The 115,343-nt window shown below is 48.0% G+C and carries 100 protein-coding genes and 4 tRNA genes (2 of these 104 running past the window's edge); 36 read left to right on the top strand and 68 right to left on the bottom strand.

Annotated elements, in window-relative coordinates; translation table 11 throughout:
* Positions 1-420 carry the 3' portion of an ABC transporter ATP-binding protein gene (locus LQ777_RS23270; RefSeq protein WP_232560315.1) on the top strand. It extends 1,374 nt beyond the left edge of the window, so the window shows 420 of its 1,794 coding nt (coding positions 1,375-1,794); its start codon lies off the left edge, out of view; the stop codon is at positions 418-420.
* A 59-nt stretch (positions 421-479) separates the two neighbouring features.
* Here LQ777_RS23270 and LQ777_RS23275 read toward each other — a convergent pair whose 3' ends face one another.
* On the bottom strand, positions 480-1,193 hold the full coding sequence (locus LQ777_RS23275; protein WP_232560316.1) for a LexA family transcriptional regulator: 714 nt from the start codon (positions 1,191-1,193) through the stop codon (positions 480-482).
* Between the two features lie 268 nt (positions 1,194-1,461).
* Between LQ777_RS23275 and LQ777_RS23280 the strand changes: the two genes are divergently transcribed.
* Positions 1,462-2,577 (top strand): DNA polymerase Y family protein, encoded by a 1,116-nt coding sequence (locus LQ777_RS23280; RefSeq protein ID WP_232560317.1) that lies wholly within the window; start codon positions 1,462-1,464, stop codon positions 2,575-2,577.
* Here the strand turns inward: LQ777_RS23280 and LQ777_RS23285 are convergent, their stop codons facing one another.
* Positions 2,578-3,402: an Fpg/Nei family DNA glycosylase gene (locus LQ777_RS23285; RefSeq protein ID WP_232560318.1), complete on the bottom strand. Its 825-nt coding sequence runs from the start codon at positions 3,400-3,402 to the stop codon at positions 2,578-2,580. It abuts the gene before it with no gap.
* Positions 3,403-3,778: 376 nt separating this feature from the next.
* Here LQ777_RS23285 and LQ777_RS23290 point away from each other — a divergent pair, with 376 nt between their 5' ends.
* On the top strand, positions 3,779-4,714 hold the full coding sequence (locus LQ777_RS23290; RefSeq protein WP_232560319.1) for a hypothetical protein: 936 nt from the start codon (positions 3,779-3,781) through the stop codon (positions 4,712-4,714).
* A 54-nt stretch (positions 4,715-4,768) separates the two neighbouring features.
* Here LQ777_RS23290 and LQ777_RS23295 read toward each other — a convergent pair whose 3' ends face one another.
* The 19 genes from LQ777_RS23295 to mnmC2 all read right to left on the bottom strand — a co-directional run bounded on the left by LQ777_RS23295 (position 4,769) and on the right by mnmC2 (position 24,406).
* On the bottom strand, positions 4,769-5,215 hold the full coding sequence (locus LQ777_RS23295; RefSeq protein ID WP_232560320.1) for a hypothetical protein: 447 nt from the start codon (positions 5,213-5,215) through the stop codon (positions 4,769-4,771).
* Positions 5,212-6,078: a transglutaminase domain-containing protein gene (locus tag LQ777_RS23300; RefSeq protein ID WP_232560321.1), complete on the bottom strand. Its 867-nt coding sequence runs from the start codon at positions 6,076-6,078 to the stop codon at positions 5,212-5,214. Before LQ777_RS23300 ends, LQ777_RS23295 begins: the two co-directional genes overlap by 4 nt.
* Before the next feature lie 127 nt (positions 6,079-6,205).
* Positions 6,206-10,555 (bottom strand): DNA-directed RNA polymerase subunit beta', encoded by a 4,350-nt coding sequence (gene rpoC, locus LQ777_RS23305; protein ID WP_232560322.1) that lies wholly within the window; start codon positions 10,553-10,555, stop codon positions 6,206-6,208.
* Between the two features lie 114 nt (positions 10,556-10,669).
* Positions 10,670-14,539, bottom strand: coding sequence for a DNA-directed RNA polymerase subunit beta (rpoB, locus tag LQ777_RS23310; protein WP_232560323.1), 3,870 nt, complete (start codon positions 14,537-14,539; stop codon positions 10,670-10,672).
* A gap of 250 nt (positions 14,540-14,789) precedes the next feature.
* On the bottom strand, positions 14,790-15,176 hold the full coding sequence (gene rplL / locus LQ777_RS23315) for a 50S ribosomal protein L7/L12 (protein ID WP_232560324.1): 387 nt from the start codon (positions 15,174-15,176) through the stop codon (positions 14,790-14,792).
* A 103-nt stretch (positions 15,177-15,279) separates the two neighbouring features.
* On the bottom strand, positions 15,280-15,813 hold the full coding sequence (gene rplJ, locus LQ777_RS23320) for a 50S ribosomal protein L10 (RefSeq protein WP_232560325.1): 534 nt from the start codon (positions 15,811-15,813) through the stop codon (positions 15,280-15,282).
* A 3-nt stretch (positions 15,814-15,816) separates the two neighbouring features.
* The gene (rplA, locus tag LQ777_RS23325) at positions 15,817-16,515 is read right to left on the bottom strand and encodes a 50S ribosomal protein L1 (RefSeq protein ID WP_232560326.1); all 699 of its coding nucleotides are present in this window, start codon (positions 16,513-16,515) and stop codon (positions 15,817-15,819) included.
* A gap of 25 nt (positions 16,516-16,540) precedes the next feature.
* On the bottom strand, positions 16,541-16,984 hold the full coding sequence (gene rplK / locus LQ777_RS23330; protein ID WP_232560327.1) for a 50S ribosomal protein L11: 444 nt from the start codon (positions 16,982-16,984) through the stop codon (positions 16,541-16,543).
* Between the two features lie 152 nt (positions 16,985-17,136).
* Positions 17,137-17,697, bottom strand: coding sequence for a transcription termination/antitermination protein NusG (gene nusG / locus LQ777_RS23335; protein WP_232560328.1), 561 nt, complete (start codon positions 17,695-17,697; stop codon positions 17,137-17,139).
* A 78-nt stretch (positions 17,698-17,775) separates the two neighbouring features.
* Positions 17,776-17,967, bottom strand: coding sequence for a preprotein translocase subunit SecE (gene secE / locus LQ777_RS23340; protein WP_232560329.1), 192 nt, complete (start codon positions 17,965-17,967; stop codon positions 17,776-17,778).
* Positions 17,968-17,981: 14 nt separating this feature from the next.
* Positions 17,982-18,055, bottom strand: a tRNA-Trp gene (locus LQ777_RS23345).
* Positions 18,056-18,161: 106 nt separating this feature from the next.
* On the bottom strand, positions 18,162-19,349 hold the full coding sequence (gene tuf / locus LQ777_RS23350) for an elongation factor Tu (RefSeq protein ID WP_232560330.1): 1,188 nt from the start codon (positions 19,347-19,349) through the stop codon (positions 18,162-18,164).
* Positions 19,350-19,504: 155 nt separating this feature from the next.
* Positions 19,505-19,576, bottom strand: a tRNA-Thr gene (locus LQ777_RS23355).
* A gap of 59 nt (positions 19,577-19,635) precedes the next feature.
* Positions 19,636-19,711 (bottom strand) — tRNA-Gly (locus LQ777_RS23360).
* Between the two features lie 101 nt (positions 19,712-19,812).
* Positions 19,813-19,898 (bottom strand) — tRNA-Tyr (locus tag LQ777_RS23365).
* 197 nt (positions 19,899-20,095) lie between these two features.
* Entirely contained in the window at positions 20,096-20,641 is a 546-nt protein-coding gene (locus LQ777_RS23370; RefSeq protein WP_232560331.1) for a hypothetical protein, read from the bottom strand.
* 130 nt (positions 20,642-20,771) lie between these two features.
* Positions 20,772-22,847, bottom strand: coding sequence for a M13 family metallopeptidase (locus LQ777_RS23375; RefSeq protein ID WP_232560332.1), 2,076 nt, complete (start codon positions 22,845-22,847; stop codon positions 20,772-20,774).
* A gap of 208 nt (positions 22,848-23,055) precedes the next feature.
* A complete protein-coding gene (locus LQ777_RS23380) occupies positions 23,056-23,643 on the bottom strand; it encodes a thioredoxin family protein (RefSeq protein WP_232560333.1) in 588 nt (195 codons plus the stop codon).
* Between the two features lie 91 nt (positions 23,644-23,734).
* Entirely contained in the window at positions 23,735-24,406 is a 672-nt protein-coding gene (mnmC2, locus tag LQ777_RS23385) for a tRNA (5-methylaminomethyl-2-thiouridine)(34)-methyltransferase MnmC2 (protein ID WP_232560334.1), read from the bottom strand.
* Between the two features lie 52 nt (positions 24,407-24,458).
* On the opposite strand from mnmC2, the gene LQ777_RS23390 reads away from it, so the two are divergent.
* Positions 24,459-24,932, top strand: coding sequence for a DUF4293 domain-containing protein (locus LQ777_RS23390; RefSeq protein ID WP_232560335.1), 474 nt, complete (start codon positions 24,459-24,461; stop codon positions 24,930-24,932).
* 83 nt (positions 24,933-25,015) lie between these two features.
* Here LQ777_RS23390 and LQ777_RS23395 read toward each other — a convergent pair whose 3' ends face one another.
* Together LQ777_RS23395 and LQ777_RS23400 are read right to left on the bottom strand one after the other, a co-directional pair.
* A complete protein-coding gene (locus tag LQ777_RS23395; RefSeq protein ID WP_232560336.1) occupies positions 25,016-25,669 on the bottom strand; it encodes a phosphatase PAP2 family protein in 654 nt (217 codons plus the stop codon).
* A gap of 16 nt (positions 25,670-25,685) precedes the next feature.
* Positions 25,686-26,162 carry a gliding motility lipoprotein GldH gene (locus LQ777_RS23400; protein ID WP_232560337.1) on the bottom strand — a complete coding sequence of 159 codons (477 nt, stop codon included), beginning with the start codon at positions 26,160-26,162 and terminating at the stop codon, positions 25,686-25,688.
* A 108-nt stretch (positions 26,163-26,270) separates the two neighbouring features.
* On the opposite strand from LQ777_RS23400, the gene LQ777_RS23405 reads away from it, so the two are divergent.
* Together LQ777_RS23405 and LQ777_RS23410 are read left to right on the top strand one after the other, a co-directional pair.
* On the top strand, positions 26,271-26,633 hold the full coding sequence (locus LQ777_RS23405) for a BlaI/MecI/CopY family transcriptional regulator (RefSeq protein WP_232560338.1): 363 nt from the start codon (positions 26,271-26,273) through the stop codon (positions 26,631-26,633).
* Between the two features lie 4 nt (positions 26,634-26,637).
* Positions 26,638-28,416, top strand: a complete 1,779-nt coding sequence (locus LQ777_RS23410; RefSeq protein WP_232560339.1) for a M56 family metallopeptidase — start codon at positions 26,638-26,640, stop codon at positions 28,414-28,416.
* Positions 28,417-28,481: 65 nt separating this feature from the next.
* Here LQ777_RS23410 and LQ777_RS23415 read toward each other — a convergent pair whose 3' ends face one another.
* The 3 genes from LQ777_RS23415 to recQ all read right to left on the bottom strand — a co-directional run bounded on the left by LQ777_RS23415 (position 28,482) and on the right by recQ (position 33,355).
* Complete coding sequence (locus LQ777_RS23415) at positions 28,482-29,690, bottom strand: PSP1 domain-containing protein (RefSeq protein WP_232560340.1); 1,209 nt, start codon at positions 29,688-29,690, stop codon at positions 28,482-28,484.
* Positions 29,691-29,771: 81 nt separating this feature from the next.
* Positions 29,772-31,058, bottom strand: coding sequence for a phosphoribosylamine--glycine ligase (purD, locus tag LQ777_RS23420; RefSeq protein WP_232560341.1), 1,287 nt, complete (start codon positions 31,056-31,058; stop codon positions 29,772-29,774).
* A gap of 89 nt (positions 31,059-31,147) precedes the next feature.
* The gene (gene recQ, locus LQ777_RS23425; protein WP_232560342.1) at positions 31,148-33,355 is read right to left on the bottom strand and encodes a DNA helicase RecQ; all 2,208 of its coding nucleotides are present in this window, start codon (positions 33,353-33,355) and stop codon (positions 31,148-31,150) included.
* A gap of 107 nt (positions 33,356-33,462) precedes the next feature.
* Here recQ and LQ777_RS23430 point away from each other — a divergent pair, with 107 nt between their 5' ends.
* From LQ777_RS23430 to proC, 7 genes are all read left to right on the top strand, one after another.
* Complete coding sequence (locus LQ777_RS23430) at positions 33,463-34,431, top strand: KpsF/GutQ family sugar-phosphate isomerase (RefSeq protein WP_232562905.1); 969 nt, start codon at positions 33,463-33,465, stop codon at positions 34,429-34,431.
* Positions 34,432-34,780: 349 nt separating this feature from the next.
* Positions 34,781-35,296, top strand: coding sequence for an RNA polymerase sigma factor (locus LQ777_RS23435; RefSeq protein WP_232560343.1), 516 nt, complete (start codon positions 34,781-34,783; stop codon positions 35,294-35,296).
* A 282-nt stretch (positions 35,297-35,578) separates the two neighbouring features.
* Positions 35,579-37,054, top strand: a complete 1,476-nt coding sequence (locus LQ777_RS23440) for a phytoene desaturase family protein (RefSeq protein WP_232560344.1) — start codon at positions 35,579-35,581, stop codon at positions 37,052-37,054.
* Positions 37,055-37,080: 26 nt separating this feature from the next.
* A complete protein-coding gene (locus LQ777_RS23445; protein WP_232560345.1) occupies positions 37,081-37,917 on the top strand; it encodes a phytoene/squalene synthase family protein in 837 nt (278 codons plus the stop codon).
* A gap of 95 nt (positions 37,918-38,012) precedes the next feature.
* The gene (gatB, locus tag LQ777_RS23450) at positions 38,013-39,518 is read left to right on the top strand and encodes an Asp-tRNA(Asn)/Glu-tRNA(Gln) amidotransferase subunit GatB (protein ID WP_232560346.1); all 1,506 of its coding nucleotides are present in this window, start codon (positions 38,013-38,015) and stop codon (positions 39,516-39,518) included.
* Positions 39,515-40,651 carry a TlpA disulfide reductase family protein gene (locus tag LQ777_RS23455; protein ID WP_232560347.1) on the top strand — a complete coding sequence of 379 codons (1,137 nt, stop codon included), beginning with the start codon at positions 39,515-39,517 and terminating at the stop codon, positions 40,649-40,651. Before gatB ends, LQ777_RS23455 begins: the two co-directional genes overlap by 4 nt.
* Before the next feature lie 138 nt (positions 40,652-40,789).
* The gene (proC, locus tag LQ777_RS23460; protein WP_232560348.1) at positions 40,790-41,593 is read left to right on the top strand and encodes a pyrroline-5-carboxylate reductase; all 804 of its coding nucleotides are present in this window, start codon (positions 40,790-40,792) and stop codon (positions 41,591-41,593) included.
* 49 nt (positions 41,594-41,642) lie between these two features.
* On the opposite strand, the gene purB is transcribed toward proC, so the two are convergent.
* From purB to LQ777_RS23550, 18 genes are all read right to left on the bottom strand, one after another.
* Positions 41,643-42,983 (bottom strand): adenylosuccinate lyase, encoded by a 1,341-nt coding sequence (purB, locus tag LQ777_RS23465; protein WP_232560349.1) that lies wholly within the window; start codon positions 42,981-42,983, stop codon positions 41,643-41,645.
* 99 nt (positions 42,984-43,082) lie between these two features.
* Positions 43,083-44,474 carry a DUF1207 domain-containing protein gene (locus LQ777_RS23470; protein ID WP_232560350.1) on the bottom strand — a complete coding sequence of 464 codons (1,392 nt, stop codon included), beginning with the start codon at positions 44,472-44,474 and terminating at the stop codon, positions 43,083-43,085.
* Between the two features lie 63 nt (positions 44,475-44,537).
* Positions 44,538-45,899 carry a dipeptidase gene (locus tag LQ777_RS23475; protein WP_232560351.1) on the bottom strand — a complete coding sequence of 454 codons (1,362 nt, stop codon included), beginning with the start codon at positions 45,897-45,899 and terminating at the stop codon, positions 44,538-44,540.
* A 130-nt stretch (positions 45,900-46,029) separates the two neighbouring features.
* Entirely contained in the window at positions 46,030-46,686 is a 657-nt protein-coding gene (plsY, locus tag LQ777_RS23480) for a glycerol-3-phosphate 1-O-acyltransferase PlsY (RefSeq protein ID WP_232560352.1), read from the bottom strand.
* 162 nt (positions 46,687-46,848) lie between these two features.
* Entirely contained in the window at positions 46,849-48,129 is a 1,281-nt protein-coding gene (locus tag LQ777_RS23485) for a M16 family metallopeptidase (protein WP_232560353.1), read from the bottom strand.
* 116 nt (positions 48,130-48,245) lie between these two features.
* Complete coding sequence (gene porV, locus LQ777_RS23490; RefSeq protein WP_232560354.1) at positions 48,246-49,499, bottom strand: type IX secretion system outer membrane channel protein PorV; 1,254 nt, start codon at positions 49,497-49,499, stop codon at positions 48,246-48,248.
* A 113-nt stretch (positions 49,500-49,612) separates the two neighbouring features.
* The gene (gene porU / locus LQ777_RS23495; protein ID WP_232560355.1) at positions 49,613-52,960 is read right to left on the bottom strand and encodes a type IX secretion system sortase PorU; all 3,348 of its coding nucleotides are present in this window, start codon (positions 52,958-52,960) and stop codon (positions 49,613-49,615) included.
* Positions 52,961-53,063: 103 nt separating this feature from the next.
* Positions 53,064-53,672 carry a SprT family zinc-dependent metalloprotease gene (locus LQ777_RS23500; protein ID WP_232560356.1) on the bottom strand — a complete coding sequence of 203 codons (609 nt, stop codon included), beginning with the start codon at positions 53,670-53,672 and terminating at the stop codon, positions 53,064-53,066.
* 411 nt (positions 53,673-54,083) lie between these two features.
* Positions 54,084-54,575 (bottom strand): GtrA family protein, encoded by a 492-nt coding sequence (locus LQ777_RS23505; RefSeq protein ID WP_425276916.1) that lies wholly within the window; start codon positions 54,573-54,575, stop codon positions 54,084-54,086.
* Positions 54,576-54,702: 127 nt separating this feature from the next.
* Complete coding sequence (locus LQ777_RS23510) at positions 54,703-56,109, bottom strand: NADH-quinone oxidoreductase subunit N (protein ID WP_232560358.1); 1,407 nt, start codon at positions 56,107-56,109, stop codon at positions 54,703-54,705.
* Positions 56,110-56,187: 78 nt separating this feature from the next.
* The gene (locus LQ777_RS23515; RefSeq protein ID WP_232560359.1) at positions 56,188-57,666 is read right to left on the bottom strand and encodes a complex I subunit 4 family protein; all 1,479 of its coding nucleotides are present in this window, start codon (positions 57,664-57,666) and stop codon (positions 56,188-56,190) included.
* 51 nt (positions 57,667-57,717) lie between these two features.
* Positions 57,718-59,646 (bottom strand): NADH-quinone oxidoreductase subunit L, encoded by a 1,929-nt coding sequence (nuoL, locus tag LQ777_RS23520; protein ID WP_232560360.1) that lies wholly within the window; start codon positions 59,644-59,646, stop codon positions 57,718-57,720.
* Positions 59,647-59,732: 86 nt separating this feature from the next.
* Complete coding sequence (gene nuoK, locus LQ777_RS23525) at positions 59,733-60,077, bottom strand: NADH-quinone oxidoreductase subunit NuoK (protein WP_046577146.1); 345 nt, start codon at positions 60,075-60,077, stop codon at positions 59,733-59,735.
* Positions 60,078-60,234: 157 nt separating this feature from the next.
* On the bottom strand, positions 60,235-61,056 hold the full coding sequence (locus LQ777_RS23530; RefSeq protein WP_232560361.1) for a 3'-5' exonuclease: 822 nt from the start codon (positions 61,054-61,056) through the stop codon (positions 60,235-60,237).
* Between the two features lie 105 nt (positions 61,057-61,161).
* Positions 61,162-62,742, bottom strand: coding sequence for an FAD-dependent oxidoreductase (locus LQ777_RS23535; protein ID WP_232560362.1), 1,581 nt, complete (start codon positions 62,740-62,742; stop codon positions 61,162-61,164).
* 119 nt (positions 62,743-62,861) lie between these two features.
* Positions 62,862-63,254 carry an ExbD/TolR family protein gene (locus LQ777_RS23540; RefSeq protein WP_232560363.1) on the bottom strand — a complete coding sequence of 131 codons (393 nt, stop codon included), beginning with the start codon at positions 63,252-63,254 and terminating at the stop codon, positions 62,862-62,864.
* 82 nt (positions 63,255-63,336) lie between these two features.
* Positions 63,337-64,047: a MotA/TolQ/ExbB proton channel family protein gene (locus LQ777_RS23545; protein ID WP_232560364.1), complete on the bottom strand. Its 711-nt coding sequence runs from the start codon at positions 64,045-64,047 to the stop codon at positions 63,337-63,339.
* Between the two features lie 171 nt (positions 64,048-64,218).
* Positions 64,219-65,190 (bottom strand): zinc-dependent alcohol dehydrogenase family protein, encoded by a 972-nt coding sequence (locus LQ777_RS23550; RefSeq protein ID WP_232560365.1) that lies wholly within the window; start codon positions 65,188-65,190, stop codon positions 64,219-64,221.
* 163 nt (positions 65,191-65,353) lie between these two features.
* On the opposite strand from LQ777_RS23550, the gene LQ777_RS23555 reads away from it, so the two are divergent.
* Together LQ777_RS23555 and LQ777_RS23560 are read left to right on the top strand one after the other, a co-directional pair.
* Positions 65,354-66,079, top strand: a complete 726-nt coding sequence (locus LQ777_RS23555) for an MIP/aquaporin family protein (RefSeq protein WP_232560366.1) — start codon at positions 65,354-65,356, stop codon at positions 66,077-66,079.
* Between the two features lie 50 nt (positions 66,080-66,129).
* A complete protein-coding gene (locus tag LQ777_RS23560; RefSeq protein ID WP_232560367.1) occupies positions 66,130-66,753 on the top strand; it encodes a uridine kinase family protein in 624 nt (207 codons plus the stop codon).
* A gap of 55 nt (positions 66,754-66,808) precedes the next feature.
* On the opposite strand, the gene LQ777_RS23565 is transcribed toward LQ777_RS23560, so the two are convergent.
* Complete coding sequence (locus LQ777_RS23565; RefSeq protein WP_232560368.1) at positions 66,809-67,864, bottom strand: ferredoxin--NADP reductase; 1,056 nt, start codon at positions 67,862-67,864, stop codon at positions 66,809-66,811.
* A gap of 217 nt (positions 67,865-68,081) precedes the next feature.
* Here LQ777_RS23565 and nadA point away from each other — a divergent pair, with 217 nt between their 5' ends.
* From nadA to LQ777_RS23580, 3 genes are all read left to right on the top strand, one after another.
* On the top strand, positions 68,082-69,071 hold the full coding sequence (nadA, locus tag LQ777_RS23570; protein WP_232560369.1) for a quinolinate synthase NadA: 990 nt from the start codon (positions 68,082-68,084) through the stop codon (positions 69,069-69,071).
* A gap of 77 nt (positions 69,072-69,148) precedes the next feature.
* On the top strand, positions 69,149-70,768 hold the full coding sequence (nadB, locus tag LQ777_RS23575) for an L-aspartate oxidase (protein ID WP_232560370.1): 1,620 nt from the start codon (positions 69,149-69,151) through the stop codon (positions 70,766-70,768).
* A gap of 19 nt (positions 70,769-70,787) precedes the next feature.
* A complete protein-coding gene (locus LQ777_RS23580; protein WP_232560371.1) occupies positions 70,788-70,988 on the top strand; it encodes a hypothetical protein in 201 nt (66 codons plus the stop codon).
* Between the two features lies 1 nt (position 70,989).
* Here the strand turns inward: LQ777_RS23580 and LQ777_RS23585 are convergent, their stop codons facing one another.
* The 7 genes from LQ777_RS23585 to LQ777_RS23610 all read right to left on the bottom strand — a co-directional run bounded on the left by LQ777_RS23585 (position 70,990) and on the right by LQ777_RS23610 (position 76,284).
* The gene (locus tag LQ777_RS23585) at positions 70,990-71,673 is read right to left on the bottom strand and encodes a LytR/AlgR family response regulator transcription factor (RefSeq protein WP_232560372.1); all 684 of its coding nucleotides are present in this window, start codon (positions 71,671-71,673) and stop codon (positions 70,990-70,992) included.
* Between the two features lie 93 nt (positions 71,674-71,766).
* Positions 71,767-71,898, bottom strand: a complete 132-nt coding sequence (locus tag LQ777_RS30540) for a hypothetical protein (RefSeq protein WP_255720817.1) — start codon at positions 71,896-71,898, stop codon at positions 71,767-71,769.
* A gap of 12 nt (positions 71,899-71,910) precedes the next feature.
* Positions 71,911-72,867, bottom strand: coding sequence for a sensor histidine kinase (locus LQ777_RS23590; RefSeq protein WP_232560373.1), 957 nt, complete (start codon positions 72,865-72,867; stop codon positions 71,911-71,913).
* Between the two features lie 197 nt (positions 72,868-73,064).
* The gene (locus LQ777_RS23595; RefSeq protein WP_232560374.1) at positions 73,065-73,907 is read right to left on the bottom strand and encodes a CPBP family intramembrane glutamic endopeptidase; all 843 of its coding nucleotides are present in this window, start codon (positions 73,905-73,907) and stop codon (positions 73,065-73,067) included.
* A 39-nt stretch (positions 73,908-73,946) separates the two neighbouring features.
* Positions 73,947-75,131 (bottom strand): sensor histidine kinase, encoded by a 1,185-nt coding sequence (locus tag LQ777_RS23600; RefSeq protein WP_232560375.1) that lies wholly within the window; start codon positions 75,129-75,131, stop codon positions 73,947-73,949.
* A gap of 14 nt (positions 75,132-75,145) precedes the next feature.
* Positions 75,146-75,895: a hypothetical protein gene (locus LQ777_RS23605; RefSeq protein WP_232560376.1), complete on the bottom strand. Its 750-nt coding sequence runs from the start codon at positions 75,893-75,895 to the stop codon at positions 75,146-75,148.
* A gap of 44 nt (positions 75,896-75,939) precedes the next feature.
* Entirely contained in the window at positions 75,940-76,284 is a 345-nt protein-coding gene (locus LQ777_RS23610; protein ID WP_232560377.1) for a hypothetical protein, read from the bottom strand.
* A 432-nt stretch (positions 76,285-76,716) separates the two neighbouring features.
* Here LQ777_RS23610 and LQ777_RS23615 point away from each other — a divergent pair, with 432 nt between their 5' ends.
* From LQ777_RS23615 to LQ777_RS23635, 5 genes are all read left to right on the top strand, one after another.
* Positions 76,717-76,956 carry an acyl carrier protein gene (locus tag LQ777_RS23615; protein ID WP_009284998.1) on the top strand — a complete coding sequence of 80 codons (240 nt, stop codon included), beginning with the start codon at positions 76,717-76,719 and terminating at the stop codon, positions 76,954-76,956.
* Positions 76,957-77,015: 59 nt separating this feature from the next.
* Positions 77,016-78,266 carry a beta-ketoacyl-ACP synthase II gene (gene fabF, locus LQ777_RS23620; RefSeq protein WP_232560378.1) on the top strand — a complete coding sequence of 417 codons (1,251 nt, stop codon included), beginning with the start codon at positions 77,016-77,018 and terminating at the stop codon, positions 78,264-78,266.
* Between the two features lie 3 nt (positions 78,267-78,269).
* Entirely contained in the window at positions 78,270-79,031 is a 762-nt protein-coding gene (gene rnc, locus LQ777_RS23625; protein ID WP_232560379.1) for a ribonuclease III, read from the top strand.
* A 255-nt stretch (positions 79,032-79,286) separates the two neighbouring features.
* Entirely contained in the window at positions 79,287-79,742 is a 456-nt protein-coding gene (locus LQ777_RS23630) for an Hsp20/alpha crystallin family protein (RefSeq protein WP_232560380.1), read from the top strand.
* Between the two features lie 217 nt (positions 79,743-79,959).
* A complete protein-coding gene (locus tag LQ777_RS23635) occupies positions 79,960-81,492 on the top strand; it encodes a Do family serine endopeptidase (protein ID WP_232560381.1) in 1,533 nt (510 codons plus the stop codon).
* A gap of 90 nt (positions 81,493-81,582) precedes the next feature.
* On the opposite strand, the gene gmd is transcribed toward LQ777_RS23635, so the two are convergent.
* Together gmd and LQ777_RS23645 are read right to left on the bottom strand one after the other, a co-directional pair.
* The gene (gmd, locus tag LQ777_RS23640) at positions 81,583-82,695 is read right to left on the bottom strand and encodes a GDP-mannose 4,6-dehydratase (RefSeq protein ID WP_232560382.1); all 1,113 of its coding nucleotides are present in this window, start codon (positions 82,693-82,695) and stop codon (positions 81,583-81,585) included.
* A 79-nt stretch (positions 82,696-82,774) separates the two neighbouring features.
* Entirely contained in the window at positions 82,775-83,371 is a 597-nt protein-coding gene (locus LQ777_RS23645; RefSeq protein ID WP_232560383.1) for an SPOR domain-containing protein, read from the bottom strand.
* Positions 83,372-83,494: 123 nt separating this feature from the next.
* Here LQ777_RS23645 and murB point away from each other — a divergent pair, with 123 nt between their 5' ends.
* Positions 83,495-84,520 carry a UDP-N-acetylmuramate dehydrogenase gene (gene murB, locus LQ777_RS23650; RefSeq protein ID WP_232560384.1) on the top strand — a complete coding sequence of 342 codons (1,026 nt, stop codon included), beginning with the start codon at positions 83,495-83,497 and terminating at the stop codon, positions 84,518-84,520.
* A gap of 59 nt (positions 84,521-84,579) precedes the next feature.
* On the opposite strand, the gene LQ777_RS23655 is transcribed toward murB, so the two are convergent.
* Positions 84,580-85,494 carry an ROK family protein gene (locus LQ777_RS23655; protein ID WP_232560385.1) on the bottom strand — a complete coding sequence of 305 codons (915 nt, stop codon included), beginning with the start codon at positions 85,492-85,494 and terminating at the stop codon, positions 84,580-84,582.
* 140 nt (positions 85,495-85,634) lie between these two features.
* Positions 85,635-86,309 (bottom strand): SDR family oxidoreductase, encoded by a 675-nt coding sequence (locus LQ777_RS23660; RefSeq protein WP_232560386.1) that lies wholly within the window; start codon positions 86,307-86,309, stop codon positions 85,635-85,637.
* 142 nt (positions 86,310-86,451) lie between these two features.
* Between LQ777_RS23660 and LQ777_RS23665 the strand changes: the two genes are divergently transcribed.
* Together LQ777_RS23665 and LQ777_RS23670 are read left to right on the top strand one after the other, a co-directional pair.
* Positions 86,452-87,183 carry an MlaE family ABC transporter permease gene (locus LQ777_RS23665; RefSeq protein ID WP_232560387.1) on the top strand — a complete coding sequence of 244 codons (732 nt, stop codon included), beginning with the start codon at positions 86,452-86,454 and terminating at the stop codon, positions 87,181-87,183.
* A 12-nt stretch (positions 87,184-87,195) separates the two neighbouring features.
* On the top strand, positions 87,196-87,942 hold the full coding sequence (locus tag LQ777_RS23670) for an ABC transporter ATP-binding protein (protein ID WP_232560388.1): 747 nt from the start codon (positions 87,196-87,198) through the stop codon (positions 87,940-87,942).
* 65 nt (positions 87,943-88,007) lie between these two features.
* Here the strand turns inward: LQ777_RS23670 and nadC are convergent, their stop codons facing one another.
* Positions 88,008-88,841 carry a carboxylating nicotinate-nucleotide diphosphorylase gene (nadC, locus tag LQ777_RS23675; RefSeq protein ID WP_232560389.1) on the bottom strand — a complete coding sequence of 278 codons (834 nt, stop codon included), beginning with the start codon at positions 88,839-88,841 and terminating at the stop codon, positions 88,008-88,010.
* 315 nt (positions 88,842-89,156) lie between these two features.
* Between nadC and LQ777_RS23680 the strand changes: the two genes are divergently transcribed.
* The 5 genes from LQ777_RS23680 (at position 89,157) to LQ777_RS23700 (ending at position 96,741) form a co-directional block, all read left to right on the top strand.
* Positions 89,157-89,543 carry a hypothetical protein gene (locus tag LQ777_RS23680; RefSeq protein WP_232560390.1) on the top strand — a complete coding sequence of 129 codons (387 nt, stop codon included), beginning with the start codon at positions 89,157-89,159 and terminating at the stop codon, positions 89,541-89,543.
* A gap of 142 nt (positions 89,544-89,685) precedes the next feature.
* Positions 89,686-92,757, top strand: a complete 3,072-nt coding sequence (secDF, locus tag LQ777_RS23685; RefSeq protein ID WP_232560391.1) for a protein translocase subunit SecDF — start codon at positions 89,686-89,688, stop codon at positions 92,755-92,757.
* Positions 92,758-92,900: 143 nt separating this feature from the next.
* Entirely contained in the window at positions 92,901-94,397 is a 1,497-nt protein-coding gene (locus LQ777_RS23690; protein WP_232560392.1) for an APC family permease, read from the top strand.
* Positions 94,398-94,502: 105 nt separating this feature from the next.
* A complete protein-coding gene (locus LQ777_RS23695) occupies positions 94,503-95,306 on the top strand; it encodes a sulfite exporter TauE/SafE family protein (RefSeq protein ID WP_232560393.1) in 804 nt (267 codons plus the stop codon).
* 31 nt (positions 95,307-95,337) lie between these two features.
* Positions 95,338-96,741, top strand: a complete 1,404-nt coding sequence (locus LQ777_RS23700) for an MBL fold metallo-hydrolase (RefSeq protein WP_232560394.1) — start codon at positions 95,338-95,340, stop codon at positions 96,739-96,741.
* 36 nt (positions 96,742-96,777) lie between these two features.
* On the opposite strand, the gene LQ777_RS23705 is transcribed toward LQ777_RS23700, so the two are convergent.
* Together LQ777_RS23705 and LQ777_RS23710 are read right to left on the bottom strand one after the other, a co-directional pair.
* A complete protein-coding gene (locus LQ777_RS23705; RefSeq protein WP_232560395.1) occupies positions 96,778-97,137 on the bottom strand; it encodes a hypothetical protein in 360 nt (119 codons plus the stop codon).
* 202 nt (positions 97,138-97,339) lie between these two features.
* Complete coding sequence (locus LQ777_RS23710) at positions 97,340-98,320, bottom strand: pyruvate dehydrogenase complex E1 component subunit beta (protein ID WP_232560396.1); 981 nt, start codon at positions 98,318-98,320, stop codon at positions 97,340-97,342.
* A gap of 428 nt (positions 98,321-98,748) precedes the next feature.
* On the opposite strand from LQ777_RS23710, the gene LQ777_RS23715 reads away from it, so the two are divergent.
* The gene (locus LQ777_RS23715) at positions 98,749-101,178 is read left to right on the top strand and encodes a TonB-dependent receptor (protein ID WP_232560397.1); all 2,430 of its coding nucleotides are present in this window, start codon (positions 98,749-98,751) and stop codon (positions 101,176-101,178) included.
* A 56-nt stretch (positions 101,179-101,234) separates the two neighbouring features.
* Here the strand turns inward: LQ777_RS23715 and LQ777_RS23720 are convergent, their stop codons facing one another.
* From LQ777_RS23720 to LQ777_RS23730, 3 genes are all read right to left on the bottom strand, one after another.
* The gene (locus tag LQ777_RS23720) at positions 101,235-102,263 is read right to left on the bottom strand and encodes a phosphotransferase (RefSeq protein ID WP_232560398.1); all 1,029 of its coding nucleotides are present in this window, start codon (positions 102,261-102,263) and stop codon (positions 101,235-101,237) included.
* 74 nt (positions 102,264-102,337) lie between these two features.
* Positions 102,338-104,608 carry a type IX secretion system anionic LPS delivery protein PorZ gene (gene porZ / locus LQ777_RS23725; RefSeq protein ID WP_232560399.1) on the bottom strand — a complete coding sequence of 757 codons (2,271 nt, stop codon included), beginning with the start codon at positions 104,606-104,608 and terminating at the stop codon, positions 102,338-102,340.
* Between the two features lie 7 nt (positions 104,609-104,615).
* A complete protein-coding gene (locus LQ777_RS23730; RefSeq protein ID WP_232560400.1) occupies positions 104,616-105,245 on the bottom strand; it encodes a thymidine kinase in 630 nt (209 codons plus the stop codon).
* 162 nt (positions 105,246-105,407) lie between these two features.
* Here LQ777_RS23730 and LQ777_RS23735 point away from each other — a divergent pair, with 162 nt between their 5' ends.
* Together LQ777_RS23735 and LQ777_RS23740 are read left to right on the top strand one after the other, a co-directional pair.
* Entirely contained in the window at positions 105,408-106,700 is a 1,293-nt protein-coding gene (locus LQ777_RS23735) for a hypothetical protein (protein WP_232560401.1), read from the top strand.
* A gap of 266 nt (positions 106,701-106,966) precedes the next feature.
* Positions 106,967-108,922 (top strand): ComEA family DNA-binding protein, encoded by a 1,956-nt coding sequence (locus LQ777_RS23740; RefSeq protein WP_425276959.1) that lies wholly within the window; start codon positions 106,967-106,969, stop codon positions 108,920-108,922.
* Positions 108,923-108,933: 11 nt separating this feature from the next.
* On the opposite strand, the gene LQ777_RS23745 is transcribed toward LQ777_RS23740, so the two are convergent.
* From LQ777_RS23745 to LQ777_RS23755, 3 genes are read right to left on the bottom strand one after another with little or no spacing between them, the layout of a single operon-like run.
* Positions 108,934-110,232: a serine hydrolase gene (locus LQ777_RS23745; protein WP_232560403.1), complete on the bottom strand. Its 1,299-nt coding sequence runs from the start codon at positions 110,230-110,232 to the stop codon at positions 108,934-108,936.
* Between the two features lie 55 nt (positions 110,233-110,287).
* Positions 110,288-110,662, bottom strand: a complete 375-nt coding sequence (locus LQ777_RS23750) for a DUF3037 domain-containing protein (protein ID WP_232560404.1) — start codon at positions 110,660-110,662, stop codon at positions 110,288-110,290.
* Entirely contained in the window at positions 110,649-111,446 is a 798-nt protein-coding gene (locus LQ777_RS23755; RefSeq protein ID WP_232560405.1) for a HipA family kinase, read from the bottom strand. The genes LQ777_RS23750 and LQ777_RS23755 overlap by 14 nt, the downstream gene beginning before the upstream one ends.
* A 222-nt stretch (positions 111,447-111,668) precedes the next feature.
* On the opposite strand from LQ777_RS23755, the gene LQ777_RS23760 reads away from it, so the two are divergent.
* Together LQ777_RS23760 and LQ777_RS23765 are read left to right on the top strand one after the other, a co-directional pair.
* Positions 111,669-112,493, top strand: coding sequence for a siderophore-interacting protein (locus tag LQ777_RS23760; RefSeq protein ID WP_232560406.1), 825 nt, complete (start codon positions 111,669-111,671; stop codon positions 112,491-112,493).
* A gap of 102 nt (positions 112,494-112,595) precedes the next feature.
* Entirely contained in the window at positions 112,596-113,711 is a 1,116-nt protein-coding gene (locus LQ777_RS23765) for a serine hydrolase domain-containing protein (protein ID WP_232560407.1), read from the top strand.
* 132 nt (positions 113,712-113,843) lie between these two features.
* Here LQ777_RS23765 and tenA read toward each other — a convergent pair whose 3' ends face one another.
* The 3 genes in view from tenA to thiE are tightly spaced (at most 4 nt apart) and all read right to left on the bottom strand, a layout consistent with a single transcriptional unit that may run on beyond the window.
* Positions 113,844-114,494, bottom strand: a complete 651-nt coding sequence (gene tenA, locus LQ777_RS23770; protein WP_232560408.1) for a thiaminase II — start codon at positions 114,492-114,494, stop codon at positions 113,844-113,846.
* A 4-nt stretch (positions 114,495-114,498) separates the two neighbouring features.
* A complete protein-coding gene (gene thiD, locus LQ777_RS23775; protein ID WP_232560409.1) occupies positions 114,499-115,305 on the bottom strand; it encodes a bifunctional hydroxymethylpyrimidine kinase/phosphomethylpyrimidine kinase in 807 nt (268 codons plus the stop codon).
* Positions 115,302-115,343 carry the 3' end of a thiamine phosphate synthase gene (thiE, locus tag LQ777_RS23780; RefSeq protein WP_232560410.1) on the bottom strand. It continues 585 nt past the right edge of the window, so the window shows 42 of its 627 coding nt (coding positions 586-627); the start codon falls outside the window, past its right edge; the stop codon is at positions 115,302-115,304. The genes thiD and thiE overlap by 4 nt, the downstream gene beginning before the upstream one ends.

Here is a 115,343-nt window from a genome sequence, read left to right on the forward strand (position 1 = left end):
CAGACAGCTCACTTTGCTGATATCGTTAAGCATTTACCGCAGGGGCTTGACACAAGTATTCAGGAAAAAGGGTTGAACCTGTCAGGCGGTCAGCGCCAACGACTGGCTTTGGCAAGAGGTGTTTTAGCTGCCCGAACAAGCGATATTGTATTGCTTGATGAACCAACGAGTAGTGTCGATCCTAAAACAGAGTTCGAGATATACCACAAGATGCTCAGAGAATTTTCTGACAAAGCGGTTGTATCGACGCTGCACCGACTTCATCTTTTACCCATGTTCGATTACATCTATATCCTCCGTAACGGCCGCGTTGTCGATGAAGGTAGCTTTGTAGAACTGCGTGAGCGTAGCCTTATCTTTCAGGAAATGTGGTCGCATCAAAAAGAAGTGATGCATACAGAAGAACGAATAACAGCTTAACGGATATCATACCAACGAAAAGACCCGCGACGAGCGGGTCTTTTCGTTGATGCGTTGTTTTATTCTACTGGTGCTTCTACAATCGTCACAATCTTCCACATGCCCCGAATATCCTGCAAGGGCACCGTTACATTACCACCATTGGGATTGTCGGAGTGAAGCGTCAGGTATTTTCTCGTCAATAATTCGTTGTCACGGACCCGCTTAACAACGAAATAATCCCGATACATTACCGCATACACACCTCCTGATTGGTACACCCAGTCGTTTTCGTTCACTGGAATAGCCAACACCTTGGCTCCATGAGCTAACTGTGGGCTCATACTATTCCCTGATATTTCCAGTACTACCGCCTGTTTATGACCTTTCATGACCGGCTTACGCACCCGGAATGATTCGATATCTGAAGCCCCTATCCCATCCGTATAACTTTCCACAAACGTTGCGTAAAAACGGACGGGTACGAAGGGTATTTCCATCGTATCCTCATCAGTCGCCATGACCATAGCATTTTCTTCCGGCGAGTTCAGCACGGGTAGAACACCTCGGATAAGGTAGTCAGCACTGATTTGCGGATAGCAAGCCAGCAAACTCATGATTGTGTCATAGGAAGGTTTGGCTCGTCCGTTAAGAATGTTATAAAACTTAGACGGATTTTCGCCCAACTCTTTGGCAATCTGATATATAGTGATGCCTAAGGCCTCAAAAACCTGTTTTAGTCGATCTTGTATAGTCACCTCGCTATCAATTTTTTCTGAACATTTTTCTGCCATTGTAGTAAAGATAATTGACAGTATAATACAACTAAAATATATTGCGTTTGTATTACAACAAACATACTACAAATACATCGAAATGAACACAGGAATCACCACTTTATTACAGTAAATTGATGAACCGGAATCGACTTACATCCCATACCAAGCCTACAGTCCTTTTTGTAGACATGAACAGCTTTTTTGCTTCTTGTGAACAACAGGAAAACTATGGTTGCGCGGTCGTCCGGTAGGCGTATGTGTTTACACCGGTCGAAATGGCTGCGTGATCTCTCCGTCTATAGAAGCAAAGCAAAAAGGCATTAAGACAGGGATGCGGCTGGATCAGGCAATTCTTCTCTGTCCAGAGTTGGTTCCCATTGAAACTCATCCTAACCGATACCGAGAATACCATAAGAAGATTATCGCCGTTCTGCGCACTTTCTCCGATGATGTTGTTCCTAAAAGTATCGATGAAGCGATTATCGATCTGACAAATTACCAACTGGCTTATAAAGACATGGCGCAGGTGGCCAAAGTCATCAAAAGAGCGATCCGGGAAAAAGTAGGTGATTATCTGCGCTGCTCAATTGGTATCGCCCCCAATGCCTTCCTCGCAAAGCTGGCATCCGATCTACAGAAGCCCGACGGCTTAACAATAATTACTCCTGATACGATTGATAACATTTTACAGAAACTAGCCTTAACGGATTTACCGGGTATTGGTCACCGCATGGCGATTCGATTAGAAGCCGGTGGCATTCACACTCCAATTGATCTACGCTATGCTTCTCCCGAGTATCTGCGGGCAGTCTGTAAAAGTATTATTGGCTGGCATTGGCATCTGCGCTTAAATTTTGGTGGTGAGGTTGATCTGGAAACCAACGAAAGCAATAAGAGTATGTCAGCGATGCGGACAATTTCGGCGGAACAGCGTAACGATGGCAAACGCCTGGACGAATTACTGCAAGCCCTTTGTCTGACGCTGGAACGACGTATGGTGCAAAAAGGCGTCTTTTGTCAGGATATGTCTTTTTCTTGTCGGTATCATACCGGCAGAACGTTTAACTACGAGGTTCACTTTTCAAATCCGCAACAGGATGGAATAGACTTGTACCGTGTCATAAAGGAACGACTAGACAAGTTTCAGAGTACTCACCGTTGTGAACCCGTTTTGAATGAACACTTACATTCTATGTCCCTTGTTGTCTATCGCTTCATACCGAGTGAGCTAGTTCCGCTTGACCTTTTTACGGATAGTGCTCGCAAAAACAAATTGCGTCAAACCTTGTATGATTTGAAAAGTAAATTCGGTTCTGATAAACTGCTTAGAGCCGCTGAACTCTCCGACGATCATGTTTACCGGGATGTGATCGGCTTTGGCAACATAAAGGATTTATAGTTAGTCAGCAGGTACTACCTGTTCTTTTGGGCAAAAGAACGTAGTGCGCCCTCCTACTTCGGTCCGCTCAATGCGCGTCTTACAACGCGGACAAAATTTATGCGCTTCTACATCATCGTAAGGCGAGTCGTCCCATTCACGGACATGAATAAGAAAGCTATTGGGGAAATCACGATAAGCAGCTTCGTAACGGATAGCCGTTTCCAGAACCAGACGGATAGCTCCGTGGATTTGATCTAATTGCTTTTCGGTAAGTGTATCAGCCCGTTGACTAGGATGCACGAATGCCTGAAACAATACCTCGTCAACAATCCAGTTACCTAACCCGGCCACTACGCTTTGGTCGAGTAACACAGGTTTGATCAATGCTTTTTTTCGCTGAATACTTGCCGACAAATCGTCAACCGAAATATCCAGGCCGTCTTTACCGATCTTTTTGCGCTTTATGAACGCTTCGATGCTATCGATTAAACCAACACGTTCAAACTTGCGCGGGCACAAAAAACCCAGATTAAATCCCGATGCGAACTCAAATACGATTCGCGCAAAACGCGGACGATCCAGGGAAGCATGGTAATACTCCAGATCGCCTGTCATCCCGAAATGCATATGAACGATGACCTCCGGATCGTCCGTAAGCACGAACAGGTTTTTACCGATCCGTTGGGTACCGGTAAACTGTCTACCTTCAAGCTTGGCAAGCAACGTATTATAATCGGTTGTGAGCAGCTTTTTATCTTCGACCTCAATATGGCTAATAGGCTGATTCAGAGAAGACGCTTCCAAGTACTGACGTCGTATCTCAACTTCGGGAAGTTCTGGCATTTATTTTTAGGGCGTAACCCTTCGTAGAGTCATGTTGTTACGGGACTACCGCGATAACTTTCGGTTTGATGCTCATCGCGAATCGAATGAAATCGTTTATTATCCGGCTTAATTTTTTGATTACCAAGAATCCTTGACTAGACGCTCATTGGGCAATACACAAACTTTTTTGAATAAGATTCCGTTTCTGTATGCAATATGCCCGTACCGAAGGGCGTTCCGAGTTTGTGCCATAATTAAAACTACGCCCAATACCGGTAGTTTATATTTTTTCTTAGCCCAACAATACATTTCTACAATGTAACAACCTCTACACAACCGCGAAAGCGGCTTTTTTGAGTCTGTGCATGTTAAACCGTTAAACCAAAAAATTGCCATGGAGAACAATCCCCCAAAGTCAAAAACAAATGGTGCCTTACTTGCGGCTCTAATAATAATGACTGGCTTGGCTGGCGTATCGAGTTATTTGTATTTTGATCAAAAGAAAGTATCTGAAAATCAAGAAGTAACTATTTCTGAACGTGTCGAAGAGCTTTCAACGACGCGTGTAAAACTAGATTCTATTTCCACTGCCTTAGACGCTAAAATTGCAGAAGTTCAAAAACTAGGTGGCGATGTTAGCGAGCTTCAAAAAGTTAAAGCGCAGTTGGAAGAAGATAAAGCATCTTTGCGTAGAGGCAACCGGGTTTCGCTGGCTAAATATGAAGCGAAGATAAAACAGTATGAAGCGTTCCTAGTCGAGAAAGATACGTTGATTGCCAATCTACAGCGTGAAAACGTTACGCTGGCCACTAACGTAAAAACGCTGGATGAAGAGAACACTGGTCTTAAAACAGACAGACAGCGTCTTACTGATTCTGTAACGACTGTGGTGGCTCAGAACCAGGATTTAAGCACGAAAGTTACTCGGGCTGCCGCTCTGAAAGCGCAAAACGTTAAAGTGTTTTCTGTTAATGCAAAAGGAAAAGTCAAAGAAGACGATGCTTACAAAGCCAAGCGTTTAGACAAGATCAAGTTAGTTTACACGCTTTTGGATAACCCTTTGACGAAAGAAGAACCTAAAGAGGTTTTCGTGCGCGTACTTGACCCAAGCGGAGCCGTTGTCTCTGACATGGCTAATGGCTCTGGCACGTTTACTGTAGATGGCAACGAAACGATTTACACGACAAAGCAAACGGTTAACTATACTAGCAACGGTCAAAACGTTGAACTGCTCTATACGCGGGGCATTCCCTACAAACCAGGTAAATATACCGTCGAACTATACTCTGAAGGTTTCCGTATTGGGGCTGGTGAGTTTGCTGTTCGCTAGGTAGTAAAGACTATTTTTTCAGGAGTAAAGCGCGACATCCAACGGTGCCGCGCTTTACTTTTTATAGCCTGCAAAGTAAACAGCACTTCCATTATCAGGCTGGACAGAGATCCGTAGTATCTTCCCCTGCTTCTCCATACCGTTGTCCGTAAATACACGATCTGTCTGGAGCGAACCGATACTTGAGTCCGCCAATCGCAGTTGAACCGCATCAGCTTCACGAGTCAAACGAACGTGTTCTATTTGTCTGACTTCTTTATCTGGATACGACTTTGTGTAAATCAGAGTTACAGCACTATCCGACTCAGCCCTTAACTCGGCTGAAGGCATTTTATTCGTAGGCACAGCAACGCAGGAAGGATCAAGAAAGTAATTAGTGTGATAATTACCCGCTACCTCGCCCGCCAACGACGAATCAGGCTGGATATCGTGCTCCTGCTGACAGGCCGTCATCGAAGTTGCGGCTCCTAACATAATGAAGTAAAGGAGTTGTTTTTTCATTGGCTAGCCTCGTTTTGATTGTTAGACCCGACCGAAGCCGAATCGGTTGTAACTTCATCAGGCTTTTTCTCATCCTCGTCTTTATCGGCTGCTTCGACCCACACTTTCATATCGTTAAGGTCCATAGGGCCGAACTGAGTAGTAAAAGCAACATCTGCGGCATCGCGGCCATACGCTACCGTGATTCGGTTACCACGCGGATTCTCCTGCGTTGCATCAAACGTAAACCATCGCCCATCAACGTACGCTTCAAACCACGCATGCAAATCCATAGGGTCCAACTGGTAGAGATAACCAACTACCATTCGAGCAGGAATATTAAGCGCCCGACACAGGGAAATGCCCAAGTGTGTGAAATCCCTACAGACACCAACGCGCTTATTAGCCGTATCAACGGCAGAGGTGCTGGCGTCGCTTGTACCGTATTGATACTTCACATTCGTATGTATCCAAAGACGAATTGCCTCGGCCTGGTCATAACCGGGCTCGCTCTCTTTTGTAATGTCTGCGGCTAGATCACCTAGTTGATCCGACTGGCAATAGCGGCTGGGAAGCGTATAGTGTAACACATCGTCCGGTAGCTCTTCAACAGGCGTGTAGGGTGCACCAGGGGCTACATCAATTTCGTTGGCTGTCTGAACGGTGGCTGAGAAATGGATGGAGAATGGGCCGGTCGGTGCTATCACGCGTTGGCAGAGGTTGCCATACATGTCCGTAAATTCGGTAACGTTCACAGCTGGTGTGATTTGATATTCTTCGCGAACAATCCATTGACCAGCTCCCGAGCGAGGGCGTAGCATAAGAATCAGAGGTGTCGGCGCTTTTGCTTCGAATGACAATTCACAACCTGCGTTGAGTTGCATAAAATCTAATTGTAAAAATGGTTTGGAAAGATAATCTGCTAGTTAATTCATTTGTTCCGATTTCTGTCATAAAAATACCCCAGCCATTGCCGGCCAGGGTATTTTTTACAACTATATTCAGCTAAGACTATACCGTTGCCCGCTTTTTGCTACGAGCAAACTGCTCCCGTGATTCGGTGATTGACTCAAGTTCTTCTTTCGAACCGACGATTGCGTTTTGGTAGCGACGGATACCCGTTCCAGCAGGGATCAGGTGACCGACGATAACGTTTTCTTTCAATCCTTCGAGCATGTCACGCTTACCACGGATAGACGCTTCACTCAACACTTTGGTTGTTTCCTGGAAGGAAGCCGCCGAAATGAAGCTGTCTGTACCAAGCGACGACTGTGTAATACCCATCAGCGTTGGTTGCGAAACGGCAGCCATTGCATCACGGACGGTTACCAGTGTCAGGTCACGGCGTTTCAAACTTGAGTTCTCATCGCGTAACTGACGGCTTGTTACAATCTGGCCAGGCTTGAAGTTCGTTGAATCACCAGCATCCATAACCACTTTAGCGTCGAGAACTTTGTCGTTCTCTTCACGGAATGCCCACTTATCAACAACTTGACCTTCGAGGAAGTTGGTGTCGCCCGAATCGATGATTTCAACTTTCTGCATCATCTGGCGCACGATAGCCTCGATGTGTTTATCGTTGATTTTCACCCCTTGCAGACGGTAAACTTCCTGAATTTCGTTTACCAGGTATTCCTGAACAGCCGTTGGCCCTTTAATCGCCAGAATGTCGCTTGGTGTAATAGCACCGTCCGACAGTGGAGCACCAGCCCGTACAAAGTCGTTATCCTGGACAAGGATGAACTTCGACAGTGGGACGAGATACTTTTTCTTCGTACCGTCTTTCGACTCGATGAAGATCTCGCGGTTACCACGCTTGATAGTACCGTACGTAACGACACCATCAATTTCACTCACGACAGCCGGGTTCGATGGGTTCCGGGCTTCAAATAATTCCGTTACACGTGGCAGACCACCCGTAATATCGCGTGTTTTACCAACGTTACGTGGAATCTTCGCCAGCGGTTGACCTGCTTTAATCGATTGTCCTTCTTTAACGACCAGACGTGAACCAACTGGCAGGTTGTAGCCTTTTTGAAGTTGACCGTTTCCGGTTTCATCAAGGTGTAGTAGCAGCGTACTGGTACCACTTACAACGATGGCAGGGTTCTTAGCCTTATCGCGGCTTTCGATGATCACTTTCTCCTGGAAGCCAGTCTGTTCGTCAAACTCCTCACGATAGGTAATACCATCTTCAATCGCATCAAAATTCAGCGTACCGGTTAATTCAGAGAGGATAACGGCGTTATAGGGATCCCATGCGCAAATATCATCACCTTTCTTAACCATATCGCCATCTTTCACGCGAAGGAAAGCACCGTATGGCACGTTGTTGCTGATCAGAACCTGGTTCCGGTCTTCTGGATTCACGATCCGTACTTCGCCCGAACGACCCATAACGACCGTTTGTGCGTTTCCTTCTGCATCTTCCGATTCAACCGTACGCATTTCTTCAAACTCGATCAGACCATCGAATTTCGCTTTGATCGACGCATCAACCGCAATGTTCGACGCCGTACCACCGACGTGGAACGTACGAAGTGTCAACTGCGTACCTGGCTCACCGATTGACTGAGAGGCAATTACACCTACAGCTTCACCAATGTCTACCATCCGGCCCGATGCCAGGTTACGACCGTAGCATTTCGCACAAACGCCCTGACGAGATTCGCAGGTCAGTACCGAACGGATTTCAACCGTTTCGATGCTGGTTTCGTCAATCCGAGCCGCTACATCTTCCGTAACCAGTTCGCCAGCGCCAACGATCAGTTCTTTCGAAAGCGGATCATATATATCGTGAACCGTAGTACGACCCAGAATACGTTCAGACAGTGGCTCAACGATATCTTCGTTGTCTTTCAGCGCCGATACTTGCAGACCACGGAGTGTACCGCAATCATCTTCACTGATAATAACGTCTTGTGCTACGTCGTGCAGACGACGAGTCAGGTAACCAGCATCGGCCGTTTTCAGAGCCGTATCAGCCAGACCTTTCCGTGCGCCGTGCGTTGAGATAAAGTACTCCAAGACGTCGAGACCTTCTTTAAAGTTCGACAGAATTGGGTTTTCAATGATCTCACCGACTGAGCCTTGCAGGTTTTTCTGTGGCTTAGCCATCAGACCCCGCATACCACCCAACTGACGAATTTGCTCGCGAGAACCACGGGCTCCCGAGTGCATCATCATGTAGATTGAGTTGAAACCACCCTGATCAGCTTCAAGCTGCTTCATCAGCGTCTCGGTCAGACGAGAGTTCACACGGGTCCAGATATCAATAACCTGGTTGTACCGTTCGTTCTCCGTGATCAGACCCATCAGGTAGTTATCCCAAACGCCCTGCACTTCCGCTTTTGCTTCTTCAACGAGTCCCTGTTTTGCTTCAGGAATCATGACATCGCTCAAACCAATTGACAGACCACCTCTAAACGCCATTTGGAAACCAAGTTCCTTGATTTCGTCGAGGAATTGAGCTGTCCGCGCACCGCCCGAGATCTTGAAGATAAACGCAATGATCTGTTGCAGCTTTTTCTTCGTCAGCAGTTCATTGATGTATCCTACTTCTTCCGGCACCGCTTGGTTAAACAACAACCGGCCAGCAACCGTATCAAGTACTTTGTAAACAAGCTCACCATTCTCATCCCGTACTTTCACACGGCATTTGATGTTGGCATGTTTCGAAACTTTACCTTCGTTGATAGCGATGATTACTTCCTCAGCGCCGTAGAACGTCATACCTTCACCCGCAATCGGGTATTCTGGCGTGTTCTTACGGCCCTTCGTTACGTAATACAAGCCAAGTACCATGTCTTGCGATGGTACAGTGATTGGTGCTCCGTTGGCGGGGTTCAGGATGTTATGCGACGCCAGCATCAATAAAGATGCTTCGAGAATAGCTTCCTGACCAAGTGGTACGTGCACAGCCATCTGGTCACCGTCAAAGTCAGCGTTGAACGCTGTACAAACGAGTGGGTGCAACTGGATAGCTTTACCTTCAATCAGCTTTGGCTGGAACGCCTGAATACCTAAACGGTGCAGCGTTGGAGCCCGGTTCAGCAGTACAGGGTGTCCTTTCAATACGTTTTCCAGAATGTCCCAGATAACAGGATCTTTCCGGTCAACGATTTTCTTCGCTGATTTAACCGTTTTAACGATACCCCGCTCAATTAGCTTCCGGATAACGAACGGCTTGAATAGCTCAGCCGCCATGTCTTTTGGCAGACCGCATTCGTGCAGTTTCAATTCAGGACCAACGACGATAACCGAACGACCAGAGTAGTCAACCCGTTTACCAAGCAGGTTCTGACGGAAACGGCCTTGCTTACCCTTTAGCATGTCAGACAGCGATTTCAGGGCGCGGTTACCTTCCGAGCGAACAGCGTTTACTTTCCGTGAGTTATCGAACAGCGAATCGACCGCTTCCTGCAACATCCGTTTTTCATTCCGTAGAATTACTTCCGGTGCTTTGATCTCGATCAGACGCTTCAGACGGTTGTTCCGAATGATTACCCGACGGTATAGATCATTCAGGTCAGACGTTGCGAATCGGCCACCGTCCAGAGGGACAAGCGGACGAAGTTCGGGTGGAATAACCGGCACCATTTTGATAACCATCCACTCAGGACGGTTTTCGATACGGCCATTTGCCTCCCGGAACGCTTCTACCACTTTCAACCGCTTCAACGCTTCTGCTTTACGCTGTTGCGATGTATCGGTTGCCGCCGAGTGACGCAGTGAATACGACAGTTCGTCAAGGTCTACGCGCGACAACAGCATTTCTAACGCTTCCGCCCCCATCTTAGCGATGAATTTGTTCGGGTCTTTGTCGTCGAGGTGCTGGTTTGTGCTCGGCAGTTTATCGATGATATCCAGATACTCGTCTTCGGTCAGGAAGTCGAGCTGGTTGATACCGTCTTCAGCTTTAACGCCAGGCTGAACGACTACATACCGTTCGTAGTAGATAACCTGATCAAGTTTTTTGGTCGAAAGACCTAACAGGTAACCAATTTTATTAGGCAAGCTGCGGAAATACCAGATATGCGCAACAGGAACAACCAGTTCGATGTGCCCCATACGCTCCCGGCGAACCTTTTTCTCAGTTACTTCCACACCACAGCGGTCACAGATAATGCCTTTATAGCGAATCCGTTTGTATTTACCGCAGTGACATTCCCAGTCCTTAACTGGCCCGAAAATACGCTCGCAGAACAAGCCGCCCATTTCGGGTTTGTAAGTACGGTAATTGATCGTCTCCGGCTGTGTCACCTCGCCGTAGGAACTCTCCAAAATAGACTCTGGCGATGCCAAGCTGATTGTTACGCTGGCAAAGTCGCTGTTGAGTTTTTTGTTCTTTTTGAACGACATTGGTTGGAGATTATAGGTTAAAATTTGTCACTGCTAATTACTTGATAGTCATTGACCGTCATTCCTTGTGTAAACACGGTGAACAACAATCAATGACTACAAATGATCGAATGACTATTCTAATGTTATTTCAAGTGCTAGACCACGCAACTCGTGAACAAGTACGTTGAACGACTCAGGAATATTTGGCTTCGGTAGGTTCTCACCTTTCACGATAGCCTCATATGCCTTCGCACGACCTACAACGTCATCGGATTTAACAGTCAGGATCTCTTGGAGAATGTTTGACGCACCGAATGCTTCAAGTGCCCAAACCTCCATCTCACCAAACCGCTGACCACCGAACTGCGCTTTACCACCCAGCGGCTGCTGTGTAATGAGCGAGTAAGGTCCAATCGAACGAGCGTGCATCTTATCGTCCACCAAGTGGCCGAGTTTGAGCATGTAGATAATACCGACGGTAACAGGCTGATCGAAACGCTCACCCGTCAGACCGTTGTACAAGTACGTCCGTCCGAATGATGGCAAACCGGCAGCGTCCAACTCATCGGCAACCTGCTGTTCGGTAGCTCCGTCAAAAATTGGCGTCGCATATTTCCGATCCAGTTTCTGACCAGCCCACGCCAATACAGTTTCGTAGATCTGACCAAGGTTCATCCGAGAAGGTACACCAAGTGGGTTCAGAACGATATCCACTTTCGTACCATCTTCAAGGAACGGCATGTCTTCGTCACGCACAATCCGGGCAACAACCCCTTTGTTACCGTGGCGACCAGCCATTTTATCACCCACTTTCAGCTTACGCTTCTTAGCGATGTACACTTTGGCCAGTTTCACAATACCAGCTGGTAGTTCGTCACCCACTTCAAGCGTAAACCGCTCACGCTTAAAACGTCCCGTGATCTCGCTCCGGCGGTTGTTGTAGTTTTTCACTATCTGAACAACCATCTGGTTTAGCTTATCGTCTTCCGTCCAACCGTCCAGGTTAAGATCAACCAAGATATTGGCTTCTTCCGGTACAGCGTAGCCACTCTCGTCACGATATGGGTTCTTGTCAGGGAATAAGTTATCCGTAATGTTCTTACGGTTGAACTTCACGCCTTTGCTGACAATCTCATCGCCAAACTTGTGTTTCACGCCGGCACTAGTTTTGCCATCCAGCAGTGTCACCAATTTTTCGATCATGCGAGCGCGGAAGTCGTTTAGCTCACGGCCATACTTCTTCATCAGCGCTTTTACTTCATCCTTATGCTTACCACGATCCTCTTTAGCCGGACGAGCAAACAGTTTGGTGTCAATAACAACGCCTTTCAATGATGGTGGTGCTTTCTTGGAAGCATCTTTCACATCACCGGCTTTATCACCGAAGATTGCACGGAGAAGTTTTTCTTCCGGTGTTGGATCGCTTTCTCCTTTTGGTGTAATCTTACCAATCAGGATATCGCCTTCCTTCACTTCGGTACCAACCCGCACAATACCGTTCTCATCGAGGTTACGAACTGTTTCTTCGCTTACGTTAGGAATTTCAGAAGTAAGTTCTTCTTCACCACGTTTCGTATCGCGCACTTCCAGTTCGAACTCTTCAATGTGGATCGAGGTGAAGATATCCTCCCGAACAACGCGCTCAGAAATTACGATAGCATCCTCAAAGTTGTAACCTTGCCAAGGCATGAAGGCAACCTTCATATTCCGGCCAAGCGCCAACTCACCAGCCTGCGTCGCGTAACCTTCGCACAGCACATCACCTTTTCTAACTTTTTGTCCTTTTAGAACAGTCGGTTTGATGTTGATGCACGTATCCTGGTTTGTACGACGGAACTTAATCAAGTTGTACGTTTTGCGATCTTCGTCGAACGTAACGGCAAGTTGGTCTTCGTCAAGTTCGTATCGAACAACGATTTTCGTCGAATCAACGAACTCAATGACACCATCCGCTTCGGCAATAACTAGTGTCCGAGAATCAACAGCTACACGACCTTCCAGACCTGTACCCACAATTGGAGCTTCAGGGCGGAGGAGAGGAACAGCCTGACGTTGCATGTTTGATCCCATCAGGGCACGGTTAGCATCGTCGTGTTCAAGGAACGGAATCATGGAAGCAGCAACCGACACAATTTGGTTCGGTGCAATGTCCATAAACGTTACGTTCGAAGGTTCAGCCATTGGGAAGTCCCCTTCGAAGCGTGCTTTCAGACGATCGACTTGGAAGTTACCCCGATCATCGATACCGGCGTTAGCCTGCGCGATGTAATGCGAGTCTTCTTCTTCTGCCGTCAGATACATTACGGGTTTATCAATCGACACTTTACCGTTTTCAATAACACGGTATGGTGTCTCGATGAAGCCCATGCTGTTAATCTTAGCGTAAACGCACAGAGACGAGATTAGACCGATGTTCGGACCTTCCGGCGTTTCGATGGTACACAGACGACCGTAGTGCGTATAGTGTACGTCACGAACTTCGAAACCTGCCCGTTCGCGAGACAGACCACCGGGTCCAAGAGCTGACATACGACGCTTGTGCGTTACTTCAGCCAGTGGGTTCGTTTGGTCCATGAACTGCGACAGCTGGTTGGTACCGAAGAACGAGTTAATCACCGACGACAAAGTACGAGCGTTAATCAGGTCAACCGGTTTAAAATCCTCGTTGTCCCGAACGTTCATCCGTTCTTTGATCGTCCGCGCCATCCGCGCCAGACCAACACCGAATTGAGCATATAGCTGCTCACCTACCGTACGAACACGGCGGTTACTCAGGTGGTCAATATCATCAACAACTGCTTTTGAGTTGATCAGACCAATCAGGTATTTCACGATAGAAACAATATCTTCCGTGGTTAAGACCTTCATGTCCGATGAAATATCCAGACCAAGCTTTTTGTTGATCCGGTAACGGCCTACATCGCCCAAATCATAACGCTTATCCGAGAAGAACAAACTTTGAATGATCTCACGAGCGGTTTGTTCGTCCGGTGCATCAGCGTTCCGAAGCTGCCGATAGATTTGCTCAACAGCCTCTTTCTCGGAGTTTGAGCTATCTTTCTGCAGCGTATTATAAATAATATTGTAGTCGGCCATGTTCATGTCTTCCTTATGCAGAATGACTGATTTCTGACCTGACTCAGTGATTACGTCGATATCATCCGCCGAAATAGCCGAGTCCCGCTCAAGCAAGACTTCGTTACGACTGATTGACACAACCTCACCCGTATCTTCATCCACAAAGTCTTCTGTCCAGGTACGTAATACCCGAGCAGCTAACCGGCGACCAATCGCCTTTTTTAAGTTTGCTGGCGTTGCTGGAACTTCTTCCGACAAGCCAAACAAATCGAGAATATCTTTATCCGAGCCGAAGCCAATAGCACGTAACAACGTCGTAACCGGGAATTTCTTTTTCCGGTCAATGTACGCATACATAACGTTGTTAACATCCGTTGAAAATTCGATCCAAGAACCCTTGAAAGGAATAATACGAGCCGAATAAAGTTTGGTACCGTTCGTATGCTTGCTCATCGAGAAGAACACGCCCGGCGAGCGGTGTAATTGCGAAACAATTACCCGTTCAGCTCCGTTGATGACGAAAGAACCTTTTTCGGTCATGTACGGAATATTTCCTAGGAATACCTCTTGCTCAATCGTCTCAAAATCCTCGTTATCAGGATCATTGTTCGATAGGCGCAGTTTGGCTTTTAAAGGAACTGAGTAAGTCAAGCCCCGGTCAATAGACTCATCAACAGAGTATTTGGGGGGATCAACAGAGTAATCTATGAACTCCAGCTTGAAATTCTCGCGAGAGTCCGAGATAGGGAAGTTTTCCTGAAAAACTTTAAACAAACCTTCTTCCGAACGCTGGTTGGAAGGCGTATCAAGTTGGAAAAAATCTTTAAAAGATTTTACTTGAATATCCAGAAAGTCTGGATACCCAATCACTGGCTGAATCGTCGCAAAATTTTTGCGTGTACTGATTTTCGCGTTTGTCGCCAAGATTGTGCTTCGTTTAGTTGCGTAACCGATTCTCTATGAGTGCGTTGCGAGGACTTGCTACAGCACTCGAACTAAGCGGCTATTCAGACCCCAGGCGTCACCCAACCCAAGGGGTGTGAATAGACAACGTAAGGCAATAAAAATAAGTTTGTCTTATGCAAGCATATAGACAAAAAAGTCTCCAAACAGGAAAAGACCAGACGTTGGTCTGGCCTCCCCTGCCTGGAGCGATATTCCAATAAGAGTGGGCTTACTTAACTTCTACTTCAGCACCAGCTTCTTCAAGTTGCTTACGCAGTGATTCTGCTTCGTCTTTAGCAACGCCTTCTTTCACTGGCTTAGGAGCACCATCAACAAGCTCTTTCGCTTCTTTCAGGCCCAGACCGGTCAGGTCTTTAACCAGTTTCACGACAGCTAATTTAGCAGCACCAGCCGACTTCAGAATCACGTCGAACGAAGTTTTCTCAGCAGCAGCCGGAGCAGCGTCACCGCCACCTGCAGCACCACCAGCTACCATTACGGGAGCGGCAGCAGCCGGCTCGATTCCGTACTCATCTTTTAAGATAGCAGCCAGTTCGTTAACTTCTTTAACCGTCAGGCTTACAAGCTGCTCAGCGAACGCTTTCAAATCTGCCATTGTAGTATTTCCTTAATTTGATTGTTATACGATTTGTTTTAATAACGCAGACTCTTGTCCACGGTTGACATCGGATTTTACGAACGATCTGTTCGCATTACAGCTAAGCTGCCTCCTCGCGCTCCGACAGCGTTTTGAGGATACCGGCCAGTTTGTTGCCACCACTTTGCAACGCCGAAACAACGTTTTTGGCTGGCGACTGCAACAGACCGATAATTTCACCGATCAGCTCTTGCTTGCTCTTCAGTGCGATGAGCGTGTCAAGTTGGTCAGCACCAATGAACAGGCTGTAATCAATAGAAGCAGCCTTCAATTGTAGCTTATCGTTTGTTCTACGGAACTCTTTGATAAGCTGTGCCGGTGCTTTGCCATTTTCAGGGTGAAACATCACCGCTGACTGACCATGTAGCACCGCTTCGTTGAACGGCGTGAAATCCGTATCTAAGGTTTCGAGCGCTTTTTTGATGAACGAATTTTTCACCACTTTATACTCGATACCCCGTTCAAAACACATCCGGCGTAGGTCGTTGGTTTCAGCAACCGTCATGCCATTGGCTTCCGTGATGTAGAAGAAGGGAATGTTCTGAAACTTGTCAGTCAATTCCTCAATAATTGCTCCTTTTTCCTCGCGTTTCATGGCTTAAACTCCGGCTACAGTCCCTTTATCAATCTTTACACCCGGACTCATCGTACTCGACAAGTTTATCGTTTTCACGTAGGTTCCTTTAGCCGATGAAGGCTTTAGTTTCAACAGGGTACTGATGATTTCCTGCGCATTTTCAGCCAGTTTTTCTGGCGTAAACGATACTTTACCAATGCTTGTGTGAATAGCTCCTTGCTTATCAACTTTAAAGTCGATTTTACCAGCTTTCACTTCACGAACAGCTTTGCCAACTTCAGGCGTTACCGTACCTGATTTTGGATTAGGCATCAACCCGCGAGGACCTAACACTTTACCCAGACGACCAACCTTAGCCATTACGTTCGGCATCGTGATGATCACGTCTACGTCCGTCCAGCCTTGCTCAATCTTCTGAATGTAATCGTCCAGTCCCACGAAGTCAGCGCCTGCTTCTTTCGCTTCGTTCTCTTTGTCCGGCGTGCAAAGCACCAGAACGCGAACCGTTTTACCCGTACCATGTGGCAACGTAGCAACGCCACGCACCATTTGGTCAGCTTTACGCGGATCAACGCCTAACCGAACGTCAATATCCACAGAAGCATCAAACTTCGTATATGATATTTCTTTCAGAATCTCCGCTGCTTGTTGCAGTGAGTATTCTTTAGCAATATCATACTTCGATTGCGCTTCCTTTTGTTTTTTCGTTAACTTAGCCATTTCTGTGTTTGCCTAGGCAAGTCTATTAGTTCTCGAATGGCGCTGCGCCAGTCACCGTGATTCCCATGCTGCGGGCTGTTCCAGCCACTTGCTTCATTGCTGACTCTACCGTGAAGGCATTCAAATCGGGCATTTTTGTTTCAGCAATTGTCCGAATTTGATCCCAAGATACAGAGCCAACTTTGTTGCGGTTTGGTTGAGCAGAGCCACCTTTCAGTTTAGCTGCTTCCATCAGCAGGATCGGTGCCGGTGGGGTTTTGATGACGAAGTCAAAGGATTTGTCCTTATAGTACGTAATCAAAACCGGCAATACCATACCCATTTTATCCTGCGTACGGCCGTTGAACTGCTTGCAGAATTCCATGATATTTAAACCCTTGGAACCAAGCGCTGGACCGATCGGAGGTGAGGGGTTGGCTTGCCCGCCTTTGACTTGCAGCTTTACATAGCCACCTACTTCTTTTGCCATCGTATGATAAATTTACAACTTGTCACTTACGGTTCTTAACCAGCTAGTCACATAGCTAATCCGCACCCCTTTCGCAACAAATCAACTGGTTTTGGATGGTCATCCCCTGAGGGAAGCATAGGATGCCGAACCACGGTCAGCTAATGGTTAGATTAGCTTTCCTTCTCTACTTGTGCGTAACTGAGTTCTACCGGAGTACTCCGGCCAAATATCTTTACAACGACGTTCAATTTCTTCCGGTCGTCAAATACTTCTTCTACTGTACCAATGAAACCACCGAATGGTCCATCGACTACCTTTACATTTTCGCCTTTGAGGTAAGCTACTGTAGGTGTTATGATTTCCTGAGCTTCTTCCTCAATGCGTCCTAACATACGGTTAACTTCCGACTGACGCAGCGGCACCGGTACTTTAGTGGTTGTGCCAACTTGGGAGTTACCCAGAAATCCTAAGACACCTGGCATGTTCAGGATTAGATCGAGCGCACGGTTGTTACTCAGATCAGCCGAAATCATAATGTATCCAGGATAGAACGACTTCTCGCGAACACGTTTCTTTCCGTTACGCATTTCGTATACCTTTTCAGAGGGTATAAGAACCTGCGGGATAATCTCATCTAGCTTCTGCCGAATGATTTCGTTATCGAGGTACGATTTTATTTTTTTCTCCTGCCCCGATACTGCCCGAATAACGTACCACTGTATGCCGCTCATATTGGTAAAGATTTATGATTGTTGATCTGTTGACGTATGATTTCTGTCAATCATAAATCAGCAATCCCAAATCATACGTTAGAATGACTGATAAAATAAGTTCAGCCCGTTCTCAAATACTAAATCAATTAACCCGACCAATAGCGCAAAAATCAGCGATGCTACTAGTACCAGTGTAGAACTGGATTGTAGATCGCTAAATTTAGGCCAAGTCACGTTATGCTGAACCTCTTCCCAAGAAGCTTTCAGAAACGAAACAAACTTGTCCATTGTATGTAAGGGATTGGCACGGGTGGAGAGATTCGAACTCCCATCAACGGTTTTGGAGACCGCTATTCTACCCTTGAACTACACCCGTAGAGAACCGAATCAATGTGCCTATGAATTCGGACTGCAAAAGTACTAAATAAAAGTAAAAAAACAAGTGCATCTCTGTAGAAATGCACTTGTTTTTAAGCACTTAGTTAATCGAGGATTTCTGTTACCTGACCAGCGCCCACGGTACGACCACCTTCGCGGATAGCGAAACGGAGACCTTTTTCCATAGCGATTTTGTTGATCAGCGATACTTCAATCGTGATGTTATCACCTGGCATCACCATCTCAACGTTTTCAGGAAGAATGATCTCACCCGTTACGTCAGTGGTGCGGAAATAGAACTGTGGACGGTACTTGTTGAAGAATGGGGTATGACGACCACCTTCTTCTTTCGACAGTACGTAAACCTCAGCTTTGAACTTCAAGTGTGGGGTTACCGAACCGGGTTTGCAAATAACCATACCACGACGGATATCAGTTTTTTCAATACCACGGAGCAGCAGACCTACGTTGTCACCAGCTTCGCCACGGTCCAGAATTTTCCGGAACATTTCAACACCTGTTACAACTGACTTCAGGTTCTCAGCACCCATACCTAGGATTTCGACTGGCTCACCTGAGTTGATAACACCCCGCTCGATACGACCTGTAGCAACTGTACCACGGCCTGTGATCGAGAACACGTCCTCTACTGGCATCAGGAACGGAAGATCCGTCTGACGAGGAGGAAGTGGGATAAAGCTATCAACGTTATCCATTAGGTCTTCAATGGTTTTTACCCATTTCGCATCGCCGTTCAGACCACCAAGAGCCGAACCTTGAATAACTGGGATATTGTCACCGTCGAAGTTATAGAAGCTCAACAGTTCGCGGATTTCCATTTCTACGAGTTCGAGCAACTCTGGATCATCCACCATGTCCACTTTGTTCATGAACACAACGAGCTGAGGAACACCTACCTGACGAGCAAGCAGGATGTGCTCACGAGTCTGAGGCATTGGGCCGTCCGTTGCCGCTACCACGAGGATAGCACCGTCCATTTGAGCAGCACCCGTTACCATGTTTTTCACATAGTCAGCGTGGCCCGGGCAGTCAACGTGCGCATAGTGGCGGTTAGCCGTAGCGTACTCAACGTGCGATGTATTGATGGTGATACCACGCTCTTTTTCTTCCGGAGCGTTGTCAATCGAGGAGAAGTCCCGAATTGCGGCCAGACCCTTTTCGGCCAGCACTTTCGTAATGGCAGCCGTCAGCGTCGTTTTACCGTGGTCAACGTGACCAATCGTACCGATGTTTACGTGCGGTTTCGAGCGGTCAAAATTCTCTTTTGCCATGTTTTTAAAACGCTATTATGAACTGTTGTTTGATATTGGGTGAACTCGCTGAACGTAAAGTAAGCCAGACGATATCGCCCAATGAGGTCTGACACCGTTTTGGCTTGAAACCGCACGGGCGGCCCCGGTAATAAAGACTCCGCAAAAGAGTCTTGAGCCGTTACGGGGACTTGAACCCCGGACCTCTTCCTTACCAAGGAAGTGCTCTACCGCTGAGCTATAACGGCCTGTCAGTCATCGAAAAACAGTGAACAGCTGTCGGCTGTTTTCTGATGATTAACGTGTATGGAGCGGAAGACGGGTCTCGAACCCGCAACCTATAGCTTGGAAGGCTATCGCTCTACCAATTGAGCTACTTCCGCAAAAAAAGTTTTCAGCTTTTGTATTTCATTCGCAATTCCACATGCACGCGTAGAACTACAACTGAAAATTGGGCGAACCCATCAAAAACTGAAAACTAAAATGGTGGGGAGTGGAGGATTCGAACCTCCGAAGGCGTACGCCAGCAGATTTACAGTCTGATCCATTTGGCCACTCTGGAAACTCCCCGAAAACAAACTTAAAGAACATTTCCTCGCCCCTTTCGGGTTTGGAGTTGCAAAATTACACAGTTTTCTTTCGTTGTCAACAATTGGTTGAAAAATTATTTCAAGAAAGTATCAAAAAAGCCTTTGATTGCCTTCTTAGGCGCTAATTTTCCTATTCTACTATCGTTTCACACCAATAGGAATTATCCTTTACACCTATTATTTCAACAGTTGGGTTAGTTGTTTACCACCGGGATAATATATTTCGGTGATGCGCCACCGGCCAGCTAACTGTTGCAGATCAATCTTAACTTCTTCGGGCTTTCCGCTATTTTGAAACGTAACAAACACCACCGCCTTTGTTCCCCCAACGGCTGCGGGTTCCACCCATGTTTTTTTGACCGCAGCATCGGGCGCATTGAACAACAAATTGATTTTTGTTCGATTAACCTTACCTGACGCTTTTTGACCATCACTCCAGATCAAGTCAGCGGTTGGTTTGGCAAAGTACTGATCAATTAGTGCCCGGTCTTTCTTTTCCCGGAATGGGTTTTCTTTTACGTTGTGTTCAAAATAAAGGGCCCTTACTAGCCGGTCTGCCGCTGACCGTGGTGCATCTGGTCCCGGACGCTTCGTTAAATCTACAGCACTATCTGGTTTTTCAGTGGCCAACGAAGTATTCGCTGTGGTGGTTGCTTCTTTTTGTTTAGGCTGGCAGGAAAAACAAACCACCACCGAAGCAACTATTAGCTTGTATGCGTTCATACGATGTATCTGAGCCAAGTTTAGCGTTGAAACTCGCTGGCAAGATAAAAAGTAAATCGGTGATAGGGCAACGAGTTGTTACACTCATTGACTCTACCACCGATTTGTTCAGCAAACTAAATGGTTGATTTTACCAGACTTTAATCCGCTCGTTTTTAGGCTTATACATTTTATCGCCGGGCTGAACATTGAACGCCTGATACCAAGCGTCAATATTGGATACAGGCCCATTGGCGCGGTACATGCCAGGCGCGTGTGGATCAGTCATAATTAACTGGGCCTGCGTTTCTGGTAGCACGTTGATGCGCCATACCTGCGCCCATGACAGGAAGAACCGTTGATCAGGCGTAAAGCCATCAATTTTCGTTTTTGACTTCCCCTGCGCCGTTTTCTTGAAAGCATCGTAGGCAATTGCCAATCCACCCAGGTCGGCCAGGTTTTCACCAAGCGTTAGTTGTCCGTTTACTTTAATGGAATCAAGCACTTTGAATCCAAAGAACTGCTCTTTTACCTGGTCAGCGCGCTTTTTGAAATTGTCTGCGTCATCTTTAGACCACCAGTCTCGGAGTGTACCATCAGCATCGTACTGACGACCTGAATCATCGAATCCATGCGTCATTTCATGGCCAATCACTGCTCCGATACCACCGTAGTTGATAGCATCATCTGCTTCGAAATCGAAGAATGGGAATTGCAGGATCGCTGCTGGAAAGGCAATCTCATTGTTAACCGGACTATAGTACGCGTTAACCGTCGGTGGTGTCATGCTCCACTCCGTTTTATCAACGGGTTTACCCAAACGATTAATCATGTAATTGTACGACCACTTGCTGGCTGACTTTACATTCGCGTAGAAATCATTCCGGTTGATAGTCACACCTTCGTAGGATTTCCATTTATCTGGGTAAGCGATTTTACGCTTGAACGAGGTTAATTTGTTCAAAGCACGTTTTTTTGTTTCATCGCTCATCCAATCCAGGCTCTTGATGTGCTCTTTGTACGATGCTTCCAGATTATCCACCAGGGTCAGCATCCGCTGCTTGGCTTCGGGCTTGAAGTACGTCTGTACATAAATTTGACCCAGCAAATCACCCAGGGTACCGTCAACTAAACTGCTGACGCGCTGCCAGCGCGGGGTTTGCTCTTTCTGTCCGCTCAGCACTTTTGTAAAAGCAAAATTCTGTTTTACAAATGCATCGCTCAGATAAGGTGCCGCATTTTTCAGAATGTTCCAGCGCATATAGGTCCGCAGATCTTCTATAGGTGTAGCCGCTATCAAGCTATCAAGAGAGCGGAAGAAAGCTGGACTTTGCACCAAAACCGTATCCTGTCCCTTAGTACCGTATCTGGTGAGTTGATCAGCCCAGTTGATACCAGGTGTCTGCTGGCTAAAGGCACTAACGGTAAGCTTATTGTATGTTTTGTATGGATCACGCATTTCAACACGCGGCATCTGGGCTTTTGCCAAGGCTGTTTCCATGCGGACAATTACATCGGCATCCTGTGAAGCCTGAGTTGGCTCTTCGCCAATCAGCGCAAACATTTTGATGAGGTTGTCGTGATAAGCGTCACGGATTTTCTGGCTTCGTGGATCGTTTTTCAGATAATAGTCACGATCAGGAAGCGACGTCCCACCTTGTCCAAACTGAGGTAAGTATTTATTGACGTTTTTCCGGTCAGGACTTACACCAAAGCCAAAAAGCATACCATTCCCCTGGGTTCGCTGGTAAGCCAGTTCGTCGAAGAAATCAGCTTTGTTATTAACCTTGTCAATGCGGGCCAAATCAGACTTGATTGGATCAAACCCTTGCTTTTCGAGGGTTACACTATCCATGCCGCTCATGTAATAGTCGCCTACCATTTGATAGAGACGACCTTTCGTCGTTGTTTTTGCGGCATCTTCGAGCAATGACTTCATTGCATCCAGACTTTTATCCCGCAATTCATTAAAACTTCCCCACGATGTTTTCGACGCTGGAATTTGGTTTGTTTTCAACCAATTGCCATTGGCATACTGGTAAAAATTAGTACCCGGCTTGATGGACAAATCCATATTTTGCGGGTCTATAAATTTGCGGGGTGGAAGAGTTGATCGAACAGCTTTATGATTGTCTGCTTTTGGGGAGGGGATTGGCGTCCGACCACTTGCTGTTACGGAGCCAACAGCAACGGCAAGAGCCGATAACAAAATCAATTGTTTATTCATGTAATCTCATGAGTTGGGTTAATGAAGACTACAAAAATACTCTACAAAAACGATATAATCTCTTTTAAAGAAACCAGGTTTTATTGAGTCATTTTAGTCTTATCAGATTGCCTTTCGCATCACGCCAGTTTGCTTTAAACGAAAAACGATCCGGGTGGCTAGAACAAATTAATCTGTTCCAACCACCCGGATCGTTTAGACTTTCAGACTACTTACCGGCCAGCGATGCCTTAAACTCTTTGGCATATGTACCTGCCTTATATTGGTCGAAGGGTTCCTTCTGATGATAGTCTCTCCCGAAGTACGTAATTACTTGGTGAAACGTACGCGGTTCCAGATAGCCAGCAATGGGCTGAATGAGCTGAAATTTTTCGTCCAGGAAAACCGTCGTTGGATAGCTCATCTGGTTTCTCAGTAACGCAGCAGCCAATTCATGCACTCCGCGGCCGCCGGTACTCACGTATTTGAATGTTTCTTTACCCAGCGTTATATCCTGCGTTTGCTCAGCGTTCAACCGAACGGCATAATAATTTTCGTTGACGTAATCGACAATAGCGGGCTTCGAAAACGTCTCGCGATCCATAACCTTGCACCAGCCACACCAGTCGGTATACACATCGACCACAAACTTCTTCGGTTTCTTCTTGGTGAGCGCATAGGCTTCCTGAATAGTCAGCCACTTAATGTGTTTGTTCTCAACTTTAGGGCTGCTCGCCGGCTCAATGGGCAATGTGGTCCGAAAGGCGCAGATCGTGAGTACCACAAAAGCGGCACAGAAGATGAGTAAACGGTTCATAGTCTTGTTGGATCGCTAAAGTATTTGTTTCTAAAATAACGCCACCGTGTCGATAAAATTAGCTGATTTCTATTTTTTAATACGGTTGAGGTTACGCCGGATTTATGGCTCTTAGAATGTCTCGTTTACGCGGTGGACCCGGATGCTTTTCAACGAGTAAACCAGCTGAGCGCATGTTTCGCTGAACGTAACTCTTCGAACAATAAGTCGTCAGTAATCCTCCGGGGAGCAATAAGCTTGCCATTTGCCGAAAGATCTCCGGCTCCCATAACTCAGGCTGAGCCGTCGGGGCGAATGCATCGTAATAAATTAAATGAAAGCGTTCGTCCGTCTGTAAAGTCTGTAGGCTACCTTCTAGTTTCGTTAGGGTAAAAAACGGATTGATGGGAACCGGGACATTCCAGGGTGACTCGTGCAGATCAGTCAAGTAAGACGTGCCCAGAAGCTGGTCGTAATTCAGCTGGTGAGCCTCCTCTACCGACATCGGATACGCTTCAATAGCCGTGTAATGAATTGGGCGCTTGTACGCTTCTGCTTCCCGTGCTGTCAACAAGGCATTCAATCCCGTTCCAAACCCCATTTCAAAGATGCGCAACGGTTCGTCGGTAAACGTTGCAAGAGCCTCTAACAAGCCTAGTTCGATGTAAACCCGCTGCGATTCTTGGTAAGCTCCGTGAATCGAATGATATGTTTTATCAAGTACATTGTTTATGGCGGTGTGCGAACCGTCAGCCGTGATTATTAACCGAACATCTGCTTTCATACGCTATTGATTTTTGGGCTATTTTTGCAGTCCCAAAACATATATTTCACTAATGATTCAACGCGTTCAAACGATATTTTTGTTTCTTATTGCCGTTGCTATGGTTGTTGCCCTAGCCAATCCACTGTGGGAAAAATCAGGATCGAAGTCACCCGAGATGGCACACCTGACCGCCTTGCAGTACAGTGAACAGACAGGAATCACTACTTCCGTGACCCCGATCTGGTACCTGGGCCTTTTACTGGGACTAGTCGCTTTGTCGTCAGTCTATGCCCTTTTTCAGTATCGTAACCGCCTTACCCAAACCGCTCTTTGCGCCGTAAATGCACTGATGCTCACGGCTATCATGGGCATTGTCCTGTACCGGACGCTCTATACCGGCAAAGAGTACGGTAACCCAGCGGACCAAGGCGATTTTCTTCCCGGCTTTTACGCGATCATTGCTGCTCTGGTGTTTAACGCCTTGGCAAACCGGTTTATTCGTCGGGACGAGAAACTGGTCCGTGGTTCAGACAGACTGCGGTAGACAATAACATACACGAATTAAATAGGTCGCCCTTTCAACTGATATTGAAAGGGCGACCTATTTCTTTGCCATACGCTGACTTATCAGGAAATGTCTTTATCGATTGATTCTTCAACGGCCTTGCTTTTCATCCAGTCGTACAAAAACAAATAGATGATTACTGACGACACGGTACCGACTATCGAACCAACATACACATCTTCCACAAAATGCTGAAACAGATATACGCGTGAATACCCAGTCAGGATACACAATAGAAAGAAAAAATAACCGCGATTTTTGCGGGCGTCAAGGAAAGCGAGTAAGCCAAACACCGCAAAAGCGGAAGTCGTATGCCCCGACGGAAAACTGTTGTAACTGTAAATATCCAATCCTTTGATGAGGTGATATTCATACGTTGAATGCTCGAAGAACTTCAACGGTCGGGGCGAATTAGGAAACACGACTGTCTTCAGGAACAAGGAAGTCAGCGAAGAAAGCGCAAAACTAGCAAAAGCGACAAAGCCGACCCGTCTGTTGTAAATGAGCAGAATAACGCAAACAATCACAAAAAAAGCCCCATCTCCCATGTACGTTAAGTAAGGAAACAGCTCATCAGCCAGCAGGCTATTGCGTTTGTTGACCCACTGCATCAGTTGCTCCTGCGTGTAGAGCAATTGTAATGCGCCCACAACGACCAGGAATACCGCGTAAGGCAAAAAGAAATAACGATTTTTTCGCAGGAAATTAGCTAGCATTATCGAAAATCCGGGATTAGTTGGCAGACGTCGCTTTCTCGACGGTAATGCCCACACTTAAAATATTCAGCAGAGGGTCCTGCCGCATGTACTGCTTAATCTGCATGGTGTATTTTCCCGGCTTGGGAAAGCGGTAGTCACGCTTCATCAAAAATTTGTGATCGAACAGATCCCCTAGTCCATCCCCATTCGGCTTCCCTGTTTTCGGGTCCATCAGAATCAGCTCGTCCAGCCGCGATTCGATTTCCTTACCACTGGCATCCCGCAGATAGCGAGTTAAATAAAGATTGTAATAGCCGTAAGATAAGCTGTTGCGCAGGTTATAGTAAATGTTGTAAGGTATTGAAGCATCCGTTATTTCAAACGTAAAAGTGGGTGCGTTTTTGATGTACCACTTCCCATCGTCAATATCTGTGTATTCTTTGTAGACTGCATTCGTGTCACAACCGCATACGAACAACACGGTGACTATCAATAAACTTAATCGTTTCATACCTCCTCTTAATAGTTTGCAAAACTACAACGACCCAACTGGCTTTTCAAATCAGAAGAAACTACAGAAATAGTTTGCAAACGACGGTAATAGTTCTAGATTTGCTTTATGGAAAAATTAACGGCTAAAGAGGAAGAAGTGATGCAAGTGCTGTGGAAGATGCAACAGGGCTACGTAAAGGATATGGTGCCTCAGTTTACCGATCCTCCATTGCATTACAACACAGTGTCAACCATTGTTCGTAATCTGGAAGAAAAAGGGTACGTTGGGCACCGCGCTTACGGGAACACGCATGAGTATTATCCCATCGTCAGTAAGGAAACTTATCAGAACCGATTTGTGCTCAAGAAAGTGGTTGGCGATTACTTCGACAATTCTTACAAGAAACTGGTGAGCTATTTTGCGCAAAACGAAAAAATTTCGGCGGACGAGTTGCGGGAGATTCTGGCAATGATCGAGAAAAAGAAATAGCCGTATGGAAACCCTGCGTTATGTACTGCTGGCTAATGGGCTATTGTGCCTTGTAAGCATCGCTTTTTATGTACTGCTCCGACGCGAAACCTTTTTCGAAGCAAACCGAATAGCGCTCTGGCTTGGACTACTATCTGCCCTGATCTTACCGTTGGTGCAGCTACCCGACTGGCGACCGCAGCCGGTTCGGAAAGTAATGCAGAAAACAGCGCAGGTTATTATTCCTACGGTATTACCCGACCGCCCCCCGACGCAGCCAGAAGTGACCATCACGTTTCCCAATGGCCACACGTACAGGGCTCTCACGACACAAGACACAAGCTTTACGTGGTCGTGGCAAGTGGGTTTAGTTGCTATCTACTTATTCGGTACGCTGTGCTTATTTGTTCGTTTTGGTTTTCGGCTCCGCTCGCTGGTCCAATTGATTCGTCAGGCTAAACACGAGATTTACGAAGACTTTACGCTCGTTCGTAGCGAACAAACTACCTCGCCCTTTTCTTTTTTCAATTGGGTTGTACTTAATCCAGACCAACATGCTCCTGACGAGCTGGAGCAGATTTTACGCCATGAACGTGTTCACGTCCGCTCCTGGCACAGTGTGGACATGCTATGTACAGAACTGGTTTGTGTTGTGTTCTGGTTTAATCCAGCAGCTTATTTATTCAGGTATTTGCTTCAGCAAACCCTTGAGTACAGCGCCGACCGGATAGTACTGGCCGAAGGTATTGATTCAAGAACGTATCAATACAATCTGGTTAAAGTGAGCTTATTGACGCAACAGCCGGTTTTTACTAATCAGTTTAGCGGCCCCACACTCCACCAGCGCATTGCTATGATCAACAAACAGCGTTCGAATGTACTGGATTATGGACGGTATGTTTTTTGGTTTATGCTCATGGGAGTAATGATGATGGCCTGCCAACACATCCAGTCAGAAGAAGACAAACCGGCTACCAAAACAACGTTTCCCTTTCCTATTACCAACGCGACACGAGCCTTAGCCGCTCAACTTGACCAACCAAACATGCCTTGGTTCCGCCAGGCGACTCTGGAGATTAACAACCCGCCTATCGTCGATATCTTAAACGGCAAAAAAGTTATCCGGTATTCGGGTATAAGCTATCCCAGAATTTTATGCCTACGCAACAACCATCTGGCGTTTAAATTACAGCCAGGGGAACAGGTTAAGCTGTTCATCAATGGACAGGCAAAACCTGATCAGGCTTTGTCGAGTCTTACTTTCGAAGAGATAGGTGATCTATTTCTTTACCAAAAATGGGATGACGCGAAAGAAGCCGATCAGTTTCCTGAAACGTACCGGTTATTTATCAGTACAACGCACAAAACACCGGAGACTGACCAGGCAAAATATCTTCTGAGAAGTAAGTGGAAACAGTATATGCAAGCAATGGCGGTATCTGACTACCCACTCGGTACATCGCATTTCTTTTCCATGAATCAGGTGCTGGAAGCAACCTTTTTCAGCAATAAACAAGCCTTCGTAAAGCGTACGAAAGACGATCACCTGATGCTGTACGACGACTATGCAACCGATATTGACATCTACATCAATGGGATTCCCGCCCGTCCTAAAAATCTTGAAGGCGTTCATGTACGCGAAGTAGACAAGCTGTATACGAGCGAACGGTCATTTGAAAAATGGACTACCGATAATCCTGATCGGAAGCCCCGCTTTGTGCTCTATCTTCAGACAGCGCCCAAGCGAGCCAAACGTGATAGCAGCTATTACGTATTCAGCCCATTTTACTCGGGCGATTTTTAACGCTTTCGACCAAATAAGATAACAAGCAAAAAATAACCCCGGCCATGTGATGACCGGGGTTATTCTTACTGTGCTTTACCGTTTGAGAGCGGTTTAGTTACCTTATCCCCTGCTCCTTTCGGCTTTTTCTTTTTCTTCTTGCTCGTCCGCGTTGCGTATTTGGCATCTAGCTTTTGTAGATCGCTGTTAAGGGCAGCAGCGGTAGCAGGCTCCTTCTCACCAATGGGCGTTAACACATCGAACGATTCCGGAATAATTCCCCGCTTATTTAGTTCAGCTATCTCCAGAACACGCTCAATAGCCAACGGATACCAGGTGCTTTCCGTGCCGTAGCCAAACCACATTAGTTTGCGGAAGATATCTGTCTTTTGCAGATAAGCGCGTCCTTTTTGGGTTTCAAGCGGTTTATCAATCGTCGGAATGTCGCGCAACGCGTCTATGTACGTGTCTAGCTCGTAGTTTAAACAGCACTTCAAACGTCCACATTGCCCCGAAAGCTTTGCCGGATTTAATGACAAGTTTTGGTACCGCGCAGCAGATGTGGCAATGTTTTTAAAATCAGTAAGCCAGGTTGAACAGCAAAGCTCGCGTCCACACGACCCGATTCCGCCTAACCGACCCGCTTCCTGCCGCAAACTAATCTGACGCATTTCGATGCGAGCCTTAAATTCGCTGGCAAGCATCTTGATGAGTTCCCGAAAGTCGACCCGCTCTTCGGACGAATAATAGAACGTTGCTTTTGTATTATCGGACTGAAATTCGACGTCCGACAATTTCATGTTCAGCTTCAGTTCGCGAATAATTTCTCTGGATCGGTACAAAGCAGGAAGATCCCTTAAGATTGCCTGTTCGTGCCGTTCCATATCTTTAGGCGTCGTCAGTCGATGAATAACTTTCGTATCATCGTTTATTTTAACACCTTTCTTTTTCACCTGTAGCCTTACCAGTTCGCCTTGCAGCGAAACAGCGCCAATGTGAAAACCCGATTGCATTTCAACGACTACATAGTCGCCCGTCGTTAGATCAAGTTGGTGAACATTGCGGTAGTACTCTTTTCGCCCACCCTTGAACTTCACCTCAACCACGTCATATTTTAAGCCCGGCATCGCGATATCGCTTAGCCAGTCAAACGAATTTAGCTTATTACATCCTCCGGTGCCGCACCCTCCGCTACCGCATCCGCCAGTGGCCGTTTTCTGCGGTTCCCCGCCGGGCCCGTCGGATGCTCCTCGCTGCGTGCCACAACCGCCAGTTGTGCAGGATTTACAACCCATATTGATCTATAAATTACGGCGTACAATTCCCGAATAACCCGTACCAAGATCGCACATTGTATTCCGTAAATTGCAAACCAGTTAATCAGCGTACCGAATCAAATCAAGACCAATGTCTTTTCGGTACTGCTTTCCTTCAAACTGAACCATTCGAGCCGCTTCCTGCGATTTTCGAACGGCATTCTCAAGCGAATTAGCCTGAGCCGTTATGGCCAGTACTCGTCCGCCATTGGTTAGTACCTGGTCACCGTTAGCCAGCGTCCCAGCATGAAAAGCCGTTACATCTTCCAAACGTTCCAGATCCAAAATGATTTTACCTTTCTCGTAAGTATCCGGGTAACCACCCGATACCACAACGGTTGTTACAGCCGTCTGGGGCGAAACCTGCATGGTGATTTTATCCAACGTACCCTCAGCCGCTGCCGCCATCAGTTCAACGAAGTCCGTTTGAAGCCTCGGCAGGACAACTTCGGTTTCGGGATCACCCATGCGGGCGTTGTATTCGATAACGTAAGGTTCGCCATTTACTTTCATCAAACCGATGAAAATAAATCCTTTATACTGAATCCCTTCTTTCAGTAAACCAGCCAGCGTTGGCTTCACCACTTTTTCTTCTACTTTCCGCAGGAACGTATCCGTAGCAAATACTACTGGCGAAACTGCGCCCATGCCGCCGGTATTTAGTCCGGTGTCGCCTTCGCCAATCCGCTTGTAGTCTTTGGCTTCAGGCAGAATTTTATAATTGACGCCATCGCTTAATACGAAGACAGACAACTCGATACCGCGCAAAAATTGCTCCACGACTACTTTACTGCCCGCATCGCCAAACTTATTGCCATCGAGCATATCGTAAAATGCCTTTTTAGCATCAGCTACCGTCTCGGCGATGATCACGCCTTTACCAGCCGCTAACCCATCGGCTTTTAACACAATTGGCAGCGAATGCTTCTCCAGGTAAGCTAATCCTTCGTTAAGCGTTGCCGCAGTGAACGTCTGCGACGAAGCCGTTGGAATGCCGTAGCGAGTCATAAACTGCTTCGAGAAATCTTTGCTTCCTTCCAACTGAGCTCCCTGTGCATCAGGGCCGACGATTCGCAGGTCAGCCAGATCGGGTTGCTGTCGAATGTAATCGACGACACCGTTTACCAGCGGTTCTTCAGGGCCAACAATTAGCAGGCTGATGTCATTAGACCGTACAGCGTCGGCAACTGCCGAGAAATCATTATAACTAATTGGTAAATTGGTAGCTACCTGCGCCGTTCCAGCGTTACCCGGAGCAACAAAGAGCTTATCACACGACGGGCTTTGCGACAATTTCCACGCAAACGCATGTTCGCGACCACCCGAACCTAGTATTAGTATATTCATCAAGTTTTCAACTACCAGTTCTCAGCTTTCTATGCGTTTAAGCGGTACAACTTGCTTTTCACGTTAAAATCTGAAAACTGATAACCGTTTTAATTGGCTACTTCAGACAGGAATTTAATACGCATCAACCGTAAATCCTGTTCCGTAAAATCATCTCCTCCAAATTCACGCATGGCAACGGCAATGTTGTCGCTCTCGGCCTGCATGAAGTACTCGTAGATTTCGTCCTGCCGGTCCTCGTCCATGACCTGATTGATGTAATAATCGAGGTTAAGTCTGGTCCCAGAGTAACAAATGTGCTCGATTTCTTCCATCAAATCCTCCATCGAAAGCGATTTCGACTCGGCGATTTCTTCCAGATCGACTTTGCGGTCAATTTGCTGGATTATATAAATCTTAACCTTCGACTTGTTGACCGTCGATTTGATAACGACATCCTTCGCTGTCTCAATATCGTTGTCTTCGACGTACTTGGTTATCAAGTCGATGAATGGACGACCGAATTTCTGCACCTTCCCCATACCGACGCCGTTGATTTGCGCCATCTCTTCGCGAGTGGTTGGGTAGGTCGTAGCCATTTCTTCCATTGACGGGTCCTGGAAGATGACATACGGTGGCAGATTTTTCTCTTTGGCGATCTTTTTCCGGAGCGCTTTCAGCAAGCCTAGCAACTCCTCATCGTAAGCGGCCCCACCTGATGAAGGTGCCGAATCCTTATCGTCATCTTCTTTCTGCTCAACAATTTGATCATAGTCATGATCTTTCGAGAGCGAGATGGGATACGGATCTTCGATGTAGTTCAGCCCCCTCTGCGTTAACTTGAGAATACCGTAATTATCGACATCTTTCTCGATGTAGCCGTAAATGGTAATCTGCTTTAGCAGCGAGCACCAGAATAAAGGGCTTTCGTTGAACTCCCGACCTTTGCCGTAAACTTCCAGACGGTTATGCTCATAGCTGGTTACGTACTGGTTGTTCGTTGCCGTCAGTACGTCACTCAGGTGAGCTACGTCAAATCGCTGATCGGTTTGAAGAACGGCCTGTAAAGCCAGTACAACCTCATTCTGTACCTTAAATTTTTCGGCTGGCTTTATACAATTGTCGCAAAAACCACAGTCTTTCTCTAGGTACTCACCGAAATAGCCTAACAGTTGACGACGACGGCATACACCCAGATTGGCATATGAGACCATTTCAGTCAGCAAATGTTTGGCGTTATCGCGCTCAGTGACTGGTTTATCTTTGTTGAATTTCTCCAGCTTAACGATGTCATCATAGCTGTAGAACATGACGCAGTTGCCTTCCAGTCCATCGCGACCAGCCCGGCCTGTCTCCTGGTAATACCCTTCGAGCGATTTTGGCGCATCGTAGTGAATGACAAAGCGAACATCGGGCTTATCGATTCCCATCCCGAACGCGATGGTCGCGCAGATAACATCAACGTCTTCATTCAGGAAAGCGTCCTGATTAGCCATTCGGGTTTGCGGATCAAGCCCGGCATGATATGGCAACGCCTTAACGTCATTGACGCTTAACAACTCAGCAATTTCTTCAACCGTTTTACGACTTAGGCAATAGACGATTCCCGATTTGCCTTTGTTTTGTTTAACGTATTTGATAAGCTGTTTTTTAGCGTCGATCTTCGGCTTGATCTCGTAGTAAAGGTTTTTACGATTGAAGGACGTTTTGTAGAGATTGGCATCCTCCATTTGCAGGTTTTTCTGTATATCCTGCTGTACTTTAGGTGTAGCGGTAGCGGTAAGCGCAATGACAGGTAAGTTACCGATGTTGTCGACGATGCCGCGTATTTTTCGGTATTCTGGCCGAAAATCATGACCCCATTCAGAAATACAGTGTGCTTCGTCAATGGCAACGAATGAAATATTGGCTTTCTTCAAAAAATCCAAGTTTTCTTCCTTTGTCAACGATTCCGGCGCAATGTATAGTAGTTTAAGCGAACCATTAAGCGTGTCTCTCTTTACTTTGTTCATTTCAGCCTTGGAAAGCGTCGAGTTTAGAAACTGCGCGTTCACGCCAAAGGCGTTTAATTGATCAACCTGATTCTTCATCAGGGCAATCAACGGCGAAATGACAACGGCTGTGCCTTCACTGACAATAGCCGGTAATTGATAGCACAGCGATTTTCCTGCACCCGTAGGCATGATAACGAACGTATTACGGCCCGCCAAAATGCTGTGAATAATGGCTTCCTGATCGCCCCGGAACTGACTATACCCAAAAATCTCTTTTAGCCGCTCTTTGATGGTCACATGGACCGTCTGATCAACCTGCATCATTCTACAAATCGTACAAAAGTTACCTTTACTCTATTCGCTTACCGTATCTTTGCTACTAAAGTAAGCGAATATACACAGCAAACTGTTCTTCATCGCGAAAACTGATGTTGAAAGTATTAAAAAATTCCAAAACAATTGCTCAGCAGGTATTACTAGCCGAGGCTGATGCCATTCGTCACGCAGTTGACCTACTCGATGACCAGTTTGACACAGTCGTTGACACAATTCTCAACTCAACAGGTAGACTAGTTGTAACCGGTGTTGGCAAGAGCGCACTGATCGGTCAGAAAATTGTGGCAACCATGAATTCTACGGGCACGCCCGCCCTGTTCATGCACGCAGCCGATGCGATACATGGCGATCTAGGTATGATTCAGGCGGATGATGTTGTCCTTATCCTGTCGAAAAGTGGTAATACCGCCGAGATTAAAGTATTGTTACCTCTATTAAAGCGGACAAGCGTCCGCATAATTGCCTTAGTAAGCGATCACGAATCCTATCTGGCGCAGCATGCTAACTATGTGCTCCGGGCTTTTGCTGAACGGGAAGCAGATCCTATGAATCTGGCTCCAACGACAAGTACAACGGTTGCGTTGGCTCTGGGTGATGCGTTAGCCATCAGTCTATTAGAAGCTCGTGGTTTCACTCGGCACGACTTTGCGCGGTTCCATCCAGGAGGGTCACTCGGCAAAAAGTTGTATCTAAAAGTCGCTGATATCTTTCCGCACAACCAATGCCCACAGGTGTTGCTTGATACATTAGTCAAAGATGTAATTTTCGAGATTTCGGCAAAACGATTAGGTGCAACGGCAGTCATTAATGCCGATGGCCTGCTGGAAGGCATTGTAACGGACGGCGATATCCGTCGCATGGCCTATCAGCACGATACATTTTGGGAGCTTCGAGCGCGCGATGTAATGACCGCTATGCCGATATGCGTTGAAGCTGACGAATATGCCATGGTTGCTCTCCAGCTAATGCGGGATCGGGATATTTCGCAGCTGATTGTTACCGAAAACAATCACGTAAAGGGATTTATCCATTTACACGACTTACTCAAAGAAGGGCTAGTATAGTCTCCCAACTCCCTTTCCATTGCCTTCTGCGTTACAAACACATCGTAATGCGGGAGGCTTTTCTGTTAAATTAGTAAGTTGACAGCTTAGGGAAAACACTGTGGACTTCTCGTTTGTTTTGTTGAAGTCTTCCACACTTCTCTTTCCACACTATGTGGGAATAATTCCACAATGGACTAATCAACCATTACGTTTTCTTTTTCTGGCACAGAAAAAATATATGCAGTAAACTGCTGTTTTTTAGACCGTTACCTGCTAACCAAGGGAGATGATTCAAAATAAGCAAAGGCTGGTTGCTTTTTTGTCTAGTACCTTATCAAATCAGGTTCAACAAAAAACATTTGTAATCATGACTGCGCTCGAATTCACTCATCATATCGGAAAAGTGTCCAAATCGTTGCGCCCATTCGCGCTGCGGCTCACGAAAGATGTTGAAGATGCCAACGATTTGCTGCAAGACACTCTTCTGAAAGCTTTTACCAACCGTGACAAATACACAGATGGTACGAACCTGAAAGCGTGGTTGTATACAATCATGAAGAACACGTTCATCACCAACTATCAGCGAATGGTTCGGAAAAATACATTCATCGACACGACAGACAATTTACACTATATTAACTCGACAGAAAGCAGCACGGATAACCTAGCTTATTCGTCATTCGCTCAAGACGACATCAACCGGGCAGTGAACGGCCTCGATGACACATATAGAACACCGTTCATGATGCACTTCCGTGGTTTTAAATACCATGAGATTGCCGCTAAACTTGACATCCCCATTGGAACGGTTAAAAACCGCATCCACATCGCAAGAAAAGAGCTGAAAGACCAGTTAAAGGTATACGCTCACTTCAACAGCTAAAAAATATTTGCAGATAAGATTGTTTTCTGCGAGACTTTTGTGACCTTGGTCCGTCTCAACCGTATTGATTGAGTAGTTTTTGGTTAAAAAAGAGGAAGGTTCGGAAAGTTGGGTAGGATTCTGCCCAACTTTTTTGTTTTATAAAATTTTGATAAGCAGTAGATTAACAGAATTTCATCTAATAGGCATCGCAATTACGTCAGCGCTATGGTTAAGTATTAAAACAAAAAGGTTAACTAGCCACTTACTCGTGTAGCCAGTTCCTCAATCAATCATTCTGTAATGCCTCAGCGCGTCCTCGTTATCGGTGCCGGATTTGCCGGACTAGCCGCTGCAACCAGCTTAGCCGATAAGGGCTACGATGTTACGATACTTGAAAAAAATAATATGCCCGGCGGGAGAGCACGGGTTTTTCGAGCCGACGGATTTACGTTCGACATGGGACCTAGTTGGTACTGGATGCCCGACGTATTTGAAAACTATTTTGCCCGCTTCGGCAAAAAGCCGTCCGATTATTATAACCTAGTTCGGCTTGATCCTTCTTATACCGTTGTATTTAGTGCTGACGAGGCCATTGACCTACCTGCTGGTCAGGAAAATTTAGAAAAGCTTTTCGAACAGATAGAGCCCGGTAGCGCTCTCCGCCTACGTGAATTCCTGAAACAAGCGTCGTATAAGTACGATGTTGGTATGAACAAGTTTGTCTGGAAGCCAAGCCGTTCTATTACGGAGTTTTTAAGTCTAAAATTGCTTTACGACGTTACTCGACTCGACGTCTTCCAATCCTTTGCCAGTCACGCCCGGAAATTCTTTAAAAATTCTCGTTTGTTGGAGATCATTGAATTTCCAGTCTTATTTCTTGGTGCTACACCTGGCAACACACCTGCTATGTACAGCCTGATGAACTACGCGGAAATGGCGATGGGTACTTGGTATCCGATGGGTGGAATGCACGAGATAGTCAAAGCAATGGTTAGCTTAGCCGAGGAAAAAGGCGTCAAAATACTACTGAACCAGACTGTACAAGAAATCGGTGTTACGCATGGACGAGCACACCGTGTGGTTACCGATCAGGGTATCTTTGAGACAGACGTGGTTGTGGCCGGAGCTGATTATAATCACGTTGAGACAAATCTGGTAGATGCGGCTTACCGTAACTACGACGATCGGTACTGGCAGACGCGGGTTATGGCACCTTCCTCACTTCTATTCTACCTGGGCGTAAACAAGCGGGTCCCGCGTTTGCAACATCATAACTTGTTTTTTGATGAGGACTTTTCGTTGCACGCGCAGGAGATCTACGAAACGCCCCGTTGGCCAACAAAACCGCTTTTCTACGCATCAGCCCCATCCAAAACGGACCCATCTGTCGCTCCTGAAGGGTGCGAGAACTTATTTTTACTGATCCCTGTAGCGCCTGACCTGACCGACGACGAAGCCACACGCGAACGCTACTTCAATCTTATCATGGATCGGCTGGAAGCCTACGTAGGTGAAGACGTTCGCAGTTATGTTGTCTATAAGCGGAGTTATGCTCATAAGGACTTTAAGAGCGATTATAACGCTTTCCGGGGAAATGCGTACGGTCTGGCAAACACACTTAAACAAACGGCCCTGCTCAAGCCATCGTTAAAAAACAAAAAAGTGAACAATCTGTTCTACACGGGTCAGCTAACCGTTCCGGGCCCAGGAGTTCCACCATCTCTCATCTCAGGTCTCGTCGTTGCCGATGAGGTAGAAAAAGATTTTTTCAACTAATAGATCTAACCCCTCCTGCTCAATCTATGATGGCGTTGTTCAACACAACCGCACTGAAATGTAGTAAGCTAATTACAGAACATTACAGTACGTCGTTTACTCTAGGCATTAAAACGCTGGACCGCAAATTTCATTTGCCGATCTACGCCATCTATGGATTTGTTCGGTACGCTGACGAAATTGTCGACACATTCCATGAATACGACAAGAAGACGCTGCTCGATCGCTTCAAGTTTGATACTTACCAGGCAATCGAAGAGGGAATCAGTCTAAATCCGATTCTGCAATCTTTCCAACTCGTTGTAAAACAGTATAAGATTGAACACGAACTGATCGAATCATTCTTGAAAAGTATGGAGATGGACCTGTACTTTCAGGATTACGATGCCGAGGGCTATAACGAATACATTTACGGTTCTGCCGAAGTAGTTGGCCTAATGTGCCTGCGCGTTTTCTGTGAGGGAAATCACTCTGAATTTGATCGACTTTGCGAACCCGCTCGAAAACTTGGTTCGGCTTTTCAAAAAGTAAACTTCCTTCGTGATCTGAAAAGTGATTTTGTCGATCGGGGCCGAACGTATTTTCCCGGCGTCAATTTTAGTGAGTTTGGCCGTGACACCAAGCAACTAATTGAAGATGACATTCAGCGCGATTTCGATGAAGCCTATAAGGGCATTCTGAATCTGCCACGAGGGGCTCGACTAGGCGTTTATCTGGCTTACGCTTATTACCAGACGCTATTTAACAAGATCAAGCAATTGCCCGCTTCCCGAATACAAAACGAGCGGATTCGCGTGCCGAACCCCCAAAAGTTTGCCCTGCTGGCCCAAACGTATCTGAAGTTCCGACTCAACGTTATTTAACGAAGCAAACGGCTCTTTGTAAGTTATCACCTTACTGGTAGCCAGCCCTGCCTGCCTTTTCGCTATCTTTGCTGTAAATCATATAGTTTCTGTCAATGGTAGCCGAAGCGAACTCATCGCCAGAGGTGCTGGCACAAGCAGCCAAAACCCGCTACGAAGCGGTCATTGGCCTTGAGGTACACTGCCAGCTATTAACCCAAAGCAAAATTTTTGCTGCCGACGCGAATGCGTTCGGTGCTGAGCCGAATACCAATATTAGTGTTATTACGCTTGCCCATCCAGGCACGCTGCCGAAGCTAAACCGCAAAGCAGTTGAGTACGCCGTTCGGATGGGATTGGCTTGCGGTAGCGAGATTACACGCCACAACATTTTTGCCCGCAAAAATTATTTTTACCCAGACCTACCCAAAGGTTATCAGCTTTCGCAGGATAAAGGCCCGGTTTGTGTAGGGGGTGGCATTACGGTAAAGGCCAAGCATCCCGAAACGGGCCAGTTGTATCAGACAACCATCCAGTTACACCACATCCATCTGGAAGAAGATGCTGGAAAGTCAATTCACGATGGCGATGAATGGGCGACGCAGCTCGATTACAACCGTGCTGGTACACCACTCATTGAGATGGTTACGGAACCTTGCATCCGAACAGCCGACGAAGCAGGCCAATACTTAACTGAAGTTCGACGACTGGTACGGTATTTGGACATCTGTGATGGAAACATGGAAGAAGGCTCGCTCCGTTGCGATGTCAACGTTTCGATCCGACCGATAGGAACAACTACATTAGGGACGAAGGTTGAGGTTAAAAACCTAAACTCGATCCGAAACGTAATGCGCGCCGTCGATAGCGAGTTTCAACGGCAGGTTGACGTCATTGAATCGGGGGGACGCATTACGCAGGAAACCCGTACGTTCGATGCCGCTACGGGTCTAAGCTACGCCATGCGTGAGAAGGAAACGATGAACGATTACCGGTATTTTCCCGATCCTGACCTTACTCCCGTCGTTATTTCGGACGCGTGGCTGGCGGATATCCAGACAAAAATGCCGGTGCTTCCTGCTGAGTTGTACCAAAAGTTCACGGCCCACTACGGGCTGCCCGACTACGATGCAGCTTTACTGACTGATTCCAAAGAACTGGCCGAATACTACGAAGCAATTTGCGCCCATACGGCCAATTACAAAGCAGCTTCCAACTGGGTCATGGGCCCGGTGAAAGGCCAGCTTAACGAGAAGGCCCTACGCGAACGGCAGTTTCCGATTTCGGCAGAACGCTTAGCATCACTGATTACCCTCATTGATAACGGAACAATCAGTCAAACCGCTGCGCAGCAGGTATTTACGTTGATGGTTGCCGAGCCTACTGCTACAGCAATAGATTTGGCTCAAACACAGGGTTTGATACAGAATCGCAATACTGACGCGTTACAATCGTTGGTAGAAGAAGTACTGGCAGCCTGGCCGGATAAAGTAGCCCAATACCGCAAAGGCAAAAAGAATTTGCTAGGCATGTTTGTGGGCGAAGTAATGAAAAAATCGAAAGGCTCTGCTGACCCTAAATTGGTGAACGAACTCGTAACGAAGACATTACAAACAACATGAAAAACCTGTTTTTGACTGTAGCTGGTTTTTTACTCATTGGTTTCGCGACCAATGCCCAAACAACAAAGCCGTTTACCGTAACAGGCACGGTAAAAAGTGCAGCACCGGGTAGCTTTGTTTATCTGGAAACCAATTCGCAGCCGACACGTAAGTTGGATTCGGCAAAAGTGGACGCCGGTAACAAATTTACCCTGACGAACAAAGTAGCGGATGGTGGCGAGGTGTTTGTCTTGAATGTAGGGGGCGGTCAGAAAATGGCTTTGCTGGTAGAAGGGGGCGAGACGCTAAACGTGACCGCCGACGGCTTCCGAATGAATGCTAAAACCGGTCAGGAAGGAAAAGCAACTGTTACGGGCTCCAAAAACATGGAGTACTACGATAAGCTCATGACGCTGCGCACCAATATGGAAGCGAAGGTAGCAACCTGGAACAAGCAGGTTGCCGCAGCTACCGAAAAGAAAGACAACAAACGGATTGCCCAGATCGAGCAGGACTATCAAGCCGCTGAGCAGGATGTTGTCAACAAAGTAAAAGCCATGCTTCCCGAAATGGGAACGTCGCTTGCGTCATTGTTTGCGCTTAATTTTATCGACATCAAAAACGATTTTGATACGTACGATGCGCTGGCGCAACGCTTTGAAAAAGAAAATCCAAACAGCCCACACGCAAAATCGCTGATTGGCCGCATAGCCCGCATAAAAGGAGTTATGGTCGGTGCCCAAGCCCCCGAAATTTCGCTCAGTGACACAACCGGAACCCCGGTTCCGCTATCGTCTTTGCGCGGCAAATACGTTCTGCTTGATTTCTGGGCGTCATGGTGCGGCCCCTGCCGGATGGAAAATCCAAACGTCGTTCGTATGTACAATAAGTACAAGGACAAAGGATTTGCGATCTATAGTGTGTCGCTCGACCAGACAAAAGGCAACTGGACAAAAGCGATTCGCAACGATAACCTTGCCTGGACGCACGTTTCCGATCTGAAATTCTGGCAATCGGCGGCAGCACAACAATATGGCGTTCAGGCAATTCCGGCGACATTTTTGCTCGATAAAGACGGAAAAATTATTGCCAAGGATCTTCGTGGCCCCGCTTTAGAGCAGAAACTCGAGGAAATCCTGAAAGGCGGACAATAGGTTGCCAACAAGTTAGTAGCTTTGCAGGGTCAGGTCTCACAACCTGACCCTTTTTGTTAGCTATCTGGCTTCCACAGAAGATTGCCGCTTCATCACTCGCTCCGTTACTAATTCGTATACTTACTGATTCATTGGAATATGAAAATTGCTATTGTTGGCTGCGGCAACATGGGAATGGCTTTTGCTAAATCGTTTTTGCAGTACGATCTGGTAAAAAAAGATGACTTGTTACTGATTGAGAAAAGCGCTGATCGCTCCGAAGCGTTGAAGAATGAGAAAGCAGGCGTTGTGGTTGATACCATCGGGCCGCGCGTTGGCGAAACCGACTTAATTATTCTATCTGTAAAACCGCAGGATTTTAGCAGTGTCCACGAAGCGTTGCAAAGCGTTATCCAGCCCAATCAAATCATTCTGTCGATTATGGCCGGTATTCCTATCGCACAAATTCAGGAAAAGTTAAAGCACCCGCTTGTTGTTCGCGCTATGCCTAACACGCCCGCTATGCTTGGCATGGGCATAACTGGCTTTACGGCGGCTAAAGAAGTTGATTTAGCTGGTCTGCGTCGTGTCGAGAATCTTATCAACGCTACGGGCCGGTCTATTTTTCTCGACGATGAAGCCATGCTTGATGCAGTAACAGCGCTTAGTGGAAGCGGGCCAGCATATTTCTACTATGTTGTCAAAGCGATGATCGAAGCGGGCAAGCAAATGGGCTTTGATGACGCTGTAGCAGCCTTATTGGTTAAACAAACCATGCTGGGCGCTTATCATCTCATCAATACTGCCGATAAATCGCTGGACGATCTCATCAAAGCAGTAGCGTCCAAAGGGGGAACTACCGAAGCTGCGTTACGAGCCTTTGAAGCAGGTTCACTCAGCGATACACTCGTAGATGGTATCAAGGCGGCACAAACACGGGCCACGGAACTTTCGAAAGGATAAGTAAATCAGCTGGAAGTGGCTTCCAGCTGATTTATCACTGTGCATTCTATTACAGACCGGTGTAGCTAAACGGCGTTATAGCTCTCAATTCGTTTTTGACTGATTCTGAGACATCCAAACCGTTTATAAACTCACGAATCGTATTAGCCGTAATCTTCTGGTTCGTGCGCGTCAATGCTTTCAAGGCTTCATACGGCTGAGGATAACTTTCCCGACGAAGGACCGTTTGTATTCCTTCCGCTACTACGGCCCAGTTGTCTTCTAGATCAGCCTGGATGGCAGCCTGATTAAGTTCAAGTTTGTCCAGGCCCTTTAGCAATGATTTCAAGGCGATAACCGAATGAGCAAAGGGAACACCAAGACTCCGCAAAACCGTCGAATCGGTCAGGTCACGTTGCAGCCGGGAAATAGGCAGCTTGCCGGAAAGGTGTTCAAACAAGGCATTCGCAATACCCAGATTCCCTTCTGAATTCTCGAAATCAATCGGGTTAACTTTATGCGGCATGGCGGATGAACCAACCTCACCTTCTTTCAACTTCTGCTTGAAGTAGTTCATGGACACGTATGTCCAGACATCGCGATCCAGATCGACCAGGATTGTATTTAGGCGTTTGAAGGCATCAAGCATTGCCGCCAGCATATCGTAATGCTCGATCTGCGTGGTAAACTGACTACGGACCATACCCAATCCTTCGACAAATTTATCCCCGAACTTTTTCCAATCTTCGTTCGGATAAGCGACCGTATGGGCGTTGAAATTGCCCGTAGCGCCACCAAACTTCGCTGCCGTAGGAATACCCGCCAGCAGGTGTAGCTGCTTTTCGATCCGTTCAACAAACACCATCAGCTCTTTACCCAAACGAGTAGGCGATGCAGGTTGTCCGTGGGTCTTAGCCAGCATAGGAATATCTTTCCACTGCTCGGCCAGTTGCTGTAACCGAACAAATACCTGGCGATAAAGCGGAGTAATTTCAACATTCAGCGCATCATCCAGCAGTAAGGGGATGGCCGTGTTGTTGATATCCTGGGAGGTCAGCCCAAAGTGAACAAACTCCAGATAAGGTTCAACCGCTGAGTCTTTCAGTTTTTCTTTGATAAAGTACTCAACTGCTTTTACATCGTGATTAGTCGTTTTTTCGATTTCCTTGATGCGCAAGGCATCAGCCTCCGAAAAGTTTTCGTACAAAGCCCGTAATGCCGGAAACTGCGCCGGTTCAACGCCCGCCAGTTGCGGAATCGGCCATTCGCAGAGCGCGATAAAGTATTCGATCTCGATACGAACCCGGTAATGAATAAGACCGAATTCTGAAAAGTAAGGGGCTAGTGCCTCAACCTGACGCCGGTAACGACCGTCAACGGGTGATATCGCCGTTAATGCTGTTAAATTCATGGAGTTAAACAAAACACAAAGGTAAGACAAACGCCTGTAACGGTCGTATTGCCTTACCTTTCAGGATAGTTATCTTTTAAACTGTGACTAGCTTTTCAATCAGAAAGGGTTCAGATACAAACCAACCCCCAACCATTCTGTCTGCTGATTCTCGTATTGACTGTAAGGACGGAAACCAGAGTAACCTTCCAGTAAGAATGTCAGGTTGTTTTGCGTACGGCCTACCTCAACCCCAACACCCGCGTGAATACCGGGCCGAAAATCGGTTTGCTGCCAGAACTTAATGTCTGCTCCGCCAACCAGTCGCGCGGCTTTGTCCGATGGTTTTTTGTAGAAAGCGCCTAACTGTGCACTGAGGAGCTTACGTTCTTCTGTTTTCCGTAGCACAATGCCAGCACCACCGTACAACCGCCAGTTGGTGACGTTCCGGCTGTAAGTTACATCAAGCTGTTCGTAATTGACGGAGTTAGGTGTCGGAGCCGTGATCTGATTGCGGTAGATATAATCGTCCCCAAGGTGAGACGATATGTGATACACACGGAAACGATAGTTGTTGGCGCCACGACGGACATTGTAGATGATACTAATCTTGTAGTCATTATTCATGATCTGCCGACGCGCTTTATTCAACTTATCATCGTGGAATGCCTCAAATTGGGTAAATGACGCCAGATCAAGCACCCATTCTGTTGAACGGCCCGGCTCTGTAGTCCGGCGGAAGAACGGCTTGGCAAAACCGAACGCAAACGGAACGATACTTCCTTTGTACTTATTTCCTTCTGTATAGTACAGCGGCAGAACACTGCCGTAGGTCTGTGCTTCGAGTGGATCAAGTAAAATTGGCTCGAAAAGATGCCCTTTGGGCAAAAACTCCCGGCGTGGTCTGGCGACGGTAGGATCGCTAACAGGAGCCATAGCTGACGCAGAATCGACAGTCTGTACAACCGGTTTGCGTTCTCGCTTGGGTCGTTGTACTTTCTCTACCTTTTTAGGAGCTTCAACGGGTGCTGGCTCTGGCGAAGTTGGCACCGGCGCGGGATTAGCAGCTGGAGTTTCTACAGCAGGTGCTGGCGTTTCTTTCCTGCGTTTTTCACGTTTTTCTTTGCGAGACGGTTCAGCAGGGGCTGGAGCTGGTGTTGCAGGCTCAGCTACAGGTGTTGGCGCAGGAGTAACGGGCGTTGACGTTGGTTCCGACTTTGATTTGCCTGCTTCTTTTTCTTGCTGCTGACGCTCCTTTTCAGCTTTCCTGGCTTGCTTCTGCCGTTCTTTTTCGGCCTGTTTAGCTTCGTACTCCCGCTGTTTTTGCGCCCACTCAGCGCGAATCTGTCGCTCGCGCTGTACTTCGCGGTCTACCTTCTCTTTCTGGCGCTGTTCAGCTGGTGTTAGCGTCCGGGAAGCTGGAGCTGTTGTTTTTGGAGCAGCCGGTTGCTGGGCGAATGCCAATGATCCAAACTGAATAATGAGTAGTAAAGCGAGTACTATTTTATTCATAGAATACATACAAGTTATACCGACGTGGCTGTACCAACCACGTCGGTTAAGGCAAGATTAAGATCAGCGCTTTAGTTCAGCGTAATTTTTGTAGAAATAAGGAATCGTTTCAATCCCTTTATAGAAGTTGAATAAGCCGTAACTTTCATTCGGCGAGTGGAGCGCATCACTATCCAGGCCAAAGCCCATCAAGATCGATTTAACACCCAGTTCTCGTTCAAAAAGCGCGACAATCGGGATGCTTCCTCCTCCTCTCGTCGGAATCGGCTTCTTGCCCCATGCGTCTTCAAAGGCTTTACTAGCCGCTTCAAATTCTACCGAATCAACTGGTGTTACGTAAGGCAGTCCGCCGTGATGCGGTGTCACCTTAACTTTCACGCTCGCGGGCGCAATAGCAGTAAAATGCTTCGTGAACAGCTCTGTTATTTCGTCGGGCGTTTGATTCGGTACCAACCTCATACTGATTTTAGCAAATGCTTTTGACGGGAGTACCGTCTTGGCGCCTTCGCCGGTATAGCCGCCCCAGATTCCGTTTACGTCCAGCGTTGGTCGAATGGATGTACGCTCGTTGGTTGAATAACCGGCTTCACCCGCTACGTCGTTTACGTCCAGATCTTGCTTATAGTCTTCCAAATTAAACGGTGCTTTTGCCAGTTCAGCACGTTCAGCTTCGCTTAAATCGGCGACGTTATCATAAAAGCCAGGAATAGTAATACGGCCCGCTTCGTCGTGCAACGAGGCAATCATATCGCACAACACATTGATCGGATTGGCAACACCACCGCCATATACGCCCGAATGAAGGTCACGGTTTGGGCCCGTTACTTCAACTTCCACGTAAGACAGACCGCGCAAGCCTGTTTCTAGCGAAGGGGTATCGTTGGCAATAATGCTTGTGTCGGAGATCAGAATCACATCTGTTTTCAGCATATCCCGATGCTCAGCGACGAACGTACCTAAATGATCAGAGCCAACTTCTTCCTCTCCCTCGATCATTACTTTCACATTACAGGGCAATCCATCCGTAGCGATCATCGCTTCGATTGCCTTGACGTGCATGTAAAACTGCCCTTTATCGTCGCAGGCACCGCGCGCGTAGATGCGCTCGTTACGGATAGTCGGTTCAAACGGTGGTGACTGCCAAAGTTCATACGGATCGGCGGGCTGAACGTCATAGTGGCCGTACACCAGGACTGTCGGCAAGGCAGGATCCACGATTTTCTCCGCATAAACGACCGGGTGGCCAGGTGTTTCGTACAAACTGGCGTTATCCAGACCGGCTGCCGCTAGTTTATCTCTAACAAATTCGGCGGCTCGCCGAACGTCTCCTTTAAATTTTGAGTCAGCCGAGACAGAAGGAATACGGAGCAACTCCAGGAGTTCATCCAGAAAGCGCTGTTTATTGGCGTCAAGATAAGTAGTCATAGTATTATGTATGATAAACAGCTGTTTATCTTAAATCATATTTTCTATAGCACACAGAAAAAGTTCGCCCCGAAGTTAAGCACATTTCGTGCAACGTCGGGGCGTTCAGTATCAACAATAAATAGGTTTCTTATTCTCCGCGCTTTTTCCGTAGCCGAATAAGCACGGTACGGTTTTCCTGACCGCGCATCAGACGCCCGATGTTTTTCTGATGAGTAAGCACAACCATCAAAAACACAACAAAGCCAAAGACGATGAGTAAAGGACTTTCTTTTTCACCAAAAACGCGAAGCAGTAATAAGACGGGAAACGCCAGAGCGGCTAAAATAGAACCTAATGATACGTATTGAGAGGCAATTACTACCAGCAGAAAAATACCGATGCAGAGGAGGGCCATTTCGGGATGAATAGCAAGGACCATTCCCAGTAATGAGGCTACACCTTTTCCGCCCTTAAAACCGGCAAATATTGGATAGAGGTGACCGATTACCGCCACTAAGCCAAATACAATCTCGAAGGTCATTATCTCGTTCTGGGTAATCACATCGAGATACCAGAGCAGATTAGCCATGATGGCGGCCGTGTATCCTTTCAATACATCGACCAGCATGACGATTGTACCAGCCCGCTTTCCCAGCACTCGGAATGTGTTTGTGGCACCAGCGTTGCCGCTACCATGCTGGCGAACATCAACACCGAAGAAACCCAGTCCATACCAAACGGCGGTCGGAATAGAACCAAGCAAATACGCTACTACTGTGGTAATACTAATAAATAAAACGTTCATTAACGCAGATTTAGTAAACGATTGTTAGCAAAGCGGATAAGCGACAAGTAGTACGAACGGCGGAATTACGGAATGTAACCTCAAAATTAGGTCATTGTTACGGAATCAACAACTTTATATGCTTTGTAACAATTTAACCGCTCAATAAATTTCTAAATGGCCCTATTTTCCACCGACTATCACTTCCCGTAAGCTTCCTTCAGTGAGATACTTGACGGCGGTTTCCATAATCTCGTCCGGAGTTACGGCTCGTAGTCGTTCAATGTATTTTGTCAAGAAATCAGCGGGCATACCGTCTAATAAAATCACTTTGTAACGATCAGCGATTTCAAAGGGTGTGTTCAATGAACCGACAAACTCACCGGCCATGAAGTTTTTTACGGTCTCCAATTCGGTTTGCGACACAGGTTCGGTTTGCAGAATCCGGATTTCCTTTTGAATCTCGTCCAGTGTCTGCTGCGTATTTTCTTTATTGACGTCCGTTCCAATCAGGAAATAACCGTCGTGCCGAAAGGATGGCATATTCGACGAGATTCCGTAGGTGAATCCTTTTTCCTCCCGGATGTTTTTCATCAGCCGTGAACCGAAATACCCTCCCAGCAATTCGTTGGTGACGAGCATTTTGAAAAAGTCAGGATGCGACCGGGTAAATAACCGACGGCCCAGCCGGATCGACGACTGAACGCTATCTGCTTTCTCGGCTAGGACTGGCTGACCATCCTCCGTGCTTAACCCAGCAACGACTGGCGGAAGGCTTTTCTCCTGAATTGGCAACTGCCCAAGCTCCCGATTGATTAACAGTATTTCGTTTTCTGACGCCTGGCCAGCCAGCAGAATCTGGTAAGGCCGGTTATGAATAACACGATCGTAAAACGCAACGATATCTTTTTGGGTAAGCTGCTCAATCGAGTCAGGACGCTGGCTACGACCATAGGGATGCTGCGGTCCGAACAGTTTTTCCCGAAACAGTACTCCGGCTAGATAAGCATTCTTCTCGTAATTGACCCGTAGATTCTGTAGCGTGATGTTTCGCAGATCGTCCAGTTCTTTCTGCGGAAACGTAGGCTCTGTCAGCAATTGACGCAGAATAGGCAATATGTTGGGCAGAAACTTGGTCAGGCAGTAGACGACAACGCTGGCTCTATCAGGCCCGCTGTTTAGTTCCAGGAAGGCACCATAGCGATCGAAGTATTCGCTGATTTGGGCAGATGAGCGATCGAGCGTTCCTTCCGATAACATTTTCAGCGTAAAAAAAGAGGTACCTGGCACTTCTTCGTACCAAGTACCGGCTTCGATAATGCACTCTATCCGAATAACGGGCTGTTGAGGAACTTCAATTAAATGGAGTGGAATACCATTATCAAGAATGTGCGTTTGAACGGATGGAAGGCGCACTTCCTGAATAGCCTGAAAGGCGGGTGACTGCGTTCTGTCAAGTACCATTTACTACCTATTGATAAAGAAAATGGCATCTCAGCTCGAAATGCCATTTCACGTAATGATTTGCGTTAAGATTGGTTTACCCATCGCAGTTCTTTACAAACGACCGGGCTTACCAATTAATAATTTGTATCGTCGCCCGCTGAGTCGTTATCATTATCAGCTCCCACGGCATTCGATCCGTTGAAGTTGAAAAGCAATGAAATACGGAACGTGTTGGCTAACGGACTTCCTTGTTTTACAGGTAGAAGATAGGAGAAATCAACCCCGAATCGCTCTTGCAGGCGCAGACCAATACCCGTTGTAAAATACTTGCGTCCTCCTTTAATATTTGATTCGCCGAAATAACCAGCCCGAACCGCAAACTGATCATTATACCAGTATTCAACACCCGTTGAAACCGTGAACTCTTTTAGCTCTTCGCTCAGACCACCGGGAGCATCGGCAAACGAACCAAATACAGCGCTAAAGTAATTCCGGTTGGGGTCTTTGCCGCGCGAAATCTGATACTGAGTCGGGCTAGTTCCCGCTACTGGGATCGGGTTGCCATTCGCATCCCGTGCGTATTCCGGTGGCGTAGGCACCATTAGTTTATTGACATCGAAGACAAAATTGAACTTGTTATACTGGTCAGCATAATAAGTCAGTGCCGTTCCCAAACGTAGATTTGTTGGAATAAAGTACTGCTCCTGGCCACCATAGTTGATACGACCACCCAGGTTGGAAAGCATACCCCCAAACGCCCAACCGATACCTCTACCCGTAGCATTGTCACGCGCTTCATTCCGATAAAATGCGCTAATGTCTGCCGCAGCGGTAGCACCTGGCTTCAAACCAGGGTTAGACGAACCCGATGCCAGGTTAGAATTCAAATATTTCAGATCAACGCCAAGCGAGAAATTTTGCGAAAGACGCTGTGAGAACGTAGCCGTAACGGCGTATTCTCGCGAGTTGAACGTACCCGCAGCTACACCCGTTGCGGTTGTAAAATTGACCGTTCCTAAATCGAAGTACATTAAAGAACCACCGATAACGGAATTTTTACCAATTTTTGAGTAGCCTGTCAAATAAGTGTAGTACATGTCTCCGATCAGGTCGCGGAGCCAGGGCGTATACGAAATGGATGCCCCCTTCGATTGCTTGGCGAAAACCAGTTTGGAAGGATTCCAGAAGATAGCATTCGCATCGGCATCACCCAATGCCACCCCAGCTTCACCCAATGCACCCGAACGAGCATCTGGCGTGAAATTAAGGAATGGAACTGCCGATGTAGGGATACTTAACTGTCCTGACAGAAGGTTTACCTGGGAAAAAGCGACGACGGGAAAGAAACTGCAAACGCCGAGAATAACACGGAAAAAGTTACGCTTCATACAAAGTGTGTTGGTCAACAACAGCGACTGGTTAAGTGAATAGGACAGTCCTGAACGGTCAAAATTACAACGATTCGTTGGATTAGAAAAAGCAGGTTACTAGAACCACAAAATCATTTCGATAAAATTAGTCGACTACTGCCACCAGTCACTGACCCATCGGCCGCTGACTGTATACGTAATCTGACTATATACAACCCATTTGGTACGGATTGGCCTGAATCAGTCGACCCATACCACGTCCCAATATCGAGCTTAGTTGGACAATCACTGCACTGGCCTGTTCGTTGATTTAGTAAACGGCCATTTTGATCGACTATTTGCCAAGTCCAGTCGAGTGGTTCACCACCTCGATTGTGTTCGACACTTATTGTTGAGTACGTCGTTACGGGGTTCGGACTAGCTTGTAAGCCCCGAAGGGCTAATGCTGGCTTACCCGAGACTACTATGCTCAACGTGCCTTCTGTTGAATTATTGTTTATATCCCACGCTTTTACCCGGACAATATACGCTCCAGGAGTAACATCCAGGAAGGTATAAACAGCCTGCCCCTGTCGACCATCACCACTGGTCGAAACATACGCGTCGTTAAGCACAACAGGCGATTGATCCCCAAGCCGAATAGTCAATTCATGGCCCAAACCAGCCCGTGCCGTATTGATTCCCTGATTATCCTGCAAGCTAATGCGAACCGTTACGTCTGGTCCAGCCACGTGAACCTGCTCCCCATCCAAGGCTCCTCCTTCAACGTGTAGCTGAACAAGGGGCGGTTGGGTGTCCAGACTATCGACTACCAGGCTTCCCCCTACCCGTAAGCTATCGTAGCTGCCAACGGCGTCAAGCAAGCTATCGGACCGGACAGCATACGCATATAACTTAGCCGTTCCCACCGTGTACGAAATATCTTTAGGCATCACGAAACGAACGGCAAACTGACCATTTTTTACGGCTACCTGTCCCGCAAACAGTGTACTTGTGTACGCTTTGAAATTCATCTTAGCGCTTTCGGTACCGAGTGTCGTTTGCGTGGTTGCTTTGTCATAGAGCGTAAGCTGTAGCGTTCCCGTAAAATTATTTAGGCGCCCCCCTCCCTGTTGAATTTCACCTGATAATTCAACGGTTTCCAACGCGCGTAGTGTGTCGGCATGATCAGCGGTAACAGTTCGTCCATTAACCTTAGTGAGCATGACCTGAGCCTGGGGGTACGCCAAACGCATGGACGGATCGCCCAATAAGGCAAAGTTGCGGTTGACAGGGCCGACCAGACTATCATTTTTTGTCAGCCTCATCACATCCCCTAATCGGGACATCTGACCATTGATCGGCGTAAAAACGAATTTGTAAAACGCCTTATTCAGAACAAGGTTCGTATTGGCATACACAGGTCGCGTTGTGGTTAACAGGCCAATTGCTCCACCCAACCGACTTAGCAGCGCTAATTCTGCCCCGGAGTTACTGGCCGGATCATCGTAGCGACCAAATTGGCAGGTAGCGGTCACAAATAAGGGAAGGCGACGGTTTTTCCACGACAAAATATCCTGAAGCGTTACAACCTGTTCATCCGCCAATGTCTCTACGCCACCATGACCGCTATAGTTGATGATCAATCGACCATCAGCAACGGCCCGATTGATTAGCTGGTTAACAATTGGCGATTTTTGTCCACTGGCCGTAGTCTCTTGCGGATACGCATCCAAAAACACGCGTTCCGGTCGGTATGAAGGAGCATTAGTTTCCGTCATGGTCGCTAATGAATTAGCATCCTGCTGATGGATGTTGTAATCACCATCGTCAGCAACGAACATAACCCGTGTTTGCCAGTCACCAGCCAGCGAAGGATCGGAGCTATAACGAATCAGCTTATCCACCACCGTTTTAGCCTCATCAGTCGACTTGACAGGCAAGCGTCCAACGCCAATGTCCATTTTGTAGTCACCTGCGTTTGTTTCAGGCCATTCGCCTTCGTTACGATCCATAAACCCAAAATAGTCGTCGGATGAGTAGCTCAGGACGGGGTGTAACGATTCGTTACTTTCGTAGACCGGCACGGTATTAGCAAGCTGACTAGCGCTGAGTAGCCGGTTTATGTTCCGATAATCGTACGTAGCATCACCAAAGAGCAACAAATAGCGCAGTTGACCGGGCGTTTTTCGGTAAAAATAGCGCACCATATCCCGAATAGCTGTCGGGTCAGGTTTTCCAGAGCCAAACTCATTATAAACCTGTTGCGTTGTGACAACCTGCACCGTCAACTGATCGTGTTCACGCCGAAACGTGGCTAATCGCTCGGCTTCGGCTCGCCATGCAGCTGATGTAACAATTAATAGATTGGGCGTAGTTAAGCTGGCAATATTTTGATTGGCAACTGAAGCCAGAGAAACCGGCGTTTTTAGCTGATTATCGGTGAATAAATAATAATCAGCGCGGTTTGCCGATACCCATCTTGCCTCGGATGCTGGCGACAGCGAGTAAGACTGACTAACTGGAACAAGTGGACTGTCTAAATTCCATACTCGTAACGTAGCTGCTGCCTGTCGAACAGCACACTGGCCAGAATCCAACTGCCGCACCCAAGTTGGCTGATCGTACTGCCGAAGCTCTCGTCGGACCTGAATGCCAATATAATTCAGATAGCCCAGTACTGAGATTGCTCTATTTTTCTGAAACGAAATCGTTACGCGTAAGGGATTTGCAACTGTCGCCGGTTTGACAGAAAAGGTATCCGTTCGGAGAATGCCCTGGTAGTCGTACTCATAGCCAGAAATGCTCGACATCAGTTGTGTCCCAACAAACTGATCGTTTAATCGCACGCGAAATTGCGTGGTAGCCGAAGCCCCGGCTACTACAGACGAGGTAATCCGAACTGGTGCACTCGCTACAATACCAGGAACATCGAAAGGAATTGTCTTAGTGGTATCGTTCGTCATGATCTCACCTAACCATTCGCGTCCTGAGCGCACAGAGGGTATTTTTACCAAATCCTGCTCATGAAACTGATAATCATCGAATGTCGTAACCGTGGCCGTACTGCTCAATGCGCCGGCTGGACGTTCAGCAATGCGTAAGCCCTGACCGCCACCGACGGTTAGGAAGTAGAACGTTGTATCGGTGTAGGGATTAATCTGGTGTTTGAAGCGTCGGGCAAGCGAGTCATACCGAACGACATGTGGACTTTGCCCAAAAAATAACAAAGCATCTCCCGCGTCAAATCGTCCATCGGCTTCGCCATTCACGAGTATGGCATTTTCTAGAAGATCAGATGCACGTTGGGCAGCATTTGGCTGGGGCAATACCGCGCCACCGTTTCCATACAGCCTTAACGTACGGGGATCAGCGCTAGCGAAGGCAGGATTTATGCGGGCTAATGTTGCCTGATCTAACCGGTAAACGCCGGATTCTACAACGCCAATCTTGATCCAGGTTCCTTCCTTCAGAACCGACTGAGCGTGAACGTTCGGCAAACTAGCAATCGATAGCCAGACCGTTAGACTAATGATCCACTTAACCGAGTTTGTACAAGACTCTCGTGTACCATTTACCCAATAAGTATCGATCGTGAACCGCTTAGTATTGTTCCACCCATGCATGAGCTAAAATTGCGTATGACTTTCCTGTCGATACTTCTTTACAAACGATACGAGTTCGACGTAACGTGCCCCGCACAAAGGTCTTTTTATCAAATTGAAACGATTCTCCCTCCGGCACATCGCGTAACAGCGTTCGATTGTGGCTAATGCCGCTCAGGGATACCTTATCGACTTTGCGCAAAGCAGTCATTAGAGCCGGGTTTGCATATGTAGTAGCGGCTGGCCTGATCATGTATCGTTGAAGTGGATAAAGAATATCCACGGGAAAGACAGCTTCGGTCATGAGCGGTTGTATAAGCCGCTGAAAAGCTATCTGCCAAGCTTTCCCGTGTGGTTGAACCCGCCTTCGGTAGGCACGATTTACCTCAGCATGAGCCACCTCATGGACATACGTAATCAGGAAAGCGTACGAATTCAAGTCTGCGTTTACCGTAATCTGCGTTTTGCCATCAGGAAAAACGCGAAAATCACCCAGACGAGTCCGGCGTGGTTTTACCACTCGAAAATCGAACTTGTATTGCTGCCACAGCTGGCGACAGTAGCCATCTGTTCCTAGCGGAAAATAGGTAGTAAAAACGTCGGACAAGGTCAAAATGAAAAAAGCCTTATAAAAATAAGGCTTTTTAATTCGATAAGGAAGTCAACGAATTACTTCGCGCTGTCACTAGCCATTGTCGAAGCTGAATCCGTCGTCATAGACGAATCGGTAGCCATCGTGGTCGTGTCAGTCGACATCGTAGAGGTAGACTCAGTTGTAGTTTCTTCCGTTTTTGGTTTGCTTTGGCAAGCAGCGAAAGTTAACATGCTGCCTACAAATAAGAGAGCGAATACTTTTTTCATTGTCCTTGAATGATCTTTGAGATTTGCACTGCAAATATACTTTTTTTCTTAGTAATGCAAACTTTACTCTTCTTAGAATCTCTCAGCGGGAAGAAACCGAAGAAAAGTCCAATTGTCAATTATACATTTCAAAGACTTGTGTGAATAAGCAACGGACTTAAACCTTCTCTTTCTCTCGCTGTGAACGTAGCCGGATCTTATCATACATGCCGGTACTACGAAACGTAAGCAGTTTATGACCAAAATAATTTGCCATGAAGCTCATGCCCATGCCGACAACGTGAGAGCCTTTCTCACGCCAAAGCTCGGGGGCCTTCGGAAACAAAGGATTGGCAAACCACTCCAAGGTGTATTTAGACACGTACACCTGGACGACAAGCGCTACCAAAGCAATAAATAAAAACTTTACAATTTCGCGGCCCGTATTGCCGGTCTTAGCTGCCGAGAAAGCAAAAAGCTTTGTGGGGATAAACGTTAGAACGGTAGCAGTAAGATAGCCCCAGAGAACACTCGTCGCGTAGTCGAAGTAATTACGGTAAAAAATCTGGCTTATAAAGTTGATGGACGCTCCGAGCAAAGCCGTCAGAAAGAACGAAAAAATATTCTTGAATTCTGTAGGTTTCGGCTGTTCTATACTGCTCACGTTCACGTTCTGGCCAGGAAAAAGACAGTTGATTTGTCTGGTGATTTATCGTTAAAAGTACGACTTTGACGCCAAACGTGGTCCAAAGCGAACGCTTTTACTTAGGCTATGGGATTAAATAGTTGGTTACTAGTTAGAAAAGACCTTCTAACAAACCTGGAGCAATTCCCAGCCCAATTGTTAAAATAGTGGCTGCGAGTAGCACGTATTGGTAAAATGGAGCTACCCGAATCGGCTCAGTCGCGCCCTCCCGGAAGTACATGGCAATGATAACCCGGAAGTAATAGTAAATACCAACGGCAGACATCAACACCGCTACTACCAATAACCAGATTTGTCCTCTTTCAACGGCTGTTGAGAACATATAAAATTTCCCCCAAAAACCGGCAGTTAATGGAATACCCGCCAGCGACAGCATTGAAACAGCCATTGCAAAGCCCAAGAGCGGATTTTGACGAGCGAGCCCATTGAATGCGTCAAAGTTTTCGCTCGTTACACCCTCACCCGAAAACGTCTGTGTGCTGCGCTGTTGAGCAACCAGCAGTAGAACGCCAAACGCCGAGATGGTAGCCACTGAGTAAGCCAGCGAGTAAAACACGATAGCCTGTTTAGTTTGTGTGCCTAAAGCCGCTAAGCCCAGCAACAGATACCCCGCATGCGAGATGCTCGAATACGACATCATGCGCTTAAAGCTGTTCTGGTAGACGGCTGTTATGTTGCCCGCAACCAGCGTTATAGCCGTGATGATTGCCAAAATGGTCCACCAGAAAGAGTAAACACCGACAAACGACACGGACAACAGCCGGAAAAGAGCGGCAAAACCTGCCGTCTTAACAACGGTTGACATAAACGCAGTGAAAATGGTAGGTGCGCCGTCGTACACATCGGGCGTCCAGAAATGGAACGGTGCAGCCGAAACTTTAAACAACAGGCCGATCAAGAGCATGAGCAGCCCCACGTACAGCAGCAAAGAAAGACCCATCTGCGCGTTAGCCGCGTAACCTCGGATACCAGCTAAGGTAAACGAACCAGTTGCTCCGTATAACAGCGCAATGCCAAACAGCAGGATACCCGTTGTAAATGCACCCATCAGGAAGTACTTCAGCGCGGCTTCGTTGGAACGCAGGTTGCGCTTGTCACTACCGGTAAGCACGTACATGGCAACAGATAAAATCTCGACACCGACAAACAGCATGATCAGGTTTTCGAACCCAACCATCATGATCGCACCAACCAGCGAAAACAATATAATACTGTAATATTCAGCCGGTTGCGCTGACTCATCATCCATAAATTTGCTTGACAGAGCTACCACCATAAAGGCTGACCCGAGTATAATGGCCGTTAAGACCATAGTCAGGTTGTTGGTCCGTAGCATGTCGTTGAAGTACAGGTATGTCTTGTTCCAATCAAGGAAGTTAACGACTAACGCCAGCGACAGGAAGAGCAGCGTTGCAGGTAATAGCACCGTCTTTGACTTAAGAAAGCCAAGGAACAGAAGTACAATGCCAAAAACCGATAACAGAACGATGGGAAGCATATTTGTCTGATTTTCCGTTTTCAGTTGACCAGTGCGTACTGTGAGGCATTACCTGATTAACCGAAAGCTTTTCTGTGTTTATTTCAAGGAAACCGCCGTTGTACCGATGTACTTCATCAGATTAGCGACAGCCGGTTCAGTTACTTTTAAAAACGTATGAGGATAAATGCCAATCCAGAATACCATGACGACAAGGGGGATAAACACCCAGCTTTCGGAGCTAGTCAAGTCGGCAAATGATTCGGTACGGGAAGAGGTTGGACCAAACATGCTTTTCTGGAACATCCGCAGCATATATACCGCACCAAAAATAATGGTAAACCCTGCGGCTAGACCCAGGTAGTGGTTATACGTGAAGACACCGTGCAGCAACAGGAACTCGCCCACAAAGCCATTGGTCAGCGGTAGGGCAACGGAGCCAAGCAGCATAACCATGAAGAAAACGGTCAGCTTCGGCGTTGTGCGGGTAATACCTCCCAGTTGATCGAGCTGACGGGTATTGGTCCGTGAGAAGATCACGTCAGCCACGAAGAACATACCGACAACATTGATGCCGTGCGCCAACATTTGCACCAGAGCCCCCTGCATACCGGTTTCGGTCTGCGAAAAAACACCAGCCGCCATTAGTCCCACGTGTGAGAACGACGAATAAGCAATCAGTCGTTTCATATCTCGCTGACGAATGGCAATGATCGATCCGTAAAGAATGCCGATTACCGATAGGATAATTGCTGTTTTCCCCCAGGTTTCGACACCGAGTGGTACCACAGGAAGGATGAATCGGATTAGACCATATACCCCCATCTTGAGCATAATACCGGCTAGCAGCATTGTTGCTGGAGTTGGCGACTCGACATACGTATCAGGCTGCCACGTATGAAAGGGGAAAATGGGCATCTTAATGGCAAACGCAATAAAGAACGCCCAGAATACCCAGTTTTGCGCTTCGGGCGTCAGCTTAAGCTTGTAAAAGTCTACGATAGCCGAAGAGTGAGGAGCGGTAGCCGTTGCGGGTGTTTGGTAATACAGGTACACCAGCGCAAGCAGCATGAATAAGCTACCAAAAATCGTGTAGACAAAGAATTTGAAGGTAACAGGAATACGGTTTTCTCCGCCCCACATCGCGGCCAGAAAATAGATCGGAATTAGGGCTGCTTCAAAAAACAGGTAGAACAGGAAGCCGTCGCGGGCGGTAAACACACCCACCAAAGCAGCCTGCATATAAAGCATCAGAGCGTAAAATAAATTAGGCCGCTCATAGCTCCGGTCAAACGTAGAAAGTACAATAAATGGTACGATCAAGCCAGTCAATAACACCAGCAGGACACTGATTCCATCGATACCGGCGCTAAACCGAATACCTAACGAACCAATCCAGGGATAATCGAATCCAAACTGTGAGGTAGAATCCGGCTGGAACCTTGAGAAAGCAAAGCCTGCTACTGCTAATTCAATCAATGCAGCAACCAACGCTACTTGTTTTACCCGCTCTCCCTGAAGCAACAAAATCAACGTAGCAGCGACGACCGGGAAAAGAATCAGGAATAGTGTAAGCATATAATGAGTGTCGATGGGCGATTACGAGTACTCGTAATTCGTTGTAGCTAACTAAAACCGAATGAAAAACCGCAGCGCAAAAATGGCGGCAATGCTTAACACCATGGCGAACACGTAGAAACTGATGGAGCCATTCTGGAGAAGCCGAAGTTGGGCTGAACTCTGACGAACCAGCCAGGCAACCCCATTGACAATACCGTCAATAAGTCCTTCACCGAAGCTGTAGAGGGCATCTCCCAGACCACGAATGGGCCGTACAATAATCGTTTCGTACAGTTCGTCTACGTAGTATTTATTGTACACAACCTGTTCAGGCAAAGAGCGTTCTGCACTATCAGGAGCAGGAACCGCCCCACGGCTGATGTAGGTGACGTATGCGATCACCAAAGCGAGTAAAGCAACACCTGCCGAAACCGCCATCAGGATATATTCGGTACTATGCTCGATTGTCGATTCGGCAAATGCTTCTGGATTTACCTGACGCGACCCTTCAAACAGCGGAGCCATGAAATCACCAAGCCAGCCCGAACCCGGCAGGTTCAAACCACCGCCAATGGCCGATAAAATAGCCAGAACAACTAGCGGAGCAGTCATCGTAGCGGGTGACTCGTGCAAGTGATGCCGCTGTTCTTCTGTTCCCCGGAACTCACCAAAGAACGTCAGGAACAACAAGCGGAACATGTAGAAGGAGGTCAGACCGGATCCTAGCACACCAAGAGCCCACAATAGTTTGTTATGTTCGAAAACGTGCGCTAGGATTTCGTCTTTCGAGAAGAAACCAGCAAACGGCGGCAAACCGGAAATGGCGATTGTTCCGATCAGAAACGTAATAAACGTAACAGGCAAGGCTTTGCGCAGGCCGCCCATTTTCCGAATGTCCTGTTCATCGGACATAGCGTGAATGACGCTACCCGCTCCCAAAAACAATAAGGCTTTAAAGAAGGCGTGGGTAATTACGTGGAACATGCCCGCCGTATAAGCCGTTGCGCTCAAACCTAGAAACATATAACCCAACTGCGAAACCGTCGAGTAAGCCAGTACTTTCTTGATGTCGTTTTGCAGAAGGCCAATGGAAGCCGCCAGTAAAGCAGTAGCAATAGCGATGTAACCAACGATTTCCAGCGTCAGCGGAGCCAGCGTGTAGAGAACGTTTGAACGAACGACCATGTAAATTCCCGCCGTTACCATCGTCGCTGCGTGGATCAGGGCCGATACGGGCGTTGGTCCCGCCATAGCGTCCGGAAGCCAGGTATAGAGCGGAATCTGAGCCGATTTACCCATCGCACCGACAAACAGCAGAATGGTAATCAACAGGATGGTGCTATCACCAATCGGTAAGCTCGTCGCTTGCTTAAACACATCGACATACTCAACCGTACCGAATGTGTTGATGAGCATGAAGATACCGAGCAGAAAGCCCAAGTCACCGATTCGGTTCATGACAAAGGCTTTGCGAGCGGCATTGTTGTAGCTCGTGTTTTTGTTCCAGAAGCCGATCAGCAGATAAGAACAAAGTCCAACGCCTTCCCAGCCAATAAACATGATGACGTAGTTCGAACCCATCACCAGCAAAAGCATGAAGAACACGAACAGATTCAGAAACGCCATGAATTTGCCGAATCCTTCATCGTGGCTCATATAGCCAATGCTATACAAATGGATGAGCGTTCCAACGCCAGTCACGACCAGCAGCATCAACAACGATAACTGGTCAATCTGAAAGGAAAAGTTAATGTGAAGATCCCCGACGCTGATCCAGTCAAACAGGGTTGCGACAAGCGGCCCGGCATTGTCTACACGTCCGGCGTTGCCGATAAATGCGCCAAACAAATAAGCCGATGTCAGAAAAGAAGCTAGTACAGCAACTGTAGCGATGACTCCGGCTAAGCTCTTGGGTACCCGCCGAAAGCCAATACCGTTGATAAGAAAACCAATCAACGGAAAAAGCGGAATTAATGCACTGAGTAATTCTATTTTCATTAGTTGTAAGTCGATAGTCGTTGGTCAGTAATCAGTATTGTGACGAATAAGTCAGTTTTTCTACCGAATAAGCACCGCTGACTGTTTTACCATTTCAACTTATTAAGCAATCCAACGTCAATGGATCGGGTATTTCGATAAATCATAACAATTATAGCCAGACCGACCGATACTTCGGCAGCCGCTACAGCCATAATAAAAAAGACGAAAACCTGCCCCGACGAGTCAGAACGATAGGAAGAGAATGCGATGAGTAATAAGTTGACGGCGTTGAGCATCAACTCAATCGACATAAAGATGATGATAGCGTTGCGCCGGGTCAGTACACCAATGATGCCGATGACGAACAGCGCGGTGCTGAGAATCAGGTAATACGTGAGCGGTATTTGCTGAATGACTTCCGGAATGAGGACGTCCTGCGTGGGTTGCATGGCTTGCCGGTTAATAGAAAGTATGGCAAATGTAAAGATTATTCGGGCTTGCTCAAATTCGGGCAGCCAGGGTAGACCGTGAATTTGGGCAATTAATAAGGCTATAGTCCAAATTGGAGCATTATTTTTACCACATTCGGCCTTGAATTCTACTTATTTACTTTTTCGCATGGCCGTTGCTGAACATTCTCAACCGAATTTCCGTTAGCCTCCGCTTGGTATCGAGTGGAAATTCGCCCTTCAACATCCAATCGTAGAACGAAGGCTCTTTCTTCAATACTTCCAGCACAGGCAGTCCTTTGTGTTTGCCAAAATTGAAAACCTCTTCGCCTTTTTCGTTGATAACAATCCGGCCAGCTAAATCGACATTTTTGTTGGCGGTCAGGCTGTGAAGCATATCCACATCGTTGTCAAAAACAACGTCCTGTCCGCTATCTGCTTTGGCGACCATGCCCATGTAACGCTGCACCTGCGCATTAAGCACTTCCAGCGACGCAATCGTGTCGGCTTCGGCCCCGTGCGCACCAACTAACTCTTTGTTGCAGTAGAATTTGTAAGCCGCCGACAGATTACGTGGCTCCATAAGATGAAAAATACGTTGTGCATCGACCATCCGACGGTTTTTCATGTCAAATTCGACATTAGCGCGTAAGAACTCCTCAACCAGTACGGGAACATCGAACCGGTTGCTGTTGAATCCTGCCAGATCGCAACCGTCCATAAACTGCGCTAATGTGCGGGCGACGGATTTAAAGGGAGGGGCATCCTTTACATCATCGTCATAAATGCCGTGAATCAAGCTCGACTCCAACGGAATAGGCATCCCAGGGTTAACGCGCTGGGTTTTAGTAGCTACTTCACCATTTGGTAACGCCTTAATGATGCAAATGTCAATAATACGGTCTTTCGCTACGTTTACGCCAGTCGTTTCGAGGTCAAAGAAAGCGAGCGGTTTTTTGAGTACAAGTTGATGCGTCATAACCAAACCGAATAAACAACACGGTTAGGCCACAAAGGTAAACTGTTTGATGGACAAGTTGTGCGCAAGCAATTAACTATGCGTTAATTACACGATCAAGCTCGTTTAGACTTCTTTCAACCGATCTACCCAATTGACACCCTGCCGGACCTCATCGACCGATGGCATACGACCAGCTTGCATCAGTTCCCGGATGGCAATAATATCCTGATCGCGCTTTAATCCAGCCGCTGCCTTAATTTGATTTTCCTGTACGTAGAAGGCGAGAAACGATTCATCAGTTTGCGGATCACCGTCGTAGATGATATCGTCAAAATGATCGGCGTGGCCAACGTAATTGATTCGTTTGCCGAGTTGATTGGTCCAGAAAAAAGGAACTTCGTGGTAAGGCTGCTCCCGACCAGCCATGTTCAAGCCAGCAACATAGCCTTGTACGCCCGCAACTTTCCAGTGTTCAATTCGTTCGCTACCGTCTGGAGTCGGATAGTGAGCGATGTCGCCAGCCGCATAAAGATCATCTGCCAGCTTGAGGTAAGCGTCCGTTTTGACCCCGCCGTCTTTTTCGAGTGGGATACTTTTCAAGAAATCCGTCTTTGGATGTACACCTAAACCCAACAGGACAAGATCAGCCGGAAGCCGCTGCCCATTATCCAGCAGTACTGCCTTGACCGCATCGTTGCCTTCTACCTGTGCTACTTTACAGCCCAAATGAAAGCGAATACCTTCTTTTTCGTGCCAGCCTTGCATCAGCCGACCGATTTTCTCGCCTAGTGTTTTGCTAAACGGTACAGGCTCCGGGCTAACCACGTCTACTTCGCAACCTAGCTTGTGCATACTCATGGCTCCTTCCAACCCAATGAACGAGCTACCCACAACAACGACGCGCTTTCCCGACTGTCCCAGTTCGCGAAGACGCTGGCTATCGTGCAGTGTACGGAGGGTATAAACGCCTTGCATATTGACGTCTACATCCGGCAGCAAATTAGGCTGGCCCCCTGTGCAGACCAGAGCCTTATCGTAGGTCAGCGTTTCGCCGGAAGCCAATTCGATTTGCTTTGTAGTAGGATCAAGCGAAGCAACACGCTGGTTTGTCCGGATGTCGATGCCATAATCCTGATAGAACTCTTCCGTACGAAGTGGCATCCACTCGTCAGGCGCTTCCCCTTGTAAATAGTCTTTCGAACAGTTGGGCCGGTCATACGGTCTTTCCTGGCTTTCAGTAAGCACCGTAATTTTGCCCGTAAATCCGCCTTCCCGCAAACCTTCTGCAGCAAAGGTCGCGGCTCCTCCTCCACCCACGATAACATAGGTTTCCCCATTCGTGGGATCAGGCGTAACCATTGGATTTTCGAGACTTTCCTTATTCGTTGTCAGGCGGACAAACACCTGATCATTTTCGATTCGCACCTCGTGCGTGGGTAATCCGTTGAGGGCTGGTGCTTCTAACCGATGCCCGTCTCTAACATCGAAGCAGGCATTATGCCAAGGACAAACGAGCCGGTGTCCGTTGAGTAGTCCCTTTGCTAGTGGACCCTGATAGTGCGTGCATTTCGGATGAAGCGCGTAAAACTGGCCATCAGCGCGGGCTAGCAGCACATCCGTATCACCCACTTGAACTTCTTTCAGTTGACCATCAGCAAGGTCATCAACGTGACAGACGGCGGCTTCGGTGTAATCAGCGATCATAGATAAAGACAACGGTTAGGTTCGGTGTCCTATAAACTACGAAGTCGGGTCAATTGATTGAAGAGAATAAAAAAAGCCGTTGCAGTGCTGCAACGGCTTACCACTCTTTCAAAATTGTCTTATTTCGACGTTGCCATCACCATTTTGATGTTCAGCTTGGCACCCGTTTGTAACACATCGACCAGATCCTGGACCGTCAGCGATTTGTCAAACCGTACGACAACCGTTGGCTCGGCAATGCCAGCCATGATTGTTTTTAGCTCCGTTTCCAGACTAGCGGCATCAACGGGCTTTTTATCGATGAAATACTGCTTTTTATCATCGACCGACAACGTCACCTGTTTTTTGCTCAACTGCTGCGACGATGACGCTTTGGGCAGCATCAGCTTGATAACATTCGGATTTGCTACCGTCGAAATGATGAGGAAAAACAACAGCAGGAAAAACATGATGTCGTTCAGCGACGATGTCGCGACCTCGGCAGCAAATTTATTTTTTCTTCGAAGTTTCATAGTAAGTAAGGCACCAGATAACGGCTGTTAGCCCGAAAAGTACCAGTTGATTCGGCTCATACTACGGCCGAACCCCGGAATCCTATCGCATCCGAGCGGGTTCAGCCGTCGGTTTCTGGAGAACTTCGATAAACTCAAATGCATTCATCTCCAGTTGAAGCGTGAACCGCTCAATCATCATGTTCAGCAGGTGATACCCCGTGTACGAAATAACCCCGACAATCAGACCGGCACCGGAGGTGATCATTTTCTCGTACAGACCACCCGCAATAATACCAACGCTGATGTTGTCCGATAAGGAGATGTCATAGAAGATACGAATAATCCCGGAGATGGTCCCGATAAAGCCAAGCATCGGAGCGATACCGGCAATAATACCCAGATAGCCCATGTTTCGCTCTAGCCGTGACAATTCGATCTGGCCAACGGTTTCAATCGTGCTTTCGATTTCCTTGATTGGCGAACCAATCCGACCGATTGCTTTTTCGAAAACGCGTCCCATAGCGGTGCGCTGATTCTTGGCAAACGACTCCGCCGATTTGATATTTCCCTGGGCTACCATATCCCGAATATTATCGACGAAGTTCGGGTCGCTTTTCGTTTGGGAGCGAATCACAAAATAGCGTTCAAAAATCAGGTAAAGCGCCGAAAAGAACAGCAGCGCAATGGGTATCATAACCCAGCCGCCCTTGGCAACCAGATCAAATAACTGTAAACTTTGTGGTTGGGGGGCCGCCGTGGCTGACAACGACGCGGCCGTGGTGTCAACGGCCGGAACCTGAAGCAAGAGCATACGAACGAGTCGGGTAAGTGAGTGAGTTTGACCAGCTGTTGTTTTGACACAAACGAGCCGCTTTCCTCGGATATTGTTTCAAAGATAGTGAAGCCTGTTTTATACAAACGATAAACTTAGGCAGTGTACGCTAAACCTACAGGCTAAACTACCCATTTTTTGGTAAGCTAGTCAAGGTTTGATAAGAATTTTACCCCGCCGTCCTGGTCGCTCGGCATGTTCGGTCGCTTCGGTAATCTGATCAAGCGGGTAAGACGCTTCAACGGGCAACTGAATTTTTCCCGATGCCAACAACCGCACTACATTCTGAGCAACATCCTGCCGGGTCTGGCTGTCAACACGGCGCATCCAGTCCGTAAGCCAGAATCCTTTAATCGTTAATTCTCTAAAAATCAGCAGCCCGGCATTAATAGTTGGGTCCTGCATACTCATCAATCCATAGATGATCATGGTTCCTGCTTTGGCCAGACAGGTTAAGGCTTCGGTAGCAGTATGTCCACCCACAGCATCCAGCACGCAGGCGACACCAACTCCATCGGTAATTTGCTTAACACGAGCGGCTAAATTTTCGGTTTCTACATTGATAACTTCGGTTAACCCCAATGCTTTCAATTCTTCATCAAGATCATCGCGTCGAACGGTACCAATGGTCTTGATCCCCCGCATCTGGCACAACTGAATGACCAATTTTCCGAAAGCCGATCCAACAGCGGTAATCAGTAGCCAGCCACCTTCCGGCACACCCGAATCCTGCACCATTGCGTAAGCCGTAAACGGATTGACAAATAGTTGCGCTCCTAGGTCGTCCGAAATCTCATCGGGAATGGGCACCAGCGCTTTTTCGTGCGCCAGCGCGTACTCCGACCATGAGCCAACACCGCTAAAGCTCACTCGGGTGCCGGTCGGTATCTGAACGCCCTCGCCGACGGCATCGACAACACCTACGCCTTCGAAACCAGCTCCCGACGGTAGCTGTGGCCGAATACCGTACAGATTCTGGACAAACATGATGTCCGACGGGTTGATCGGTGCGGCAATTACCTTCACGCGCACTTCATTTGGACCCGGCTCGGGCAGTGCTACTTCAGTTGCTTTCAGGATTTGGCCGGGCTTGCCAGTCTGCTCAAAAATGATGCTTTTCATAAGCGTTGATGCGTTGTCATTGTAAATGTGTTGAAAATATGATTTAATTCGCACAAACTATTCCTAAACCTTGAGATCAAGCGTCAGCCGGTAAACACTCATTGGTAACAGCAGTGCCTTTATCCCAACGATTATAGTACCGGCTGATAGCTCGTATTGTTCAATGCAGACTTCTCCCTTTATCGGCGAATTAATCGGCACAGCCGTGCTACTTTTCTTAGGCAACGGTGTTGTTGCCAACGTTGTTCTCAAACAAACCAAGGGTGAATCTGCCGGCTGGATTGTTATCACAGCCGGGTGGGCCTTCGCGGTAACCATGGGCGTTTTTGTGGCGAAATCGTTTGGAAGCGTTGATGCACACCTGAATCCAGCAGTCACCGTAGCCTTTGCGGTTGCCACCAACGACTACAGTCACGTTGTTCCTTACATAACCGCACAGTTGATCGGTAGTTTTATCGGGGCAACGCTGGTCTGGCTGCATTATTCTCCCCACTGGGCGGCTACCCCCGATCCAGCAGACAAACTCGCTTGTTTTGGTACAGGACCTGCCATTCGGAAACCAGGTGCCAATTTTTTAAGCGAGATGTTAGCTACGCTTGTTCTTATCTTGGGTCTGGCCGGAATATCGTCTAAAAACCTGGGGGAACTCGCTATTGGTGTTGGACCGTATCTGGTTGGTATCCTGGTTTGGAGCATTGGGCTTTCGTTGGGTGGTACCACGGGGTACGCCATCAACCCTGCTCGTGATCTGGGCCCACGACTCGCGCATGCCGTATTACCAATCCCCAGTAAAGGCACTTCCGATTGGGCTTACGCCTGGGTACCCATCGTCGGGCCGCTGGTTGGCGCTATCATCGGTGGCTTGTTCATTCGTTTCTTCACGCTATAGGACAAAAGAAGCAACAAACTGGTTTGTGTTCTCCGTATCTTTGTTCTATTATGGCAACCAAACCGTTTATCGTCGGTATTACCGGCGGCAGTGCTTCAGGAAAAACATCCGTTCTAAAGGATATTCTTAATGCGTTTACCGAAGACCAGATTTGCCTGATTTCACAGGATAACTATTATCGAACGCTCGATTTTATTCCGGTTGATCAGAACGGCGTTTATAATTTCGATCTGCCCGTAACGATCAATCACGAACTGTTTGCAGAACATTTAAGTCTGCTGCACGCGGGGCAAACGATTGAAGCCAAAGAATACACGTTTAACAACCCGAACGTGATTCCCCGGATGCTGATCTACCGCCCTACACCGATTATTATTGTTGAAGGACTGTTTGTTTTTCACTTTCCCGACGTAGCTACTCAGCTCGATCTGAAAGTGTATATTACCGCAAAAAATAGCATCAAGCTCGACCGGCGGCTTAGCCGTGACCAGGCCGAGCGAGGTCTTACCGAGGAATTGATCAATTACCAGTGGAAACATCATGTACGTCCGGCTTACCGCGAGTTCGTAAAACCGCATAAGGACCAGGCAGACATTGTTATTCCCAATAACTTACACTACCAGAAAGGTTTAGAGGTTTTATTAGCCTTCCTGAGAACAAAAGTAAATTCATGATATGGCTGGTGCCCCGCCGAATTGGGCAATCGTTGATCAGGCGAGGCACTATCTCTTATACCTCAATCACAACGTCATCGCTTTCGGGATAGCCAGTGCAGGTCAGTACCCAGCCTTCGCGCAGGTCGCGTTCAGTAAGCACGTCGTTGATCGTCATGTGTACGCTCCCCGACTGACAGCGAGCCACGCAGGTAGAGCACCGTCCTCCCCGGCAGCTGTAGGGCAAAGCAATACCTTCATCCAGCGCAGCCTGCAAAATGGATTTGTAAGCAGGAACCTGAATTTCGATTTCCCGTCCCCGAAACCGAAGTAACACCGTCCGATCCTGGGCGATGATGGGTGGTGGGGTCAGCACGACAGGTTCTACAACGAAATTCTCCCGTCGAATCTGGTCAGCGTGAAACCCACTGAATACGAGTGTAAACTGCACCATGCGCATGTAATCGCCCGGTCCGCACACGAAGAAATGGCTTGTTTCTCGATTTGATTTACCGATCAAGGTCGGCAACAAGCGTTCGAGCATAACATTATTGAGCCGTCCGCGCAGACCGTTCCAATCCTCGGACGGATTGCTCAACAAATACAACAGTCGAAAACGATCGGGAAATTGACGCTGAAGATCGGCTAGTTCGTCCCGAAAAATAATACTTCGTTCATGGGTGCTGCTGTACAGCAACGTCACGCGCCGATGCGGTTCAGTACGTAAAACTTGCTTGACCAGCGCAAACAGTGGCGTAATACCGCTCCCAGCCCCCAATAGCACAACATCCCCCGGCAAGTTCTCATCCAGTGTAAATCGTCCGGCGGGTGGTAAACTCGTTAGTATGTCTCCGACACGCAGGGTATCAAGCAGCATTCGCGAAATTTCGCCGTTCTGAACGCGCTTGATCGTCAATCGCAACGGCTCGTCGGCAGTTGAACTAAGCGAGTAAGATCTTCTTATTTCATGCGAATTCGGGCCGCTCTCGCCGTGTTGCAGAATCAATGTTAGAAATTGTCCGGCACGATGCGGAACAGATCGGCCATCAACAGATTCCAGGTAAATACTTTTAGTGTCAGAAGTTTCTGCCTGGATGCGAACAACGCGAAGCTTAAGAATATCGTCGGTCATGGACACTTATACTTTAGGCCAAAACGAACCAAATGGGGTCTGTTGTTTGAAAGCCCAAACGATTTCCCCAAATTCGCCCGGCGTGGACTCGCCCAGCATGGAATGTCCGACGTGGACTCACCCGGCAGGTGCCCGCAAAACTCACTACTGCCTAAACGGTGATTGTGACATTTTACCGTTTTTTAGTGTTTTATCATAAACTACCTATTACTAGTAAATGGAAGCGCTTTTGGAAGAAGTTCAGCGAGTTGGTTACGTAAACGAACCCGTTGCCGACGATATCGATTTGGTAGCCGAGATTAAGCGGCTGAAAGCAGAAAAAAACGCCGTTATCCTGGCGCATTATTACGTTGATGGCTCCATTCAGGATATTGCCGATTACATTGGCGATAGTCTTGGCCTGAGCCAGCAAGCTGCCGCCACCCCCGCCGATATGATTGTATTCTGCGGTGTGCATTTTATGGGTGAAACGGCGAAAGTGCTGTCCCCCGAAAAAAAGGTGGTTATACCCGATCTTAATGCCGGCTGTTCGCTTGCCGATTCAGCCCCGGCGGATAAGTTCGCGGCTTTCAAAGCGCAGTACCCCGATCATATTGTGTTGTCCTACATCAACTGCTCCGCTGAAATAAAAGCGCTGTCGGACATCATCGTCACTTCGTCAAACGCATTGCAAATTGTCGAGAGCCTGCCTAAAGATCAGAAAATCATCTTCGCCCCCGACGCGAACCTTGGCCGCTTTGTCGCCCGAAAAACAGGCCGGGATATGGTGCTTTGGGACGGTGCCTGCATTGTGCACATCGATATTTCGCAGGAGAAATTAACCAAACTTCGCCAGCAGTACCCTACCGCTAAGTTTATCGCTCACCCCGAATGCCAGGAACACATTTTGAGCCAGGCCGACTACGTGGGTTCGACAACGGCGCTGCTGAAGTACGTGGTTGATAGTCCGGAGCAGACGTTTATCGTAGGAACCGAGGCCGGTATTCTTCACAAGATGAAGCAGGCGGTTCCTCACAAGAAAATTATTCCGGCACCCGCCAGTCAAAACAATACGTGTGCCTGTTCCGAGTGTCCGTATATGAAGATGAACACGCTGGAAAAAGTGTACAATGCCATGCTGTACGAACAGCCGGAGATTATTGTTCCGGAAGACGTGCGCGTCAAAGCGTACGAGTCAGTGGCTCGAATGCTGGAATTGAGTAAGTAGTAACGATTCAGAAAATAGCTTTATCATCTTTTGAGTGGTAGCCCGGTGCGCACCGGGCTTGTTCAATTGACTTAGTAATGCCCCATCAATTCGATTTTCTTGTCATCGGCTCTGGTATCGCGGGCCTGAGTTACGCCACCAAGCTGGCGATGCACTTCGAGAACCTGGAACGTGAATCGAACGCACCGCCCGTCCGCATCGGTGTTATCACTAAAGTTCAGGCCGACGAAACCAATACGAAGTACGCCCAGGGAGGCATTGCCGCCGTCTGGTCAGAGGCCGACTCATTTGAGAAGCACATCGACGATACGATGGTGGCTGGCGATTTTCTGAGCGACCCTCATGTTGTTGAGATTGTTATCCGGGAAGCGCCCAATCGTATTCGCGAGCTGATCGATTACGGAACCCGGTTTGACAAAGAACACGGCAGCGACGACTACAATCTAGCCAAAGAAGGGGGTCATTCCGATTACCGAATTTTGCACTTCAAGGACATTACCGGGGCAGAGATTGAGCGGGCTTTGCTTGAAAAGGCTCATTCCTTGAAGTCTATTGAGATCTTCACGCACTACTACGCCGTTGAACTAATTACGCGGCACCAGCTTGGCGAGACGGTTCATCGATACGATACGGATAACAAGTGTTTTGGCGCGTATGTGCTGAATACACAGACGGGTCAGGTTGAACAGTTTCTCGCAAAAACAACCTTGCTGGCAACGGGTGGTATTGGCAATATCTACCAGAATACCACCAACCCCAACATCGCTACTGGCGATGGTATTGCGATGGCTTACCGGGCAAAAGCGGTATGCAAGGACATGGAATTCATCCAGTTTCACCCGACAGCGCTTTACGAACCCGGTAAGAAACCCAACTTTTTGATCTCCGAAGCCGTCCGGGGATTTGGCGGTATCCTGCGAAACAAGAAGGGCGAAACGTTCATGGAGAATTACGATTCGCGCCTATCGCTGGCCCCGCGCGATATCGTGGCGCGCGCCATCGACTCCGAGATGAAAAAAGCGGGTGATCCGCATGTGTATCTGGACGTGACGCATTGCGATTACGAAAAATTTGTCGAGCATTTTCCAACGATTACCGCTTACTGCCACGATCATCTCGGTCTTAATTTACGGAAAGATTTTATCCCCGTCGTTCCGGCGCAACACTACCTATGCGGGGGAATCCGGGTTAATGAGTGGGGCCAGACCAATATTCAGTTCCTGTACGCCGTCGGGGAATGTTCCTGCACAGGTCTTCACGGAGCCAATCGGTTAGCGTCCAACTCCCTACTCGAAGCCGTTGTGTTTGGGCATCGGGCTTATCAAAAAACCGTCGAGTTATTCGATCAGGCCGTTTTACCCGAAAACCTCCCCCTCTGGAATGACGCCGGTACGACCCACCCCGAAGAACTAGTTCTGGTTACAGAGATGAAAAAAGAACTGGAGTCGATTATGTCCAACTACGTCGGTATCGTACGAACGAATCGACGCTTGAAGCGGGCGATGGACCGGCTTGAGTTGATCTACCTCGAACATGAAGAGCTTTACCGCCAGTCGAAAGTATCTGCACCCATCTGCGAATTGCGCAACATGATCGAAGTCGCTTATTTGGTCATCAAAATGGCAATGGCCCGGCGCGAGAACCGAGGGCTCCATTTCAATCTGGACAATGCAAAACATGATGACTCAATGTCCTAGGTGCAATTCTATTGACATAATGGGACCGCTCCCGCTTACTACCTCAGAAGGTACCAACACATTCGTTCGGATTACCGAACCCCGTACCAGCGCTTTGCAAATTCGAGCCAGCGAAACCGCAACATTACACGTTGCGATTTGCGGTTCGTGCGGTTACGCGGAACAGTCCGTTGCTGACGCGGCCCGGCTGTGGAAATACTGGCAGAAAGGATATCGGTAGGCTACTTCACACGTTCTAGTAGTTCATCGCGATACGACCCACTCAACGGCACCTGTACTTTACCGATGGTAAGCTGGTGCCGTTCTATTTTCTCGATACGGTTGAGGGAAACAATGTACGACTTGTGAACGCGCATAAACTGATCGCCCGGAAGCATCTCGGCGGCTTCACCAATGGTCATGCGCGTAACGGCTTTCTTGCCGATTTCCTGAAAGGTTAGATAATTTCCTTCCGACTCCACGTATTGCAGTTCGTCGAGGTTGATCCGTACCCAGTCGTAGCCGTCTTTTACAAAAACGTAAGGAGATTTTTTAGCATCGTCGGATAAGCGCTCGTAGGCTTTGTTTGCCGCCTGCATGAAGCGCCCAAAGGCAATGGGTTTCAGTAGATAGTCCAGCGCACTTAGCTCAAACCCTTGCAACGCGTATTCAGGGTAAGCCGTAGTAAATACAACCAGCGACTTGTTGCCGACCACCTGCGCGAAGTCAAGCCCCGTAAGATCCGGCATGTTGATATCCAGAAAAATCAAATCAATCGGTTCGGTTTTCAGGAAGGTCAGGGCTTCGATGGCGTTGACAAACGTGCGTTTCAGGTCAAGGAAAGGAACTTTACTAGCGTGCGATTTAATCACATTGAGCGCAATGGGCTCGTCGTCGATGGCGATACAGCGGAGGGTAGCAGGCATAAATTAATTAGACGAATTTTCTTTCCTAAACTCATTGAGTACACGTCGTATCAAAGCCGGAATTATGATACTGTATACAGCCAGAAAGGGTAACTACGGAGTATGTTTTCCATTCGAATGGGCTGCCGCTATAATACCGATATGCAGACCAATCAAAAAGCCGATGAAGACAACGTTCATCAGCACGTTTGGCCCTATACTGTATCGACCGACCTTGAGTTTCATGGGTGCTATCAGTTAAAGTTTAATCTGTAAGTGTACCCTGAATTGGTCGTTCGCTTCCCGTATCTCCAGCGAGTGACGGTTCGGATAAACCAGCGCTAATCGCTGTCGAACGTTTGCCAGACCCAAGCCAGTCCCTTTTTCAAGCCCGGTTCGGGGCACAAGGCTATTTTCAATAACAGCATCAAGGTTTCCATTCTCAATCTGCATCTGAATACGCACAAAGCAAGGGTATTGAACACTGATTCCGTACTTGAACGCATTCTCGATGAGTGGATTCAACAACAAAGGAGCGATCTGAGCGGGCTTTTCATCCCAATCGATCCGGGTCCTGATTTGAATTGTATCTGTATTGGGTACACGCATTCGATGGAGTTCTACCGTGTCTTCTACAAACCGTACTTCCTGTTCAATCGGAATAAGATCTTGTTGTGAAGCTTCGGTCATATGGCGCATCACAGAAGACAGCTGCTCAATTCCGGCGGCTGTACGATCGGTGTCGCCCGCTAATGCACTGCCATACAAGTTGTTTAGCGTATTGAACATGAAGTGTGGATTAACCTGCGCCTTGAGCGTCTGCAACTCAGCCTGCGTCTTCTGAAGAATTAACGCTCGTTCCCGACGCTGGTTTTGGCGATAAGCCCGTACGGCGATGAATAGCAACGTATAAACCCATGTTACAAAAACACCTCCTAAAGCCTCTTGCAAAGCCGCTTTGTCTTTCATTGATATACCCAGATGCACGAAGATCAAGATGGTAACAACCGCCAGAATAAATATATAAACGACAAAAGCGTACAGACCAAAGACTACAAACGTCCATACTTTACGTCTACTTGCCAGAACATTATACAGCCAGTAGCTACCGTGAATAAGTAGCACATAAATGAAACCAGTCACTATGGTCAGTAGGGCATACCCAATCCAGTTATTTTGATACTTTACCAGCAGCGGACTAGTTTCCTTAAGCATTTCAAAGGGCAGGTAGGTGAATTCGAGCCACCCTGCTAAGAGGCTTACGACGACCCAAAGCACACAATGAATCAAAAAAAGCCTTACCTCCCGATGAAGTACCCAACGGGTTGCTTTACGGTCTCTTGCGGAGGCCGAGGAAACCAAAGCCGATTCCATAAATCCTGCTCGTTGAAAGAATTGTCGGATCAGAGAAATCAAGCCTGTATCGATTTAGGTAAAATCCGATTCAGGTACGCATAACAGGCCAAACATACACCAACGCAACCGATCAGCAAACCTATATACAGCGTATCGTTGCCGACCCAGCTCTGCGTAACATTCTGGCTCATATCCATCGTATCGCTGACCAGGAACGTCAACGAGCTTACCCCGTTATTCACAAAGTGAAGAAACATGCACAGGCCGAGCGAACGGGTACGGTAATACAGCCAACCCAATGCAAAGCCCAGGAACATCGCATTGACCGCCTGCGCCGGAATCAGGTGTATACCACCGAAGATGATACCCGACCAGATAATCGCTTTGGTAGGACTGTAGTTTTTCAGAAATCCGTCCAGAATAATTCCCCGAAACAAAACTTCTTCTAAGATAGGCGCGGCTATCACAGCGGCAATAATCATATTTTTTGTAAACAGTTCCGCAACGATTTTCTCTAGCTCGGCAGGCATCGGTATCGCACTGACCAGCGGCTCAGCCAGTGAGCTAAGTGCCAGCATACCAAGCGCGGCTACCGGGTAAGCGGCCACCGGAACAGACCGCCAGGATAACGAACGACTTCCGCGTTTCCGGAAGGCATACAGAATAGTAAGTCCGATAGCGATCACGTAAGCCAGCGTTTCACCAATGACGTTCAGCACAGGCAGCCCAAATCGATCAGCGGCAAATTTTAAGCCCAGCGCGGGTAGCGTAGCCGGAAGTTGCATCAGGAAAAAGACGCCAATCAGCCACCAGGACTGGTTGAGCGTTGGATAACCAACAGGGCGGGGTTGTTCGGTAATGACAAATGGAGGTTGTTCGGAGGTTGTGGGTAAATTCATGACAGGTTTACGGTTAAGATTGGACTGGAAACTGACTGATTAATAAAGGTTAATGGTCAATGCGACTCGAAACACTCGTTGGTCTTCGTCCACTTGCAGGGAATGACGGTCGGGGTAAGCCAGTGCGAGTCGTTGCCGGACATTAGCGAGTCCAATTCCTGTTCCTCTTTCCAGGCCAGTTCGGGGAAGCACACTATTTTCGGTGGTAAGCTGGAGAATTCCGTCTTTTACTTGTAAGTGAATGTGCACAAAACACGGATGTTGAATGCTAATCCCATATTTGAAAGCATTTTCAATCAAGGGATTCAGCAGCAACGGGACAATCTGTGCGGGCTTCTCGTCCCAGTCAATGCGGGTAGCGATATCAATGTTGGCCTGATTTGGGAGACGGATGCGCTGAAGCTCCACAAAGTCGTCGATGAAGCGCAGTTCGCGTTGAATGTTTGTCGTTTGTAAGCGCGACTCTTCCATCACATAGCGCACAATTCCCGATAGTTGCTGAATGCTTTCTGCCGTGCGGGGGCTGTCTTCCAGAATAGCCGTCCCGTAGATGTTATTCAGCGAGTTGAACAGAAAATGTGGATTGACCTGTGCTTTTAATGCATCGAGTTCAGCCTGGGTACGCTGCTGAATGAGTACCAGTTGACGACGGCGTGCGTTGGTCCAGGCCGCAATCAGGCTGTACACAATGGTCAGTAGCATGAATCCGTTCACAAAAGTCCAGTGAAAACTTTGACGAGTACCCGCTTTACCGATTACGGCTGGCAACGAAGCCCCGAGTATTAGCCAGACACTGACCATAAAAAACACGTAGATGACTCTGCCCAGGTTATCCGATTCGAATAGTTTGCGAAAGATATACTCGTACTGAATTCTTATCACGGCAAATAGCAGTACAACGAAAGCCACCCACACACCACTGTTATCCGCGAAAGATCGTACAATTCTACCAGCGAAAGCACCCGTCCGATACGACGAACTGGCCCAACGTCCCCCTTCCTTTGCCAGTTCCAGGTCGCGCTTCTCCGCTTTGGTAACGTACTCGGTTAATTGATCCTCCAGGCTGGTTTGATTGAACTGATAAGTCAGATAGCTTATACTGATGATTAAGACAACCCATATCCACCATCGGGCAATCAGCGGCTGCCCTGTCTGTTGAAACCAGTTAGCAAAGGCGGACCAATAACCTGATTTTAGTGGGCTTGTTTTCAAGGTGCTTTCCATCTATCCTTTCAAAGTTACAGGGTTCGAAGCACTTCCAACGTCAGTGGAGTAACTATCATCAGGGAATGAACCGCCACTGCGTACCAAAACCCGTACTTCATCCGAATATAGCCGTAGTAGGAGCCGCTTAGTAAGCCAATCAGCAGCATGAGCGGTAAGATGAGCAGTTGCCAGCCGGTCAGTGCATTGAATCCGTCATGAATTTTGCTACAAGCGTATAGTCCCGTAATGGCGTAGTAGATCCAGCGGAAATTAGCTTGCCAGAAGGCGTGGATGCGATTAAACACAGCAGGTCGTTTCAGCCAGTTGCCTAATGCATAAGCCGCTACCCCCCAAGTTAGCACAAACCATAAGGTGGACGTCTGATGATTACTGCCCGGTATATGCTGGTAACAGTACCCCACTAACCCTGCTACCAAAAAAGAGCCCGTGTTTCTAAGACGATTTGGTGTGAGTCGTAAAATAGCGCGGAAGACAACTTCTTCAAGAATAACGGCAACCGGAACGGCGGCTACTAAAATACCTATGGACGATGTGTAGCGCTGTAGCAGGGGCGTAAAAATATTCTCTCCTGTTACCTGCTCCATTAACAGGACCATGCCTGTCGAGAGTAGCATAAAAATTAGAAGCAGCGGATACTCACTCAGAAATGTGCGCACTTGGACCAGCAACGGCTTCTTAGACGAGTCTGTCAACGGCTGCTGATAGTCCGGCCAACGAAGGTAGTTTTGAAAATCAGAGAAAGTAGGCGTAAAGGCTTGCATTGTGGTAGAAGGGTATAGATCTGACAGGTAGGAGGATACTGTGATTAATAAGCTGATGTATCCGCATGAACAACCGGCATAACGGTCTGGTGTGGCTCATCACGAAGAACTACGTGCGGTTTAGGGAGACTGACTGGCGCTTCTACGGTAGTGGGCTGAGGAGTAGCTTGCTCTACGTTTTCGGTAAGCGTCACTTTGCCATGCCGCTCATACGTGAGTTGCTCGTTGTTTTCAAGTGTAATACGATCTAAACTATACGTGGTATCCGGGCGAACGATCATCGATTGCGGCTGTGTGGTGGTCCGCATGGGTTCGATAGACTGATCGGTACAAGCCGTAAAAGCAACAGCAGAAATTAAAAGAGCAAGGGCTTTGTTGATCGTTTTCATGGCAGTGTGTTTCTAAGGATGTTTTGATTTCGTTTGATGGCCGACCAGGTGTCAGCCGTTTCGATGAGTCAAAACAAACACATTGCTTCTGGCCCCTAAAATTGGTGTGACCAACTAGCCAGACTTTGGGAGGAAATAGGCAAAGTTTGGGATTTGCGCCTTGGTCCTTACAAAACAAAGCGAAGAATGAAATGAGTACTCCGCCCCTCGACAGCGCCCTTATCACGGCAAAAACTCGGAAGCTTTCTATTTTCAGGGGTAGTCTATTGACAAACTAGAAACACAATAAAACATACTTTATCCGCTGAATTTCAGATTATTACCCACAATAAACAGCCCAATGAAACGTTTTACTGCTCGAAAAAATTGTTTGATAATCCAAAGGTAAATCCTTTTCTTTGCGCAGTTTTTCAACCCCAACGGACTACTAAAATGTCAGAAATTGCACAAAAGGTCAAAAATATCATTGTCGAGAAATTGGGCGTAGAAGAGTCGGAGGTTACGCCAGAGGCTAGCTTCACGAACGATCTAGGCGCAGACTCACTTGACACGGTTGAATTGATCATGGAATTTGAGAAAGAATTCAACATTTCTATCCCAGACGATCAGGCTGAAAACATCGGCACGGTTGGTCAGGCTATCACTTACCTGGAAGAAAACGCAGGTAAATAATTCCTGAGGTTTAGCAACTAATGCTTTCCTCTTTTTAATTACCCCCGCAGTAGAACTGTATGACGTTAAAACGAGTAGTCGTAACGGGTTTAGGCGCACTTACGCCGATTGGTAACGATGTACCCTCCTATTGGAACAACTTATCAGCCGGCGTAAGCGGTGCCGGCCCGATCACGAAATTTGATGCTTCTAAGTTTCGTACGCGATTCGCGTGTGAGCTGAAAGGGCTCGATGTCACACAGTTTATTCCTCGGCAGGAGGCCCGCAAAATGGATGCGTTCACCCATTATGCGCTTATCGCCACTGACGAGGCCATTCGGGATGCCGAAATAGACCTGGAGAAAATCGACCGGAACAAAGTCGGTGTTATCTGGGGCTCCGGCATTGGCGGTCTTAAGTCGTTCGAAGACGAGATGCTCGACTACGCCAAAGGCGACGGCACCCCCCGAATCAATCCTTTCTTTATCGTTCGCATGATCGCCGACAGCGCGTCGGGTCAGATCTCCATGCGGTACGGATTCCGTGGTACCAACTACGTCACTGTTTCGGCCTGCGCATCTACCAACAATGGCATCATCGATGCCTTCAACTACATTCGTCTGGGTCGGTTGAATATGTGCGTTGTGGGCGGTTCCGAAGCAGCTGTCACCCGCGCCGGTATCGGAGGATTCAACGCCAACCGTGCGCTTTCAGAGCGTAACGACTCGCCCGAAACGGCATCAAGACCTTACGACAAAGACCGGGACGGTTTTGTGTTAGGAGAAGGAGCTGGATCGCTTATTCTGGAAGAGTACGATCACGCTGTAGCGCGCGGAGCCAAGATCTACGCTGAACTCATTGGTGGTGGTATGTCGTCAGACGCTTATCACATCACAGCGCCACACCCCGAAGGTCTCGGCGCTTATCTGGCGATGAAAGATGCGCTTGACGATGCGGGGATCGCTCCGACAGATATCGATTACATCAATACGCACGGCACATCAACGCCAGTCGGTGATCCACAGGAACTTAAAGCCATCTATCAATTGTTCGGTGATCATTCGTTCAAGCTGAATATCAGCTCGACGAAGTCTATGACCGGCCACTTGCTGGGTGCAGCGGGTGCTGTGGAAGCAATTGCCAGTATCAAGGCTCTGGAGCATCAACTTGTACCGCCTACGATTAACCTGTTTAACGTAGACGAAGAGATCGACTCTCGGTTCAATTTGACGCCACTGAAGCCGCAAGCTCGTTCACTGACAACGGTTATGAGCAATGCGTTCGGTTTTGGAGGTCATAATGCCATTGTCATTTTCCGTAAACTAAGCTGAGTCGTGCAACTCGCGCTGCCCCGTAGTTTGTTCAATCCGTTCGACTGGTTCCGGTCGCAAAACACCGATCCGCGCAAAAACCTGCGCCGGTCAATTGCTCACATCATTGGTGAACGGCCGTCCAACATCGGCCTTTACCAATTGGCGTTGCGTCATACCTCAGCCTCGAAAGCCACGGCTATTGAAGGATTTCGGGAGTCAAACGAGCGGCTGGAGTATCTGGGCGATGCCGTATTGGGCATGGTCATTGCCGAATTTTTATTCAAAAAATACCCGTACAAGGACGAAGGCTTCTTGACTGAGATTCGCTCCCGAATTGTTAACCGCGAAACCCTGAACGGAATTGCCCGCAAAATTGGCCTCGATCACCTGATTGAGTACGATGGTAGCCGTACCCGTAGTTTGCCTGCCCGTACGTCGATGTATGGTGATGCTCTTGAGGCTCTGGTTGGTGCGGTTTACTTAGACAAAGGCTTTCGCTTCTCCCGCCGGTTTATTCTCAAAGAACTACTCTCGCATTACGATATTGACTCGGTAGTTCAAAACAACGTGAACTTCAAAAGCCGGCTCATCGAGTGGGCGCAACGTACAGGCAAAGAAGTGCGTTTTGAAATTTTGTCAGAGAAGGGCAATAGCCATTTCCGCGAGTTTATCGCGCAGGTCATCATTGACGATGAGCAATTTGCTACGGGTGGTGGTTACAGTAAAAAGAAAGCTGAACAAGCTGCCGCAGAAAAAGCACTTGAGCTTCTGGACGCTAAATAAGCAGCCCCTCTTCGAAAATCCACAAAATTTGTAGAGTAATAACCGCACTCGTCTTTGTGCGTTAATCTCTTTGTGCAATCATTTTTGCCACTCCTGGCGAATAATCAAGCCATTTTGTCCATTCGTCGTGCTTATCTATGTCAAATTTATGACATATTGACCTACCTGCTTTCCGAATTCAAGCTGGCACAGAGTTTGAAAAATAAGTAGCATAACTAGTTAACTTATTTTCTAACTCCTAATCAATCATCAGTCATGAATCCGTTAATGCGCACGAACAACAATCTTCCATCGTTGATCGAGAATTTTTTCGGCCGCGACATGAATGATCTTTTCAATTCGAATTCATCCTGGGTAAATAATGTTCCAGCGGTGAACGTGGTTGAGCACAAGGATGGTTTTCGGATTGAAGTAGCCGCTCCTGGTTTGAAGAAAGAGGATTTTAAACTCAATCTGAACCACAACAATCTTACAATCTCTTCCTATCAGGCAACGCAACAGGAACAACCTAGCGACGAAGGGCGGGACAAAGAAAAATATACCCGTCGCGAGTTTAGCTATTCGTCTTTCCAAAGAATATTCACCTTGCCTACTTCGGTAGATGCTGATAACATACAAGCTTCGTACACCGATGGGGTTCTTAAAATTGAGATTCCGAAACGTGAAGAAGCTAAAGTAAAACCGCCACGCCAGATTGAGATCGGCGGCTAATATGGTGACTGAAACAATACGCATAAAAGTCCGTGAGGAGCGCTCCTGCGGGCTTTTATGCATACTGAGGCCCTCCTAACAAAGCCTTGTTAAAATTTGTTAAGGGTAAGATTCCCTGGATTTTTCAGCACCAAGTTTCCGTTATATAGACAAGTAGAAGTAAATTAGTATACGTCTTACACAACAAGAACAGCAATTTAGATTTTCCCAATTAACCATGAAAAGCAACTGGAAACTATTGGCGTTAATGGCACTTCTATCAAGTGTAGTGACGCTGGCTGCCTACAACCTTCTAGGGTTTAATCAGCGGGATGTTATCTTTAACGAGTCGTCATCCACTCCAACGATTACGGGACGCTTGGCCGCCTTAACGGGCAATGGTCCAACGGCAACTCCCGGCGATTTCTCCACCGCAGCCGAAGCCGTAACTCCCACCGTTGTTCACATCCGCACGACGATGACCCGTACGGTTCGCCAGCAACAAGTCCCTGACATCTTTCGAGATTTCTTCGGTGATGATTTTGGTGGTCAAAGCCGCCCTCGTCGTCAACAAGGACAGGCGTCAGGTTCTGGCGTGATCATTAGCAAAGATGGCTACATTGTAACGAACAACCACGTTGTACAAGACGCCGATGAGGTTGAAGTTATTCTGACCGACAAACGAAGCTTTAAAGCTAAAGTAATTGGTACTGACCCACTAACGGATCTAGCAGTTGTTAAAATCGAAGCCAACAACCTGCCCGCAGTTACTCTTGGTGACTCTGACGCGCTGAAACTGGGCGAATGGGTACTAGCCGTTGGCTACCCGCTTGATCTTGAATCGACCGTTACCGCTGGTATCGTGAGTGCTAAAGGCCGTCGGATCGGTATCCTTGACCAAAATGCTCGTCAACAGCAGCAGCAGAACGATTCGAAAGCAGATACGCCTGTTGAATCGTTTATTCAGACGGATGCCGCTATCAACCCTGGTAATTCAGGTGGTGCACTCGTAAACCTCCGTGGTGAACTGGTTGGTATCAACTCGGCCATTGCGTCGGCAACGGGTTACTACAGCGGTTATGGCTTTGCCGTTCCGGTATCGCTCGTGAAAAAAGTATCAGCTGACCTCTTGAAATACGGCAACGTACAACGCGGTTATCTGGGTATCATGCCTATCGAGTTGAATAGCACGATTGCCAAAGAGAAAAACGCTAAAGTAGGCCGTGGTATTTACGTTGAGAGTGTTGTTGACAACGGTGCCGCTAAAACAGCAGGTTTAGAGAAGGGCGATGTAATCGTTAAGATGGAAGGTCAGCCCCTTGATTCGGACGCACAGATGCGTGAGATCATCGGTCGTCGTCGTCCAGGAGACATTCTGAATGTTACAGTTAACCGCAACGGTACTGAGCGCGACTTCAAAGTTGAACTTCGTAACCGCAACGGTGGCCGCGACGTCATCAAGAAAACCGACGTTACTGCTACAAACACTGCCCTCAGTTCACTCGGCGCTAACTTTGAAGAGTTAAGTGCTCAAGATGCCAAACAACTGGGTATCTCTGGTGGTGTGCGTGTGAAGAAAATTATGGATGGTAAGCTTGCTGAAACCGATATCGAAGAAGGTTTCATCATTGTAAAAGCAAACGGTAAAAACGTCAAAACGACGAAAGACCTGCAAGCCATCCTATCTTCGGTTAAAGAAGGTGAGGGCTTGATGCTGATCGGTATGTATCCGAACAGTTCGCGGATGTACTACTACGCAGTACCTGTATAATTGCCCTAGTGATTGAATACTAAAAAAGCCCATCTGGAAAGATGGGCTTTTTTAGTATTGACGTACTGCTAAAATGGAATTGTTTACTTCCTATTCGTAGTAATTCAGTACTTGGTGACCGCTCTTCGCTAGTAACTGATCGCGACGGAACAAATCAATATCAGCCGTCATCATATCTTTAACCAGCGCTGGAAGGTCGTATTTGGGTTTCCAGCCTAGCTTGGTCATCGCTTTTGTTGGATCGCCGAGCAGCAGATCAACCTCCGTTGGACGGAAATAGCGTGGATCAACACAGACAACTTCTTTACCAACTTCAAGTGGGAAATCTGGGTTTGACGCGCTCACAACGACAGCTTTCTCAGAAGCACCTTCGCCTTTGAATTCAAGTTCAACGCCAATTTCAGCGAAAGACATCCGTACGAAGTCCCGAATACGGGTTGTTACGCCTGTAGCAATAACAAAATCCTCTGGTTTTTCCTGCTGAAGAATCATGTGCATAGCTTCAACGTAATCCTTGGCATGGCCCCAGTCACGTTGCGCGTCAAGGTTACCGAGGTAAACTTTGTCCTGTAATCCAAGACCGATACGCGCTACAGCACGGGTGATTTTGCGTGTAACGAACGTTTCGCCACGAAGCGGTGATTCATGGTTGAACAGAATACCATTGCAGGCATACATGTTGTAAGCCTCGCGATAGTTGACGGTAATCCAGTAACCATATTGCTTTGCTACGGCATAAGGCGAACGCGGATAGAACGGTGTCGTTTCCGATTGAGCATGACCTTGTACCCCACCATATAACTCGGATGTTGATGCCTGATAGATACGGGTCTTTTCCGTAAGACCAAGTAACCGGACAGCTTCCAGGATACGGAGCGTTCCAATACCGTCTACCTGTGCCGTATACTCAGGCTCTTCGAAACTTACCTGTACGTGCGACATAGCGCCCAGGTTATAAATTTCGTCGGGTTGTACTTCCTGAATAATACGGATGATGTTGGTGGAATCAGACAAATCGCCGTAGTGTAGTTTGAAGCGCACATTTCTTTCATGTGGATCTTCGTACATATGGTCAATCCGCTGCGTGTTGAACAGCGAACTCCGACGTTTGATACCATGTACTTCATACCCTTTTTCTAGGAGAAGTTCAGTTAGGTAAGCCCCATCTTGTCCGGTTATACCGGTGATCAATGCCTTTTTCATAATTTGTTACACGGAAATAACACCGCTAAAATTGTACAAAACATACCAAAACTAAGTAATAGCAAGCTAATTATATAAATTATTTTATCGAGAGGCTACGGCGTATCTCTACCTTATCAGGCTGTAACTGGGAAGAAGGTAATAATTGACGGATTGACGCATAATAGCGTTCTGCATCAATTCGGCGCATGAAGTCTCCCACCTTAAGTTTATATGTTGGCTGATTATAGGTCAAATAAGGACTAAGTTCAGGAAAATTTTGATAAATCAGTAACTTAATCTTATCAATTTCTTGTCTTTGATTACCTACGTACACCTGAATGCGGTATCCGGGTGCATAACGGACCGCTCGATTCTTAACGGCAAGTGTGTCGATCACCATATCTAGCTTTCGATTGACATGCAATGCTTCAACTGGAACGGCGGGTTTGCTTACGTCATTTTTGCGTGGCGACGCGGTGGCAGGCGGTGAAACTGGAGCCGGGGTGGCAGGCCGGGTAGCTGCGGGGGACCGTCCAGCAGGAGAAGCATTATATACAGGTCGAGTAGCCGCAAGGTCTTCGTTGTAACTATTGTAGTTTATGGATGAGTTGTTTGACACCGTAGGGCGACTTGTTGCGCAACCTGTTAAGGCTAGGAAAGTCAACACGGCAAAGCCATTGAATCCAAATCGCATAGCTGTAATTAAATTAGATAGCAAAAGTAGCCATTTTACAAGTTGTATTCTGAAACCCCATAAGCCCGTTCGCTAACCCAATCCATATTTTGGTTAATTTTGGGTACTTACTACGAATAACGCATGCTGACTATTGAAAGCCGTGTGTCGCTCAAGCCTTACAATACCTTTGGCATTGATGTCAACGCACGGTACTGGGTTGAAATTAACCAGGAGGCTGATATCCAGACTCTGTTACAATTGACGGAATTTGTCGATACGCCTAAATTGATTCTTGGTGGAGGCAGTAATGTCCTTCTTTGCCATGATTTCAATGGCTTGGTCGTCAAAATGAATATTCAGGGTATTGAGGTCGTCCGCGAAGACGATGATCATGTATACCTGAAAGCCGGAGCCGGAATAAGCTGGCACGAATTAGTAGCGTTTGCTATTCAGCACGGTTACGCAGGTCTTGAGAATCTTTCCCTTATTCCCGGAACCGTTGGAGCCGCTCCTATGCAAAACATCGGGGCTTATGGGGTAGAGTTGGAACAGGTGTTCGAGTCACTGACCGCCATTCATATACCCACGGGCGAAAAACGTACGTTCAACCACGCAGACTGCGCGTTTGGCTATCGGGAGAGCGTCTTTAAGCGAGAACTAAAAGGTCAATATATTATTACAACCGTAACGTTTCAGCTCGATAAGCGGCCCACGTTTCACACACGCTACGGAGCTATTCAGGAAACACTGGCCGAAATGGGCGTACCGGAAGACAACTTAACCATAAAAGCTATCAGCGACGCCGTTATCCGGATTCGGCGTAGTAAGCTTCCTGACCCAGCGCAGATTGGTAATGCAGGTAGTTTTTTCAAGAACCCGGAAATTTCAAAAGAACAGTTTGACGCGCTTAAAGCAGAGTATCCGGCACTACCCGGCTATCCAATTGGCGATAATACGGTGAAAGTACCTGCGGGTTGGCTTATTGAGCAAGCTGGTTGGAAGGGATACCGGGCGGGGGATGCAGGCGTCCATGCCAAGCAAGCCCTTGTGCTGGTTAATTACGGCTATGCAACCGGCGATGAAATTTTAGCCCTTGCGAGGAAAGTACAGCAATCCGTACTTGAGAAGTTCGGAATTCAGATTTCGCCGGAAGTCAACGTAGTTTAATGGTTATCGAGAAGCGAAGAACGGAATAACAATCGTTCTTCGCTTCTCGACAATGATTGTTATTCGAAGCAGAGCGATGCTGCACCCAGCAAACCGGCATCGTTACCCAACGTAGCGCGTTTGATCGACAGACCGTTCTTATAATAGTCATTAAGCCAGTGGTCGAGCGTTTTCTCAACAGCGGGCAGGATGTAATCAAATGAAGCGGACAAACCACCACCGATCAGGACTTGCTTGATATCTAGAATCTTGATCAGCGCAGCCAGACCTTCTCCTAGTATTTCCCCAACTTCGGTCCAGATTTGAAGTGCTAGTTCGTCACCTTCGGCGGCTGCGGCAACCAAACCCGTCGTTGAGATATCACCGTCGTTGGGCAAATGGGTTTCGCCCATGTATTCGCTCCGGCGAAGAGCTGCTAGCTCGAGTAATTCTTTTTTGCCGATGTTGCGCTCCAGCACCCGACCGTTCCGCGACGGAATATGTCCAGGCTCCATCGCATTACCATCACCACCGGTAAAAATTTTCTTGTTGATGATAGCCGCTCCACCTACACCCGTACCTAATGTGATAAAAATGTAGTTCTCCGTTATCTTCTCTTCTGCGAAATAGTATTCACCCAAAGCGGCAGCGTTAGCATCATTTTCCAGAAAAAATGTAACACCGGGAAAACGTGTCGTCAAATTTTCTACAAGCGGAACGCCGTTGATTTCAGGAATAGCCGTTATTTCAAGGGGTACGGTCCGTTCCCGATTGAGCATACCCGGCAGACCAATACCAACTTGTTTAACTTCCTTGTTAGAAAACAATTGTAAGGCAACGGCATCACCAAAGCGCTCGACGAAGTGCCCGGACTGCCGCCAGCTAATGGTATCGTGGCTATAGAAATTAGAGATTTTACCCGTATTGGCATCAACGATACCCATTTTGACGTTCGTTCCGCCGACGTCAATACCCAAATATTCAACAGAAGACATTCGTAACAGTTATCGATTAACAGTGAACAGTTATCAGTTTAGACTGGATGAAGTGGGGTGCAAGATACAAAAGAGTCATTAGTCAACCGTCATCCGGGGCCGGCGGATTGTTTTCTTATTGCCAGAACTGATTAACCGCACTAAAGATCGCCTAATTGGGGACGGATAAGAATCTCTTCAACTACGGCACTTTTCGACAACGTATAAGCAGCCCAGGCACTATCAGCCACGTCACTCGCCTTCATGAAACGTTCTTCGGGTAGATCGGTTCCTTCCCAACTAGCGGTAAACGTTGCTCCGGGTAACAAAGCGGTTACTTTAACTCCGTGCGGCTTTAGTTCTTCCCGCAAAACCCGGCTCATTCCCAGCAACGCAAACTTCGATATGCAGTAAGAACCTCCGTTTGTGTAAGCGGTAATACTGGCCGTTGAGCAAATCATGAATATGTGTCCCTTCTTCCGAGCGACCATATCGCCGACTAGCCCCCGCGTCAGGTGATACGCGCTGCCAACATTCGTGGTCATTAGTTGCTCAAACGTACCGTCGGCTTCGTCTTGAATTTGTCCCGGCAGAAACACGCCCGTATTATTGACCAGCACGTCAACGGGCCGGTTGAGCGAATGAATGTAATCGAGCAGTGTCGTAACGCCCGCACGACTCGACAGATCAGCAGCAAACGGCAACAACCCCGGTCCTTGCAGGCCATCAACAGAGCGGGCACAAACGACAGCATCAAAGCCTTCGGCAACAAACCGATCGACAATAGCACGACCTATACCTTTGGTGCCACCGGTTACAACAATCAATGGATTCATAAACGTGTGTTTAAACCGTATACCTTTCAGGAGCGATAAGGTTTAGTATACGGCGCAAGTTACGTTAGAAACCATTCTACCTTTGCCGGGGTTCTCTCGATATGTCGTGTCCAGCCAGGACACAGGTCGCTTACATGCCTTTATGTCACACATAGGTAAATATTTTATCTTTCTGGGTACACTCTTCCGCAACCGGGAGAAATTTCGGGTTTATCTGGGGCTTATCTTAAATGAGTGTACGTCCATTGGTGTTGGATCAGTATTCATTGTTGCTCTTGTTAATACCTTTATCGGCGCGGTCACCTGCGTTCAAACGGCTTATAACCTCACTAACCCTTTCGTTCCGCATAATATTATCGCCCTGATTGTACGGGATAGTACGATTCTGGAGCTAGCTCCTACTCTGACCTGTATTGTATTAGCCGGTAAGGTGGGTTCTAACATAGCCAGTGAACTCGGCACTATGCGCATCACCGAACAAATCGACGCCTTGGAGGTGATGGGAATTAACTCAAGCTCTTACCTGGTCTTACCCAAGGTCGTTGCCTCGGTCCTTATGATACCCCTCCTGGTTATCATGGCGGGCTTCCTGTCTATTCTGGGTGGCTACATCGCCGGGGTACTGGCGGGGGTTATTTCGCCGGAAGATTACGTATCTGGACTACGTTTCGATTACAATCCATTCGGGGTGACATTTGCACTCACCAAAACCGTTGTGTTTGCCTTTCTGGTGTCAACAATCTCGGCTTATCAGGGCTATACCGTATCCGGTGGCGCACTTGAAGTAGGAGCGGCTTCGACAGCGGCCGTAACCAACAGTTGTATTGCTATTGTGGCTGCCGATTTTATTCTAACGCAGCTTCTGCTGACGTAATTTATCCGGACCATGATTGAAATCAAGAATATAGAAAAAACCTTCGGCGACCGTCAGGTGCTGGCGGGTATCAGCGGAACGTTTAAACCGGGGGAGACAAGCCTGATTATTGGGGGGAGTGGTACGGGGAAAAGCGTCTTGCTGAAGTGCATGATTGGCCTGATAAAACCCGACTCAGGCGAGGTTCTGTACGACGGACGCAATTTTCTGACGACAGGTCTGGACGATCAGAAAACCATCCGGCGAGAAATGGGCGTTCTCTTCCAGGGATCGGCGCTGTTCGACTCAAAAACGGTATCTGAAAATATTCGTTTCCCGCTCGATATGCTAACCGATCAGTCAACCAGCGAAAAAGAGGATCGAGTGCAGGAATGTCTACGTCGGGTTGGTCTGGAAACAGCGGGGGACCGGATGCCGTCCGAAATCAGCGGTGGTATGAAAAAACGCGTTGGTATTGCTCGCGCTATTGTATTAAACCCGAAGTACTTGTTTTGTGACGAACCAAACTCCGGTCTTGACCCACTAACATCCATCAAGATCGATCAGCTTATTTCGGAAATTACCGACGAGTATCAGATTACAACCGTTGTCATCACGCACGATATGAACTCCATGATGGAGATCGGCGAGAAAATCATGTTCCTTTACAAAGGCAAAAAATTGTGGGAAGGCAACAGCGATACCTTAACGCAATCGGATATTAAAGAGCTAAACGAGTTCATTTACGCCAACAAATTGCTGCGCGAAATGGAAAAGTAAGGATTTGGTCCAGGTGAGCGCTGGCTGTAGTTTTAATCGAGCTACAGCCAGCGCTTACTCGTTTATTAATAGGCTTTCAGGCTCAAATCAAGGCTTTTGACCTGATGCGTCAATGCTCCTGACGAAATAAAGTCAACGCCCGTTTCGGCGTAAGCGCGCAGGTTGCTTTCATCAATACCGCCCGACGCTTCGGTGATGAACCGACCATTGATCAAGCGAACCATATCCCGAATTCCTTCGGGTTTAAAGTTGTCGAGCAGGATAACGTCTACCTGCCCTACCCGCAATACCTCTTCAACCTCACCTTGGTTCCGCGTTTCAACCTCGATTCGTAGTGAACGTCCGGTTTCGTTCAGGTAAGCCACCGCCTTAGTGATAGCCGCTTCAATTCCTCCGGCATAATCAACATGGTTGTCTTTGATGAGGATCATGTCGTACAGACCAAACCGATGATTGACAGCACCACCGATCTTAGTAGCCATCTTCTCACAAATCCGGAAATTTGGCGTGGTCTTGCGGGTATCCAACAGTTTAGCCCGCGTTCCTTCGAGTAGGTCAACCAACTGACGCGTATGCGTAGCAATACCGCTCATGCGTTGCATACAGTTCAGCACTAGCCGCTCGGCCGTCAGAATCTTACGGGCGTTACCGCTCACCGTCAGAACGATATCGCCCGGCTTTATGCTGGCTCCATCCTGTACTAATACCTCTACCTGAAGCGTGGGATCGACTTCGGCAAAAACCGCCTGTGCCACTTCGACACCCGCTAGAATTCCTGCTTCTTTAACCAGCAACCGAGCCCGGTTTTGGGCATCCGCCGGAATGGTCGATAAAGAAGTATGATCGCCGTCGCCAACGTCTTCGGCAAGGGCTAATTGAATAAATTCGTGCAAATCCATAAAACGAAAGTAGGTAAATTTTAGCGATGCGATCCAATCGAGCTTCGCAAGATGATATTGTTTGGTTAGCGATTGTCAAAAATTGGCATTCGTTTCCAAAAACAGAATAGAATTATACCTTCGATATACTCGTATACAAGCCCGTTTGGAGGGATATGAACTTTCTCAACATTATTTTATTAGGCAATTCACAACTTCTCTATTTGGTCTTTGCCCGCGTCCGCTTGCTAAAAAATTGTCCCGGTGCCTAAAATGCGAATGACATTTGCTTTCTATTGAAAAACATACGAAATTTGTTATCCGCTAAAGGAATTTATGAAGCAACCGCGCGTCATACAACGTCTTTCAGGTATTCTACTGGCTTCACTGCTGCTATTTTCGGCAGTATGGGGTCATGGTGGCCTTGTTGAACACCAAGCGCTAGTTACCAAAAAAGCGGTTGCCGAACACAGCAAAGCGGGCAAATCGACGGATTCCAAATCATCGGACGCCCAACTGAGTACGGCCCACTTTGAAGCGGTCGTTGCACCGGCAGTTACGTTAGACGGAGGGAGCCAAACGGCCTTTTTACTTCCGGCTCCAACGCTCGTTATCTTATTGCTGTTGAGCGTTCCTTTGCTCCGGCATTTCACGCTTCCGCATTTTTATTTTTCTTACTTCAAGTACGTTTTCGGGCATCATATTGCCACTAACGCGCCCTAACGCAGGCGTGGGCAATAGGTATTACCTATCCTTCAATTAGTTCTCTGTTCAATTGTGTCTTTGACCCGTAGGTCAGGACATCCATTTCTTTTCGTATCAAGTACCACTTATCCTAATCACGGACTACAAACCGTGGAAACCAATGCAAAACCGAACCGGAATACTTATTCTGACGGGTGTAATTGCTGCTATCTGCATTTACTTCCTGTCATTCACGTTCGTCTCGCGGAGTATCAAAGCCGACGCGGAGGCTTACGCAACCAATAAACAGGGGCAGTTCGACCGGGCCAAAGAGCAGCGCTATCTGGATTCGCTCTGGAAAGAGCCCGTTTTCTTAGGCAGCACGCTTCAGGAAGTTACCGAGCGTGAGCTTGGCCTTGGCCTTGACCTGCAAGGCGGTATGCACGTTGTCCTGGAGGTATCGCCAGCGGATATTCTTCGTAGCCTATCCGGTAATAACCGCGATCCTAAATTTAACGAGGCTCTGAAGCAAGCTGGTGAAGATCAGAAGACAAGCAACACGAGCTTTGTTGACCTGTTTGCCAACAACTTCAAGAAGCTTGCTCCAGACACCAAACTGGCTACGATCTTCGCAACCAGCGCAAACCGCAGCAAAATCAACTTCCAGTCGTCCGATACCGAAGTTCGGAAATTGTTGAACGACGAAGTAAACGGTGCTTTTGGCCGTGCGTTCCAGATCATCCAGGCGCGGGTCGATAAGTTTGGCGTTGCTAACCCAAACATTCAGCGTTTACCAGGTTCGGGTCGTATTCAGATCGAACTACCCGGCGTAGACAATCCCGAGCGGATCCGCCGTCTGTTGACGGGCTCGGCCAAACTCGAATTCACGGAAGTATACCGCCTGAACGAACTGGCTCCAGCTATCGAAGGCATGGGTTCTTATCTGTTGCGTGAAGAAACCGCTCGTAAAGCGACGGCAAAAGCTTCTACACCGGCTACGGGTACCACCGCGCAGGGCAACAGCCTCGAATCACAGTTGGCGCAAGGTTCGAAGAAAGATTCTACGTCTAAAAGCGATACCGCTGCTACATCGGCGCAGGGTACAGCTTTAACGCAGCTATTCCTGCCCGTTGGACAAGACCAATTAGGGGTTTATCTGAAAGATACGGCTCGGGCAAATGCGGTTCTGAACGCACCCGAAGTTCGTAGCCTGTTCCCTGCCGACGCTGTTTTTGCCTGGGACCGGAAAACGTTTAAAGCAACGGACGGAAAAGAGATTCTGCCCCTTTACTTCCTCAAGAAACCAGGTGGTCGTGCACCACTGGAAGGTGATGTAATTACCGACGCTACCAACGACTACGATGATCGTGGCCGTCCTGAGGTGACGATGAACATGAACGCGGAAGGTGCGCGCAAATGGAAAAGCTTAACCGCTGCTAACGTGGGTCGTCCGGTCGCTATCTTACTTGACAACCTGGTTTATACCGCACCAAACGTACAGAACGAAATTCCGAATGGCCGGTCGAGCATCTCTGGAAACTTCACTGTTGAAGAGACGAAAGACATGTCAAACGTACTGAAAGCCGGTAAACTGCCAGCGCCAACGACAATTGTCGAAGAAAGCGTTGTCGGTGCTACGCTAGGTTCAGAAGCGGTAAGCGCCGGTGTACTTTCATCGGTTGTTGGTATCCTGCTGGTATTTGGCTTTGTCGTATTCTACTACAACCGGGCCGGTGTTATTGCCGATATCGCCTTGCTCGTTAACCTGTTCTTCCTGTTAGGCGTCATGGCTTCGCTGGGGGCGGTATTGACCATGCCAGGTATTGCCGGTATCGTACTGTCGATTGGTATGGCGGTGGACGCGAACGTACTTATTTTCGAGCGGATTAAAGAAGAACTAGAGCTGGGTAAAACCTTTAAACAAGCTGTTAGCGACGGTTTCAAGAACGCACTCCCATCGATTATTGACTCAAACGTAACAACCTTCCTGACGGGTATTGTCTTGTTTATCTTCGGTACGGGTCTGATTCTTGGCTTTGCCACAACGCTGATCATCGGTATTCTAACCTCATTGTTCGCGGCTATCTTTATTACGCGTCTGCTGTTGGAGTACTACATTCGTAATGGCAAAACGTTGACCTTTAGCTCGACGTGGGCAAAAAAACTGTTTGCCGATTCGGATTTTGATTTCGTTTCTCGTCGGAAGCTGTACTATACCATTTCGTCGGTTATCATCGGTGCGGGTATCATTTCTGTTCTTTTCAGAGGATTTGGTCTAGGCGTCGATTTCAAAGGTGGTCGGTCCTATGTGGTTCGTTTCGAAAAAGCCATTACCACTGACGATGTTCGGAATTCACTGGAAGGTGTTTTGGGCGCATCACCAGAGGTTAAAACTTACGGCGGTACGGGTATTGGCGCGAACCAGGTAAAAGTAACGACTTCCTATCTGGTTGACGATAACTCGGCAGGTGCTGACAAACGCGCCGAAGCGACCATTTACAAAGGTTTGAGCAGCCTAAAAGGCAATCCGGCGCACATCGAAAGTTCGCAGAAAGTTGGACCGACCATCGCCTACGACATTCTGACATCGGCGTTATGGTCGATTCTTTTAGCGGTAGCGGTCGTCTTTGTGTACATTCTGATTCGATTCAAGAAGCTGGCGTTCGGTTACGGTGCGGTAGTGGCTATGTTCCACGATGTACTGATTATCCTCGCTATTTTCTCGATTTTCAACGGCTTACTGCCTTTCTCGCTTGACGTAGACCAGGCATTTGTGGGCGCCTTGCTGACAATCATGGGTTACTCGATGAACGATACCGTCGTTGTCTTCGACCGGATTCGCGAATACCTGAACGAAAACCGGGGTAAGAAAGAAAGTATTCCAACGATCATCAACAATGCGTTGAACAGCACCCTGAGCCGTACGGCGGTGACTGGTTTCTCAACCATTCTTGTCCTGTTGGTACTCTTTATTTTCGGTGGTGAAACCATCCGGGGCTTCTCTTTCGCGATGCTGATCGGTGTCATTGTTGGTACGTACTCGTCGCTGTTCGTGGCAACGCCGATTGTGGTTGACGCCTTGAGCAACGATCAGGAAAAAGACAACGGAACGCCGACAACCATCGAAAAGAAAACTGGCTTCGACGCGATTCCGGCTGACTTCACCAGCGCAGAAGCAACTACGCCTGAAGAGTTCACTGCGAAAAAAGAGAAGAAAGCAAAAACTCCGCTTATTCGTCCATCGCAGTCATAGTAAATTGAGTCACCAAAAAGCCGAACAGTTTTGACGCTGTTCGGCTTTTTCTGGTTCATATTTGATTATTCATTATCTTTCCTCGCGCTTTAGCCTAAGAATCTTTTTCTGAAAGCCGTAATCACCAAACTCTATTTTCCTGTATGGAAACCAAACTAAAACCAGTTAATACCAGCATAATGCGCAAAAAGCCGTTATCGGCCTATGCCGCAGATATGCAAAAGAGTGAGCTTAAGCGCGTCCTAACCCGTTGGGGGCTGACATCGCTGGGTATCGGAGCGGTTATTGGAGGTGGCGTTTTTGTATTGACAGGAATCGCTGCCAACCAGTGGGCTGGTCCCGCTCTGGTGCTGTCTTTTATGATGGCCGGCGTAGCCTGTACATTCGCGGCTCTTTGCTACGCCGAGTTTGCTTCTATCTTGCCGGTAGAAGGTTCGGCATACGCTTATTCATATGGCACAGTAGGCGAAATTTTTGCTTGGTTTATCGGGTGGAACCTTGTCTTGGAATACATGATGGGAGCTACGACAGTAGCCGTTAGCTGGTCGGGTTATTTCGAAAAATTACTTCATCTGTTCCACATAGAACCCCCTTTGTGGTTGATGAACGACCCCGTCACAGCTCACGAAAAGGCGGATGCGCTACGAGCCGCCGGTCAGGCCATCCCTGATTTTACGTTTGCCATGAACCTGCCCGCTTTTCTCATTGTGTGGGTCGTTACCTATATCCTGGTAAAAGGCATTAAAGAAGCAGCTAGTACAAACAATCTGATCGTCATTGTAAAAGTAGCGGTGGTTATCTTCGTAATCGTTGTTGGCGCTTTTTACATTGATACGACGAACTGGACTCCGTTTATTCCCGAAGCGGTTATGAAAGAAGGACAGCAGCACTACGGCTTCAATGGTATTGTGACTGCCGCCAGTATCGTCTTCTTCGCCTACATCGGTTTCGACGCGGTATCTACGCAGGCCGGTGAAGCTATCAATCCTCGTAAAGACGTTCCGTTCGCTATCATCGCTTCGCTGATCATCTGTACGATTCTGTATATCCTTGTAACGCTGGTCCTGACGGGTATGGTCCGTTATGATAACCTCGACCTGAAAGCTCCCGTTGCTCAGGCATTCGCGGATATTGGCTTAACATGGGCTGTTTATATCATCACGATAGCCGCTATCGGTGGTCTGACTTCCGTAATGCTGGTGATGATGCTCGGCCAGACCCGGATTTTCCTGGGCATGGCTAAAGATGGCCTTTTGCCTAAAGGATTATTTGCCGCTATCCATCCGACCTTCAAAACACCCTGGAAAAGTACGATTCTGGTAGGTGGTATTGTTTCTATCGTTGCCGCCCTGACTCCTATCGACAAAGTATCTGAATTGTGTAGTTCAGGAACGCTCTTAGCGTTTGCTATGATTTGCGGAGCCGTATGGCTGCTACGTGTTCGCGAGCCGAATCTGGAGCGGCCTTACAAAACACCAGCTCTGCCGGTTGTAGCTACGCTGGGTATTCTGGCAAACTTATACCTGATGTGGAACCTGCGCGTTGACACCAAAATTGCCTTTTTGGTATGGGGCGCTTTAGGTCTGATTGTTTACTTCCTGTACAGCCGCAAGCACAGTAACTTAAACAATCCAGAGTAACAAGTCTGCGTATTTAATAACTGATAAGCAGTACAAACCGCTCCTGACCCCGTGTCAGGAGCGGTTTTTTTATGGATCAATCAAGGATTGAGTAATTTTACGCCCATGAGTGGACAGGAGTTGGCAGGATATGCATCAGCTTTGCTAGTGGGACTAGTTATTGGTCTGGCGGGGGGCGGGGGTTCTATATTAACCGTTCCTATTTTTGTTTACGTATTTGGTATTCCAACAGTACTGGCTACGACTTATTCACTGTTCGTCGTTGGCGCAACGTCATTGGTCGGTTCTATCCATCACATCTGGCAAAAGCGCGTAGACATGCGCGTAACCGCAGCTTTTGCCTTACCGTCCTTTGTTTCGATCTATCTAAGCCGCCGTTTCCTGGTTCCGGCCTTGCCAGATCCCTTGCTTCAGATCAACGATTTCGTATTACCAAAAAGTAAGGCTATCCTATACTTTTTTGCCGTCGTTATGCTTCTCGCGGCTCGCGCGATGATTCGAAGCACTCGGCCCGAGCAAGGTGAAGCCGCCGACGGAAAACCTCGTTATCTTTCTCTTTCACTCGATGGACTAGCCGTTGGCCTATTGACAGGTACCATTGGTGCGGGCGGTGGCTTTCTGATTGTACCGATGCTTGTTTTGCTGGCCGGTCTACCCATTCACCGAGCTGTAGCCACGTCCATTCTGATCATTGCGATCAATTCATTCGTTGGCTTTGCCGGTGATATACACCATACCGATCTGGACTGGAATTTTCTGCTACCGTTTACGGGTTTATCCATTATTGGCATTTTCGCAGGCATGTACTTTTCGCGCTTTGTTGCCCCCGACCGCCTGAAAAAAGGATTTGGGTGGTTTGTGCTGATCGTTGCCTGTTACATGATTTTGAAAGAGTTATCTACTGTATAATTAGTCGGTAAGCGACGTACTAGTTAAGGCTATGGTTATTGAACAACTTTATACGGGCTGTCTGGCGCAGGGAGCTTATTATATCGAGAGTAATGGAGAAGCAGCGATTATTGACCCGCTTCGCGAAACGTCTCCTTACATCCGTAAAGCGGAAAAAGACGGAGCACTTATTAAATACGTCTTCGAGACGCACTTCCACGCAGATTTCGTGTCGGGACATTTAGATCTGGCCCAAAAAACGGGCGCAACCATTGTGTACGGGCCAAATGCCAAGACCAGTTATGAGGCTTATCACGCGCAGGACGGCGAATTGTTCAAGTTAGGTAACGTTCAGATCAAAGTACTCCACACACCGGGGCATACAACCGAATCGACGACGTATCTGCTCATCGACGAAGCAGGAAAAGACCACGCTATTTTTACGGGCGATACGCTATTTATTGGTGATGTCGGTCGGCCAGACCTGGCCATTAAAGCTAACCTGACGGAACACGATCTGGCAAGTATGCTTTACGACAGCCTGCACAATAAGATCATGCCACTGGCCGACGACGTTATTGTGTATCCGGCGCACGGAGCCGGTTCGGCTTGTGGTAAAAACATGAGTAAGGAAACGACCGATACGCTGGGCAATCAAAAACGATTCAATTACGCCCTACGCGCCAAATCGAAGGCGGAATTTATTGAGCAGGTTCTTACTGGTCTGACGGCGGCTCCGGCTTATTTCGCGGAGAATGCCCGATTGAACAAAGAAGGCTACGAAAGTCTTGACCGAGTTCTTCAACGAGGTAGCCACGCGCTTTCGGCGGATGCTTTCGAGGTTGCCGTTAATGAAACCGGAGCGCTGGTTCTCGATGTTCGCAATGCCGTTGATTTTGCCAATGGGTTTATTCCAAATTCGATTAATATTGGCTTGAATGGTCAGTTTGCCCCCTGGGTCGGCGCGTTGATACCAGACCTTAAGCAGCCCATTGCCCTACTAACACCAGCGGAATTAGAACAGGAAACAATCGTCCGGCTAGCGCGTGTCGGCTACGACAATTGTATCGGCTACCTCGATGGCGGTTTTGATACCTGGAAGAAGGCCGGTAAAGAAATTGATTCCATTGAGTCGATTTCGGCAGAGGAGTTTGCGGACCGGTGGCAGGCCAATCCAGCAATTACAGTGGTTGACGTTCGTAAACCAGGCGAATTTGAAACTGAGCATATTGAAGGGGCTCGAAACCTACCGCTTGATTACTTCAGCGATTATATGACCGAAATCAAGCGCGAGCAGCCTGTTTACGTTCATTGCGCGGGTGGCTATAGGTCTATGGTTGCCAATTCTATCTTGAAATCGCGCGGATTCGACAATGTTGTCAATGTAGAGGGTGGCTTGACGGCCATCAAAAAAACAAGTGTGCCGGTTAATGCTGAAGCAGACGCGGCTCATTAATTTCTGATAGTTTCATTAAGTGGTACTCTCTTAACATTACTGATTAGGATTGTCATCGATGCCCAGACGTGGCAGAGCAGGGTTCAATACGCGAGCTACTATTTTTATCCGGAAAACCTTCGTTCCTGCCACGTCGAAATCACAGCTGTAAAACTCTCGCTGTTTGATACCCCGATAAACAGCAGTATAGTTTACCTTGGGCGGCCAGTTTGTTATGGCTAGTTCAGCCGTTATCGCATCAACGGCTTTGCGAAGATTTGAAAAAAAGATCACACTGGTTTCCCGTTGTCGAATTGCGTTCAGTGAGCCGATATGCTGAATCGTAACTTCATATATAATTCGGCCTGTTGGCCTGATTTTAGACTCTTTTTCAGCTTTTTCTTCCAAACTCTTCATTATCTCAACTATTATGATAAATTATTTAACTATTTTCCAAGACCTAAACTTTTCACTGAGTGCATGTGTTTTACCTACAACTAAGCGATAATGAGCCTATCTGACGAACCAGATAGGCTTTTTTTGTGAGTTATTCTAAAAAGGAAAGAGCATTGCTATCACCAGCAATGCTCTTTCCTTTTTAGATAGTTTAGCCGTCAAATTACTTCTTGTACATTACCGACTCAACAGCTTGCAGCGTACGTTTTACGTTTGGCAGAATGGCTTCGATCAGGGTTGGCGCGTAAGGAAGTGGTAAATCCATGCTGTTAACCCGAATGACCGGCGCATCTAGGTAATCGAACGCGTTCCGTTGAATGTTATAAGTCAGTTCTGACGAGATCGCCGACAGCGGCCATGCTTCTTCAACAATGACACAACGGTTCGTTTTCTTCACCGAGTTGATAATGGTTGCGTAGTCGATTGGCCGAACCGAACGTAGGTCAATCACTTCCGCAGAAACGCCGTTCTTGGCCAGTTCTTCCGCAGCAGCCAGGGCCACTTTCATGATCTTACCGAACGATACAATCGTAACGTCGTTACCTTCACGAACGATATTGGCTTGGCCAATCGGAATCAGATACTCTTCTTCCGGCACTTGCCCTTTGTCGCCGTACATCAACTCCGACTCCATGAAAATGACGGGATCATTATCACGAATGGACGATTTTAGCAACCCTTTTGCATCGTAAGGGTTCGATGGAACGACAACTTTCAGACCGGGCGTGTTGGCAAACCAGTTCTCAAAGTTCTGTGAGTGCTGGCTCGATAGCATTCCGGCATTGCCCGTAGGTCCCCGAAACACAATCGGGCAGGAATATTGCCCGCCCGACATCGACATTACTTTAGCCGCTGAGTTAATGACCTGGTCAATCGCTACCAGCGAAAAGTTGAAGGTCATGAATTCAATAATGGGGCGGAGACCGTTCATGGCCGAGCCGACGCCAATACCAGCGAAGCCTAATTCGGCGATGGGCGTATCGATAACCCGTTCTGGACCAAATTCGTCCAGCATTCCCTGACTGACTTTATAAGCACCGTTGTATTCGGCTACTTCTTCGCCCATCAGATACACTTTCGAATCCCGGCGCATTTCTTCCGACATGGCCTCCCGCAGGGCTTCGCGGAACTGTATTTCTCTCATCCTGAATCGGTTGATTTCGTTTTATGTTACTCCCGATAACCTAACGGCTTTGGGGAACATTCGCTTAAAAAACTGATCAAAATTAGACAAAATGCCCTGATTCGTCAAATGATCGTTGACAGCTTCGCGCAATATCCGATAAAGAGTTTCATTCAGCTTCTGCTAAATAACGGAAATGATGCAACCAGCGTCCTGCTTTCTGCATCATTGGATTGAATCTACCCATCCGATTCAGAGCTCTTTATGCTTACCACCGGCTTGATTTACATGATTTCTACTACCGCTTATTGCGCAATGACAACGCTTTTCAGGGCTGATCAACCATTCATAAAACTGTTAAATTTTCCTAACAACATACTGTCTTCCTTTACCTCCGCTTAGCTTTACCTCATTAGGCACTGATACCTAAACTATTACCTTCTCCCTTCATGAAAAACCTATTCTTATTCTTACTTTTTTTCGTGCCTCTACTTACGATTGGCCAATCCAATCCGGGGCGCGTTACGGGTTCGTTAGCGGACTCAACGACCACGAAATCGATTCCTTTTGCGACAGTAGCGCTACAGACCAGCGACAGTAAAATTGTCTCCGGCGTCACAACCGACGACCAGGGAGCTTTTGTTCTTGACAAAGTGGCTACCGGCGTTTACAAAGTAGTGATTTCCTTTGTCGGGTACCGCACCAAGACGATTGAAAAAATTGCTGTCACCTCGGAAAAGCCTGTCATCAATCTGGGAAAAATCGTGGTGTCACCCGATAGCCGCAATCTTAGTGAAGTTAACGTAGTCGGTCAGAAAGCCCTGGTAGAAGATAAGGGCGACCGACTGGTTTACAACGCCGAACGAGACGCGTCAAATACGGGCGGAACGGCAGTGGATGTACTGCGAAAAGCACCGATGCTTACGGTTGATCTGGATGGCAATCTAAAAATGCGAGGTAGCGGCAATATAAAAGTGCTGGTGAATGGCAAACCGTCGTCGATTATGGCCCGGAACCTGGCCGATGCACTCAAGCAAATGCCCGCTAACATTATAAAATCCGTTGAGGTTATTACCAGCCCCGGCGCTAAATACGATGCCGAAGGGTCAGCGGGTGTCATCAATATCATCACCAAGAAAGGCGTACAGGGCACCAATGGCACGGTTAACGTCACGGGTGGGAATCTGAATCGTTCGTTGGGTGGTAATTTGAACGTCAAAGGCAAAAAACTTGGTCTGGCAATCTCGCTGAACGGTTATCAGTATCGAAATATCGCTGAAAACAACAGTGTCCGGACGGCATTGACGGATGGCCAGCCAACCAGTGTTCTCAATCAAAGCACTTACCGGGACAACACGGGCACGGGCGGTTACGGCGAAATGAGCTTTGATTACGACCCTGACTCCACCAACCGCATCAACTTCTCGGCCAACGCCTGGGGCGGCAACTTTCCAATGAATAGTACGCTCGACAGCCGTCTGACGGATCCGCAAGGTGCCGTAATCCAGCAATACCATCGTGATATTAAGTTTCGTAATCCGTACGGTAACTCGGAGTTTAACCTCGGCTGGACGAAGTCATTCAAAAAATCCGGGCAGGAACTTTCTGTTCTAACGCAGTACGCCCGGATGCCCGACAACTACTATTACACCATTACGCAAAACGATATGCAGTCGGAGGTGCCGACTTACCTGGAACGCAGCACGAACCTCAGCCGCAACAACGAGTATACGTTCCAGACCGATTACGCGCATCCCTTTACGGCCCGTACCAAACGGGATACGCTTACGATCAAGGCCGAAGTCGGGGCAAAAACAATCCTGCGCGGCATCGGTAGCGAGTTTGTTATTGAACAAGCGTTGACAGGCATGGAAAGTAGTTATGCCATTGACCCTAACCGTTCGAATGAGTTTACCTACGATCAGCAGGTAATGGCGGGCTACGCATCCTTAAAGATCGATTCGAAACGAAAATGGAACCTGACGGCCGGAACCCGGCTCGAACATACCAGTATCCAGGGCGACTTTGTAACGACGAAGAGCCGGTTTACCAATCAGTATCAGAACCTGATTCCGAGCTTTACACTCGCCAAAACACTGAAGGACAAGCACACGTTCAAGGTAAGCTACACCCAACGAATTTCGCGGCCGCTGATCTGGTACTTAAATCCGTACCGTAATTACAGTGATCCAAAGAATGTTCAGACAGGTAACCCATACCTGAATCCTGAGCTCACCCACGCCACTGAATTGTCGTACAATACCTTTGGCAAAGAAGGTATGTCGTTCAACGCTGCTCTTTTCTGGCGGCAGACGAACAACTCCATTGAGTGGCTCTCGACGGTTGATGCGCAGGGCGCAGCGTTATCATCTCCCCAGAATATCGGTCGGAATGCCAGCTACGGTGCTAACGTAAACCTCACGCTACAACCTAATAAAAACTTTAATCTGAGCATCGGCAGCGACCTTACCTACGTCGATCTGACAAGTGTAGCGCTCAACCAGCGTACCAATGGCTGGGTATGGAGCACAACGCCGAACGCGTCTTATAAACTACCGAAAGACTTAACCATCCAAGCGAACGGCTACGTTGGTTCGGGCTGGATCTCGCTTCAAAGCCGCAACTCAGGCTGGTACTATTACGGGATATCGGCCAAGAAAGAGTTGATGGACAAAAAAGTTACGCTGACCCTAAATCTGAATAACCCCTTCAACCGAAGCGTCAAAATAACGGGTGACCAGTTTGCGCCTTCGTTTACGGCGCAGAACACCTCTCTTTTCGTAAACCGCTCATTCCGCCTGACGCTTAACTACAAATTCGGCCAGATGAGTTCGGGAGGGAAACAGAGCCGGAAAATTAGCAATGACGATAAGAAGTAGCGGGTTGCTATCCATACAACTCATTGGCAAGGCCGACGTAGCGACGTCGGCCTTTTTTATTGAAGCATCAAACGAGCCTCCTCGAGCAACGCTTGCTTTTGCGACAGCGACAGGTTCAACGGCAATTGAGCTGGTCCAACAAGACGACGGACAAGTTCGATACCCGTGAATTGTTTCCGCAACATCTCATCAAAACCTGTCGGTTTTTCGTAGTTCGACAAAATAACGTCCAGTACGGCGAAGGGTTGTTGCGCCATCATCAAATGGGCCATAAGGACGCCCAAATCAAATTCGGGAGGACCGTAAAAACAAAATTCCGGATCGATTATTTTAACAGCGGTCGTTTCTCCCGCAACGACCTGCAACCACCTTCCGGGGTGATAGTCGCCGTGTAAAAGCGTTGTCGGTTTACTAGTCTTATTGCTAGAACGCTCGTCGTCTGACAGATAAAGCGCTCCTAGTTGTCTAACGGCTTTTCTCAAGGCAGCGTCCTGTCTGTATGCTGTTGCGACCTGCTGTAAACCGGGTTGAACAGCGTCAAGATTGGCCCCGTTATCTTCCAGAAAAGGTGTGACAAAGATCGACTCATGGTTGAGCGCACGCATTTGGCTATTTGCAAAAATCGGCTCGCGCGTGTGACTCAGAAACTGATGGTGTAGTTCTGACAGAAAGAAAGCCAATGCTTCGGCTTCCACATCAGGCAAAAATTGACTCGACTGGTACAAAAAAGTGTAGTTGCGCGCATCCCCTAAATCCTGGAGGACAATCGTATTATTTTCTTCATCTACGCCCAGAAGCTGAGGCATATGATTCGCCAGCATAGGAACAAGCTGCGTCCGCTCGTAAAACCGTCCCTCGACAATAGCCCGTTGTGCTGGTGCAGAAATCGTTGAAAACGGCTCTGTGTAGGTCTGCGATTGTTTGACAATCAGGGTTCGATTGGCAGTAGTCACCCGCAAGGTATAGTTCATTCTCCCCCTGCCCAATTGTTCGACCGATGCTATTCTTTCCTCGTTATCAAGCCAGCCTCGTCGGCGAAGGTAGTCTTGCAGCACACTTACCTCCTGAACGTCCAGATGCAGCATATGTATCGGTATAAAGGTGTAGACAAATGAGTAGCCGTACAGCGACAACTTTTTCTAAAGCTAGCTGTTTTTGGCTATCGCACAACCGCTAGCTTTCCAGCTACGCCTTCCAGTCCATCGCCGGACACAACAACGATTAAATAAACGCCTGTTTGTGCTGATCGTCCTCGATAGTCGCGCAAATTCCAGGTTGCGGTTCCTCCCTGCGAACGAGTTTCGAACACGAGTTGACCACCAGCATCCAGAATTTTTACGGTAGCGTTTTCGGTCAATCCATTGATGCCAACCGTACCCGTAAAGTCAGGACGAACTGGATTAGGAAAGATCGTCACGCTACCCAGAGCGGAAGCAGGTTCAGTCGCGGACCCCTGGTAGGAAACCAGTCCCCTAGGTTGATCAGCAGTACCCGTCTCGATAAAGACACGCCCACCGATTGGCTCAATGGCAAGCGCCTGAATGAAATTGTCTGGTAAGGGGCTATTATCCGCTGTAAACGTATCAAGTAGCTGCGAACCGTCGGGCGACACATGATACAAGCCGTTTCGCGTTCCAATCCATTTTCGATTTCCACCGTCTACGGCAATCGCTGTAATCGCTTCATTAGCCAGCAAGCGACGCCGGTTGATCAACGGCGGTTGCGCGTTGACAACCGCATCAAACGCTCCGTACGGATTGTCGAAAACGGTAGGACCCAGATCGGTACCAACCCATATGGCCCCGCTCCGATCCTTCACGAGGTTTCGTACAGCGGTTGTTAGCAATCCTCCCTGCCCACTCAATGTTGTCAGATACCGACTGCGGTTTGTCTGCGGGTCGAAAACCAGAATACCGCCTATACCCAGCCGAAGCCACAAAAAGCCGTTGTCGTCGGGTACAATCTGAACAATACCCGGCTGATTAACGGTAGTAAATGACTGAAACTGGCCGTTTGACCGGCGAACGTGTAAGGTTGCCAGCTGACTATCAGTAGTCGTTATCCATAAATTTCCATCCGCGTCGGTGGCCAGCGCCGTGATAGACAAGCCGACCGTAGCGGGCAACTCAACCGCCGAAATCATTTGATCAGCCTGTTGAACCCACAAACCTCCGCCGTAACTACCCAGATACAACTTCTGCTCGTTGGGCAGATAGGCAGCGGAGTTAAAGCCCCGTCCCTGGTTTGTCGTTGCGTTGTTCAGCCAGCGTCCATTCGGAACAGAGAACACACTCACCGACGATTGATTTGCACTTACTGGTCTGCTCTCCTGCGGTCCATTTGGTAAAGCTACCAGCGTCTGCGAATAGGTATAAAGACTGGCGAACTGATCCTGTGAGGGTCCTTCAGGAATAATTTGCAGAATGGTTCCGGTGTTGCCGGATAGTAGGCCATTCTGCGCATCCGCAATCCAAACCGTATTACCATCCTGTACCACCTCTCGCGGATCAGCCAGCAGCGAACTGGTGATGGCCGTCGTGTTAGGCACCGTTACGCTGTTGTTTGTTGCCAGAATCAATCCGTTGCTCCCCGCAAATTGTCGAATGATCGGATTGGCAAGTGGCTGGATCAACGTCCACCGGCCCGATTGCCGCTCGTAAACACCCCGGCCATTAACGGTTATGAACAAGCGTCCCCCGCTCGTGTTGACGGACGCAAGCAGCGAGTCAGGCACGGGAATAGCGCGCCAGTTCGCTGGGTCTGCAATGTTAACGTTAGCCGCAAAACGTACTGCTTGAAACCGCCGACCGGGTCCACTTACCGCTGATGAAGCTGTCAGTGCGTAAAGACTGTCCGTTGTAGCGGTAGTCTGATAGATCGGTAAGGCAGAACCATCTGCCCGTTGGCTGAAATACGTGTCCCGGATCTCGTGTCTTACCACATCCAGAACAACCAGGCCAAAGTCTGTGCTTAGATAGGCATTATTGCCAACACGATTGATGTGGTTGATCGTCCGGGAAGCCGGAAGATTAGGGGCCGTAAAAATCGTATTTACGTTCAGAACTCCGGCGGGCTCACCCGTTGTCGACAGCGCCATAAAGTCCAGATTACCATTCTGGTAGGCGATCAACAGGCTGTTCTGGTCAGCGAGATACAGCAGCCGACTGATGCCCACATCACTTAAGCCGTCCTGCTTGGTAAGTATAGTCGTTTCGTTGGTGGCCTTATTAACATAAAAAAAGCCATTTTTTGTAGCCGCGTAAACGGTGGTAGCGGTAACGGCAACTGACTGCCCGGACCGATAGCTAACGTGCGATTGCCAACTGCCAATCTGTGCCCACCCCGCATACTGAATAACAAATGCGAATGCCAGGATTAGTGACCATTCGCGTAACGCCTTTTGGCCATACACGGCATAAGCACGATTCATGCGTTACTTATTCATTTGTATCAGCGTCTTCATACGCCCATTCCTTTCGTCCAGCTTCGTCGCCCAGGTTGAAACAACGGCGGCAACGGGCTTCGTAACTATCGGTTTCGCCCAGCAAAACCCGCTCCTGCGAGGGCACCAGCCGGTACGAATACTGCGCAATGTCGCCACACACCACACAAATGGCGTGGACTTTGGTAACGTATTCCGCTGTAGCCATCAACTGGGGCATACACCCGAACGGCTGCCCTGAATAATCCATATCCAGGCCCGCTAGTATAATTCGTTGCCCCTGGTTGGCCAGCGTTCGGCAGACCTCGACAATTTCTTTATCAAAAAATTGAGCTTCGTCGATACCAACCACATCACAGTCACCCGCTAAGGCTAAAATCTGGCCCGCCGTTTGCACTGGGGTTGAGTGGATGGTCAGGGCAGAATGGGAGACAATATTTTCCTCGTGGTAACGCGTATCGATAGCCGGTTTGAATATCTGAACCTTAAGCTTAGCAATACGAGCGCGTGTAAGCCGCCGAATCAGTTCTTCGGTTTTACCGGAAAACATTGATCCACAGATAACCTCAATCCAGCCAGTGCGGAGATGGGGAGGTTCGCGTCGTCGGGTCGGTTCGATAAACATGATGTACCAGTGGTTGTAAAAGCAATTAACCGTTTCGGGTCGAACAAGTCAACCGTTTGCTCGTTGGCTTACTTTAGACCATGAACCATTTTTTAAATTCTTTACGGGCCAAAGCGGTTTGTGTCCGAAAACTTTATATTTACAAAACAAAGGCTTTTCCTGATGTCGAACAAGTTTAACGCCAACGCACTTACTGAATATAGCAAGTCCTACGCCCGTCGGACAGCCAATGATTTTTACCAGAATCACTCGACCATCAATGGACAGCAAATTCTGTCGCTGACGCCCGTTAGCCAAATTAATCTTCTCGTCATCAGCAGTTTATCAGACAAGTGGCAGGCCGACGCGGAAAAGTTTCGTAGTCCGTATTTCGATTTTACCAATGCCGATGTGCAGGAAGCGTTGCAAGCCTTTATGAACACGGTGTCTCAGCATATTTGCGTTCGTCGCGAACACCTTGAACCTTTGCTTGCCGATGCGATCCGTCGGACAATTACGCTGATTTTTGACCCACGTGCGTACTTCGACGATCTGCTACGTGGGCAACCTGAATTCACGCTTACCGCTACAGCGCTCAAGCAGATCATTCGCTACACAAAGATCAATCAGTTTATTGCAACGCATATTTCGCAGCGAATGAGCGGCAAGCCATTTATTTACGTCAATCAGGCCCTGACTTACCTGGACGAAGCACTGACTCAGCGCGGTCATGAGCTAGAGCATTACGACAAATTCGTTGCGCTGTTCTCCGAGAAAGTGCCGATGAATATTCAGGCCCTGTTGCGCAGCCACGTACCTGACAGTATTCCGTCAGCACCGGGACGGTCGTTTTTCGACACCGCTACCGAATCGGGGTCGGGGGTTCCGCCTGCTCCACTGGTCCCTATCGAAAACGCAGCGTCCATCGTTCGCGCCGACGAAAACACGGTTCCTCCGGCTGTTGCACCGGTACCCGATCCAACTCCCAAACCGATGTCGATGGATGACACAACCTCGGGTGGACCTATGTTTCTCGATGGTGATTCAGGTCCGGAACCCGTTGCGCCAATCAGCCAACCTTCGCAGTTGCAAACAGGCGCAATTTCACAGCCAACGACGACCCATACCGATCAACCCATAGCTTCCGCTTCTTCGGAGACGACGCCTACCCTGAACGACACGTTGCGGGAAACAGCGCAACCCGAAGCGACGACTGTCGCTGAAACGTTTCATCGCGCACCCATCGAAAGTATTGCGCGCAGTATTTCGCTTAACCAGAAGTTCCGCTTTATCAATCAGCTTTTCAACGGCAACACAGGCGCTTACAATCAGGCTATTGCCGAGATTGATACGCTGGATAGTTACGGACAGGCACTTGACTTGATTTCTTACCGGTATGCTTCTCAATACCTCTGGGATATGAGCAGTGATGAAGTAAGCGAACTGGTCGAGATTCTGAAACGACGGTTTTCGTAATGATGCGTTAACAGCGTAAAAGAGCACGCACCGATAAATAGATCGATTTTTGCACAACAGTTACTTACGAATAACCGTACCGTCAAAGCCGGATAATCGACTCTACTGATTAACCGGTGATTAAGACGAACTTACGTACCATTTACCTACTTTTGGCAAGCTGGGGAATTGCTTGTGTCTCAGTCTATGCTCAATCGAATCCCTATAATCGAAACCCGGATCGGTCAACCGACGCAGTTGGCCGGTACATCCAGGATTTATTTCCGGTGCAGACGGAAGGCATCGATTACCAATCCGTATACGACGCCTTAACGCAGCTTTACGCGAATCCACTTGACCTTAACACGGCTACGCGGGAAGAACTCGAAGCGACGTATTTGCTTACGGAACGCCAGCTAACGAGCCTGGCAAACTACCGACTTGACGTTGGTGATTTATTGTCTGTCTACGAACTACAGGCCGTTCCTGATTTTGACTTGCCGACCATCCGTCGACTAATTCCTTTTGTGACCGTTGCCGGTACGTCCGGACTGTTTGGCAATTTGCCGACACCAACGGACAACTACCTGATTGTCCGTTACGAACAAGTAATGGAACAGCAGAAAGGCTACCAGGAAGCTATAGCCGACAAGAATGGCAAACTACCTACTCGTTACCTTGGCAATTCGCAGCAGTGGTACGCTCGCTACCGCTACAGCAGGCCACGAGCATTTAGTGTGGGATTGACACTAGAGAAAGACCCCGGAGAAGCCATGCGCTGGCAACCCTCGGCCCGTCAGTATGGCACTGATTACGTCTCTTTTCACGCACAGCTACAAAATCGTGGTCGCTGGCGCAACATCGTACTGGGCGATTATCAACTACAGGTTGGGCAGGGGCTGGTCCTGTCAGCCGGGTTTGTTCTGGGAAAAAGCGCAGAAACCGTTCAAACGGTTCGGCGGCCAACGTTGGGAGCCCGGCCTCACACATCGCTTACCGAGTACGGTTATTTCCGGGGTGCTACGGCTACCTATGCCATTCGGCCCACCCTTGACCTGACACTCATGGCCGCCCGTAACCGACGCGATGCCAACACCACAACGGATAACCAGGAAGTTATTGCGACTTCCTTGCAAACTTCGGGTCTGCACCGTACTCCATCTGAACTGGACGATCAGGGCAGTCTGCTTGAAACAAACATTGGCGCTCACCTATTGTACCATGACCGGCGGCAAAGCCAGTTAGGATTAACATTTCTACGTACCGATTTCGACAATTTTTTCCGCCGACGTAATCTGCCTTATAATCAGTACGAATTTACGGGCAAGCATAATCTTGTTGTCGGATTACACGGCGGCTATATCTGGCGCAACTGGAATTTCTTCGGTGAAGTAGCCCGCAGCAGTGGTTCAGCAACTAATTCAGGCGGTACGGGTGTCGTAATCGGTACGTTGACGAGCTTCACTAAAAAAATTGACCTTGCTATTCTGATTCGCCATTACGACCGAAATTTTCATAGTTTCTATAGCAATGGATTCAGTGAAGGCAGTAGGACGATCAACGAATCAGGTGCTTACGTAGGTGCAAAATACACGGTGTATCGCAAGTTGACTGTAAGTGCTTTTGTGGATTATTTCCGGTTCCCCTGGTTAAAGTTTTTAGTGGAAAAGCCGTCCAGTGGCTTCGATTATTTGCTACAAACACGCTATACGCCGAACCGGCAGACCGCTTTTTACGCGATCTACCACGAAGAGCACAAACAGAAGAACCTACCCGACAGCAACCCCAAGGTAATTGTCGGAACCACACGGCGAAGTTTGGCTTTTAACGCGGAGTATAAACTCACTCCTGGCCTGTCATTGCGGTCGCGGGTGCAGTGGGGAAGCTTTGCTTATTCGGCGCAATCCTCCTCGAATGGGTTTGCGCTGGTTCAGGATGCTACGTTGGAGTTGCGAAAGCTAAGTTTAAGTGGCCGAATCGCGCTCTTTGGAACCGACGATTACGACAGTCGGCAGTACGTTTACGAGCGTGATGTCCTGTACGCTTTCTCGTTTCCCGCTTATTACAATCGCGGCTTTCGGCACTATCTACTGGCGCAGTATAATCTGAACCGACATGTGACGATTTGGCTGCGCTGGTCACGGACGGATTTAATTAATCAGCAAACGGTTGGCTCCGACCTTGACCAGATCAATGCCCCGCATAAATCCGAAGTCAAGATTCAGACACGGTGGCGGTTCTGACAACCACTCGCTTAGTTATCTACATCCTTAATCACCGGACGGTCATCAGTCCGGCGTTTTTCGTACGGAACACGAAAAGCACTCAGATCAGGCGTGTGTTGGCGCTTACGTTTCAATTCATGTTGGTAGATTGTCTGGCCGAGCTGATAGAGAAATGGATGACCGATACGATCGTATTCGTATTTATCGTCGTTCAGGATGCCGTCGCTATTTACGTAAAGCGTAGCCGTCAGCATGTACTCAACGTTGTGCCGAAAGTCGGCCACGTACGATACATCCGTCATAAAGCCATACGCCCAGCCCACTTTGTTGAACACCCGAACGCCCTCCGGCATTTGGCGGTGCAGGCTATCCATAAAAAAGAACTTTACATAACTGTCGTAGTACTGCTTAGTATCGTATTTTGGGTAATTGGTTTCGCCCGGATACTGAGAAAGGTATTGGTATAGAAACTGGTAATCGTCGGGTGTTAGGTTAAATCGCTTTTGCGCCGGAACCGAAGCCGGAAACAGTACCGATTGCAACAGCTGTTGAAGGGCAGGAAGCGGTAGCTTGTTTCGTTCCGTAAAATCAAACGGCTGGTGTACCAAACTATCTCCGGCGTAGTAACCCTTTCCTAACGTCGTCACCCGGCTGAAATCGAACGGATCGGTATTGTAGGCAGCAGGTTGCGCGTAGATCGTTGTCCCGTCATTCTGAATAAACCGAACCGGGTTGGTATGCCGGTTCTCGTCGGGCGTCATGCGCACAAATCGGTGTGTGATGCGCGTATCCAGATACCCTTTCGCGTGCAGTGATCGATTGATTTCGCGCTGGCCAACAAACTCGTACATCCGGCTGTAGGCATCGTTATCGCTAACCAGAAATGCTTTTTTGATAAAATGCGCAATGGAAGGATAACCCGTTTTGGAAGTTTCGTCGTGCCATTCCTTTGTCTGCTTGCTGTAGGCGCTGTCAATTTGCATAGCCGTAAACTTAGTCACCTTCGGATTTTTGAGGTTATTCAGTTTTTCCAGCGAAAGAAGCGCTAAGGGCAATTTCACCGTAGACGCCGGATTGAAGTAACTCGTGCTGTCAACGTTGAAATAATAATTCGTAAACGACGGCTTGTTCCGCTTGTCGCGGTCGATCCGGGTATAAATTAGTTGCAATCGGTAGGTATCAGGATGCTTGATGACTTCCTGAAAGACCGGATTCTGGTTGGTAGCAAACAATTTGGTTAGAAAAGCATCAGTCCGGGGCTGCCCGTAACTGACGGTCGCTAAAGCACATAGCATACCGATAAGCTTTTTCGGAATGGATAAGGACATAGGCATGAAATGACACAAAAACGAAAGTAGCTGATTTCGCATCTGCCCGGTTCGCTTAGAGAACTTGCTGCGTAAACAGCCGAGCCAGCGTTTCGCCAGCATCCGTACATAAACCTGGATGGACAGGCGAGGTCTGTACTACTGTACTGCGCATAGCCGTTAGCCAGCGAAAGCGAGATGCTATCGCCAATTGGCCAATGGCTCCCCCCTCTTTGCGTCCGGCACAGATTCGCTCAAAAGCGCGTAGACGATCGTGAAGTTCCTCAATATCCAGCTCAGCGGAAAAAGCCCGAAGCCGATTTTCGTTTAATTCGAATACCGTTTTCAGAAAGCCTTGTGCTGGACAATACACAATAACGCCAACATTCAGAAACTCTTCTCGCTCAACGCGTGGCATAACCCGAATAACGGCGTACTCAAACAAGTGCATTTCTAGCCTCCTTTGCTGCTTTGACAAATAATTCTGATGTGGCAACCCGGTTCGCTAAAAATTGGGCGTATACCTGCCGCTGTTCATCTGCCGATTCGGGCATGGATTCATTGGTGAGCCATTCGTCGGGAATCAACGCAACGATTGCCTCAATACGCTCAGTGGTAAGAATCTGCCGGAATTGTGCATCAACCGCATCGAGTTCGGTCGCCTGTGGTAACAACACATGATCTTTGACCTGCGCGAATGGTCGGCGGCTTTGCTCTTTCCAGTTTTGCCAGGAATGGTGAAAATAAAGTGATGCGCCATGATCGATCAGCCACAATTCCTTGTGCCAAATAAGCATGTTCGTGTTACGCACAGTTCGATCAACGTTTGTAATCAAACAGTCGAGCCAAACAATTTGCGAAGCCAGTAGCGGATCGACGGTTGTTACCAGCGGATCGAATGTAATGGAGCCCGACAGGTAATGAAGCGCCAGATTAAGCCCCTCACTGGCTCGAAGCAAATCCTGAATTTCTTCGTCGGGCTCGGTTCGGCCAAAGGCTTCATCCAGATTGGCAAAGACAAGTTCAGGTATCCGTAACCCAAGCAATTGCGCGATTTCACCACCGATCAGTTCGGCAATAAGCGCCTTCGTACCTTGCCCGGCCCCGCGAAATTTCAGCACGTACAGGAAATCATCATCAGCCTCAACCAGGGCTGGCAATGACCCGCCTTCGCGCAACGGTTTGCCGTACCGTATTACATTAACTGTCCGAAGCTCAGGTTTGGTAGCACTCACAATGATTCGTTCAAATTGAGTCGAAACCCACTCAAGGGCCGAAACTGGGAAATTTCGGGAAATTTAAGCCTTTTTGACAAACCAGACTGCATAGCCTGTCCGGTTGTTGGATAGACTCAACAACTATTTTCAATCTTTATTCTCCAATGGCTTTTAATTAACAAATACTCAGTTTAGATTTATTCTAAACAATCTACAATACCCAGAAGGATCATACTACTCATGAACACAAGAGCGCCACGGCCTATTATCCTCGAATCAGCCCAAGTTGTTCACGTCCGCGACATCACTCCGCACATGCGACGGGTTGTGGTAGCCAGCGACGGCCTGATTGGCCTGTCTGGCCTGATGCCCGGCATCCACCTTAAAATCTTACTCCCCCAACCGGGTCAGGAAAAGCCTCTACTGCCAACGTTCGATGCGAATGGGCAGCCTTTACCAGTACCCGACGAAAGCCGCCCGACAGTTCGGACGTATACCGTACGGTCTTTCGAGCCGCAGACAGGTGAGTTAGCGATTGACTTCGTTCTTCACGGCGATGAAGGTCCTGCTTCGGCCTGGGCCACGCACGTTCAGATCGGTAATTACCTGGGTGTAGCCTTGCGACCCAACATTGCTTATCGGGAAGCCGACTGGTATTTACTGGCCGGGGACCAAACCGCCTTACCAGCTATCGGGGCTATTCTGGAGCAATTGCCCGCTACCGCCAAGGGAGTAGCCTTTGTCGAAATTCCCGATGAAACCGAGGAACAACCACTAGAGTATGATGCGGATATTCAATTGCACTGGTTGCACCGAAACGGTATTGAAGCGGGTAAAAGCTCCCTGTTGCAGGAAGCTATTTTCGAAACTGTCATCCCCGATGCGCAAAAGCAAACCCGCTTTGTCTGGGTAGCTACGGAAGTCATGGCGACCAAGGAAATTCGGGATTATCTGCGCATGAAACACCGGTTGGCGAACCACGAGCTACATGCAGCGGCTTACTGGAAACTGGGCATGACCGAAGATGCCTACCATGAACTGCGCCACCGGGAGGCTCAACAATAGGACAAAAACGGCAAATCGAGGCAGGTAGCTAAGATTGTTTCCGCGTTTCACCGCGAATGCTACGGGAATGGCTATTTTTAGCCATCCCATTGTTTGCCACTGATGAAATTTCTCGTTCACTGCTTCTTTACTTCTTTATCCTGCCTGACCGTATTTTTCGTTTCCTGTAGTCGACCACGAACCGGCTCATCAGTTCAACTGGAAGCGCAACTCAACTCACTTTTTGCCAGTGCTCCTGATTTTAGCGGTGTCGTGCTTATTGCTGACAAAGGAAAACCCGTTTATCAGAAAGCGTTCGGCTACAAGAGTTTTGACACAAAGGAGCCAATCACCCTTTCGTCAATTTTTGAGCTAGCCTCTGTCTCGAAGCAGTTCACGGCTATGACGATTATGATGCTCAACGAACAAGGCAAGCTGCACTATGACGACCTGATCGAAAAATATATTCCGGGATTGCCGTATCCGGGCATCACAATTCGTCATCTGCTGAACCACACATCGGGGTTACCCGATTATCAGGCGGTAATGGACGAGCATTGGGATAAGAGCAAAGTGGCGAACAATGGTGATAACATCACTTACCTGATTCAATACCACCCACCCCGGCTGTTTGAACCGGGCGAAAAATATACCTACAGCAACACTGGTTATATGCTGCTGGCAAGCATTGCTGAAAAAGCGTCAGGGCAGGATTTCGTTGAATTTTGCCGGGAGCGGATTTTTAAGACGGTCAATATGACGCAAACGGATATTCGCACGGGTGAGGACAAACGCAAACTAGCGAACATGGCGTGGGGACATATGTACGTTCCAGAAAAAAAGCGATACGTCCGGGCCGACTCATTCCCGCAGTTCGATTACTCGATTTGGCTAGGAAACCGCAAAGGGCCGGGTCGTGTTAGTTCTACGGCTGGCGACCTTTTGAAATGGGACCGGGCCTTGTACGCTAATCGTCTGGTTAGTCAGCAGACACTAACCGATGCCTTCACCCCGGCTAAATTGAATGATGGGACCTTGTCACCGTATGGCTTTGGCTGGAATCTCAGACAGAGCGATAAACTGGGTAAGATTGTATGGCATGATGGCGACAATCCCGGCTACAAAACGCAGATTATCCGGTACATCAACGCCGACAAAACAGTGATCATCCTTTGTAACAACGCCCACGAAAAGTTGCCAAGTATGCTAAAAACGATAGAGGCTTTGATCGAAGAATAGCTTAGTTGTGGTGTGGTGTCGGGTTGGGCCTGAATTCGAGTGGTGTCGGTTTCTCAAAACCGACAAGAGGTATTGCTGCCAAGTGTCGGTTTTGAGAAACCGACACCACTCACCCGACACCACAACGATCACTCAAACGAGCCATCGATTTTGGGTATACGCATCGTTCCAGAAATACCACTCCAACCGACTCGACACCCGAAAAGCCTCCTGCATGTTCGCCCGCTCGGTTGGGCTTGCTAGCTCGGCAAACTGATCGGTTAGCCGGAGCATTTGCGTCACCGACTGATCAAACGCATCACCGGCGTAGGTGTCTATCCAGGCGCGGTACGGATTTTCCCGAATGGCCTGCTGGTAAATGTACTTGCCTACCTGCCGATAAATCCAGAAGCAAGGCAGTACAGCGGCTGCCCCTACGGCAATGGATTGCAAGGATGTCGTTGCCAGCAAATAATTGGTGTAAGCAAAACAAGCCGGCATCTTGGTTGTCTCCGGCTCAATGGCGTACAGCGAAAAATACGTTTCGTGCAACGCGCGCTCCACCAGGATTGCATTCTGGGCGAACTGCGTGAACTGAAGCATATCGTCTGGGTTTGCGGAGCGAGCGGCCAGTTGGCTCAACGCCCGACTGAAATCAGCCAGATAAAGCGCATCCTGCTGAATGTAATACTGAAATGTGGGCGATGGTAGACTACCTGCCATTAACTCTTCCACAAAACCGTGGCTCAGAATGGCTTCGTACACAGGAGCGATCTCCTGCCAAAGTTGGTCCGTAAACGTCATAGCTTTATTGCCAAATGCTGTAAAAATGATGAACTGGCCCATGTCCGTGTCCCAGTCGATAGTCGGCCCCAGCCTGAAGCGCCTGCGTAAGATAAGCCTTAGCTGCACCTACAGCCTCAACCATCGACAGCCCCTTAGCCAGACCGGCTGCAATAGCCGACGAAAGCGTACAACCCGTTCCGTGTGAGTTGTTGGTGGGTATGCGCTCCGTTTGGAACTGGTGTTGTTCGCTCCCGGAAATATACAGCAGATCCGTGCTCTCAACCGTATCCAAGTGACCGCCTTTTACCAGAATAGCACCGGGACAAAGTTTCGCCAGATCGACAGCCGCCGGGTACATATCAGACTTGGTTTCAACCGGTCGGCCTAACAGCACACTTGCCTCGGGTAAGTTGGGTGTAATAATCGAAGCAATGGGTAGCAAATAGCTTCGTAAGGCGTCAATGGCTTCGTCCTGCAAGAGTTTATCCCCACTTTTTGCCACCATCACAGGATCAAGCACAATATTGGTTACCTCAAATTCGGTTAGGGTTTCGGCTACCTGCCTGATCACTTCCGGCGTATGCAACATGCCTATTTTGACTGCATCAGTACCAATGTCGCTCAGGACAGCCTTCAACTGCTCAGCGATGAAGGCAGCTGGTACGGCTAAAATATCCGTCACGGCCTGGGTATTTTGAGCTGTCAGCGCCGTCAGCACCGACATGCCGTAGCAGCCAAGCGCCGAAAACGTTTTCAGATCGGCCTGGATACCGGCTCCCCCTCCACTATCGGAACCGGCAATGGTCAATGTACGTGTGTAAGTTTTCATACGCTTTCGTCAATGAGTTGGATAAGCGCGCAGGTAGC

This window comes from Spirosoma oryzicola (assembly GCF_021233055.1).
Classification (GTDB): Bacteria; Bacteroidota; Bacteroidia; order Cytophagales; family Spirosomataceae; genus Spirosoma; species Spirosoma oryzicola.

What these genes read in the sequence shown, in the direction of transcription:
- LQ777_RS23275 (WP_232560316.1), bottom strand. Translation starts at nt 1,193, where the DNA reads ATGGCAGAAAAATGTTCAGAAAAAATTGATAGCGAGGTGACTATACAA.
- LQ777_RS23285 (WP_232560318.1), bottom strand. Translation starts at nt 3,402, where the DNA reads ATGCCAGAACTTCCCGAAGTTGAGATACGACGTCAGTACTTGGAAGCG.
- LQ777_RS23290 (WP_232560319.1), top strand. Translation starts at nt 3,779, where the DNA reads ATGGAGAACAATCCCCCAAAGTCAAAAACAAATGGTGCCTTACTTGCG.
- LQ777_RS23295 (WP_232560320.1), bottom strand. Translation starts at nt 5,215, where the DNA reads ATGAAAAAACAACTCCTTTACTTCATTATGTTAGGAGCCGCAACTTCG.
- LQ777_RS23300 (WP_232560321.1), bottom strand. Translation starts at nt 6,078, where the DNA reads ATGCAACTCAACGCAGGTTGTGAATTGTCATTCGAAGCAAAAGCGCCG.
- rpoC (WP_232560322.1), bottom strand. Translation starts at nt 10,555, where the DNA reads ATGTCGTTCAAAAAGAACAAAAAACTCAACAGCGACTTTGCCAGCGTA.
- rplL (WP_232560324.1), bottom strand. Translation starts at nt 15,176, where the DNA reads ATGGCAGATTTGAAAGCGTTCGCTGAGCAGCTTGTAAGCCTGACGGTT.
- rplJ (WP_232560325.1), bottom strand. Translation starts at nt 15,813, where the DNA reads ATGAAACGCGAGGAAAAAGGAGCAATTATTGAGGAATTGACTGACAAG.
- rplA (WP_232560326.1), bottom strand. Translation starts at nt 16,515, where the DNA reads ATGGCTAAGTTAACGAAAAAACAAAAGGAAGCGCAATCGAAGTATGAT.
- rplK (WP_232560327.1), bottom strand. Translation starts at nt 16,984, where the DNA reads ATGGCAAAAGAAGTAGGTGGCTATGTAAAGCTGCAAGTCAAAGGCGGG.
- nusG (WP_232560328.1), bottom strand. Translation starts at nt 17,697, where the DNA reads ATGAGCGGCATACAGTGGTACGTTATTCGGGCAGTATCGGGGCAGGAG.
- secE (WP_232560329.1), bottom strand. Translation starts at nt 17,967, where the DNA reads ATGGACAAGTTTGTTTCGTTTCTGAAAGCTTCTTGGGAAGAGGTTCAG.
- tuf (WP_232560330.1), bottom strand. Translation starts at nt 19,349, where the DNA reads ATGGCAAAAGAGAATTTTGACCGCTCGAAACCGCACGTAAACATCGGT.
- LQ777_RS23370 (WP_232560331.1), bottom strand. Translation starts at nt 20,641, where the DNA reads ATGAACGCATACAAGCTAATAGTTGCTTCGGTGGTGGTTTGTTTTTCC.
- LQ777_RS23375 (WP_232560332.1), bottom strand. Translation starts at nt 22,847, where the DNA reads ATGAATAAACAATTGATTTTGTTATCGGCTCTTGCCGTTGCTGTTGGC.
- LQ777_RS23380 (WP_232560333.1), bottom strand. Translation starts at nt 23,643, where the DNA reads ATGAACCGTTTACTCATCTTCTGTGCCGCTTTTGTGGTACTCACGATC.
- mnmC2 (WP_232560334.1), bottom strand. Translation starts at nt 24,406, where the DNA reads ATGAAAGCAGATGTTCGGTTAATAATCACGGCTGACGGTTCGCACACC.
- LQ777_RS23390 (WP_232560335.1), top strand. Translation starts at nt 24,459, where the DNA reads ATGATTCAACGCGTTCAAACGATATTTTTGTTTCTTATTGCCGTTGCT.
- LQ777_RS23395 (WP_232560336.1), bottom strand. Translation starts at nt 25,669, where the DNA reads ATGCTAGCTAATTTCCTGCGAAAAAATCGTTATTTCTTTTTGCCTTAC.
- LQ777_RS23400 (WP_232560337.1), bottom strand. Translation starts at nt 26,162, where the DNA reads ATGAAACGATTAAGTTTATTGATAGTCACCGTGTTGTTCGTATGCGGT.
- LQ777_RS23405 (WP_232560338.1), top strand. Translation starts at nt 26,271, where the DNA reads ATGGAAAAATTAACGGCTAAAGAGGAAGAAGTGATGCAAGTGCTGTGG.
- LQ777_RS23410 (WP_232560339.1), top strand. Translation starts at nt 26,638, where the DNA reads ATGGAAACCCTGCGTTATGTACTGCTGGCTAATGGGCTATTGTGCCTT.
- LQ777_RS23415 (WP_232560340.1), bottom strand. Translation starts at nt 29,690, where the DNA reads ATGGGTTGTAAATCCTGCACAACTGGCGGTTGTGGCACGCAGCGAGGA.
- purD (WP_232560341.1), bottom strand. Translation starts at nt 31,058, where the DNA reads ATGAATATACTAATACTAGGTTCGGGTGGTCGCGAACATGCGTTTGCG.
- recQ (WP_232560342.1), bottom strand. Translation starts at nt 33,355, where the DNA reads ATGATGCAGGTTGATCAGACGGTCCATGTGACCATCAAAGAGCGGCTA.
- LQ777_RS23435 (WP_232560343.1), top strand. Translation starts at nt 34,781, where the DNA reads ATGACTGCGCTCGAATTCACTCATCATATCGGAAAAGTGTCCAAATCG.
- LQ777_RS23440 (WP_232560344.1), top strand. Translation starts at nt 35,579, where the DNA reads ATGCCTCAGCGCGTCCTCGTTATCGGTGCCGGATTTGCCGGACTAGCC.
- LQ777_RS23445 (WP_232560345.1), top strand. Translation starts at nt 37,081, where the DNA reads ATGATGGCGTTGTTCAACACAACCGCACTGAAATGTAGTAAGCTAATT.
- gatB (WP_232560346.1), top strand. Translation starts at nt 38,013, where the DNA reads ATGGTAGCCGAAGCGAACTCATCGCCAGAGGTGCTGGCACAAGCAGCC.
- LQ777_RS23455 (WP_232560347.1), top strand. Translation starts at nt 39,515, where the DNA reads ATGAAAAACCTGTTTTTGACTGTAGCTGGTTTTTTACTCATTGGTTTC.
- proC (WP_232560348.1), top strand. Translation starts at nt 40,790, where the DNA reads ATGAAAATTGCTATTGTTGGCTGCGGCAACATGGGAATGGCTTTTGCT.
- purB (WP_232560349.1), bottom strand. Translation starts at nt 42,983, where the DNA reads ATGAATTTAACAGCATTAACGGCGATATCACCCGTTGACGGTCGTTAC.
- LQ777_RS23470 (WP_232560350.1), bottom strand. Translation starts at nt 44,474, where the DNA reads ATGAATAAAATAGTACTCGCTTTACTACTCATTATTCAGTTTGGATCA.
- LQ777_RS23475 (WP_232560351.1), bottom strand. Translation starts at nt 45,899, where the DNA reads ATGACTACTTATCTTGACGCCAATAAACAGCGCTTTCTGGATGAACTC.
- plsY (WP_232560352.1), bottom strand. Translation starts at nt 46,686, where the DNA reads ATGAACGTTTTATTTATTAGTATTACCACAGTAGTAGCGTATTTGCTT.
- LQ777_RS23485 (WP_232560353.1), bottom strand. Translation starts at nt 48,129, where the DNA reads ATGGTACTTGACAGAACGCAGTCACCCGCCTTTCAGGCTATTCAGGAA.
- porV (WP_232560354.1), bottom strand. Translation starts at nt 49,499, where the DNA reads ATGAAGCGTAACTTTTTCCGTGTTATTCTCGGCGTTTGCAGTTTCTTT.
- LQ777_RS23510 (WP_232560358.1), bottom strand. Translation starts at nt 56,109, where the DNA reads ATGCTTCCCATCGTTCTGTTATCGGTTTTTGGCATTGTACTTCTGTTC.
- LQ777_RS23515 (WP_232560359.1), bottom strand. Translation starts at nt 57,666, where the DNA reads ATGCTTACACTATTCCTGATTCTTTTCCCGGTCGTCGCTGCTACGTTG.
- nuoL (WP_232560360.1), bottom strand. Translation starts at nt 59,646, where the DNA reads ATGAAAATAGAATTACTCAGTGCATTAATTCCGCTTTTTCCGTTGATT.
- nuoK (WP_046577146.1), bottom strand. Translation starts at nt 60,077, where the DNA reads ATGCAACCCACGCAGGACGTCCTCATTCCGGAAGTCATTCAGCAAATA.
- LQ777_RS23530 (WP_232560361.1), bottom strand. Translation starts at nt 61,056, where the DNA reads ATGACGCATCAACTTGTACTCAAAAAACCGCTCGCTTTCTTTGACCTC.
- LQ777_RS23535 (WP_232560362.1), bottom strand. Translation starts at nt 62,742, where the DNA reads ATGATCGCTGATTACACCGAAGCCGCCGTCTGTCACGTTGATGACCTT.
- LQ777_RS23540 (WP_232560363.1), bottom strand. Translation starts at nt 63,254, where the DNA reads ATGAAACTTCGAAGAAAAAATAAATTTGCTGCCGAGGTCGCGACATCG.
- LQ777_RS23545 (WP_232560364.1), bottom strand. Translation starts at nt 64,047, where the DNA reads ATGCTCTTGCTTCAGGTTCCGGCCGTTGACACCACGGCCGCGTCGTTG.
- LQ777_RS23550 (WP_232560365.1), bottom strand. Translation starts at nt 65,190, where the DNA reads ATGAAAAGCATCATTTTTGAGCAGACTGGCAAGCCCGGCCAAATCCTG.
- LQ777_RS23555 (WP_232560366.1), top strand. Translation starts at nt 65,354, where the DNA reads ATGCAGACTTCTCCCTTTATCGGCGAATTAATCGGCACAGCCGTGCTA.
- LQ777_RS23560 (WP_232560367.1), top strand. Translation starts at nt 66,130, where the DNA reads ATGGCAACCAAACCGTTTATCGTCGGTATTACCGGCGGCAGTGCTTCA.
- LQ777_RS23565 (WP_232560368.1), bottom strand. Translation starts at nt 67,864, where the DNA reads ATGACCGACGATATTCTTAAGCTTCGCGTTGTTCGCATCCAGGCAGAA.
- nadA (WP_232560369.1), top strand. Translation starts at nt 68,082, where the DNA reads ATGGAAGCGCTTTTGGAAGAAGTTCAGCGAGTTGGTTACGTAAACGAA.
- nadB (WP_232560370.1), top strand. Translation starts at nt 69,149, where the DNA reads ATGCCCCATCAATTCGATTTTCTTGTCATCGGCTCTGGTATCGCGGGC.
- LQ777_RS23580 (WP_232560371.1), top strand. Translation starts at nt 70,788, where the DNA reads ATGGGACCGCTCCCGCTTACTACCTCAGAAGGTACCAACACATTCGTT.
- LQ777_RS23585 (WP_232560372.1), bottom strand. Translation starts at nt 71,673, where the DNA reads ATGCCTGCTACCCTCCGCTGTATCGCCATCGACGACGAGCCCATTGCG.
- LQ777_RS30540 (WP_255720817.1), bottom strand. Translation starts at nt 71,898, where the DNA reads ATGAAACTCAAGGTCGGTCGATACAGTATAGGGCCAAACGTGCTGATG.
- LQ777_RS23590 (WP_232560373.1), bottom strand. Translation starts at nt 72,867, where the DNA reads ATGCTTAAGGAAACTAGTCCGCTGCTGGTAAAGTATCAAAATAACTGG.
- LQ777_RS23595 (WP_232560374.1), bottom strand. Translation starts at nt 73,907, where the DNA reads ATGAATTTACCCACAACCTCCGAACAACCTCCATTTGTCATTACCGAA.
- LQ777_RS23600 (WP_232560375.1), bottom strand. Translation starts at nt 75,131, where the DNA reads ATGGAAAGCACCTTGAAAACAAGCCCACTAAAATCAGGTTATTGGTCC.
- LQ777_RS23605 (WP_232560376.1), bottom strand. Translation starts at nt 75,895, where the DNA reads ATGCAAGCCTTTACGCCTACTTTCTCTGATTTTCAAAACTACCTTCGT.
- LQ777_RS23610 (WP_232560377.1), bottom strand. Translation starts at nt 76,284, where the DNA reads ATGAAAACGATCAACAAAGCCCTTGCTCTTTTAATTTCTGCTGTTGCT.
- LQ777_RS23615 (WP_009284998.1), top strand. Translation starts at nt 76,717, where the DNA reads ATGTCAGAAATTGCACAAAAGGTCAAAAATATCATTGTCGAGAAATTG.
- fabF (WP_232560378.1), top strand. Translation starts at nt 77,016, where the DNA reads ATGACGTTAAAACGAGTAGTCGTAACGGGTTTAGGCGCACTTACGCCG.
- LQ777_RS23630 (WP_232560380.1), top strand. Translation starts at nt 79,287, where the DNA reads ATGAATCCGTTAATGCGCACGAACAACAATCTTCCATCGTTGATCGAG.
- LQ777_RS23635 (WP_232560381.1), top strand. Translation starts at nt 79,960, where the DNA reads ATGAAAAGCAACTGGAAACTATTGGCGTTAATGGCACTTCTATCAAGT.
- gmd (WP_232560382.1), bottom strand. Translation starts at nt 82,695, where the DNA reads ATGAAAAAGGCATTGATCACCGGTATAACCGGACAAGATGGGGCTTAC.
- LQ777_RS23645 (WP_232560383.1), bottom strand. Translation starts at nt 83,371, where the DNA reads ATGCGATTTGGATTCAATGGCTTTGCCGTGTTGACTTTCCTAGCCTTA.
- murB (WP_232560384.1), top strand. Translation starts at nt 83,495, where the DNA reads ATGCTGACTATTGAAAGCCGTGTGTCGCTCAAGCCTTACAATACCTTT.
- LQ777_RS23655 (WP_232560385.1), bottom strand. Translation starts at nt 85,494, where the DNA reads ATGTCTTCTGTTGAATATTTGGGTATTGACGTCGGCGGAACGAACGTC.
- LQ777_RS23660 (WP_232560386.1), bottom strand. Translation starts at nt 86,309, where the DNA reads ATGAATCCATTGATTGTTGTAACCGGTGGCACCAAAGGTATAGGTCGT.
- LQ777_RS23665 (WP_232560387.1), top strand. Translation starts at nt 86,452, where the DNA reads ATGTCACACATAGGTAAATATTTTATCTTTCTGGGTACACTCTTCCGC.
- LQ777_RS23670 (WP_232560388.1), top strand. Translation starts at nt 87,196, where the DNA reads ATGATTGAAATCAAGAATATAGAAAAAACCTTCGGCGACCGTCAGGTG.
- nadC (WP_232560389.1), bottom strand. Translation starts at nt 88,841, where the DNA reads ATGGATTTGCACGAATTTATTCAATTAGCCCTTGCCGAAGACGTTGGC.
- LQ777_RS23680 (WP_232560390.1), top strand. Translation starts at nt 89,157, where the DNA reads ATGAAGCAACCGCGCGTCATACAACGTCTTTCAGGTATTCTACTGGCT.
- secDF (WP_232560391.1), top strand. Translation starts at nt 89,686, where the DNA reads ATGCAAAACCGAACCGGAATACTTATTCTGACGGGTGTAATTGCTGCT.
- LQ777_RS23690 (WP_232560392.1), top strand. Translation starts at nt 92,901, where the DNA reads ATGGAAACCAAACTAAAACCAGTTAATACCAGCATAATGCGCAAAAAG.
- LQ777_RS23695 (WP_232560393.1), top strand. Translation starts at nt 94,503, where the DNA reads ATGAGTGGACAGGAGTTGGCAGGATATGCATCAGCTTTGCTAGTGGGA.
- LQ777_RS23700 (WP_232560394.1), top strand. Translation starts at nt 95,338, where the DNA reads ATGGTTATTGAACAACTTTATACGGGCTGTCTGGCGCAGGGAGCTTAT.
- LQ777_RS23705 (WP_232560395.1), bottom strand. Translation starts at nt 97,137, where the DNA reads ATGAAGAGTTTGGAAGAAAAAGCTGAAAAAGAGTCTAAAATCAGGCCA.
- LQ777_RS23710 (WP_232560396.1), bottom strand. Translation starts at nt 98,320, where the DNA reads ATGAGAGAAATACAGTTCCGCGAAGCCCTGCGGGAGGCCATGTCGGAA.
- LQ777_RS23715 (WP_232560397.1), top strand. Translation starts at nt 98,749, where the DNA reads ATGAAAAACCTATTCTTATTCTTACTTTTTTTCGTGCCTCTACTTACG.
- LQ777_RS23720 (WP_232560398.1), bottom strand. Translation starts at nt 102,263, where the DNA reads ATGCTGCATCTGGACGTTCAGGAGGTAAGTGTGCTGCAAGACTACCTT.
- porZ (WP_232560399.1), bottom strand. Translation starts at nt 104,608, where the DNA reads ATGAATCGTGCTTATGCCGTGTATGGCCAAAAGGCGTTACGCGAATGG.
- LQ777_RS23730 (WP_232560400.1), bottom strand. Translation starts at nt 105,245, where the DNA reads ATGTTTATCGAACCGACCCGACGACGCGAACCTCCCCATCTCCGCACT.
- LQ777_RS23735 (WP_232560401.1), top strand. Translation starts at nt 105,408, where the DNA reads ATGTCGAACAAGTTTAACGCCAACGCACTTACTGAATATAGCAAGTCC.
- LQ777_RS23745 (WP_232560403.1), bottom strand. Translation starts at nt 110,232, where the DNA reads ATGTCCTTATCCATTCCGAAAAAGCTTATCGGTATGCTATGTGCTTTA.
- LQ777_RS23750 (WP_232560404.1), bottom strand. Translation starts at nt 110,662, where the DNA reads ATGCACTTGTTTGAGTACGCCGTTATTCGGGTTATGCCACGCGTTGAG.
- LQ777_RS23760 (WP_232560406.1), top strand. Translation starts at nt 111,669, where the DNA reads ATGAACACAAGAGCGCCACGGCCTATTATCCTCGAATCAGCCCAAGTT.
- LQ777_RS23765 (WP_232560407.1), top strand. Translation starts at nt 112,596, where the DNA reads ATGAAATTTCTCGTTCACTGCTTCTTTACTTCTTTATCCTGCCTGACC.
- tenA (WP_232560408.1), bottom strand. Translation starts at nt 114,494, where the DNA reads ATGACGTTTACGGACCAACTTTGGCAGGAGATCGCTCCTGTGTACGAA.
- thiD (WP_232560409.1), bottom strand. Translation starts at nt 115,305, where the DNA reads ATGAAAACTTACACACGTACATTGACCATTGCCGGTTCCGATAGTGGA.